The organism is Bartonella sp. TP (assembly GCF_030406085.1).
Classification (GTDB): Bacteria; Pseudomonadota; Alphaproteobacteria; order Rhizobiales; family Rhizobiaceae; genus CALTWN01.
The window spans coordinates 1-115,343 of sequence record NZ_CP129002.1 but is presented as its reverse complement, the minus strand read 5'-3'; the positions used below and the strand labels follow the sequence as shown (position 1 = coordinate 115,343).

Below are 115,343 nucleotides of genomic sequence, written 5' to 3'. Positions count from 1 at the left end.
GTTTTTTTTACTATTTCTTCTATAGACTTTTTTTCAGGCTCTAGTGGTTTAATATGTTTAGGGGTTACTTTAATTAGATGGGCTATATAAAATTTATTTTTATCCGCTATTACCTTGCTGTAACCATCAGAGGATAGGGTAAATATCTCTGTGCTTAAAGGTGTTGTTAAATCTTTTTTCAAGATATTTGCTTTATGTTCCAGGGTTAAATTTTTAGGGTCTGCTTTTTGCAAAGTTTCAAAATTTATAGATTTTGGATCTTTTTTTATAATCGCATCGGCCGCGGCTTTGGTTTTGACGCTAAGCAGATCATAGTCCCGCATTTCTTCAACGGTGTAATTATCTTGGTGTGTTTTATAGTAATCTTCTATCTCTTTATCTGTAGCGCTTTGTTGCTTGGCAATGGCGTCTTTTGATAGATGTATAAATTCTATATCCCGTAATTCTTTAGTATTGAAGCTGGTTTTGTGTAGGTCAAACCATTTTTGCACATCTTCCATTTCTGGGCTGGCTACGGGAAGCAAATTGTTTTTATTAATTACAAGATAATCAACGTCGATTTTTTGCTGCTGGTAGCTATTTGCAGAATCTTTAAAAATTTTTGGCAAGGATTGATTATCGACTACGGATTTTAGCAATTGCTCGTTTTGACCGTCTTTTTTATAGGCATTGATTATATCTTTTTTTAGCAGCCCCATATGGTTTACATAATTGGTAAAGCGATCTTTGCTAAAGCTACCGCCTAGGCTAAAAAATTCATCTTTAGCCAGCAATTTGGCAATAGTATTGTCTGAAAGGTTCAGCTTCATTAAGCGTGCTTCTTCATTCATCAATAAGTTCAAATTCAACTCTTGCATTATATTGGGTAGCAAACCCATTCTTTCCGCTTCGCTGGCATTGAGTCGGTGGGTTTGATTTAAGGCAATGGAAAGGTTCGTTAGTGCCTTATTTACTCTATAAATAAACTCACTTCTAGGTAGAGTGGATTGCCCCGAGCTCATCACAACAGATGAATTGTTATGGTAAAATGGAACAGTCCAAATAAAGGCAAAGCTTAATATTATAAGTGCCAAAAAAATCTTTGCTGGCCAGCTATTTGCAAATAATCTCAGAGCTTCTAACATTCACACACCTATTATATTGTTTTATACGCTATTGTATTCTTATAGTGAATATATTAGTTTATTGCAACTTATTAATGCTATTATATACGGAGAGGTTATGCAAGCACCCTTGGGCGGTGGATTAAACAATACAAAGCCAAGAGCTATGTTAGTTGGTAATTGGAAAATGCATGGACTAAAAAAATCTTTGCAACAATTACAAGGATTAACAGGGCTTTTAGCGGATGAAGTGGTCGCTGTTTTGTGTTTGCCAGCTACGCTTATTAATGAAGCTTGCGATATAATCTGTGCTAAAAATATAGAGCTGCAGCTTGGGGCGCAAGATTGCCATTGGCAACAAAGCGGCGCGTATACTGGCGATATTTCTGCTTTAATGCTTAAAGATAGCGGTGCGTCATATGTGTTGCTTGGGCATGGGGAGCGGCGTAAATATCATTGTGAGACCAATGAGTTGATTGCTGCTAAGGCGCAAATTGCATTGCATGTTGGGCTCTTGCCGATTATCTGTATCGGTGAAACCGAGGATGTTAGGCGAAAGGGTGAGCATTTTTCTTTTTTGAAACAGCAATTAATGCAAAGCCTGCCTAGCGATATGGCAAAGATTGAGTCTATTGCTGTGGCTTATGAGCCGTTATGGGCCATCGGTACAGGCAACATAGCGCAGGCAGAAGAAATTGCCGCTGTACATAGTTTTATCAGAGCAGAGTTATTGGCCCGCTATGGTAATGCGGCGGCCCAAATATCCTTGCTTTATGGGGGGTCTGTCAAGGCAGATAATGTGGGTTCTATAGTAAATGTGCCGCATGTTAATGGCGTTCTTGTTGGTGGTGCCAGCTTGTTGATAAAGGATTTTTTGCAAATATATGACATTATCAAAAAAAATATTTGCTAGCCTGTTTGGCAAATTGGCTAAATTGGTGTAATATATAAAGTTAAGTTACTTTTATTTTAAAGAGAAAAATATGCAAACCGTTCTATTAATTTTACAATTATTTGTTGTTATATCACTTATCGTAGTTATCTTGCTGCAGCCTTCTGAGGGTGGGGCGTTAGGCTTTGGCGGTAATAAGGACTTTATGTCGGTGCGCGGTACTAAAAATGTGCTTACTAAACTTACAACAATATTAGCTACATGTTTTTTTGTACTGACTTTATTGCTAATTGTAGTTTCTAATGTCGCCATTTCTGGCTCTGGTGTGTTACAAAAAATACCTACAACTAACGCGACAGTACCGCTAAAGGATTCTGGCCTGCAAGTTAAACCTATTACCATAACGATTCCAGATAATAAACTTAAGCAGGGTAATGGCAGCAAATAGGTAGGACTCAAAATGGCAAAGTATATTTTTATTACGGGTGGTGTAGTTTCCTCATTGGGAAAAGGTATAGCCGCCGCGTCTCTGGCTGCGTTGTTAAAGGCTCGTGGGTATAAAACTTGCTTGCGAAAACTAGACCCATATCTTAATGTCGATCCTGGCACTATGTCGCCTTATCAACATGGTGAGGTGTTTGTTACGGACGACGGTGCAGAAACCGATTTGGATTTAGGCCATTATGAGCGTTTTACTGGTTCTTCGGCCCGCAGAACAGACAGTATAACTACAGGCAAGATTTATAAAAACATTATAGAGCGTGAGCGACGGGGCGATTATCTTGGCGCTACTGTGCAGGTAATACCTCACGTTACCGATGAAATAAAAAGCTTTGTTGTGCAAGATAATTCCCTATATGATTTTATTATATGTGAAATCGGTGGTACTGTTGGTGATATAGAGGCTATGCCTTTTTTAGAGGCTATTCGCCAACTGCATAATGAGTTAGATCGCTATGATTCCATATTTATTCATCTAACCTTGGTGCCTTATATTCCGGCGGCTGGCGAGCTAAAAACCAAACCTACTCAACATTCGGTAAAAGAGTTGCAGTCTTTGGGTATTGCACCAGATATTTTATTGGTGCGTTGTGACAGAGCCTTGCCAGAGGCAGAGCGCAAAAAGCTGTCTTTATTTTGCAATGTTAGGCCAAGTGCTGTTATTCAGGCGCTAGATGTAGATTCTATTTATGATGTGCCGCTATTTTATCATGAGCAAGGCTTTGACGCCGAGGTTCTTCGTTCTTTTCATTTAGAAACAGCAAAGCAGCCAGACTTAACTATCTGGCAAAATATTTCGCAAAAAATCCATAATCCTAGGCAAGAAGTAAATATCGCAATAGTTGGCAAATATGTCGCGTTAAAAGACGCGTATAAATCTCTAATTGAGGCATTATCGCATGGCGGGCTAGCAAATTATGCCAAGGTTAATATTCAGTGGATGGCAGCAGAGAATTTTGAAAAGGGTAATCCGGCAGAGTTTTTAAAGAATTCTCATGCTGTGTTAATTCCTGGTGCATTTGGGATGCGAGGGGCCGAAGGTAAAATTGAGGCAATAAGATATGCGCGTGAGCATAATCTGCCTTTTTTTGGTATATGTTTTGGCATGCAGTTGGCTTGTATCGAGGTGGCTAGAAATATGCTTGGTCTTAAAAATGCCTCTTCTACAGAATTTGGCTTGTGTGATGAACCGGTTATTGGCCTAATGACCGAATGGCTTAAGGGCGAAGCGCTAGAAAAGAGAACAGCCCTGGGTGATTTGGGGGGTACTATGCGGTTGGGCGCTTATGAAACAAAGTTGCGGCCGGGCAGTCATGCAGCAAGTATTTATGGTTCTGAGATTGTGAGTGAACGGCATAGACATAGGTTTGAGGTTAATATGGACTATCGCGATAGGCTAGAAGCGGTAGGTTTGTTGTTTTCTGGGCTTTCACCAGACGGGCTTCTGCCGGAAATAGTTGAGTTCAAGGATCATCCATGGTTTATTGGTGTTCAATATCACCCAGAGCTAAAATCAAGGCCGTTTGAGCCGCATCCTCTTTTTGTTTCTTTTATAGAAGCTGGTTTAAAATATAAGGCTCGTTTAGGTGAATAATATAAATGCTAGCTAATGTTGTTAATATAGGCGGGGTTACCTGCTCTAATAAGAGCAAATTGATGCTTATAGCCGGGCCGTGCCAAATAGAAAGCAAGCAGCATAGCTTTGATATGGCAGGAATTTTACAAAATATCGCCAAGAAATTAGATATTGGGCTGGTGTATAAATCTAGCTTTGATAAGGCGAATCGTACTTCTTTGAATAGTCAGCGTGGGGTGGGGCTGGAACAGGGGTTAGCGATTTTTGAAGCTTTGAAAGCAGAATTTAATATACCAATTATTACCGATGTTCATTTACCGGAGCAATGCGCAGAAGTAGCTGAGATTGTTGATGTATTGCAGATTCCTGCCTTTTTATGCCGGCAGACTGATCTGCTAGTTGCGGCCGCGCAGACGGGCCGAGTTATAAATGTGAAAAAGGGCCAATTTTTGGCACCATGGGACATGAAGCATGTGGTAGAAAAATTAGTGCAAAGTGGCAATAGCCAGGTGCTGTTGACAGAAAGAGGCACATGCTTTGGTTATAATAGATTAATCACTGATATGCGAGCACTTTCGATAATGGCAGAATTTGGCACCCCAATAATATTTGACGCTACTCATAGCGTGCAAATGCCCGGCGGATTAGATGGCAGCTCAGGTGGTGAGCGTGGCTTTGTGGCCAGCTTGGCTCGCGCCGCGGTTGCTGTGGGGGTAGCGGGTGTTTTTTTAGAAACTCATCAAGATCCTGATTTGGCGCCTTCTGATGGGCCAAATATGATCAAATTGCAGGATTTGCCGTTTTTGTTAGAAGAACTGCTGGAATATGATAAATTAGCTAAAGGAAGACATTTAAAATGACAGCTATTGTAGATATAGTAGGCCGAGAATTATTGGATTCTCGTGGTAATCCCGCATTAGAGGTAGAAGTTGTTTTAGAAGATGGCTCCGCTGGCACTGTTATCGTGCCATCTGGTGCCTCTACTGGCACCCATGAGGCGCTAGAGCTGCGTGACGGCGGGAGTCGTTATAATGGTAAAGGGGTATTAAAGGCCGTATCCAATGTTACGCAAGAGCTGTTTGAGGCTATTTCTGGTATGGATAGTGAAGATCAAATTGCTATAGATACAGCTATGATAAAATTAGACGGTACGCTAAATAAAGAGCGCTTGGGAGCAAATGCCATTTTAGGCGTTTCCATTGCTGTGGCCAAGGCCACGGCGCAGTCTTATGGGCAGTCTTTATATCGCTATATTGGCGGGCTGTATGCGCATATTTTGCCAACCCCGATGATGAATATTATTAATGGTGGTGTCCATGCTGATAATCCGCTGGATTTTCAAGAATTTATGATAATTCCGCGCGGCGCTTTGAGCTTTCGCGAGGCTATGCGCTGGGGCGTTGAGATTTTTCATGTGTTAAAAGCAGAGCTAAAGCATGCTGGGCATAATATTAATGTCGGGGATGAGGGAGGCTTTGCCCCGGGCTTGGCCAATGCTGACCAAAGTTTGGACTTTATTTTGAAAGCAATAGAAAAAGCAGGCCTAAGGCCAGGCGTAGATGTTGCCATTGGGCTTGATTGTGCAGCTACGGAGCTTTATCAGAACAAGCTTTATCATTATGCTGGTGAGTCTCTTGGTCGATCGCAAAAAGATCAGGTTAATTATTTAGCTAATTTGGTTGCGAATTATCCCATAATATCGATAGAAGATGGTATGGCAGAGGATGATTGGGAAGGCTGGGCGCAGCTTACACAGCTTATTGGCAAAAAATGCCAGTTGGTAGGGGATGATTTATTTGTTACTAATCCAGACCGGTTGAGCAAAGGGCTCGAGAATAATATTGCCAACGCCATTTTAATAAAGATGAATCAAATAGGCACGCTTACAGAAACTTTGCAGACGATAGAAATGGCCCATCGAGGCGGCTATAATACTATTATGTCGCATCGCTCTGGCGAAAGTGAGGACCATACGATTGCCGATTTGGCGGTAGCTATGAATTGCGGGCAAATTAAAACTGGTTCGCTGGCACGGTCGGACCGGGTGGCAAAATATAATCAATTGTTGCGAATAGAAGAAGAGCTGGGCAAGGCTGCTGCTTATGCTGGTAATAGATTTTTTGTCAAATTTGGTCAGTAATAAATTTAGTACTCGCTCCACAATTAAATATTTTTAAATAAATAAGCGTTAGCGTTGCTACCTATATTAATTTTTATTATATGGGGGGCTTTGTGGAGCCACAGCAGCTGGGATATTTAGGGACGCGCCCTAAGCGATATAATATCTGGATCAGACTCGTCGGCGTATTGCTGATTTTTTATTTTGCTTATCATAGCTATTGCGGTGCATTTGGCTTGCGTGTGTATGCACAGCAAGAAGGCTGCTGGCAAAAGTTACAGCTGCAATATGAAGCTTTGCTGCACGAGCGGCTTGCTTTAGAAAAAAGGGCCAAGCTTTTGCGCGATGCTACGGTGGACAAAGATGTTTTGGACGAATATGCCCGTAAAAACTTGAACCTAGCCAAGAAAAATGAGTATGTAATTCCCTTAACCCATGGTGATCTAGGGCCATAAATATTATTAACTTTTAGTTAATATCTTCTACTTTACATTTTGGTTTTTTTAAAATAAGATTTTAACTTGTAGCAATATTTTATATTGCGCTACAAGTTAACTCGGCCAAAGGAGTAGCAGATGATAAATGCATTAAATAATGCTGGCTCAAAGAGAAAAAAAGATAGAGTTTTAGAAAATCCTAATCCTTTTACCCTCTACAGTTCAGAGAAAAAATTGGTTACCCCGGTTAGTAATGACGATTTTCTGCTGCATGCGAAAAATTTTACTCTGTCGAAAGAACAAGAGCTAGAGATATACGAAGATATGTTGTTGTTAAGAAGGTTTGAAGAAAGAGCCGGGCAGCTATATGGCATGGGTTTAATTGGCGGGTTTTGCCATCTTTATATTGGACAAGAAGCTGTGGTTGTAGGCAGTATGCGCGCTACTAAAGCTGGCGACGCTACTATAACTTCGTATCGTGATCATGGGCATATTTTAGCTGCTGGTGTTGCGCCACAAATGGTTATGGCAGAGCTTGCTGGGCGTAAAAGTGGCGTTTCAAAAGGCAAGGGCGGCTCTATGCATATGTTTTCGCGGCAGCATCATTTTTACGGTGGCCATGGTATTGTTGCTGCGCAGGTGCCAATAGGTACTGGCATTGCCTTTGCTAATAAATATAAAGGCAATGACAATGTCTGCCTAACCTATTTTGGCGATGGTGCGGCTAATCAAGGCCAGGTATATGAGAGTTATAATATGGCTTCGCTATGGAAATTGCCTGTATTATATATCGTAGAAAATAATATGTATGCTATGGGCACTTCTGTGGCGCGTGCTTCGGCCGAGGTAGATTTTGCCAAAAGGGGCTTAGCTTTTGATGTGCCGGGTGTAAAAATCGACGGTATGGATGTTCATCGCGTTTTCGAGGCAACAAGCGCCGCTTTGGATTATATTAGAAATGGCAATGGTCCGGTTATCCTAGATGTGCAGACTTATCGTTATCGTGGGCATTCTATGTCTGACCCGGCGAAATATAGAACCAAAGAAGAGTTAGAAAATATGCGGGGCCATCACGACCCGATAGAGCGTCTTAAAATTAGCTTAATTGAGCGCTCCATAGCTAGCGAAGTGGAGTTGAAAGAGATTGACAAAAAGGTGCGCGCAGTGGTAACCGAAGCTGCGCAATTTGCTCAGCAAGAGCCAGAGCCAAACGAAAATGAGCTTTATAGTGATATTTTGGCTTAATAATTAAAGGAAGTAATATGGCTATAGAAATTTTAATGCCAGCCTTATCTCCGACTATGGAACAAGGCAAGTTGGTAAAATGGCTAAAAAAAGAGGGTGACCAAATTAAAGCCGGGGACGTTTTGGCCGAGATAGAAACGGACAAAGCTATTATGGAGTTTGAAGCCGTTGATGAAGGCGTTCTTTCGAGATTATTAGTGCCAGAAAGTAGCAATTCTATTAAAGTTAATAGCCCCATAGCTATTTTAACAATAGAGGGAGAGGGGCAAGATAAAGTAGCAGCCTTAACGACACCTTTGCCTACGGCCTCTATTGTCACATCTGCTTCTACACCTGCGGCAGCTTCTGCGGACTCTTCTTTGCTAACAGTGCGTGAGGCGCTTAATCAAGCACTAGCAGAAGAGATGCGTAGAGACGAGACGGTTTTTTTATTAGGCGAAGAAGTAGCTCAATATCAGGGTGCTTACAAAGTTAGCCAAGGTTTACTAGAAGAATTTGGCGAAAAGCGAGTAGTGGATACACCAATAACCGAATATGGTTTTGCTGGGCTTGGCGTTGGTGCTGCTTTTGTTGGGCTGCGGCCAGTGGTAGAGTTTATGACTTTTAATTTTGCCATGCAGGCTATTGATCATATTATAAATTCAGCGGCAAAAACTCGCTATATGTCTGGTGGGCAGATAGAGGTGCCGATAGTTTTTCGTGGTCCGAATGGTGCAGCGGCAAGGGTAGGAGCTCAGCATTCGCAATGTTATGCGGCTTGGTATTCGCATATACCTGGGCTAAAGGTAGTGATGCCTTACAGTGCAGCTGATGCTAAGGGATTACTAAAGGCTGCAATACGCGAGAATAATCCGGTGATTTTTTTGGAAAATGAGCTATTATATGGGCATAAATTTCCTATGCCCGATAGAGAAGATTCAACCATAGAAATCGGTAAAGCTTCTGTCTATAAAACTGGACAACATGTGACTATAGTTTCTTTTGGCATAGGCATGCATTATGTCGTGCAGGCTTTGCCGGAGTTAACAAAATTGGGCATAGATGCCGAAATTATAGATTTACGCACCATTAGGCCAATGGATTTACCTACCGTTATAGATTCCGTTAAGAAGACTGGGCGCTTAATAACGGTAGAAGAGGGTTTTCCGCAGTCAAGTGTTGGCGAGCATATTGCTACTAGAGTTATGCAAGAGGCGTTTGATTATTTGGATGCGCCAATTTTAACCATTGCGGGCAAGGATGTACCTATGCCTTATGCGGCGAATTTAGAAAAATTGGCGTTGCCAAATATCGCAGAGATAATTTCTGCGGCTAAAGCGGTAACTTATACTGGTTAAAAATAGGAAAAATAAATGTCTATTGAAATTTTAATGCCAGCATTATCTCCTACGATGGAGTCTGGTAAGCTAGGTAAATGGCTAAAAAATGAAGGTGATGCAGTAAAAATAGGCGAAACTATTGCTGAAATCGAAACAGACAAGGCAACCATGGAGTTAGAGTCGATTGAAGACGGCATCTTGGCCAAGATTCTGGTGCCTGCTGGTAGCGAAGGGGTTAGGATTAACAGTGTCATTGCTATTCTCGCGCAAGAGGGCGAAAAGTTAGAAGATTACCAAGTAGCGAAAGCCGCCGCGCCTATTCAGGTTAGTGCTGCTGCACCATTAACGAATGAGCCGGCGATTAAAGCTGCTGAGCCAATCGCGTTGGCAAAAACTATGCAGCTATTTAGCTCTCCGCTTGCGCGAAGATTGGCCAAAGAAAATGCGATAGAGTTGAAGCAGCTTCAAGGCACGGGGGCTTATGGCCGCATTGTAAAGAGAGATGTTGAGGCCTTTTTGCGCAATCCACAGCGCGGCGCCGTAAAAAATGCCGAAACAGAAGATAAAATATTAGAATTATATGAGCAAGGCGAATATGAATTGGTGCCTCATGATTCTATGCGACAAATTATTGCTTCGCGTTTGTCGGCTTCCAAACAATCGGTGCCGCATTTTTACATGAGTGTTGATTGCGAGCTAGATAAATTAATAGCTTTGCGCAAAGAGCTTAATAGTGCGGCGCCGATGTCGACGAAAGAAGACATGCCAGCTTATAAATTGTCTATAAATGACTTTATAATCAAGGCTGTAGCCAATTCATTGATGTCTGTGCCAGAAGCTAACGTTTCTTGGCTTTCGCATGCAATGCTCAAGCATAAATCGGCGAATATCGGTGTAGCTGTTGCTATAGAAAATGGTTTGATTACGCCTATTGTGAAATCTGCTGAAAAAAAATCGATTGTTACGATTTCGAATGAGATGAAAGACCTAATAACTAGGGCAAAAGCCAAAAAGCTAAAGCCTTTGGAATATCAGGGCGGTAGCGCGGCGATATCGAATCTTGGTATGTATGGTATAAAGGAGTTTTCGGCTATATTAAACCCGCCGCAATCAGTGATTTTTGCTATCGGCGCTGCGGATATGCGCGCTATTGTTAAAAACGACTCGATTATACCCGCGAAGCTCATGACAGTAACTATTTCTGCTGATCATCGAGCAATTAATGGGGCTGATGCTGCTAAATTGATACAGGCTTTTAAATGGGCAATAGAGCACCCCTATGCGATGTTGGTATAGTGAGCTTGAGGAGAAAAGATAAATGGCTATGTATGATGTTATAGTAATAGGCTCCGGCCCAGGTGGCTATGTTGCGGCTATTCGTGCTGCACAATTAGGCTTTAAAACGGCAATTATTGAGCGAGATTATTTGGGCGGTATTTGTTTAAATTGGGGTTGTATCCCAACCAAAGCTTTGTTGCGATCGGCGCAGATAAAGGGTCTGGCAGATAATTTTTCTGAATTTGGCTTGAAATTGCAGGGAAAAATAGAGCCAGATATCCAGGCGATAGTGTCGCGCTCAAGGGCTGTTTCTGCTAAACTGAATGCTGGTGTTGGCTTTTTGATGAAAAAAAATAAAATAGATGTAATATGGGGCCAAGCTAAGCTAAAAAAAACTGGCTTGGGGGTAGAAATTGAAGTGCAGGCTTCTAATTCAGCGCCAGTTAAAGCGCTGGGTGAAGGTGTTTATAGAGCTAAGCATGTAATTTTAGCCACGGGCGCGCGGCCTAGGATATTGCCAGGTACAGAGACGTTGGGTGAAAAAATATGGACTTACTTTGAGGCCTTAGTGCCACAGACTATTCCTGAATCTTTGGTTATTATCGGCTCGGGTGCTATTGGCATAGAGTTTGCCTCTTTTTATAATGCTATGGGTAGTAAGGTTACAGTTGTTGAGCGGCTGGCGAATATTTTGACTACCGAGGATGAGGAAATCTCTATGCTAGCAAAAAAGCAGCTAGAGATTCAAGGTATAAAAATATTGACTAATGCTAATATAGAAAAAATTACTAATAATGAAAAAAATCTGTCGATAGCAATTGATGTAAATGGTGTGAAGCAAAATTTGACCTGCGAAAAGCTCATAAGCGCTATCGGGGTGGTGCCAAATATTGAGGGGCTAGGGCTTGAAGATATAGGGATAAAAACGGATAATTGTATAGTTACCGATGAGTGGAGCCGCACCAATATAGCTGGTATATATGCCATAGGCGATGTTGCTGGGGCTCCTATGCTGGCGCATAAAGCTGAAGAAGAGGGCGTGATTTGTGTGGAGAAAATTGCGGGCTTGACGTCTGTACATCCATTGGATAGAGCCAAAATTCCATCGTGCATTTATTGCGAGCCGCAGCTTGCTTCTGTTGGATTAACGGAAAAGGCAGCTCGTGAGCGTGGGCATGAGCTTAAAGTAGGGCGTTATAATTTTTCTGCCAATGGTAAGGCTATAGCTTTGGGCGAAGAGCATGGCATGATAAAAACTATCTTTGACGCAAAAACCGGACAATTATTGGGTGCGCATATGATAGGCGCGGAGGTTACCGAGCTTATTGCAGGATTTGTTATTGCTATGAATTTGGAAACCACCGAGCAAGAGCTTATGCATAGTGTTTTTGCCCATCCAACCTTATCGGAAATGATGAAGGAAAGTGTGTTGGACGCTTACTCCAGAGCATTAAATAAGTGAGTTAACTGTAATGGTTACTATTATAGATAGATTAAAAGATAGGGCGCAGCGGCATCCAGAAAAAGCGCATCGGCCAGACAATAAAATTAGTAAAAAACCCGATTGGATTCGGGTAAAGGCGCCTAACTCTAAATTATATGAAGAAACTAGATCTATAGTACGCAATAATAAATTGGTAACTGTGTGTGAAGAGGCTGGCTGTCCAAATATAGGCGAATGTTGGCATCAAGGGCATGCTAGCTTTATGATCTTGGGAGAAATATGTACCAGAGCCTGTGCGTTTTGCAATGTTTCTACTGGTATACCGCACGAGTTAGATTTGCAAGAACCACAGCGCGTGGCAGAAGCCGTGGCTAAGATGAAGCTGAAGCATGTGGTGGTAACTTCGGTAGATAGAGATGATTTGCCAGATGGTGGTGCCGAGCAATTTGCCAATGTTATTGCCGAAATCAGAGCGCGGTCTGCTGGTACCACAATTGAAGTTCTAACCCCCGATTTTCGGCATAAGGATGGCGCAATAGAAAAGGTCGTTGCAGCAAAGCCAGATGTTTTTAATCATAATTTAGAAACAGTGCCCTCTAAATATCTCAAAGTGCGACCAGGAGCTAGATATTTTCACTCATTACGGTTATTGCAGCGGGTAAAAGAGCTTGATCCTGCGATGTTTACTAAATCCGGTATAATGCTTGGCTTTGGTGAGACGCGAAATGAAATTTTGCAATTGATGGATGATTTACGCTCGGCGGATGTAGATTTTTTGACTATGGGTCAATATTTGCAGCCTACGCCCAAACATCATGAGGTTGTAAGATTTGTACCGCCAGAAGAGTTTGCCTCCTATGCTACTATTGCCAAGACCAAAGGCTTTTTGCATGTGGCTTCTAGCCCTTTGACGCGCTCTTCGCATCATGCTGGTGAAAATTTTGAGATTCTTAGAGCTGCTAGAGCCAAAAAATTGTTAGTCTCGACAGAAAAGCCGCTATATGCCAAAATTTGGAACTAAGCGCATAGTCGCACATAAGGCTGCCGAGATGTTTGCTCTGGTGGCCGATGTAGAAAAATATCCGCAATTTCTACCAATGTGTAAGGAGTTAAGGGTTTTAGATAAAATCCAGCAGGAAAATCTTACGATAGTTACTGCTGTTATGAGTGTTGGCTATAAAATTTTTTGCGAAAGTTTTACTACAATAGTGCAGCTGGACCCAGACAATAATATTATTAAGGTTAGCTATGTGGACGGGCCGTTTAAATATTTAGAAAATCGCTGGGCTTTTGTTGATTTAGAGTGCTACAAAAGCGAAATAGAATTTTTTATAGATTATGAGTTCAAAAGCAAGAGCTTGGGGCTATTAATGGGTAGTGTTTTTGACGCGGCTTTTTTGAAATTTGCAGAGGCTTTTGAAAAAAGGGCCGATGCGGTATATAAACCCTAGCCAAAGATAATGCAAGCGGTTGCGATGGCGGCAATGCCCTCACCACGGCCTATAAATCCTAGTTTTTCATTCGTTGTGGCTTTTAGCCCAATGCGACATGGCTCTAGCTTTAGTAATTCGGCTAGATTGTTTTGCATTTTTTTACGAAAAATAGAAATTTGTGGCTCTTGAGCTATAAGTGTAATATCTATGTTTGAAATTTTGCCGCCTTTTGCGTGAATTAGCTCGAGAGCTTTTTTGACAAAAATGCTAGAGGGAGCATTTTTCCACTCTGCCTCATGTGGCGGAAAATAAGTGCCGATATCACCTAAACCATAAGTGCCCAAAATTGCATCGGTAAGTGCATGCAGGGCAACATCAGAGTCGGAATGACCATTTAGTTTTTTATGAAAGGGAATTTTCTCTGCGCATAAAATTATATAATGTTCTGAGATAGTTGTAGTTTCATGTTCAATAAAGGCATGAACATCATAGCCATTGCCTATTCTGATATCTGGCATTATTCCTCCCATTGATAGTTCTGGGCCAAAAATTCGGCTATTTGAAAATCTTGCTTCCAAGTAAGCTTAATATTAGTCGCGTTGCCAGGTAGCAGCTTTACTGGTAGGCCATAATATGTAGCCAAAGCACTGTCATCAGTAAAGTCAGTTGCTGCCTGCGCGCTTGCTTGTTGGTGTGCTTTGAAAATTGCGGAAAAAGGAAAGGCCTGTGGGGTTTGCGCGGCATAAAGATGCTTGCGGTCGATATTTTCTGTGATAAAATTTTGTTGGTTGATTTTTTTTATGCTGTCACTCACGCGAAGCGCTAGGGAAACGCCTTGATTTGGCTGTAGATTCTGCTGTAGTTCTTGTAGTTTTTGGTAAGAGATAAATGGCCTGGCCGCGTCATGGATAAAAACATAATCTGGGGGATTATCGGCTAGGGCAGATAGCGCCTGCCAGGTAGAGGCTTGGCGGCTATCAGCGCCAAATGTTATCTTGATTTGCTTGTGTAGCTTTGGCGGTAGCGAAGAGCGGCATAAAGCTTCGTCTTGTCGGGCTATTACCAAGATTATCTGCGTGAATAGCCGGCTGTTGATAAAGCTATGCAAGCTATATTCCAGTAAAGGGCGACCGTTTATCTTCATATATTGCTTTGGTATTTCGGTAGCAGCGCGATTGCCTTTGCCAGCGGCTAAGATAATGGCACTACAATTGCGGGGCATTAACATTGTGTTTTACTCTGCCAGGCCAAGTCGTTCTTTAAAATTGGGTCTTTGCAATTGTGCAATTGTGGTTTGCTCTAGCACGGTAAAAAAAGCTCTTAGCGCTTTGTTAAAGGCGGCATTTAGGCCGCAGGAATCTAGCAAAGGGCATTCTGCGGCCTCGTTTTCAAAACATTCTGCCATAGCAAAATTATCCTCTGTAACTTTAATTACTTCAGCAACAGAGATTTCTTGCGCTGGTTTTGTTAGGTAAATTCCGCCATTGCGACCGCGTACCGTTTTAACAAAATTGGCCTTGACTAATGACTGCAATATTTTAAATAAAAAATTTTCTGACACATTATATGCTTTTGCTATTTCGGATATTTGGCTAAGCTTTCCTTGATTGGTATCGCAATACATTAATATGCGTATTGCATAATTAGTTTGTTTAGTAAGCCGCATAGTTTTCCTATTATGTGTTATAATTAACTTATTGTAGCATATTTAAAGAAAATATCATAGAATGGAATTTTAAAAAATTCGAAAAAGGCATATTAGATTGCAAAAAAATAGAAATATAGTGCAACTACCGGATGAGGCAGAAAGCCCGGCTTTGGAAATAATCTTGATAGTTTTTTCTTTGGCTGTTACCGCTATTTCCTTTTTTATTTTGCTGGGCGTTACCAAGCTAGCGCCAGATAGATATGTGTCTATTGCCTTGATATGCATTAATTTAGCCTGTGTGTTCTTATTAATCATCGCCATTAGCTCGCGCATAGCGCCTATACTCAAAGCTTGGCGCGATGGTGGGGCGGCTTCTCGCTTGCATGTACGGATTATCTCTTTATTTTCTGTTGTGGCAACTTTGCCCAGTCTTGCGGTGGCTATTGTGGCTGTAGTTACTTTTAATATGGGGCTAGATCGTTGGTTTAATAATAGTACCAAGGCTATAGTTGATTCTTCTATTAATATTGCAAATGTCTATGCCGATGAGACTTTAAATAGCTTAATGTATAATGCTTATAATATGAAAGCTTCGTTGGATGACCGCAAGCTTTTGTCGGATAATCTCTTAGAATATAAAAGGCGAATGACGCTGCAGGCCGCAGCTTATAATATGCGCGCTGCTTTTTTGCTAAGTCGGGACGGCACGATTTATGTCTCTAGCTATTTAGGTGGCGAAAAAAGCCTGCCGATTCCGCCAAAGAATCTAATAGCCCAAGCGCAAGATGGGTACCCTTTTCCTTTTCAGCCAGGAGAGCATGATTATTTTGGTGTAATTATAAAGCTAAATCAGATAGAGGGTACATATTTATACGTAGTGCGTAAAGTGCGGCCTAGTGTATTAGAGGCTTTGCGGCTGACTGAATATACCACTAACCGATATAAAAGCATGCAAGCTGCGCGTCTGCCGTTGCAGCTTGCTTTTGCGGTTTTATATTTCTGCCTGTTTTTAACTATGTTGTTTTCGGCCATTCTTACTGGCGTTACGGTGGCAAATCGCTTAGTTTCGCCTATTCGCTTGCTTATAAATGCGGCAGCTAAGGTGGCGAAAGGCGAGTTGAATATAGTCTTGCCCCCATATTTGAAAGATGACGATATTGGCCAGCTTTCGCAAAGCTTTAATTATATGGTGCAAGAGCTTAGAGCCCAGCGTAACGAGTTAATTTCTGCAAAAGACCAAATAGACTCCAGGCGCCGCTTTTCTGAGGCGGTGTTGGCTGGCGTAACCGCTGGCGTTATTGGTGTGGACTCCGTTGGCCATATTACAATGCTTAACCCTTCGTTAGAGAATATGTTTAATCTGCATGCTTCAGATTTAATAGGTAAAACTATTCTGGAGCTTAGCCCATTTTTAGGCAAAGAGCGTATTGAGCAATTACTGGATCTAACCAAACATAAGCAAAATACTAAATATCAAGAGCAAATTACGATATCTCAGCAAGGTCAATTGCGTGTATATAATGTACAAATTACCCAGGAAAGAGGTGAAACTACTGGCAAAGCGCTGGTAATTACCATAGATGACATTACCGAGCTAGTAGAGGCGCACCGTGCCTTGGCCTGGACCGAGGTGGCAAAACGCATTGCCCATGAGATTAAGAACCCTTTAACCCCTATTCAGCTTTCGGCAGAGCGGATAAGACGCCGTTATTCGCATATGATTGTGCAGGACAAGGAGATTTTTGACAAATGCTTAAATACCATAGTGCGGCAAGTTGGTGATATTGGCCGTATGGTCAATGAATTTTCTGCCTTTGCTCGCATGCCAAAGATAAATACCCAATTGGCTGATATAAGGCAGCCACTAAAGGAAGCTAGCTTTTTGATTGAGGTTTCAAAAAGTGGGATAAGTTTTGAACAAGATTTTAGTGAAGAGCCATTATGGGGTGAGTTCGATACACGCTTACTAGGGCAGGCGTTCGGTAATGTTATCAAAAATGCTAGCGAATCTATAGAATCTCTATCCCTAGTGGAAAGGTCCGCAAAAGGCCATATATTATTAAGAGCCTATAGAAATGGAGCGCAAATTATTGTAGAGATTATAGATAATGGGCGTGGATTGCCGTCAAGCGGGCGTTCAAGTCTGTTGGAGCCATATATAACCACGCGAAAAAAAGGCACGGGCTTGGGTTTGGCAATAGTACGCAAAATTGTAGAAGAGCATAAGGGCTATATGGAGCTACATGACGCACCGCAAGATTTTTACAACGGAATGGGAGCCATGATACGCATGGTGTTTCCTTATGTTAATAAGATAGATGTGTGAATAAGGGCAAAAAAATGTCATATGATATACTTATAATCGATGATGAGGCAGATATAAGGGACTTGCTTTCGGGAATTTTAAGTGATGAGGGCTATGAAACAAAAGTAGCCAGCGATGCAGATGCTGCTATCGCTATGCTTAAAAATGCTGTTCCCAGATTGATTTTTTTGGATATTTGGCTCGAGGGTAGCCGTATAGATGGCATGGCGCTTTTGACTTTTATCAAAAATAATTATCCAGATTTGCCAGTAGTTATGATTTCCGGCCATGGTACTATTGACACTGCGGTTAGCGCTATTAAGCGTGGCGCCTATGATTTTATCGAAAAGCCATTTGCGTTAGATAAATTGTTGCTGGCTGTAGAAAGAGCGTTAGAAACTTTTTCTCTGAGGGCGGAATTAACGCAGCTAAAGAAACGTGCTTTTGTAGCGCCAGAGATGGTTGGTGTGTCGGCTGCTATTAAAAATTTGCGCCAAAATATTGAAAAAGTTGCCGCTACTAATAGCCGAATTATGCTCTTTGGCCCTTCTGGCAGTGGTAAAGAATTAGCTGCTCGGGTTATTCATCATTCTTCGCTGCGCGCGCAGGCGCCTTTTGTAATTTTAAATGCCGCTACCTTAACCGCAGAAAATATGATGCACGACCTTTTTGGCGGTAGCGATGCAGATGGGTCGCCTAACATCGGTGTGCTAGAAGAGGCTAACAACGGTACTTTATATATCGACGAAGTGGCCGATTTGCCTATGGAAGTGCAGGCAAAAATGTTGAGTTGGCTGGTAAATCACCATTTTAAATCTACTAGCAAAGCCGCCTCTATGCAATCGGACGTAAGGCTTATTTCTTCAACTTCGCAGGATATTAAAGCTTTGGTGCAGCAAGGCCGCTTTCGCGAAGATTTATATCACCGCTTAGCGGTTGTACCAGTATCTGTACCTGCCTTATGTGAAAGAAGAGAAGATATACCTTTATTGGTTAAGCATTTTGTGAAGCAAATTGCTGCGCAATCTGGCATAAAACCACGCCAATTATCCGCCGATGCTGTAATTATGCTACAGGGTTATAATTGGGAAGGTAATGTGCGTCAATTAAAAAATCACATCGAGCGTTTGTTGATATTAGCACGCAGTGACAATAATAGCGATGTAATTACTGCTGACATGTTGCCAGAAGAAACAAGCGACCCTATTGCTAAGACTTTGTCGGATAAGTCGCATAATATAATGACAATGCAGATTCGCGAAGCGCGCGAGGTTTTTGAAAAAAATTATATTCTAGCGCAAATGGAGCGTTTCGATGGTAATATTTCAAAAACTGCGGATAATATTGGCATGGAACGCTCGGCTTTGCATCGTAAGCTAAAAGGGCTTGGAGTAAAGTACAAAATTTAATTTTAAGACGTATGTAAAAGGATATTTTAAAATGCATGTTATAATATGTGGGGTCGGGCAGGTGGGCTACGGCATTGCCAAAAAGCTTTCTGCCGAAGAGCATGACGTGACCGTAATAGACACGTCGCCCAGTTTGATTGAAAACGTGTGCAATAATCTAGACGTGCGCGGCATTACGGGCCATGGGGCGCATCCGGCTATTTTGGCAGCAGCTGGTGCTGCCGATGCTGACATGCTGGTGGCGGTTACGTATAGTGACGAGATTAATATGATAGCTTGCCAAGTGGCACATTCTATTTTTAACATACCAACCAAAATAGCACGCATTAGAGCGCAGGCTTATTTGCAGCCGCAATATCAGTCGCTATTTTCGCATGATCATTTGCCAGTGGATATGGTGATTTCGCCAGAGATAGAAATAGGGCAAATGGTGCTAAAGCGTGTTGCGCTGCAAGATGCGAATGAGGTTTTGAGCTTTGCCAATGACAATATAGTTGCCTTAGGTCTGCAATGTTTAGAAAGCTGTCCGGTTTTAAGTACGCCGCTGCGTTTGCTAACAGAACTATTTCCAGATTTAGAAACTACAGTGGTGGCTATTTATCGTGATGAGGAACTGTTTATAGCCAATTCCAATACCGAACTAAAAACTGGTGATATGGTATATCTGGTTACGAAAAGAGAGAAAATTTCGCGGGTTTTTGGTTTGTTTGGCCATACAGAGCAAAAGGCGCGGCGTTTAATTATCGCTGGTGGTGGTCATATTGGCTTATATGTGGCCAAGATGCTAGAGAAATCTCCCGAGCGTCAGAAAATCTATATTATTGAGCCAGATAAAGATAGGGCAGAATATGTAAGCGAACAATTATCTAAGGCCACAGTATTGCAAGGCAGTGCTTTAGACGTAGCCGTGCTGCAGGAAGCAAAGGTAGAAAAAGCAGATTTGATAATAGGTCTGACTGACCAAGATCAGGTTAATGTGCTTAGTGCTGTGCTGGCAAAAAGACTGGGCTGCAAGGCCAATATAGCATTGGTAAACAACACTATGTATCAGGAATTTAATCGTGCTTTGGGGGTGGATGTTTCTATTAATCCTCGCAGTATCACTATTTCACGTATTTTGCAGCAGATGCGGCGTGGGCGCATTTTGGCTGTGCATGAAATGGCTAATGCTAAGGCAGAAATTTTTGAAGGGGAGGTTTTGCCTGCCTCATCTTTGCTGGGTAAATCTTTAAAAGATTTGGATCTTTCAAAAAATCTACGTATTGGTGCTATCTATAGAGATGGCGAGGTAATACAGCCAGAGGGCAATACACAGATAAAATTGGGTGACAGAGTGATTATATTTGCTTTAGCACAATCGGTAAAAGAAGTAGAATATTTATTCCGTGCTAGTTTAGAATATCTAAAGCACTAAGAGAAACTGGTACGCCCAAGGGGAATCGAACCCCTGTTTCCGCCGTGAAAGGGCGATGTCCTAACCGCTAGACGATGGGCGCAAGCAGTAATGTTGCTTATAAATAAGATCGAAGGATTATGCAAGCGAAAAATGCAAAAAATTAATTTTTTATATAATTTATTCACATCAGCGCTATGAAATAGGGTGTTTTGCTTATGTGCAGAAATGCTAAGACTATGGAAATATCTGTGGCAATCTATAGGGCAGCTCAGTATAAGGGGAATTTTGTTGCTTTTAGCGCTAATATAATCAATTTTAGCGCGAAATATTTAAAGAATATGGACTGTAGCTCCATTGCTTGCTCAGTGGCTGAGTGAACTTTTTTTTTCATACAACGTTATCTTCACTCTTGCAAATAAAAGTTTAGAGTATGGCATACAAGCTTAGCTAAATATATTATAGGAAAAATGAGGTAACAAATGACTAGACATATTAATGATTATTGCCTTGGCAAATTAAAAGAATGGGAAGGGTTTCGCGCAAAGGCCTACAAGGACTCAAACGGCATATGGACCATAGGTTATGGGCACACCGCAGTTGCTGGAGCGCCAGCCCCACATGAAGGCATGAGCATAACAGAAGGTGAAGCTGAGACGATTTTGCGCCGAGATCTGCATTTTTTTGAAAAAGAGGTAGAGCGTTTAGTGGATGTGCCGCTAAATGATTTGCAGTTTGGGGCTCTAGTGTGCTTTGCCTATAATGTGGGTGTAGGGCATTTTAAGAAATCAGACTTACTAAAAAAATTAAACAAGCATGAATATCACGAGGTTCCGATAGAACTAATGAAATGGACAAAAGGTAGAACAGCGCCAATTCAAGGGCTAGTTAATAGAAGAAGCAACGAAGTAGCTATGTGGAATCTTTCTGCCTAAGCGTTATTCGCTAAAATTTAAGACGCGACCGTCGCGTAAGCGGGCTCGTAAACTATGCGGGGAGATACCATTCGTTGCAGTATCTCCAAAATTAACCGTGAGTTTAGAGCCGTCGCTAAAAGTGGTTTCTTGTAGCCACCCATCATGGTCAAGCCAGCGAAACCCCGTTAGAGCTTTGTCCCACAAGACCTGATGCAAAATACGAAAAGGTTCTGCTACCTTGATAATCTCTGGCAAACGTGCTTTTAGCGTGCTACGGCTTAAATTAAATAGTGGCGGCGTGTTGTACAGCTGGCTTAGTAAATTGCGAGTTTGTTTTACTTCACTAAATTTTAAATTATCAAGCGTCCAATGATGGGTAGTTATCACAGAATCGTGAAACACAGCCTGGTATAATGGCAAGCGATAGCGTGGGTCAAACGCCACCCTGCGGTAAAGCGGCTTTACCTTAGCCGTAGCAAAAAAAGTTGCTGGTTGCGAACTCGGCCACCAAGCACCTAGATAATAAGGGGATTCTTTGTTATGCCTCATATCTTTGTCGCGCCAACCAAAGCCCCAGCTTTCCATACCATGCGCAAACATAAGATGTTGGGCTGTTACGGCATTGCCGTCTTCTGAGCCAAGGGGTAATTTAATACTATCGCTAAACCATGTCAGGCGTTTGTTTCGAGCCGCTGCCATATTTTCGCTGCTAAGGGGGTGTTTTTCATTATAATCATCCGAAACCATACCAGTGCCATCAACATCAAGAAACAGACTGTTTAGCCCGCCAAAATCAACGAGCGAGCGCATTCTATTTTGAGAAAAGGATAGTACGCAAGCAGGGTTGAGATAATAGCCTTGCCCGCCAAAGCCAGTCTTTTTACTGCCGTCTGCTTGAATTATTGCGCATTTTTCTATTAATTTGCTGGGCATTTGTGACGTAAGCCAACTATCATTGAGACCGCGTGGGATGCCAGTATCGTATGAATCATAGCTTGCTATTAAATAGCCATTGTCCTTAGCTATTTTTACTGCATGGGGATGCAAGAAAACGCTTGTCCAATTATCGGTGCCTAGCCATAAACGAGCCAGACCTGCGTCGTGCAGAGTTTTTATAACAGGCTCAGACAGTCCTGTGCCCCAATTTTTTGCTGGTGATAAAAAATGCCCGAGCAAGCGCTGTGCCAATTGGTTTAGCTTTACGGCCTGTTGGTGTTGTGCGGCTAAAAAATCGGGATGGTCTGGTGATGAATTTACAGGTACAAGAGCTTGTAAAGCATTATCGATAGCTTCTATCAAACTCGCTTTTTGCCAAGTTTCCGGCACATGGTCGTGCAATTTTTGTATAGTTTTTTGTGTTTCGAGATCAAGATGTTGCCAAATAGATTTGCCACCAGAGGTTTGCAAAAAGGCAAGAAATCTCGGCCAATCCTTTATATCTTCAGTTGATAATAGTGTATTGCCCCATAAATACAGGTGTGTGGCACCAATTAATTTAGTCCCTTGAATTACCGTTTTTACCTTATCGCGCAAGCTAGTAAATTGTTTAGTATCTTGCAAATATTTGCGATAGCGAATGGCACCAGATAAAGGAGTAGCGCCTATATGTAATAGCACTTCGAACTTTTGTGGCTGGTTAAATTTATTAAATTCATGCTCTGCTTGCATGTTTAAGTTATTGTCAGTTTTTGTAAAAGAAATATTATTGCTAAAGGGCGATAATAATATCCAGCTATAAACCTTCCCCTTTTTTTCTAAGCTCCATAGCGGCAATTTTAAGTCAAAATTACTGTCCATAGACGAAAGCTCGGTTGTCAAATAAGACATCCATTGCATATTTCCAAGGGGGATTCTACTGCCTTCACCTATTGGCAATTCTAGATTATCAAAATTAGAAGGCAACCGGAACTAGTTAAGTTTTTGCGGATGATCACTAGCTATAGTAATGTGTAAATCATCGCCGTCAACTTTTGTATTTACCTGGATATGTCGCTCTGGCCACTGCCAGCTTGCCTCGCTAGACGAGGTAGTTAGGTTAATCAGTTTTTGCTTTGTATGAGCTTTATTTAAAACAACAGAATCAGCATTAATTTGCAATGTTTCTGGGTTTATCTCAAATTGCGCCCCGCCAGAGCGTAATAAAATAGCATTCGCTGGGGTGAAAGGAAAAATTAGACTAGCAAAAACTAGTCCGGCTTGCAATTTCTTCATATAAATAAAATCAATTCTGTAATGGTGGGCGTGACAGGGATTGAACCTGTGACCCCTACAATGTCACTGTAGTGCTCTCCCGCTGAGCTACACGCCCCCAACGATATCTATGATTAATCTAGTTTTTGTTCACAGTCAATAATAGTTAAGCCGCAATTAATATTTTTTCTACTTGCGCTACTAATTCTCTTAAATGGAAGGGTTTTGAAAGCACTTTGGCGTTATGGGGTGCTGCTTGGTCATTGGCTAAGGATACCGCCGCAAAGCCAGTGATAAACATAATTTTCAGGTCAGGGTCAAGCTGCGTGGCTTTATGCGCCAGCTCCATACCATCCATCTCTGGCATTACAATATCTGTTAGCAACAAAGAAAACGGTTCTTCTTTTAAACGCTGATAAGCGCTAACGCCATTGTCATAATCTACAACTTCGTAGCCAGCCTTTTGCAAGGCGTTTGCTAAAAAGCGTCTCATGTCATTGTCATCTTCGGCTAGCAAGATTCTTTTCATTATTTCACCCAATTCATAATATAAATTAAGCATATCTTAGTCGCAATGTTTTAAGATTTTATTACAGGCTAGTATTTAAACCATTATATGGCTAAAAAGTTTCCTGAGACTTGCCAAGATTTAAATAAGCACGTAACCCTGCCCAAAATTGATTTTGATAAGCAGATGAATCTTCTAATAGATGCGTCTTTGCCCCTTTAATAACTATACTATATATCATGCGATAGCTAGTACACATATCCGCTATAGTGTCTAAATATTTATTACTGGCTAAGCTTGTGGTAAATATTAAAATAGATGTTTTATGGCCTGATAAAAAATTTGGCTTTTGCAATATGGTTCGCCCTCTAAAATTGATTAGCTTATTGATAGCTACTATAGGAGAAATCAAAATAATTGCTTCTAATTTTGCGGGTAACGATTTTTTTAATTTCGCCAACCGGCGAACGCTCTCACCATAAGCTAAAATATAATAAGGCTGCGGAGAATCAGATTGCACTAGATAGGTACAGAAGCTTTTAATGTTTTTATTATGCTCGAGCAGCTGTATTGCATAACCATAAGCGTTTAGCTCTTTTTCAGCAGATTTGTAAATATCAGGCGCTTCACGTTTACTGTGCAGAATTATAAATGTTCCTTTTTTGTCCTCTATTTGCTCCAACTGTGCGTGCCCTTAACATATTAACTTATGACCTATTCATAAATATAGCAGTTAAAGACTATAGCAAGTAAGTTGTTTGCAAAATGGTCGGAACGGCGGGATTCGAACCCACGACCCCTTGACCCCCAGTCAAGTGCGCTACCTGGCTGCGCTACGTTCCGTAAGAATAATTATTTACCAGTAGATTGTAAATAAATTAATAAATCCTTGAAATCTTGTGGGTTGTTTATTTTCACTGCGGCCATTTTTGTTCCTTTTACCATATTGTGTGGGTCATGCAAATAGTTTTGCAAGTTTTCTTCTGTCCATAGCAGCCCAGCAGCGCCAGCAGCCTTCATTGCTGGTGAATAATTATAGTTTGCTATTGTGGCGGCTCTGCGGCCTATAATTTTGTACAAACTGGGCCCAATTTTGTTCTTATCTTTTTCTATAAAATGGCATGCAGCGCAGCGCTTAAAAATTTTAGCTCCGCGCTGTGCGTGGGGCTCAGCAAATACTAGTGGTATAGCAAAACACCCCAACAGAATAACAGCGAAAAAATAATGGATAGGTCTCATAAAAAAGATTTTTATATGCTATAATGATACTTCTTTATATAACACAAGCTATTTCATATGTCTAAGTCTATTTTATCATTAACAGATGCCGCTTTAACGCGTGTAAAGCAAATTTTACAAAATCAAGCTGGTGCACAGGGGTTAGTTTTAGGCCTAAAAAAAGGCGGTTGCGCTGGCATGGAATATAGTGTTGATATAGCTTATGAGAAACCAGATGATGCAGATCGGTTAGAGCAAGGTGGCGTTTGCTTTTTTATAAAGCGCGACGCTTTTTTATATTTATTAGGCACCGAGATAGATTATCAAGAAACAAAGTTAAAATCTGGCTTTGTGTTTAATAATCCAAATCAAACGGCGTCTTGTGGTTGTGGCGAGTCGGTTTCTTTAACAAAAGCTTCAGGTTCTGTTTAATATTCGGCCAATCTGCAAAACAGCATCTAAGAGCTCGCTATAGGTCTTGCTCTTTTTGCATTCAGCTTTGCTTTGCAATTGCAACTCTTTAAACTTATCCGCGGCAATTGCCAGGGCGACTGGCAAGTTCTCTTCTTTTGCCAGTTTAGGGGTTGGATTTTCTAAAGCTTTTATTTCTTGCCATTGTTTGGTTACAAAAGCTAATTTATTTTCTGCCTGACTATAAGCTTGTATATTTCCGGGTTGAAAAATATGCGGATTCCGCCTTTGTAATTTGCTAACTATAGCATCTACTATATCGGCAAAAGTAAAGCTTTGTTTTTCTGTAGCAATAACAGCGCAAAAAGCTATTTGAAAAAGCAGGTCGCCGAGCTCTGCGCACAGCTCATCTTCTTTCCTTTCAACAATAGCTTCGACGCTTTCCATAGCTTCTTCTATTATATAGGTTGTTAAAGATTCGTAGCTTTGCTGCTGGGCCCATGGGCAGCCAGAGACAGGGTCGCGCAATTTATTAATAATATTAATTAAGTCTTCAATTTTCGTTTCGCTCAATTTACTCTCTATCTATAGCTAATCGGACGCTGTTTTTTTGCGATTTGCCCCCACAACGGCTATTGCCGTCATATTAACCACACCACGAGACGTTATAGAAGGCGTTAAAATATGAACAGCCCGTGCCTGGCCCAACAAAATTGGGCCTACATGTAATGCATTTGTCGTTTGCTTTACTACATTAAGCGTAATATTAGCCGCATCCAAATTTGGAAAAACCAATAAATTTGCATCTTGTTGCAAGGTAGAGTGTGGATAGGCGCGCTGGCGCAACGCGGTTGAAAGCGCTGTGTCGCCATGCATTTCCCCATCGGCCTCTAAATCAGGTGCTATTTCTTTTAAAATTTCTGCAGCCTTGCGCATTTTCAATGAGCTTGCATTGTCTTTAGAACCAAAATTAGAATTTGATAAAAGAGCGACTCTTGGCTTTATGCAGAATTCTTGCACTTCTTGTGCGGCCAGTATGGCAAGTTCAGCAATTTCCTGGGCTGTTGGTTCAGGATTTATATAGCTATCGGTTAAAAACAATATATTGTCGCGCATTATTAACAAGCTTAAGGCAGATAAACGCTTGGCTTGGCTATCTATGCCTATAACTTTCTTCACTATTTCAAGGCTACGCTCAAATTGCCCACTTAGGCCACACATCATAGCGTCAGCGTCATTATTCATTAAAGCCAAGGCCGAAAAAATTGTAGAGCTAGTGCGTACTGCTTTTTTAGCCGCTTCTTCAGTTATGCCGCGGCGGCCTGAAAGCTGCACAAATAGCTCAACATAGCGTTTATAATTTTTATTTTCCTCTGGATTATAAACTATGAAGTCACGCTCAAGCTTTAATTTAACACCTATATGCGCCATTTTTTCTAAAATTACATCTTTACGGCCAGTAAGAATTGGCAGTGCTATTTTTTCTTCACTAACAACTTTTGCCGCGCGTAAAACACGCTCATCTTCACCGTCGGAATAGATAACCCTTTTTGCGCTTGCAGTTTTCGCTGCTGCGAATACTGGTTTCATAACCATGCCAGATTTAAAAACAAAACGCTGCAAATTTTCTATATAGGCCGACATATCACTAATGGGCCGCAACGCCACACCCGATTCCATTGCTGCTTGCGCTACAGCCGGGGCTATATGCAATAGTAAACGTGGGTCAAAAGGTGAAGGTATAAGATAATCTACCCCAAAACGCATTTTTTCATTTGACCAAGCCTGCGCATCTGGCATGCTTTCTTTGGCTAATTTAGCTATGGCATATACCGCAGCTATTTTCATTTCTTCATTAATAGTCGTGGCTCCAACATCCAGTGCCCCACGAAAAATATAGGGAAAGCACAAGACATTATTAACCTGATTTGGATAATCAGAACGACCAGTACAAATCATGGCATCTGGCCGCGCATGACGCGCCTTTTCTGGCATTATCTCTGGTGTAGGATTAGCTAGAGCTAGAATTAAAGGTTTTGGCGCCATCTTCGCAACATTTTCTTCGCTCAACACATTTGCAGCAGAAAGGCCCAAGAAAATATCTGCGTTTGGCATAATATCTGATAAGCTTCTAGCCTCTGTATCTTGCGCATAAACTATCTTCCACTTATCCATAAGCTCTGGGCGGTCTTTATACACTACGCCTTGCAGATCGGTAATCCAAATATTTTTCTGTTGCGCACCAAGTCTTAATAACAAGTTTAAACAAGCTATAGCTGCAGCACCACCCCCAGAAGTAACAATTTTGGCATTGGTGAGTGTTTTTCCCGCAAGCTCTAAGCCATTAATAATCGCGGCAGCAACAATAATCGCCGTGCCATGCTGGTCGTCGTGAAAAACGGGTATTTTTAGTTTTGCACGTAAGCGTTCTTCAACCTCGAAACATTCAGGTGCTTTGATATCTTCTAGATTTATTCCCCCAAAGGTGGGCTCTAAATTTGTGATAGTTTCTACCATTGCATCGATGGTTTCGGCGGCAATTTCTATGTCAAATACATCTATGTCAGCAAATTTTTTGAACAATACTGCCTTGCCTTCCATAACTGGTTTCGAGGCTAAGGGGCCAATATTGCCAAGTCCCAAAACAGCACTGCCATTTGAAATAACAGCAACCAGGTTAGCCCGGGAGGTATACAAGGCTGCGGCGTGCGGATCTTCGCTTATAGCCAAACAAGGTGCCGCCACACCTGGGGAGTAAGCTAGGGCTAAATCACGCTGGCTGCCTAAAGCTTTGGTTGACTGGATCTCTAGCTTGCCGGGCTTAGGATGGCTATGGTAATAAAGCGCTGCTTCTCTTAGATTATCGTCAGACATTAATTTTATGCTCTTTGTATTTTAGAGTTTGTACATTGTAATGTAGAAATTATTATAATATATTGGCTGAATATAGCAACCGAATTCTGAATTTCTAATGGCCTTTATTTTCTTAGACAGTGCAGCTAATCCAATAAAGCTAAAAGCCATAGGTCAGTGGAATAAAAATACCGCGACCATTATAGAAGAAGAAATAGCTAAATTTAAAAATACAGGGGCGCTACCCGCGGTCATAGATTTGCATGATGTAACCGCTATGGATACTAGCGGAGCGCTGATGATATATAAGCTGCGCGATTATTTAGAGTGCAGCTTACAGTGCAGTATTGCGATATTGTATGGCGCGGCAGATATATCATGGCGTGGCTTGCTGGAAGAGGTAGGATTGGCGCAGCGCAGATTGGCTGAGCAAGCGCGGCCTCCAGAAAAGCGACCAAACTTGCTGTATTTTATGCTAAATGATATTGGTCAGGTGGCCAATACAGTAACCAATGATGTTTATGCGATATTATATCTTATTGGCTCTTTAGCTTTTTCATGGCCAAAAAAATCGTCAACAAGGCACAACCCGCACAAGTTGGCAAGCCGCCTTGCTCCTTTTATACAACAATTGAATAGTTTGGGGGTAAAAGCAACGCCAATAGTTATGCTATTAGCTTTTATCATAGGGGCTATAATGGCCCAGCAGGGAGCTTTTCAATTGCGATATTTTGGCGCAGAAATTTTTGTGGTTGATCTAACTGGTATATTAATATTTAGGGAACTAGGGGTTTTAATAACGGCAATATTGATCGCTGGTCGCTGTGGCAGCGCTATTACAGCAGAGCTAGGTGTAATGAAAATGCGTGAAGAAATAGATGCGTTACAAATTATGGGGTTTGACGTTTTTAAAACCCTATATTTACCGCGCATAGCGGCGCTTGTTGTTTCTTTGCCATTGCTAACAATATTTGCAAATATCGCGGCGCTGGCTGGAGCTGCTGTGATGATTCATTATTATTCACATATTTCCTATAAAATTTTTCTAACACGTATACAAAATGACATTTATTTTTCTACCTATACTATAGGGGTGCTAAAGAGCCCGTTCTTGGCCTTGCTAATAGCATTAGTAGCAGTTATGGAGGGGCTAAAAATAAAAGACAGTACACAGATTTTGGGACAAAAAATTACAAGCTGTGTGGTTAAATCGATATTTTGTGTTATAGTTATTGACGGTATTTTTGCTATGATTTTAGCATGGCTAAATTATTGATAGATTGATAATATGTCTTTTCGCATCCCAGCAATTAAATTACAAAATCTAACAGTAATATTGAATAACCAACTTATTTTGGACAAGTTAAATTTTGAGATATATCAAGGTGAAATTTTAGGAGTTATTGGCCCTTCAGGCGAGGGTAAATCTGTTTTAATGCGTACAATATTGGGTTTAATACCATGTCAGAACGGTAGTATAGAATTTTTTGGAAAAAACGTCAATTTATTAAATAACAAGCAAAAAAAACAACTATATTCAAGAATCGGTGTGCTATTTCAACAGGGGGCACTATTTTCTTCGCTAAATATACTTAGCAACGTTAAATTACCAATGGCTGAGTATCTAGATCTTAGCGATAATTTATTGAGTGAACTAGCAATGTTAAAGTTAGCCTTAGTTGGGTTGCCGGCCAACGTAGCCGACAAATACCCATCGCAATTATCTGGTGGTATGATAAAGCGGGTGGCACTGGCGCGGGCTTTAGCTCTGGACCCTGACATTATCTTTTTAGATGAGCCAACTTCTGGTTTAGATCCGATAAGCGCTGCACAATTTGATGAGTTGATAAAGAGCTTGTCTAAAACTTTAGGCTTAACTTTTTATATGATAAGCCATGATTTAGGTAGTTTGCATACTATCTGTGATAGGGTTGCAGTTTTGCGAGATAAGAGTATAAAGATAGCTGGTCCATTAAAGGAATTAGAATCATTAAATGACAAATGGCTCTCGGCTTATTTGAAAAGGCAGAAACTTTGACTATATTGTATATTGCGAAATTTAGTGGGTAGCTAAATGGAGACAAAAGCAAATTATGCGCTAGCTGGTTTTTTTATAGTTGCCGCTTTTTTAAGCGTAGTGATTTTTATATTATGCGCTACCAGGCTAAATAATAAAAAATCCTTAGAAGAGCTAGATATTTATATTAATGGTTCGGTAACTGGCTTAACAGAAGGCAGCAAGGTTTTATTTAACGGCATAAATATCGGCGAGGTTAAGCAATTGGTGCTGGCTAGGGATAATTTGAATATGGTAATTGCCCATAGCTTGGTAGACAGCGCCGCACCGATACGCCCATCGACCATAGCGGAATTAAGCTATACTGGTTTTACTGGGGCAGCTGCTATAAATTTGCAGGGCGGTAAACTTTCGGATCCGCTATTATTTTCAATTGCAAAGGGAAAAACGCCGCACTTATATGCTCAAGCTGCCTCGATTAATAAATTATTAACTTCTTCGCAAACTGCCTTAGCACAAGCTAATCTGACCTTGCTTAAGCTGAACAACTTAATTGACCAAGTAAGCATTCCGATGCGCCAAACCATAGATAATACGCGCGCCGTTACGGATACCTTGCGTAACAATCGCGGCAATATACAGACCGTGATAATGCAAAGCAATAAAACGTTAAAGGCGCTAGAGAACGCTGCGCATTCTGTGCAAGCAGGCATAGCGCCGCTATCAGGTGGATTAAGTTCTATTACCGGGACTAACTTAAAAACGGTGCAGCAAAAATTGATAGATAGTGCTAGGTCAGTTGAGCGCTTAGAGCGTTCAGTTAATGAAATAAAACGCAATCCGCAGCGGTTAATATGGGGCGGCGGCGATTCTATACCGCGATTATAGGGGATGAAGAAGTGAAGCAATATAGCGTAAAAAACTCTTTTCTAATTGCTATATGCTTGCTTGGCTTGAGCGGCTGTATGGCAACAAGAACCAAAGATACTTTTGATTTAACAGCCTATAATTTTACGCAACGCCCGCTTATTAAACATAGCAAAAAGCGTATACAGCTGTTAATTACAGCTCCAACAGCCATAAAACCCCTAGATGGTGAAGATTTGCTGATAAAAGATCAAGCAAACGCAATAGCTTATCTTGGCGCTGCGCAATGGGCAGATCGCTTGCCAAACCTAATACAAACCCGTTTAGTTCAAGCCTTTGAAAATAGCAGACTTTTTTCTGCCGTAGCACGTCCAGGGCAGGGATTAAGTATAGATTATGAGTTAATTACTGATTTAAGGGCTTTTAATATCGTCTTATGTAATAAAGATTATAATAACATAGATGTAGAGATTAGTGCCTCGATATTACGCGAAACAGATGGCGTAGTAAAAGCGACCAGGCGGTTTAAAATCACAAAAGCTATTGCCGCCACTAATGCAAAAAACTTGAATGGCTACATATACGCTCCAGCGTTAGATGCAGCATTTAATGATATAGCCAAACAAATGATTGTATGGACACGTAAAAACACTTAGATTATAATAATTGTGCGTTCGCTAATGGGCGATCTTTGTGCTTATGCTGGCGACGCCAATATTTTGGCAACTCAAAAGGGCCGCTCCATATACCCAATTTTTCCCCGCGTGCTTGTTTTTCTTCTAGCTTATAATCATAAAAGCTAACAGCCCAGCCATCACGTACCATTTGTCGGTTCAGCAATATTTCCCCAGCAAAGCACAAGGCAAGCGCTCGGTGGTAGATATCTAACTTTTTATAATGGCAAACTATATTTCTTTTATTGATTAGCTGAGCTAAATGCTTTCTGGCTTCTTGCCCGCAAAAATATTCTTGCCCCGGTGAACCGCATTTTTGCAAAAATTCTGGCGCATCCATGCCCATTAGACGCATTTCTAAGCCAGCCACCTTTATAGAATCACCATCTATTAGGTACGGCTTACCTTGCACGGTGATTTCAGCAGTATCGTGAGCAGGCTGTTTGTAATTTTCATTTTTTGCTAAATAAAGGTATAAAATAATGCCAAGCAATAATGATATTACGATTATATCTTTCGCGGCAGGCAAAGATTATTTTATCTTTGCTTCTTTGAACTCCACATGCTTTTTTGCCACGGGATCATATTTACGCTTAACCATCTTGTCAGTCATAGTACGGCTGTTTTTCTTTGTTACGTAAAAAAAACCAGTATCTGCAGTAGATAAAAGCTTAATTTTAATTGTTGCTGCTTTTGCCATGATGCTACCTTATATTATTCTAGAATATGCCTGCTTATACCGCATTTCGTCAGAAAAAGTCAATATTATTTTTTTGCCTTTTTATTTATTAGTTCAATTGCTTGTTCTAGCGTAAGCGTTTCGCTATTGTAGCTTTTGGGGATAGTTGCATTAATGCTGCCAGCTTTTACATAGGGGCCAAAACGTCCGCTCTGCAGGCTTATTGGGCCATGTGTTGGGTGCTCGCCCAGCAATTTTTTTGCTGCTTTTGTCCCAGCTTTTGGTGAGTTTTTTATTAATTCAACGGCTTCCTCTAAAGGCAAATCAAATACTTGGTCAGCAGAACTCAGCTTAGTATAGCTGCCATCATGCAGTAAATAGGGGCCATAGCGGCCAATGGCAGCCGTAATCATTTTACCGCTTTCGGGATTTATCCCAATTTCACGCGGTAAATTTAGCAATGCACTAGCGATCTCGACCGTAATATTGTTAATATCGCAATCTTTGGGAATGGAGGCGTTTTTGGCGCTGCTACCTTCACCTCTTTGGACATATGGGCCGAAACGGCCGTTTAACAGCTTTATCTCTTCGCCTGTATTTTCGTCATGTCCTATTGTGCGCTCTGTTAATGTTTGTTCCATGGCTATATCCTCTTCTCCTATTTGCCGTATATATTTACATTCAGGATAATTTGTGCAGCCGATAAAGGCGCCAAAACGGCTAAGCTTTAGCGATAGCCGGCCCTCTTTGCAATTTGGGCATAACCGTGGATCTTCACCTTCTTCGTTTGGTGGGAAGAGAAAAGGCGCGAGCTCATCATTTAAATTATCAATAACATCGCTTATGCGTAGCGGATTAGTTTCGTCTATAGCCTCATGAAAATTTTGCCAGAAATTTGCCAGCACTTTTTTCCACTGTAATTCGCCATTAGAAATCTCATCTAGCTCATTTTCTAAATTCGCTGTAAAATCATATTCAACATATTTGGCAAAAAACTGCTTTAAAAATTCTGTAACGAAACGCCCTTTCGCCTGGGGCAATAATTTACGTTTTTGATTAATAACATAGCCGCGATCGCTTAAGGTAGAAAGGATAGAAGCATAAGTCGAAGGGCGGCCGATACCCAAATCCTCTAGCTTTTTAATTAACGAGGCCTCGCTATAACGCGGTGGCGGTTCGGTTTTATGTGCTGTAACTATAATCTCTTTTGCTTCTAGCTCTTGGCCCTGGGTGAGAGCTGGCAAGATAGGCTCGCTAGCGTCATTTTCTACTTCATTATAAACCGACAAAAATCCTTTAAAGCTGATAACCGAGCCTGTGGCACGCAATAAAGCATTACTATTTGTAGCTGTAGCTGAAATATTAATCGTTGTGCGTTCAATCTTCGCCGAGGCCATTTGGCTAGCTATAGCGCGCTTCCAGATTAGTCCATAAAGCTTGAGTTGATCGCCGTCTAAATAATTCGTCAAATCCTCTGGTTTACGAGCAAAATAGGTTGGTCTTATAGCTTCATGTGCTTCTTGCGCATTTTTTGCCTTTGTGCTATAGGTACGAGGTGCAGCGGGTAAATAGTTCGTGCCATAATTTTTACTAATAACGTTGCGGGCATCTAAAATAGCCTCTTGCACTATTTGCGTGCTATCGGTACGCATATAAGTTATAAGACCGCTAGTTTCACCGCCTATGTCTATACCTTCATAGAGTTTTTGCGCTAGTTGCATAGTCTTGGCCGAAAAAAAACCAAGCTGCGTGGATGCTGCTTGCTGTAGGGTCGAAGTAGTAAAAGGCGCGCTAGGCGAACGTTGTATTTGCTTGGCCTCAACGTTACTTATCCGTAATTGTGACTGTAAAAGCTCTGCTCTTATTTCGCTGGCCTGTTGCTCACTATTAATATCTAACTTATCTAGCTTATGGCCTTTATATTCTACTAAACGCGACAAAAAAGGGCTTTTGTTTACGCTATCTTCTAGCATGGCATTAATTGACCAGTAATCTTGGCTTACAAAGCGTTCTATCTCATTTTCTCGATCACAGATAATTCGTAGCGCTACAGACTGCACACGGCCAGCTGAGCGTGCACCGGGTAATTTACGCCATAATACTGGCGACAGGCTATAGCCTACCAAATAATCCAACGACCGACGCGCCAAATAAGCCTCAACCAAATTGCTGTCAATATCACGCGGATGCTGCATAGCTTCTAATACCGATTTTTCGGTAATAGCATTGAAAACTACACGTTTAAATGGTTTGTTTTTAAGTGCTTTTTTGCTGCGTAAAATTTCATAAATATGCCAAGAAATCGCTTCTCCCTCACGGTCAGGGTCGGTGGCTAATATTATAGATTCACATTCCTCTGCAGCCTTTATAATAGTATTTAGGTGCTTTTGTGATTTTGCAGCTGTTTCCCAATTTAGCGCAAAGTCATTTTCTGGCTGGACCGAACCATTGCGACTAGATAAATCACGTACATGCCCAAACGACGCTAGGACCTTGTATTTTTTACCCAAATATTTGTTAATAGTTTTAGCTTTTGTTGGCGATTCTACAATAACTAAATCCATACAATTACTACCTTTTTCTGCGACCGAAATTTTGAATCCTAGGTGAAGCGTACTGTTTCCTTAGCGATATCATACGCTTACGAATCATTTACAACTTTTATTGTTACAAATTAGCTTGCTTATGGCATTTAGGCAATAGAATATGGCTAAATATTAAAAAAATAAGTAAATTTTAGATAGAAGGGCTAGTTATATAGTTTTAGCTTGACTAACAGGCCATAAAGTTTTATTAAGATTTCTTTACGTTGCATCAGCAGCGTTTATCTATTGTATTTTAGATACAATATTAAGCAACAAGAAATGTCCTAATGTACATTGTGCATTTGTGATTTAAATATTAAGGAAACTTCTATGGCCACTTTTTCGCAAAAGCCAGCCGAGATAGTTAAAGACTGGATTGTTATCGACGCTGAAAACATGGTGTTGGGGCGTCTCGCAGCCTTTATAGCTACTCGATTACGCGGTAAACATAAAGCAACCTATACACCGCATGTTGATGATGGTGACAATGTTGTAGTTATTAACGCAGAAAAAGTTGCGTTAACTGGCAAAAAATACCAAGACAAAATTTATTACTGGCACACGGGCTATATTGGTGGCATAAAGCAGCGTACGGCTCGCCAAATTCTAGAAGGACGCTTTCCAGAGCGCGCCTTGGAAAAAGCGGTAGAGCGCATGATACCGCGCGGCCCCCTAGGTAGAAGACAAATGAAAAATTTGCGCATCTATGCCGGGGCAGAACACCCACATAGCGCTCAGCAACCCAAAATATTGGATGTTAGTCAGCTTAATCGCAAAAATAAAAGGTCTGTATAGCTATGAATATGGTTGATTCTACTATAGAAAATAACGCGCCAGCTCACCCTGTGCATGTGCAAAAATTAGATAAGTTTGGCCGAGCCTATGCTACTGGCAAGCGAAAAAACGCTGTGGCCCGTGTTTGGGTTAAGCCAGGTTCAGGCAAAATCATAATCAATGGTAAGGATTTTAGCGCATATTTTGCTCGTCCGGTTTTGCAAATGATTTTGCGCCAACCAATAGAGGCAACAGACAGAGCAAGCCAATTCGACATTATGGCTACGGTTGTAGGCGGCGGGCTATCTGGTCAAGCTGGTGCGGTGCGTCATGGCATATCCAAGGCTTTAACTTACTATGAACCAGGACTACGCCCTGTGTTAAAGTCTGCTGGCTTTTTAACCAGAGATAGCCGCGTAGTTGAACGTAAGAAATACGGCAGGGCAAAAGCGCGCCGTCGCTTCCAGTTCTCTAAACGATAAAATAAATTTGGCTTGAACAAATTTCTATAATGTTCAAGCCAAATATTTTTTTAAAATTTCCTGAAAACTAGTTATACAAATAGGTTTAGCTATATAGTCTTCGCAGCCGGATGCTCTTATTCTTTCTTCATCCCCTGGCATGGCAAAGGCCGTAACTGCTAAAACAGGAATAGTTTGTAATTTTTCGTTAGCTTTGATTTCTTTGATTAGATCTATGCCGGAAATCTCTGGTAGCTGTATATCCATAACAATCAGGTCCGGCATATAATCCAAAGCTGCTTCTATGGCTTCGTTGCCTTTGCGTATTTCAATGGCCTTATAATTCCCAAGTTGTACCAGATCTCGAAATAGCTTCATATTGAGATCATTATCTTCAACTATCATAACTTTTTTAGCCATAGTTTTCATTTAACCTTTGTATTTTTTATATAATATGTTTAAATAACACTTTCGCTATAATAACATAAAGGAAATTATTTATGAAGCATGTTATTAACACGGATAGGGCTGAGCTAACCTCGCTAAAGGCTTTATATTTTATTTCTAAAGATGAAAAGGAAACGGCAAAATTTTTTGAAACAACAGGCCTTAATCCTGTTGATGCGCGCCAGGCTTTAAAAATCCCTGGTTTTTTGGCTAGTATAATAGAGTATCTTATGGCAGATGAGAAATTGTTACTAGCTTTTTGTGCAGATGAAGGCATAAACCCAGAAAATATAGCTAAATATCATGCGCTCTTAGAAGAGGTGCAGCCTAGATAGCTATGCAGCTGGATGAGTTATTTTGCTCTAATTGTTTGACTATTCAAGCAGAGCAAAATTTTTATTGCGAAAAATGCCATAGCACTCGTTTATTGTCTTATACAACACTTGCACAATTAGAAATTGCCCATATAGATTGTGACGCTTTCTATGCCTCTGTAGAAAAACGCGATAATCCGGCATTAACAAACCAGCCAGTAATTATTTCGGACTCTGTAAAAGGCGTAGTAGCGACAGCTTGCTATATAGCCAGAAAATTTGGCATTCGGTCTGCTATGCCTGTTGCCAAAGCGCTACAGCTATGCCCAAATCTTATTATTATTAAACCGAATATGCAAAAATATGCTGCTATTTCTGTTGCGTTATCTTCTTTGTTAAGTGAGCTTACACCTTTGGTTGAGAAAGCTTCGATAGATGAATTTTTTTTAGATTTTCAGGGTACGCAAAAGCTTCATAAGCAACCAGCAGCTATAAAGCTACTAGAATATCAAAAAAAGATAGAAGCCGAATTTTCGTTGTCGGCGTCTATAGGTGTTTCTTATTGCAAATTTTTAAGCAAGCTAGCCTCGGATATGAAAAAACCAAATGGTTTTTTTATTATCAATAAAGAGGAAGCAAAAAATCTGATAGCGCCGATCTCTGTTACTAAAATACATGGTGTTGGCGAAGAATTGGCAAAAAAATTCTTACTAGATAAGCTACACACAATCAGCGATATACAAAAACTAAACCAACCAGACTTTATCAAAAAATATAAATCCACTGGCCAGCGAATTTATGATTTTGCCCAGGGGATAGACGACAGGACGGTTACTCCACAAAAAAACGTAAAATCTGTTTCCAAAGAAACTAGTTTCTATAGCTGTATAAACGACCCTGCGCGAATTTCTTATGAGCTTTACCAATTGAGTGAACAATTATCAGCAAAACTGAAAAAGCATAAATTATGCGGTAGTACGATAGTTTTAAAAATTCGTCCGCAGCGTCAGAAAAATATAAGCAAATGCCATAGCCTTAGCTATAAAACGAACTTAGCCAGCACTATATTTGAGACAGCGCTTTTTTTGCTAAAAAGCATAAAACCAAATTATTCGATAAGATTATTGGGCATTACTATGCGGCATTTGCATGAAAATTGTAGCAGTGAAGAACGAGACTTACTGGACAGTAAAATACGAAAAAATGCCGCTTTAGAAGAAGCTTTAGATTTAATCAAAGATAAATTTGGCTCACAATGCATTCATAAAGCGCAATTAATAAAAAAGGCGGAAGGGTAACACCTTTCGCCTTAAATTGAGTAAAATCTTTGCCAAATATTAGCTAGAAACTGCGCCTGCAGGTGCTGGATTCGTTACTTCAGGTGCTGGAGGCGGCGTTGGGCTAGAAGCCTCTGGCTTTACCGTGGTAGTAGATTCCATCGGTGCAATCGTTACCGTGCTGCTGGCAGCAGGGTTTGTACTATTAACAGGTGCTGGTACTGTATCTATGGTAGTAGTTGTCGTTTTAACGTCCTTAGTTACTACTGGCGCGCCGTCCATAGTGATAGCGTCTTTAGTCACTGCTGGTACGCCGTCTACAGTAGTCGTATCTGTATTTGCGCTAGCCACTGGGTGGTGCATGAATGATCCAAGCAAGCTTACTAGTAACCATAATGCTGCTACAAAACCGAGGAAGCCCAGTAGGGCACGCACTGCGGCACTTGAGCGTTTCTCGTTTTTCGTGACTGCGTCATCTGCATGAATGTCGACCATAGGGTCGTTATTAGAGCGTATTCTTTCCATCTGGTAGTTCCCCTTATCTTCCTTATAATGTAACTTTTATTGCTGTAGTTTTATGTTACAGAAACGCCAAAGCTTGTTTAAGGTTCCATAAGGTACAGCAGATTATTAATTACTCATTATGATTCTTATTAATCGGGGCCTGATAGGTAAATCCCATATCCCAAGGAAAATAAATCCAAGTATCTTGGCTTACCTCAGTTACATAAGTATCAACTAGGGGCTTGCCTTGGGGCTTTGAGTAAATAGTGGCAAAATGCGCTTTTGGCAATATTTCTTTTACGGCCGCAAAAGTTTTACCCGTATCAGTAAGGTCATCTATTACGATAATACTCTCACCGCCTTTTTGGCGCAATTCAGGGCAAACATTTTTTAAAATCGTTAGGTCCGTTTGTTTGTTATATTCATGGTAAGAAGCTATGCACAAAGTGTCGATAGTTCTAATACCAAGTTCTCTGCATATAATAGCCGCGGGTACCAGCCCGCCGCGTGTAACAGCAACAATGGCTTGCCAGTCTGTTCTAATTTCTGCTAAGCGCCATGAAAGAGCTCTAGAGTCACGGTGAAACTGGTCCCAGCTTACACAAAAAGCTTTTTCTGATATTGTCATTGCAAATTTCCTTTAGCCTTTAAAAATTAAGCTATTGTAACGAATAGACAAGGAAATTGCAAATAAGAAGAAACAGCCATACTATTAAGATAGTATGGTGAGCGCGCAGGGATTCGAACCCTGGACCTACTGATTAAAAGTCAGTTGCTCTACCGACTGAGCTACGCGCTCTTAAGAAAACTTAAAAACTGCAACGATACATACGATGCTATTTAAGAAAGGTCAACAGTTTTTTTTAAATATTTTGTTAAAAAATATATTTTTTAGTTTATATTAGGCAAAATGAACTTAACGGAGGTAACTTTGAGCCTATCAATCTGGAGCGTATTTCTGGCAGGTATTTTGTCTTTTCTTTCACCCTGTGTGCTACCTTTGGTACCGCCTTATTTATGTTATATGAGCGGTTTAAGCGTAGAAGATTTGCAGCAGAGCCGCAAACAAAACATGCTTAAAATTTTAACCCAGGCCATGGCTTTTGTGTTAGGCTTTACCACTATATTCGTAATTCTAGGCGCAAGCGCTACAAGCTTGGGAACATTGCTGAATAGTTATAGGCATCTTTTTGTAGTTGCTTCTGGCATAATTATTATTTTAATGGGCATAAATTTTCTGGGTCTTTTACGGATTAACCTCTTTTCTCGTGAGTTTAGATTCTATAGCAATATTACAAAAGCTAGTCTTTGGAGCGCATATTTCATGGGGTTAGCTTTCGCCTTTGGCTGGACACCATGCATTGGGCCGGTTTTGGGTTCTGTATTAAGTTTGGCAAGTCAAAAACAAACGCTTTGGCAGGGGGCAAGCTTACTGTGTATTTATTCGGCTGGGCTTGGATTGCCATTTCTGTTGGCCGCATTATTCTCTAAGGTCTTTATGGCGTTTTTAATTAAATTTACTAAACATTTAGGATATGTAGAAAAACTTATTGGCATATTGTTAATAATTGTGGGTGTGTTATTTATAACAGGAAAAATGCAATCATTATAATAGATCATGGAGTGCGATTATGGCAGCTAAATGCCTGTGTATAATTTTAGCCGCCGGTGAGGGCACCAGAATGCGCTCATCTTTGCCTAAAGTTCTACATAAAATAGCAAATTTGCCTATGGTCTGCCATGTTATTGAGACATTAGCACAAATAGCAGTTGAGAAAATACTTGTTGTGCTTGGTAATAAGGCTGAACTGGTAAAAGAGGCGATTGCTAGCTTTGTAGCTGAACGACATGACGATTTGGCAATAGACTATGTGGTACAAAAAGAAAGGCTAGGTACGGCGCATGCTGTATTGGCCTGTAGCGAAGAATTGGCGAAGCAATATGAGCATGTTTTGATCGTCTTTGGCGATACGCCACTTATCGAAGCGGAATATTTGGAACGTGCTAATGCGATGTTAGACCAGGGCATAGATATAGCTGTTTTTGGCTTTCGTACGGGAAAGCCAGAAGGTTATGGCCGACTTATTGAAATAGAAGGGAAATTAACAGAAATAATAGAAGAAAAAGACGCCAGCGTAGAACAAAAGCAAATAAATTTTTGCAATGGCGGCTTAATGGCCCTAAGCGGTAGGCAAGCATTAGCTCTGCTTGAAGAGGTAAATAATAACAATAATAATCGTGAGTTTTACCTAACAGATATTATAAAAATAGCCAAAAGTAAGAATCTCACCGTAACTTCAATAGAAGTGCCGTTGGATAATGTAATGGGCGTAAACAACGCAGAGCAATTGGCGGCCGCCGATGCTGTTTGGCAACAACGTAAAAGAGCAGCTTTTTTGGCAAAGGGTGTAAGTTTGCAAATGCCAGAGACTATATATTTTAGCTACAATACCCAAATTGAGCCAGGCGCTTGCGTAGAGCCCTATGTTTATTTTGGCCCCGATGTATATGTGGCGGCTAATGCCTCTATCCATGCTTTTAGCTATCTAGAGGGTGCACAAATAAGTAACGGCGCTAAAATTGGGCCTTTTGCTAGGTTGCGCAGCGGTAGCAATATTGGTGAGGATGTAAAAATTGGCAATTTTTGTGAAGTAAAAAATTCACACATTGACGCCGGGGCAAAGCTTAACCACTTATCTTATATAGGCGATGCAATAATTGGTGCAAAAACTAATATAGGAGCAGGTGTGATAACATGTAATTATGACGGACAAAATAAATGGCAAACAATAATTGAGCCAGGCGTTTTTGTTGGGTCTAATTCGTCTTTAGTTGCGCCGATAATTATAAAAAACGGCGCCTATATCGGCTCTGGCAGTGTAATAACAGAAGATGTAGCGCCTAATGCTTTGGCTATAGCAAGAGCGCGGCAAGTAAATAAAGACAATTATGCAATTACACTGCGGCAACGTAGCGAAAAAATAATAAAGCAAGGGGTATGATATGTGCGGAATAATTGGCATTGCAAGTGAAAAGACTGTATCCGCTAGGCTTATCGAAGGCTTGAAGCGTTTGGAATATCGCGGATATGATTCGGCTGGTATAGCTATTGCCGCGAATGGAGATTTGCAACGATTACGTGCCGAGGGAAAAATTATAAATTTAGAGCAAAAGCTACGCGCTCACCCGATTGAAGGAAAGGTAGGCATTGGCCATACTAGATGGGCAACCCATGGCGCCCCAATAGAGCAAAATGCTCACCCACATATGAATGATGTTGTAGCAGTAGTGCATAATGGTATTATAGAAAACTTCAATGAAATAAAAATACAATTACAGCAGCAAGGTTATGTTTTTGAGACAGACACCGATACAGAAATATTGGTGCATCTTATAACTGGGCAATTAAAACAGGGCAAGGGCCCAAAAGAGGCAGTTTTAAATATAATAAAGCAGCTCCATGGCGCGTTTGCCATAGCTATAATTTTTAAAGATTATGATAATTTATTGCTAGCTGCAAGGCAGGGCCCCCCCCTAGCACTTGGCTATGGCGATGGTGAGCATTTCGTAGGCTCAGATGCGATAGCGCTAGCGCCGTTTACCCACCGCATAAGCTATTTAGAAGATGGCGATATTGCTTTGGTTACAGCACAAAAGGTAGAAATTTTTAATGAGCAGGGGGCGCCAGTTTCGCGCCAAATAGTCAATAGCGATGTCGCTTCTTTTATGATTTCTAAAGGGAACCACCGGCATTTCATGAAAAAAGAAATGTACGAGCAAGCAGAGACTGTATCCCATAGCCTGTCTTACTACATAGATTTTTATGCTGCTAAGCTAAAAAAGCAAGCAAAAAGCCCAGATTGGAAAAATGTAGAGCTTATATCTTTTTCTGGTTGCGGCACGGCTTTTTATGCTACTTTAGTTGCTAAATATTGGTTCGAGAAATATGCAAGAATAAGCGTTGATAATGATGTTGCCTCAGAATTTAGGTATCGCGATATCCCTTTTCGCAAAAATACGCTTGCTATCTTTGTTTCGCAATCCGGTGAAACGGCAGACAGCTTGGCTTCGTTGCGTTATTGCAAAGCTCATGGTGTGCAGAGTCTAAGCGTAGTGAACGTGGCTGGCTCTAGCATGGCACGCGAATCGGACTATGTTTTTTCTACTCTATGCGGGCCGGAAATCGGCGTAGCCTCGACAAAAGCATTTACCAGCCAATTGGCCGTGTTGTTAACCATGGCTATCAGTGCTGGCTATGAACGAGGCGTATTAACAGAAGATGATTTTAAAGAAGCGCTGCATGCGCTCGAAAGTTTGCCTGCTTTTATAAATCAGGCTTTAAAGTGCGATACGCTTATTCAAAAATTTTGCAAAGATTTAGCTCAGTCGCAAAATGTACTTTATTTAGGCCGTGGCTCTATGTACCCTATTGCATTGGAAGGCGCGCTAAAACTCAAGGAATTGTCTTATATTCATGCAGAAGGCTATGCGGCAGGCGAATTAAAACATGGGCCAATCGCTCTGATTGACGAATATATGCCAATTATTGTCGTTGCGCCATCTGATCAATGGTTTGAAAAAACCATGTCAAATGTCCAAGAAGTAGTTGCTCGTGGTGGGCCTGTGCTATTGCTCACAGACCAACAGGGCTATGAAAATTCTGCTTTGCCGAATAATGACGCAATAATATTGCCTGCTGTTCCGCAAATGATAGCGCCTATTGTCTATGCTATACCTATACAATTAATAGCATACCATACTGCAGTATTTCTTGGTACCGACGTGGATCAACCAAGAAATCTAGCCAAATCTGTTACAGTTGAATAGCAATAGCTAGGGCTGAATGGTTTTTAGCGCTTTTTCTAGATGATATAAATGCAATAAATTATTTAAGGGATGCGAGGCTTTAGCTCTGATTTCCTCTAGAGAGATTTTGGCTATTTGGTCGCGTGCCATTTGCAGTAATTTTGCATCTGTAGCTAAATTTGCTATTAAAAAACTTGGCAGCCCCGATTGTTTGGTGCCAAAAATCTCGCCTTCTCCGCGCAGAGTCAAATCTTGCTCTGCTATAAAAAATCCGTCATTAGTCTCAACCATAATATCCAACCGTTTAATCGCAATAGCGGATATTGGTGGCCTATATAATAATACGCAGCTTGATTTTTTATCTGAGCGACCAACGCGCCCACGTAGCTGGTGCAATTGCGCAAGTCCAAATCTATCGGCATGTTCTATGATTATTATTGAAGCATCTTTGATATCTATGCCAACCTCAATTACCGTAGTGGCTACCAATAGCTGCGTTTCGCCAGTAGCAAAGCTTGACATAATTGTTTCTTTATCTTGTGGTGGCGTTTTACCATGCAACAGGGCTACTTTACTACCGAAGCGCTGCAATAAATTTTCAAATCTAGCCGTAGCCGATATTAAATCGCTACTGGCTGTTTCTTCTATTAATGGGCAAATCCAATAAATTTTCTCGCCTTTTTGTAGCGCTACCTCGATTCTACTCAATAAATTACTCAATTTATCGCTACTTAATTTCACAGTAGTTATAATTTGTCTATTTGCTGGCTTTTCTACAATCTTTGAAACATCTATATCGCCAAAAGCAGTCAATACTAATGTTCTAGGTATCGGCGTTGCTGTCATTATCAATAGATTTGGTATATGGCTTTTGGCCAAAAGCTGCATACGTTGCTCAACCCCAAAGCGATGCTGCTCATCTATTACGCTAAAGCTCAGATTTTTAAAACTAACATTAGGCTGTAATATAGCATGGGTAGCTATACAAATTGCTGCCTTGCCAGTAGCTAAATCATGCAGTTTTTTCTGTTTTTCTGCTTTTTTCTCTCTGCCTGTTAGCAATATAGTTTGCATGCCCAGTGGCTGTAGTAGGTTATTTATATAATTGAAATGTTGTCGGGCTAAAATTTCTGTAGGTACCATTAGCGCCGCTTGTAGCCCAGCATTTGCTATATGCGCCATAGCTAGTGTCGCCACAATGGTTTTGCCGCACCCTACATCGCCTTGCAAGAGGCGCGTCATTGGCTTTGGCATGCTTAAATCTTGTAAAATATCTAGCAGGCAGGCTTCTTGGTCTTTGGTAAGGCGAAATGGTAATTTTGCTTTTAACCCCACAGGGCTGTCTTTGTTAATGCGCCAATAGGGAGGAAATTTTGTTGTATATTGACTACGCAAAAGCCGCAAGGCTAGCTGATGCGCTAGCAATTCATCATATGCCAGGCGCTGCCGATATTGGTCTAAAAGCTGTGATGTAGCTGGTTTATGAATCTGTATCAAGGCTTCTTTGTAGGCTGGTAATTTAATAGATGGGTCGATCCACTCATCCAAAGCAGGTATTTTCGCAAGGGCTTGCCCCATAGCTTTTTGCAGAGTCTTATTTGAAAGCCCTGCCGTAAGCGGATAAATTGGTTCAATAACTGGCAATCGATCTTTTTCTGCTATATCTAGCACATAATCAGGGTGCGACATTGTTAACTCCCCGCGATAGAGGGTAATTGTGCCCGAGATTATAATCTTACGTCCTGGATAAAATTGTTGTCTTAGCCATTTAACATTTGGCGTAAAATAAATTAGCGTTAAGCTGCCGGTGCCGTCACTACATATTATTCTATGGGGTATAAATTTTTTATTTTCTGGTGCCCAATTAGTTTGCTGTACAACTAATGCCAGGGTGCAAATTTTATTTTCTATAGCGTCTTTTATTGGGATTTCAAAACTACGATCTACATAATTTCGCGGCATAAAATGTAAAAAATCAACTATACGCGCGTCGCTTTTACCATTATATTTAGCAATCAACAAAGTAAGTAATTTAGCGGTTTGTTGCCCAATGCCAGCTAAGTTGTCTAAAGGTGCGAATAAACTATCTAATATAAAATTACGCATAAACTGGTGGAGTAATCCAATGGATATGTTGAAAAAGCAAATAAGCTAAAACGCTAGCTAATATGGTTAAAAATAAATTTCGCGTTGGATAGCCAACTAAAAAAGCTATTATACAGGCAGGCAAGGCGGCAGGCAGGTTGAACATGGTTTTTACTTGATCGCTTATTACCTCATTTGCAATAATGGTAGACATTATTGCTGGGGGAATAAATAATAGAAGCTTGCTTATGAATTCTGGCAATTCTCGCTTGGCCAAAAGTAGCACTGGCAAACACCGTATTAGTCCGGTAGCTATTGAAACACTGATGATATCTAAAACAATATTGTTTTGCATAAAATCGCCTTAACCTTTGCTGTTTTTATAATGAGTTAAAATCTTATAAAAAATCACCCCAATCACAGCACTTATCAACGAAGTTAAGATAACTATAAAATTTTTATTTACATGCTTGTGTAAAATTATGATGCAAATAATAGCTGCTACTATTACCACAAAATCAGTTAGTTTCGTGTAGCTGGCCTGCAACGACAATATTAATAACCCCGCAAACATACCTACTAAGCTAAAGCTTAGCGCATCATTGGCCCAAACAGGAATCGAAGCGCTTAAAAAAGCCCCTGTCATAGTTGCAATAATCCAGTTAAGCCAAGCAGTAAGATTTAAGCCCAACAACCAGTAAAACGGCAAGTTATTGTTATTTTTTTTTGCATATTGCAGAGCTACACCAAAGGTTTCATCGGTAATTAAGAGGCTACCAATAAGTTTTTCTGCCAAGGTGGTGTGTTTAAAAAATTTTGCTAAATATGCATTTGTTAGCAAATAGCGTAAATTAATAAAAGCTGTAGAAAAAGTCAGCTGCCAAATATCGGCATGGGTTACTAGAAGCGAATAAAAAACTAATTGTGCAGAAGCAGCATAGAGAAAAATAGCCAAGCCCGCTATTTGCCACATGCTAAGCCCAGTTACCACACCTAGAGCTCCGCATGGCAATGCCACAGCCCAATAGCCCAGGATTGTTGGCAAGCAAGCCTTGCATCCTGCTTTAAAATTTTCATAATCGGATACAGAAGCTGGCGCTGCCATGGGAAACCCAAATAAATTTAATTTTGCTAATTATAATGGATATATTAAATTATGCAAAAGATAAATATACTTTTAGAAATTTTTATAGTATTTTCCCACGAGGTTGGGTTGATTGCGTGAGGTAAACATTATGGAAAATAATTGGACAGCAAGACAAAAAAGGCTACTGTTTCGCGCGCAGCATCGTGGTATGAAAGAAATGGACATTATACTAGGCAGCTATGCTAAGCAAAATTTAAGCCTGCTAAGCGATAGCCAAATGGACGAGCTAGAGCATATAATGTCTTTTGAAGATAGAGAGCTTTTTAATTGCTTTATCGGCGAGTGTTGTGTATCGCCAGAGTTAAACACGCCTTTATTTCACGATATTTTAAGCTTTAGCAAAAGATTAAGGTAGGGATGTAACTTGCTAGAAATAAAGAAATATTTAACTGATGGTACCAAAAATTTTCGCATAGATTCCGTACAAGATGGCAGCGCAGCTTTTATCTTGGCAGAGCTGGCAATGCAAGATAAATTAAAGCGTCCTATTCTTTACATCACACGCGATAATGTCGAGCTAGATAATCTTGCCTATAATTTAAAATTTACCTTGCCAGCGGCTACCGTTTTACTTTTTCCGGCGTGGGACTGTTTGCCCTATGACCGAGTCTCGCCCAGCTCTGCCATTACCGCACAGCGCTTAGCCAGCTTAGCAATTTTATGCCAAGGAGTTAATGCTACGACGCCATTAATTGTTTTGACAACAGCCAGCGCTGTTATGCAAAATCTTATGCCGCGCGCCAGCTTGGCCAATCAATTGGCTCCACTCGTAGCTGGCCATGAATGTAATATGGAGCAGCTTATAGTAAAATTGCAACAGGGTGGCTATCAACGCGTGGACATTGTGAGTGATAATGGTGAATTTGCAGTACGCGGCGGCTTGCTGGACATTTTTATTGCTGGCTACACCAATCCTGTGCGGCTAGATTTTTTTGGTAATCAGCTAGAATCCATCCGCAATTTTGATAAAACTAGCCAAAAAACTATAAATAATGAAGCTAGCATTTTGCTATATCCGATGAGCGAAATTTGCTTGGAGCCAGAAAATATAGCTAATTTCCGCAGCTCTTATATCAAAAATTTTGGGGTTTCACGCAATAGCGACCCGCTATATGAAGCTGTTTCTGAGCAAAGGCGCTTCAGCGGCATGGAGCATTGGCTGCCTTTATTTTATACAGAAACAGAAAATTTATTTTCCTATATGCCAGGCGCACTGATAGTCTTAGATCATTTAGTGCCAGAAGCAATAATAGAATATTACAAATTAGTTAATGATTATTATGAAGCACGCCATACGCAGCACACAGAGCAAAAAACACAAGATTTACCCTATAATCCTTTATCTCCGCAAGCGCTATATTTAAGTGAGGCAGAAGTTTCAAGCCTAATCGCTGCTGGCCATCAACGAATAGATTTTAGCTCTTTTCGACTCGAGGATGAGTTATCTGCGGTGCCGATATTACATACAAATATCGGGTTGGGCAAAAATTTTATTAAAGAGCGTAAAACGCCAAATGTGAATCTATTTGAAACTGTAGTGGATTATATTGCTGCCGAGCGTAGTAGCGGCAAAAAATTGCTAGTAACCAGCTGGACAAAAGGCTCCCAAGAAAAATTGCTAGAATCCCTATACGATCATGGGTTAGAAAAAATCACTCCTATAGAGCAGATGATTGAGTTTAAAGAGCTACAGGCTGGCCATATCGGCGCCACTTCGCTACGTGTTGAACATGGTTTTGTCTATGAAAATAAAATCATATTAACCGAGCAAGATATTTTAGGCGATAGATTAATTCGCCAGCCTGCTCGCAAGCGTCGCCAGTCAGACTATATTGCCAATGCCAATGCAATTGCCCCGGGTGACATTGTGGTTCATATCAATCATGGTATTGGGCGGTTTATCGGCCTTAAGACTATTTCCGCCCTGGGAGTTTTGCATGATTGTTTAGAGTTACATTATGCGAGTGAAGGTAAGTTATTTATACCAGTAGAAAATATCGAGCTATTGTCGCGTTATGGCGGAGATAGCAGCAATGTTGTGCTGGACAAATTGGGCGGGGTGGCTTGGCAAGCACGTAAAGCAAAGCTAAAAAAGCAGCTTTTAGCCATGGCAGGCGAGTTGATAGAGCTTGCAGCACAGCGGGCCATAAAAACTGCGCCAATTATGCTGCCGCAAGCTGGATTATATGACGAATTTGTCGCTAGATTTCCTTATGCAGAAACCGAAGACCAGCTGCGCACTATTGCACAGGTCTTAGAAGATTTAGGCTCTGGCAAGCCCATGGACAGATTAATTTGTGGGGATGTTGGCTTTGGAAAAACAGAGATTTGCCTGCGCGCTGCTTTTGTTGCAGCAGCAGCTGGATATCAAGTAGCTGTTGTAGTGCCCACCACTTTATTAGCCAGGCAGCATTATAAAACCTTTAAAGCGCGCTTTCAGGGCATGGCTTTAGAAATTGCCCAGGCGTCCCGGCTATGTGGGGCAAAAGAATTAAAGCGGGTTAGGGAAGATTTGGCGAATGGTAAAATAGATATAGTTATAGGCACTCATGCTTTGCTTAGTGATTCAATAAATTTTGCCAAACTTGGATTGTTAGTAATAGATGAAGAGCAGCATTTTGGGGTAAAACATAAGGAAAAGCTAAAGGAGCTAAAAACCGATATACATGTACTTACCTTGTCGGCCACACCAATACCACGCACTATGCAATTTGCCCTAATAGGCATAAGAGATTTGTCCTTGATAAGCTCGCCGCCGCGTGACAGGCTGGCAGTTAGAACTTTTGTCTCGCCTTTTGATAGTTTAGCGGTTCGCGAAACATTATTGCGCGAGCATTATCGGGGCGGGCAAAGCTTTTTTGTTTGCCCACGTATCGCTGATTTAACGCATATAGCGGAGTTTTTAACACAATATGTGCCAGAGGTAAAATTTGTTATTGCCCATGGGCAACTGCCGCCGTCTAAGTTAGATGATATTATGAATGCTTTTTACGATGGTAAATATGATATCTTGCTCTCTACCTCTATCGTCGAATCTGGCCTAGATATACCGCGAGCAAATACTATTATTGTGTATAGATCTGATATGTTTGGCTTAGCTGCTTTATATCAATTACGTGGCAGAGTAGGTCGGGCTAAGCAACGAGCCTATGCCTTATTTACTACTAAACATGGCAAATTGCTAACAGCAGATGTAGAAAAACGCCTTGGTATTTTACAATCTATCGAGGGCTTAGGCGGCGGTTTTCAGCTTGCGAGTCATGATATGGACATGCGCGGCGCTGGTAACTTATTGGGCGCGGAGCAATCTGGTCATATTAAAGAAGTTGGTTTTGAGTTATATCAGCAGATGCTAGAAGATGCCGTGGCGCAATTGCATAATCAAGAAAAAGAGATAGAAGAACAATGGTCACCGCAAATAAACATAGCTGCTTCTATTTTAATAGAAGAAGCCTATGTGCCAGATTTAAAATTGCGGCTTAATCTTTATAAGCGCTTATCGCAATTAGAAGGATTAGATGAAATTAACGCCTTTGCGGCAGAGCTAGTGGATAGATTTGGCCCAATGCCGCTAGAGGTGCAGAATTTGCTAAAGCTTACTCATTTAAAACAACTATGCAAAAACCTGAATGTAGAAAAATTGGATATTGGCGAAAAGGGCATGATTATACATTTCAAGAATAATTTTTTCTACAATGGCGCAGCTTTATTGCGGTTGCTAGCTAGCCTTGGTGCGCAAGCAAAACTACGCCAGGACCAAAGTATTTTCTTTGCCAATAATGTAGAGCAGGCTTACAAGCAGTTACCTTTTGCCACTAAGACAATGCTGCGCCTGGCGGAGCTATAAAAAGCATTTTACCACTATCCGCTTTTGCGCCATGCGGTAGGTTTTAACGGGGCAGGTTAGCAAATTTGTTGGCTTAGATGTCTGGCTTTCTTCGCGCGAAAAAACTATAGGTTCAACAAAAAGCTCTTGATTTTGCCAGCTAGGGCTAACAAAGATCTGTTGCTCTTTATTTGGGCTTATTATTTTTACTTCTTCCCCTAATTTTATATAGCCGTCCTGGCCAGTCGCGCTGTGCGCATTGTTGTTGGGGCTGGTTTTATAAATTATATGCGCTACTACTGATTGGTGCTTTTGTGCTAAAATCTTCTGGATCTTTTTGCTAATTTTTACATTAAGAAAAAAACTATTCTCGCTAGCGCTATAAGCGTTTTGACTATATAAAATAATTGCTAAAAAAATACAATATTTATAATTACTCATGGCTTATCTCGGAATTACGCAAGTTGTTTCGCCTTCAGGGCATTTTAGATAGCTTTGCAAAGTTTTAATGCGCTGCTGAATTAACTTTATTTGGCAATGAGTTTGTAGCGTAGAAGCTATTGTGGCGTCGCTTGGGCTAGCCAACTTACATTCATAATTTTTATAAGTTTGCCAACCTCTTTGCGCTTGCTTAAAGTTAGCTTGGCGCTCTGGATGGTCGGCAAGGCGCTTGACTATTTGCTCGCTTAAAAGACGCAGCTGGGTTTCTTGATTATTATAATCAATCGCTGCACATTCGTCCATCATGCTTTGCGTTTTTGGATTGTCGCACTCCGTGCCTAAATTTTCAGCGGCAAAAACTGGGCTCAATTGTACCATTAGTGCGGTTAAGCCCAATAAAATATTACGTTTTATTTGCATATCGAAATCCTTTAGAAAAAAATACTTTAATCTCACTATAAAATAGGTTATTAAATAATAAAACTTATTAAGCTGAGGAAAGTTACATGCGTTATCAAAAAAAATATTTACCGTTAGTATCTGCGGCCATTGTCTATAGTTGCGCTATAATTTCAAATAGTGCCTATGCAAATAATGTTGACAGCTGGGCCAGAGTTTGCCGCGACCAAGATGGCAGCAAGGTTTGCAATACTATAAGTGATGTGGTGACAGATTATGGGCAACCTTTAACGATTGTAAATTTAGTTGAAACGCAAAAAGATAAAAAAATGTTGATAACCGTTCCAACCGGTCGACATATACCAGAAGGTGTAAGTATTCAAATTGGTAAGGGCGAGGTAAAAAAGCTAGATTATAGTTTTTGTTTAGGTGCCATATGTATAGCAGAAGGCGTATTGAATGATGATATTATTAATTCAATGAAGAGTGGTGACAAGCTCAGGATTATTTCTGTGAATTATCAAGGCTCTTCAAACCCAATTGATGTACCGCTAAAAGGTTTTTCTGCAGCTTATAAATCCAAAGGAATTACCGAGGCGCAGTTTGATGAAATGCGTAGTAAAAGAGCACAAGCTGCTGGCATGCTACAAGCGCAAGAAGATGAAAAATTATTAAAAGCTCAGCAGGCTGCCAAAAAAGGTAGTTAGCTAAAGTAATCTATGCAAAAGGGCCAAGAGCTTTTTGCTTGGCGCTAGGCCCTCGCGCATGAAATTACTTCTTAGCGTTTTGTTATTATGTAATAATTCGAATCCCAAAAAGCGCATTATTTGCCAGAGCAGAATATTTGAGCTCAAGCTGTTGTTTAATAACGCTACAGCCATGGCTCTGGCTTTTATATCGGCTTTACGATTTTTTGTATAATCTATAGCTATTTTTGCTATATCTGGTTCATGCTCGATAAAGTTATATAAAGCCTCAATATCGCGCAAGCTTAAATTCAACCCTTGCGCGCCAATAGGGGGAAAAGAATGAGCTGCCTCGCCAATTAGTAAAACAGAATGCTTTACTAATTCATTGGCGATAAGGCTACTCAGGGGCCAAGCCTGCAACTCTGTTTCGAGTTTTATTGCCCCTAGCATAGCATGCATTTTTTCTTGCAAATATTTTTCTAAATCTTCCTTTTCTAGCTTTTGGATTGCTGCGGCGTTTTCTGCTGCTACGGTCCAGATTAAACTAGATTTTTTGCCGATTAACGGTACCTGGGTAAATGGGCCCTGATCTGTATGTATTTCGGTAGAAATATTATCATGCTCATATTCATGAGTAAAGCTTGTTACAAAAGCAACTTGGTTGTGGGATGTTATAGAGGTTTTGATATTTAAGGCCTGCCGCGTTACCGAGTTTTTCCCATCAGCCGCAATAAACAATTTTGCTCTTATAATTTGGCCATTTTCCAAATATCCTGCAGCCTTATCAAAATCATAAGAGATTACATTAGATTCCAAAACAGTTATTGCAGAATTGCTAGAAATAGCGCGGGCTAGGGTATTATTTAAAATCTCGTTGGGTATATTATAGCCAAAAGCTTTTTCGCCTATTTCTGCTGCGGTAAAAAATATTTCACGGCTACGCAGTGGGCGATTTGTCTCATCAATTATGCGCATGGCTTGCAAAGGCGCTGCAAATGGCTCTAATTCTTGCCAGAGTTGCAATTGCTGCAAAAATCTGATGCCTGGCATCATTATGGCTGTTGTTCTTTTGTCAATTACCCTTGCTGATTTTCCAACAATGCAACTAGGGGTAGATTTTTTGGCCAATGCTAAAGCAGCTAACATTCCCACTGGGCCTTTGCCGATAATGGCAATATTGATGTTGATATCCGACATTTTTTATGAATCTTAGATTATTTTAAGCGCTATAGTGCAATTTTATATTTGTATAATAACGTAAATATGTTAAATGTAAATTAAGCTTTTATTTACAAAACCAAGGAGTCGTAATGAGCAATATAGAACCCTCGAGTCAGGTAAAAAGAATTACTATGCCTCAGCTACTTGCTTTTACTGTGCATTTATTTACAGCCACAGGTTCTATTTTTGCTTTTTTATCTCTAACGGAAGCAAGCTGTAAAAACTGGATGGTTAGTTTTGCTTGGCTAGGGTTGGCTTTATTTGTCGACGGGGTAGATGGCCCTGTAGCCCGGCATTTAAAGGTAAAATATGTTTTGCCAAATTGGTCGGGCGAACTTCTGGATAATATAATTGACTATGTGGCTTATGTTCTTATCCCAGCCTTTATTGTTTATAATAGCGGCCTGCTAAATCATACGCTTTCTTATATCTCTGCGCTGATTATTGTTATTTCTAGCGCTGTTTATTACGCGGATATGGGCATGAAAACTAAAGAAAATTTCTTCAAGGGCTTTCCCGTTGTTTGGAATATGCTGGTATTTTCGTTATTTATCATTGCGCCCAATCAGTGGGTAAGCTTTATATGTATTATAACTTCAGCCTTGGTTTCTTTTTTGCCTATATATTTTCTGCATCCAGTGCGGGTAGAGCGCTTGCGCAGCATTAATTTGCCTATATTTTTACTTTGGTGTGGGCTGGGCGTTTTAGCGCTATTTTATCAATTACATCCCCCTTTATGGTTACGCATAGGGGTTGCTGTTACTGGCATTTATTTATATATCATAGGTGGCATTATGCAATTTTTTCCTCGTCTGGGGCTAAGGTAAAGCTGGGCCATGGCTAGAAAAATATTAGATTTTGGCGGCAATGATGACATTATCTTTACTCTAGAGAATAATGTTGTTTTTATCTTGCTTAATAGGGAAAAGCTGCTTAATGCTATTAATGATAATATAGCTATAGCTTTATTTGAAGCATTAAAGGCATTTGAAGTAGATGATTCTATTGTAGCTGTCGTTATTGAGGGGGCAGGGCGCGCTTTTTGCTCTGGTGGTGATGTAGTAGCGGCTTATCACAAGGGCAAAGCTGGTGCACCAGCGTATGATTTTTTTCGCATAGAATATTTATTCAACATTTATTTAAATAATTACAAAAAACCTTATATTGCACTATTAGACGGCTTAGTAATGGGCGGCGGTGCTGGCATGTCTGCTTATGGAAAATATCGCATAGTTACAGAAAATACCGTTTTTGCTATGCCAGAAGCAAATATTGGCTTTTTTACCGATATTGGCGCTGCGTATTTTTTGCAAAGTACAAATCTTAGTCTACGTCTATATTTATGCCTAACTGGTGCTCGTATAGATTGGGGTGACTGTCTTTATATTGGTTTTGGAACCCACTGCATTGAATCGCAACATTTACCACAAATCAAAACAGCTTTGGTGCAAAATCTTGCTGGGCTGCGTTGGCAAAAAACAGCGAGTAATGCAGAGATTTTTGCTAAAATAGATAAATTACTACAGGCTTATATATTTCCTGTTGCCTCTAAAATCACCAAGCATTTAGATGTGATTGAGCGCTGTTTTAATAAACCGAGCTTAGATCTATGTTTAGCAGAATTGTATCTTTGCTCGCAGCAAGGCAGTGAATTTGCCACTGCCAGCTTAAAAATGCTTGGGCCTTTATCTAGCTTAAGTCTTAAGGTAATTTATAAGCATGTGACCGAAGCTAATGATATTTCGCTAGAAAATTGTATGAAAATGGAATATCGTATAACTAGCAATATGCTAAAAAGCCATGATTTTTATGAAGGCATAAGGGCGGCGCTGATTGATAAGGATAAAGCGCCAAAATGGAAATATAATGATATCTCGCAAATCCCAGCACAAGAGGTTGATGAATATTTTTTACCCCAAAATGATGAATTATGGTAGGAGACATGATGTTAACAAATCTATTGAAGTTTGAGAAGGCCTATCTTTATTTTTTGCGCAGCTTGGCAATTTTGGTAATTTTAAAATCTGCTATTTTTTGGCTGCATCTTTTGCAATTTTCTATGCTGCGTATTTATGAAACTCCTGCTTTTGCAAAAATTGTTGCTGCGCAAATAGTTTTCGCTGCAATCTATCCTATCATAGCGGTAGGCTTATGGATGAGTGCTAGCTGGGGCGTAATTCTATGGTTATTAACGGCATTGTTTGAGGCCTGCGCCTTTGGCTTTCACTTTACTGCCTTTTCTGCAAATCCACATATTACCGCAATGGACTGCGTGCTAATTTTTTTATTTATATTATTCAACTTATTTTTCTTACGCCATGATAAAGCTGCCCAAAATTAACATATTCATAGCTGCGCTAAGTTTATTTCTCTGCCAAAACCTAGTTTTTGCCCAAGGCCATTTAGATCCATCGGTCTTGAGTGAGCTGTTGTCGGCTAATAACCAGATGCCATATGTGCAAGATTTTGACTATAGCGAAAAACACGCGAGTGCTGTTCCTTTATTTAGCAATATTAATATTGAAAATATGCGCAAACTCATAAAGAAATATCAAACTATTGTAGCTTCTGGTGGCTGGCCAACTTTGCCAAGCACTGCTGGGGTGCTGCAAATTGGTAGCACTGGCTTTAATATCCGATTGCTACGTCAACGCTTGATTCTTTCGGGTGATTTATCGGCACAAACTGATTTGGGTGATTATTTTGGCTCTTATTTTAAATTGGCAGTACAAAATTTTCAACAACGCTGCGGTCTTCCCGTAACTGGTATAGTAGATGAGCTAACCAGACAAACGCTTAATATAAGCGCGCAGACTCGCTTGCATCAACTTCAATTAAATTTGCAGCGATTATTACAAAAAAAAGCTCTTATTCAGGCGCAGCCGCGTTATGTTTGCGTTAACATTCCTGGCTTGAAAATAGAGGCGGTAGAAAATGGTAAAATCATACAATATCACAAGGCTGTGGTTGGTAAATTAAGTAGAAAAACGCCAATCTTAGACTCTAATATTTATCAAGTAATTTTAAATCCATATTGGAGCATTCCAAGCTCTATAGCTCGTAGAGATCTATTGCCGATATTAAAGCGCGAGCCTAATTATTTAACTAATAATCACATAATTGTTTATGATGCAAAAGGGCAGCCTTTAGACAACAAACTTATTAACTGGAATATTGTTGATATTGGCCATTTGAGGTTTCGGCAAGAACCAGGACAAGAAAATGCCATGTCTTCTACAAAAATCAATTTTTATAATAATTATGATGTATATATGCATGATACACCAGAGCAGGCAGCCTTTAATAGTTTAATCCGCTTTGACTCCTCTGGCTGTGTAAGAGTACATAATATACGTGATTTAGATGTGTGGTTATTAAAAAACACGGCTGGCTGGCCAAGAGCTAGGCTAGAACAAGTTATAGCTAGTAGAAAAAACTATGTTGTAAATTTAAAAGATAGAGTAGGCGTGCATTTTGTGTATATAACAGCTTGGGCACAGGATGAGAGTACAGCTAATTTTCGTAATGATGTTTATGGATTTGACAATTTAGCGGTAGCTAATTAACGCCTATTTAAAGAGGTACGGATGCATAAAAGTGCAAAACGTATATTTATTACTATATTTTGCTTAATTCTGCTTTCGCTTGCATTATTGGGAATAAATTTTCTTGCCAATGGTTTTTATGAAGCTCGTTTTTACCTGCCAGAGGCTTATTATAAGCAGTTAAATACCGTTCTTACTATTCCAAATGACTATGGCGACGAGCCAAGCTTATGGCGTAGCGCACCTGGCTTTATTGATGAATTTTTGCCGGGACATAGCTTAAGTGAGCTCTTTACTAACTATTCCACTATACGCTCTTCTTCTGGCTGGGTAATTATTACAGTCTATGCAAAAACTAACAGTGCCATCAGCGATTTAAATAAACTTATTAATTTACAATATAAAGATATATCCAGCACAAAAAATTCAGTAAAATTACAAAAAATAGCGGAAGAACTAAAATCGATAGAAAAACAGATTGAAGCTTTAAAAGATAATTTAATAAATAATAGTTCAACCAATCAAATAATAGAGCGCCAAGCAGCAGATAAATACATAGAAGCTTTTATTACCGCCGCTCAATCCCAAGAAATACTGCGTTACGTCCAAGCTAACGGTGCCAGTCTTGAGCTACCCATCATTGCACATGACCCAGAGATAAAGCGCCTAATTTTTCTAAAACATTGCGCCGAGGTAAGGCTGCTGCAGCTCAATGCTGCAGGCCGCGGCGCATGTTCTGAAGCAAAAACCATAGGCCAGCAGAAAATAGCTCTGGAACAAAAAATCATTGCACAGACTAAGGCTATTATCACTCGCTTAAAAAGCCAAGCTCAGCTAGACCAAGCTATGGAGCAGCATTTAAAAAGGTTTTTGGGCGAAAAAACTAAAAGCTCCACTAACAGCGTCACCAATTTTAAGCAATTAGAAAATTTGTTGCAACAGAAATTACAGTTACGCCTAGAGCAACAATCGCTTAATAATGAAGCAGATGTAAATAATATGATAATAGTAAGGGTACATCCGCAAATCCCATATATCTGGTTGTTGCTTTTATTATTTCTTGTGTTGTTAATATTATCAGCCATACCTTTTATTTATAAAAAATTTGACAAAAAAATGCTACAGGGCCGAAAAACTGATAATATAGATTTAAGCGAATTGGCACAGCTTATTGCCGGTAGGCCCCATGGTGCAGTAGCTTTTTTTGCTCAGCAGGCGGAGTCCGCAGCGGCAAAATTCATTATGTATCTACGAAAAGTCATTGGTTTAAAGCTACGCATAGTCTTGCTAGATTTTTCTGGTAGAGTAATACATAAATATACGGATAATAAAAAAGGTATAAAAGATGCGCTGGCAGATGATATTGATCTTTCGCAAATAATTTATCACGACAGCACTATAGATATAGATATCATAATGGCAGATGGCATTGGCGAGTTAGATACAACAGAAAAACGCCAGCGTTTTCGCCATATTATGGTAAATTGCTATCAAAATTATGATCTAATCATTTACTCTGTAAGTGAGGAGGTAGAGGTGCCTATAAATAGTTTCTTGCCTAAAGATGCAACTATTGTGGTAGTCTGCTCGGCTTTTGATGCTTATGATGCCAAGAATTGGGCAAAAGTGCTGCGCAGTGTTGGTTTTCGACTCATTCATTTTTTAAAATTAGCGTAAGAGGGTAGGTGAGTAATGCGTAGAAATTATATAATAAATTATTGGTTATATGCCATCTTGTTCTTGTGTCTGAGCATTGTAATTGTGGGCGGAGCGACTAGGCTTACCGGGTCTGGGCTTTCTATAACGCAATGGCAGCCTATACATGGTGTTATCCCGCCATTGAATGTGATTGAATGGCAGCAGGAATTTACAAAATACCAACAAATCGCGCAATATCAGCAGCTACATCAAAATATGTCTTTGGCGGAGTTTCAGCATTTATATTGGTGGGAATGGGCGCATAGAATCTTAGCGCGTCTTATTGGATTTATTGCGATTTTACCATTAATTTTTTATCTATTCGCTAGCAAGATAAAAAAATTAGCTTACCGAAATTACTTAGCTTATTTTTTAATTGTACCAATTTTAATCGGCATACAGGGAGTAATAGGCTGGTGGATGGTCTATTCAGGCCTAGCGGGCAGCTCGCTTACCAGCGTTAGCCAATATCGCTTGGCAATGCATATGATAGCAGCATGCAGCATTATCGCTTTGCTAAGCTATATGATAGGAAAGCTAATAGATTATAGCGAAAAAGCCGCTACACCAGCTATGCAAATTATGGCGGCTCTATTGATAGGGCTAATCTTATTACAAATTTACTTTGGCGCTCTTGTAGCTGGGCTACATGGTGGGCTGAGTTTTAATAGCTGGCCGTTGATGAATGGTCAGGTTATTCCTAAGTTTATGTTTATATTACAACCATATTGGCGCAATTATTTTGAAAATATTGCTCTGACTCAATTTATTCATCGCAGCTGCGCTTATCTTATTTTTCTGCTGACTTTTGGCAATTTTTTATATGCCAGAATCTACGCTACAAATAGCACCCACCATATAAGATCGCTAATTTTATTAAGCATGGTAAGTTTGCAGATAATATTTGGTATAACGACCTTATTGCTGCATGTACCTATTTTTTGGGCTTTATTACATCAAATTTTTGCTTTACTGCTTTTGGTTTTTTCAGTTTTGCATTATTGCGCTACCAAAGCGCTTAGTAGCCCAACATCAGCTGCAAATTCTGTACCGCAGCACCGCTAGCGCCCTTGCCAAGATTGTCTAATGTAGCCCATAGGCTTAGCGTGCCTTGCTCTGCATTGCCAAAAATATAAATTTTTAATTTATCTGTGCCGACCAACTCTGTTGGGTCTAGCCGTTGTATTTGTTCTACTTCTTCTTCACCAGCTATTGTAACATATTCTTGATTGCTATAATGCTGCGTAAAAATATCGCGCAAATTCGCCATGCTATAATTCTTAGTTAAATTTGCCAAATGCAGTGTGGTATTTACTAGCATACCGCGCACAAAGCGCCCCACGCTAGGCGCAAAAATTGGCATATTATCCAGCAGGCTATAGGTTTTTATTTCTTTATTATGTTTGTGATCTAAATGCAGCCCATAGGCAAAATAGTTTAGATCTATATAATCTTTTGCATGTATATCGGTCATTTGAGTGATTAGAGCTTTTCCGCCACCACTATAGCCAGAAACTGCATGTATACTAACCAATGCCTCTTTACTAAGTGCGCCATGGTCGCGCAGGGGCCGTAGCAGGCTAAGTGCCCCTGTTGGGTAGCAGCCAGGATTGCTTACAAATCGAGCATTTTCTATAGCTTGTTTTTGCGTTTTGGTAAGCTCGGCAAAGCCATAAACCCAATTGCTATCGGTACGATAAGCTGTAGAGCTATCTATGATGCGGCTATTTGCTTTTTCCATTAGAATCGGCGCTATGGCCTTTGCTGCATTATCTGGCAGGCATAATATTACTATATCAGCTTGGCTAGCTAGCTCTGTGCGAGCTTCGATATTATAATAATCCTTATCCGGTAACGACAATAGCTCTATATTGCTTTTTGATAGTCGCTCGTGAATCTCTAGGCCTGTTGTGCCATGTTCGCCATCGATAAAAATTTTATGCATATCTATGCGTTCCTGTAATTATATTTAATAACTTTTAATATTATGGTGTATAATTTTCTAGATAAAAATAAAAGAGGAACATTCAATGAATTTAAAAAATATCTCCACGTTTTTTCACCAAGCTTTAGAGCAAAAAGACGCGGCCATTTATAGCTTAATCAATAAAGAGCGAGATCGGCAAGCCAATGAGATAGAGCTAATCGCGTCTGAGAATCTGGTCTCACAGGCAGTTTTAGAAGCGCAAGGCTCTATATTAACCAATAAATATGCCGAAGGTTACCCGGGAAAACGCTATTATGGCGGCTGCCATGTAGTTGATGAAGTAGAATCTTTAGCAATAGCCAGAGCAAAACAATTATTTAATTGCGGTTTTGCTAATGTGCAGCCAAATTCTGGCAGCCAAATGAATCAAGCCGTGTTTCTGGCTTTACTACAGCCCGGTGATAAATTCATGGGCATGGCTCTAGATGCTGGCGGCCATTTAACGCATGGCTCGCCAGTTAATATGTCTGGCAAATGGTTTAGCCCGATAAGCTATGGAGTAAACAAAGATAGCCATCTTATAGATATGCAAGAAGTTGCGGATATAGCTCGCAAAGCAAAGCCGAAATTAATAATAGCTGGTGCAACGGCATATTCGCGCAAGATAGATTGGGCGGGCTTTCGCAAAATAGCAGATGAAGTTGGGGCTTATCTAATGGTTGACATGTCTCATATCGCAGGCTTAGTAGCCGGGGGAGTATTAGAAAGCCCGTTGCCACATGCGCATGTAGTAACCACCACGACACATAAGTCGCTGCGTGGTCCCCGCGGGGGCTTGATCTTGACCAATTATGAAGATATGGCGAAAAAAATAAATAGTGCCGTTTTTCCCGGTATGCAGGGTGGCCCGCTTATGCATATCATTGCAGCGAAGGCTGTGAGTTTTGCCGAAGCTATGGCGCCTGACTTTAAAGATTATGCGCAAAAAATTGTTGCCAATGCGCAGATTTTGGCAAAAACCTGCATAGACAATGGCATAAATGTTGTAACAGGGGGTACAGATAATCATCTATTATTGTTAGATTTACAGTCTTATAATATTACGGGTAAGCAATTGGAGCAAACATTGGGTAGTGTAGATATTATTTGTAATAAAAATACTGTGCCTTTTGACCCTAGCTCGCCCTTTATAACTTCTGGCATTCGGTTGGGCACGCCAGCAAGTACCACACGCGGCTTTGGCTCGACGGAGTTTGTTGCTATAGGGGAAATGATAGCTTCTATAATCAAAGCTTTAAGTACGGACGAAGAGCTAGACGAAGCTTTACATCGGGTGAAAGAACGGGTAAAGAATCTAACGCAGAACTTTCCAATTTACTAAGGCATAATGCAGCATCTAAGTGATGAAATTTTTATGAAGGCGGCTGTGGAGTTATCCTCCACAGCCCTAGGCTCTACGCTAGAAAATCCAGCCGTTGGCGCTATATTGGTATGGAGGCATGGAAAAGAGACTATAATTATTGGCCGTGGCACCACAGCCATAACTGGCCGGCCCCATGCTGAAACCCAAGCCATAGCAGAAGCCATGCGGCTTTATGGCGCCAAAGCCGTAGCAGAATCCACCCTTTATGTAACATTAGAGCCTTGCGCTCATTATGGCAAAACACCGCCTTGTGCATTATCGCTAATTAAAGCAAAGGTAAAAAGGGTAGTAGTCGCTTTGTGCGACATAGATCCAAGGGTAGACAGGCATGGCATACAAATGCTACGCGAAGCTGGCATAGAGGTAACTACTGGAATCTTGAGTGCTTATGCCTATAATGTAATGAGTCGCTATTTTATAAATCAACAATATAAAAGATGCGAAGTTACCTTGAAATTGGCGTTAGCGCAAAATGCGGCTGTGGGGCAAATCGGCGTAGCTAAGTTTAATATTACCAATGCTTTGGCTAAAAAAATTGCCCATAAATTACGCAGTAAATATGACGCGATTCTAATTGGCTTGCAAACTGCCTTATTAGACGATCCCATATTAAACTGTCGCCTGAACGGGTTAGAAAAATGCTCGCCAATACGCATAGTGCTAGATGTAGATTTAAAATTACCGCTGCATAGTCAATTAGTAGCAACCGCTAGGCAGCAGCCCCTATGGATTGCTTGCTCGGCAACTGCCGATTCTGCAAAAAAACAGGCATTGCAGGATAGGGGGGCCGAACTCTTAGAGTTTATGCTGCCGCAAAAGAAACTTATAGATTTAGAAGAGCTATTAGCTAGACTTTATCATCTAAATATTTTTTCGCTATTGGTTGAAGGGGGAGCTAATGTTGCAACAAATTTCTTGGCGGCAGATCTGGTAGATCGCTTGGCTTTATTCACTAGTCCCGTGATTGTCGAGAAAGATCCAATATTGGCGCCAAATTTGCAGAAAATAATTGCTAGCGATAATTATAGACTTATTGAAAAAATGTCGTTAAACTCTAACAAATATGAACATTGGATAAGGACCAACAAATGTTTACAGGGATAATAACAGCCATCGGTGTAGTAGATGAGGTTATAAGCCTTAATGAAGGAAGGAAAATACGTATTACTTCTTCTTATGATTGTCGAACTATCGCCATAGGTGCTTCAATAGCATGCGACGGCGTGTGTTTAACGGTAGTAAATAAATCAGAAGCTTGGTTTGAAGTGGAAGCGTGGGAAGAAGCGGTGCGGCTAACCACAATTAAGGATTGGCAGAAAAATACACGGATAAATCTAGAGCGCTCGCTAAAAATAGGCGACGAGCTTGGTGGCCATTTAGTTTCTGGGCATATTGATGCAACGGCAAAAATAATAGAGCTTACCCCGGTGGGCGAGGCAAAAAGAATATATTTCAAAAGTTCTGATACTGGTTTAATGCCTTTTATTGCTAAAAAAGGCTCTATAGCAGTAAATGGAGTTTCTTTAACGGTTAATGATGTGCGGGATGATATATTTGAGGTTTTGCTTATTGACCATAGTTTAAAAGTTACTACTTTTGGCGAAAAGATAGTTGGTGATTATGTAAATCTTGAAATAGATCAATTAGCCCGTTATTCTGTACGCTATAGCGAGGCGAAAAGGCAGTTATAATGAAAAAGAAAGTCTTAATCGTTGAGGCCCGCTATTACGAAGATATAGCAGAGGCTTTATTAGCTGGTGCCAAAGCGAAATTAGATGCAGCTGGTTATGAATATGATCTTGTTACCGTGCCCGGCGCCCTAGAGATACCACCCGCTATAGCGATAATGAGTAAAAACTGCTATGCTGGCTATGTAGCGCTGGGCTGCGTTATTCGTGGGGAAACTTATCATTTTGAGATTGTAGCCAATGGCTCAACTTCTGGACTTATGGATTTAGCTCTAGCTAAGAATTTGGCCATAGGCAATGGGATATTGACGGTGGATAATGGCCAGCAGGCTCTGGCGCGCGCAAAAGCAGATGAATCGAATAAAGGCGCATGGGCAGCCTTTGCTTGTTTGGAGTTGATAAAGCTGAAAGAAAATATGCATGAAGGATGAAGTAAAGCCAGTAAATAAACGTGGCTCTGCTCGCCTTGCGGCTGTACAGGCATTGTATCAGCTGGAGGTAACTGGAGCTAATGTTATAGATATAGCGAAAGAATATGAGCTTTATCGCCTAGGGCAAGAAATAGATGGCGATGAATATTTGCCAGCGGATATACAGTGGTTTCGCAGTATAATCATTGGTGTGGTTGAACAACAAACTGTACTAGATCCATTTATAAGCAAAAATCTACCGCCAGATTGGCCGCTTTCGCGTTTAGATTCTGTTTTGCGCTCTATTTTACGCGCTGCTATTTGGGAGCTAAAAACGCATAAAAAAATTGATGTAGCTGTTATTATTAATGAATATGTAGAATTGAGCAAAGCGTTTTTTGCAGCTGCAGAAACAAGGTTAGTAAATGGCGTGTTGCACAATGCCGCTGGGCAGTTGCGTATAGTTTAATATAAAGAATTACTCTATACGCCCTGTAACATGGGCTAGCATCGTGTATATTTTGCCACTGTCGGACTGTAAATAATTATACACTCCGGTGCTGTCGCCAGCGGCACTAAGGCGCTTTAATATCTTTTCAAATTCCGCGATATACGCGTCAACAGAATTTTTAAAGACTGGTTCTGTTCTGTATTTAGAGCGTATATGGCCAAATAATAGCACACCTTTTGCCGTATAGAGTTTTGAAGCATCTATATTGCGTTGGTCCTTTTTATAATTATGCCAAACGGCCGCTAAAGCCTCATCATCTACCGTATCAATAATAGTAGAAGCTAGCTCTTGCAATGTTTTTGAGCTTTCGGGAGTAGGGCTTGGTTTGGCTTGATAATTATATGAAGTACCGGTAGTACCGTCAAGCAGAGCTGAATTATTTACAGCACCAGAAATATCTTGCAGTGCCATGATTTGCTCATTTATAGCATTTTTTAGCGATACTGTATTGGCTCTTTGATAGTTTTGCTGTAGGCGCTGTGTATTTTGCGCCAAGGCGGCCTCGAGCTCATTATTTGAGCTGCCTATTTGTTGCGAGGCTTCTACAAAGCGATTTGCGGCCCGTGCTACCTCTGGGGATAGTTTTCTGGCTGCTATAGATACGTTGCTGTCTTGAACTTTTTCTGCTGCTTCTATTACATTTTTATAATTTATAATAGATTTAGTCATCTCTTCTGTTTTATTTTCTAGGCTTTTGAATAGCTGTTGCAAGGCGTCTTTGTGCGCGCCGACTTTGTCTGAAAAACTACCCTTTGATTCATCCAATAAATTAGAGACCTGTTTTAATAAATTTGCATGCGCCATAAAATTTTCTGTAAGCTGCGCGATATTTGCTTTGGCATCTTTGGATAACTCATTTAAATTATTATTGTTATAATCCATCATTTGGCTAAATTTATCTTCTGCCTGTTGCAGATTTTCTACCAAGCCTTCGGTTTTTTGCACAATGTTGCTACTGGAGCTATCAAGCTTCGCGGTTAGGGCAAAAATATTACGATGTAGCTCAGAGGTAAATTTTTCTACCGATTGTGCGATTTGTGCAGATCGGTCGGCTACAGCATTCACAAACAATTCATTTTCAGAGGAAAGTTGCTGCTGTAGTGCTTGCGTAGAATGCGTAATTTGGTCGCTCAAGCTTTCTGCAATATTATTAAAAGTATGTGTAGCGCTAACGCTAGCGCTATATAGCGACTGCGAGCTGTTATTTATCTGCTCAAGCTGCGAGGAGATGTGTTGCGTACTGCGCTCTGTTAGATATTGCATTGAACCTTCTACATGAGAGATCTGGTCACTAATTTGCGTTTCTAGCTTGCTTACCGTTTCGTTAAGCACGTTGGAACGATCTAGCAAGCTTTGCTCGACATTTGCCATGGCTTGGGTTAAGGCAGAATTTACATATTCACCAGCCGCAACGATATGCTGGCTAGCCTGCGCGGCTTCTGTTTCTACATAGCCTTCAATTTCTTTGATTTTAGCCTTTACATCGTCGCTTATAAGCTCGGTGCCATACACAATGTTGGAATGCAGCGTTACAAAATCTTGCTCAAATTTTGATATGGATTCGGTTAATTCATCGCTGATTTTATGAACATATTGTTGGGCTGTGCTCGCTTCTTGGTTAAATAATTCTGCTGCATGGCTTATTTCATGGTGCAGAATGCGGCTTACTGCAGCGGCCTGTTCTTCTACCTGTTGAAAGCTGTTGCTTAGATTGTTGGCTAGGCTTGCCTGCAGCGCTTCGGTTTTTTCGCTTATCAACTGCGCTTTCGAATTTAGCGCTACTTCTAAATGCTGCTTTTGCTCGTCAAAATTTGTTTGCAATGTATTTGACTGCGCTATGGCAGCTTTTATCATATTTGCATATTCTTCTAGCGATACTAAATGGCTATTAAAGCTGCTTTGAAGATTATCATTATTATATGATATTACATCATCTATACTGGCTGACTGTTTTAGCAGCAACTCGTTAAACTGCTCTTCTGCATGCGCTACAAAGTCACGCAATTTTGCTATTCTTGCTTCTACTGCGCTTGCTTGCTCTTCTAATACCTCATGTACTTCTGATTTATTTAATTGCAGCGAATTTGCTACGGAAGAAGCGATATCAGTATTGTAAGAACTGATGGTATTGTTGAGGTTTGCAAGGCTTTGCGTAATCTCTTGCTTTAGGCCAGTTTCATAGCTAGTTAATTTTTCTATATTTTCTACACCAAAATCATTTAGCTGGTTAATTCTCTCGCCAAATTTTTGCTCGATATTGTCTAGATGTTGTGTTAGCACCGTTAGTTGCGAGCCGATATTGCTGGTAAGGTTATCGCTAGTATGTGCTAATAAGTCAGAAATTAATCCGGCACTAGTTTCTAGCTTGGCTGAAATTGCAACAGATTTATCGTTGAAGATTTGCTCTAGCTGGTTTTCAAAATTAACTACTTGTGTGCTTAAATTATCTTTTACATCTTCCACCGTAGATAAAAACCGGCTTTTACCTTGGTCAAAGCTATTTTCTAACTCTGTGATACGGCTCAACAGATCTTCATTCAGACTGCGTGCCTTGGTATCTAAAATCTCTGCTAGCTTATCGGTGCTTTCTTCTATTGATAAAGTATGATCTAAGAAGGAGGTTAGGATAGATCTATTTTCATCTGTTAATACATTATTCAACGATTCAAGATTTTCCTCAAAGGCGCGAATTGCTACTTTTGTAGCATCATTTAATTTATCTGGCACGTCTATTAGCATGTCGTCTAATCTATTCTGCACAGCGCCAAGCATTTGTTCATTCCGCTCTGCTATAGAGAGGTCTAGCGACATGAATTTTTCATTAATCTCGGCTACTGTCCTGTCGGTATTATGCGCTAATTCTATCATATTTGTGTCAAATTTATTTGCAGATAGAGAACCACGCTCTGCAATGGTTTTGTCAATTTTGTCAAAAAGATTATCGAGTTGGCCTAAATAACTGTCGCCTTTTATATCAAGTTTATTCGTAAGAACATCAGTTAGGGAATCGCTAACTGCATGCAAATTGTCCAATATAGTTTGCGTTTTCTTATTTAGACTTTTGCCAAGATTCTCTGCTATAGTTTCAACATTATCGGTAATATTATCTGTAACGCTAGCGAGCTCATCTGAGATTTCGTTTCTTGTAAGCTGCAAAGTTTTCTTAACCCGGTCTGCATGCTCTAAAATAGCTTGTCGCTCATTGGCTAGCATTGTTATTAATTTATGAATGCGCGTTTCATTCTCTATGTAAGCGCGCTCTAAATTATTTACTTCGCCACTAACCATAGCTTCTATTTCGCAGGCTCGCTCGTAAGTGCGTTGTATACCACCGTCCATATTGGTAAGTTCTGCGCGCAATCTAGCGCTTAGTTTGCTAAAATCTACTGTATTTTCGGTTAAATAGGGTGCATTGCCAAGCTGCGTATTGCTTAGCGATTTTATCATAAGCGATAAGTCGCTAGAATTTTTTGACAATTTCGCAAAGCCCCAAAAAGCGCAGATGGGAAATATTGTACCGCTTACAACGCCAAAGCCAGCCGCACTATTTAAAAACGAAAAGAGGCTAGGTGCAGTTTTAGCTAAGTTAATGGCTAGAGCTGTACCACCTGTGGCCCAAATTAAGCTTATTGCACTGGTTGTCCAATAAAGGCTAGAGGCAGAGCGGCTTTTAAAAATCTGATAAAAAGAAGGTGCAGTGGCATCGTCATTTGCAGCTTTTAGTTGCTCAGGAAAAAAGGCAAATTTTTCAACATTAGTTTCTAAATTTGTTGTAGCTTTAGATTCTTCCATTGTAGAGGATGTCGCGTGCGCAATATTGCTTAATTCTATTGCATTTGCTAAATTATCCAACTCTAGCAAACTGTCTTTTTCTAAAGTCTCATTTTCTTCTAAAGCTTTTTCCTTAAGCTTGCTTTCTAGGGCTGCTTCTAAAGCTCGCTCTATGTTAAGATTCGACTTTTCTATCTCGGTTTGACGAGCCATATTTACTCCATAATTTTGCAATCAGGCTTTTATTAATTTATTAATCTATCACAACTTATTTAATTATGCTATGATTTTGTCACTTGCTTTATGGAAAGTTGTACTATGTTTTGGAGGGTCGGTAATAATTTTTCATTAGACCTAGATAAATCGCCTATTATCATGGGTATTTTGAACATTACGCCAGATTCTTTTTCTGATGCGGGCTCTTATATGTCTCCTAAAGCTAGCATAAGCCATGCCAAAACTATGATACAACAGGGTGCCGATATTATAGATATAGGTGGTGAATCAACACGGCCTGGGGCCGAGCCAATATCGGCGCAAACAGAGCAAACGCGCATATTGCCGATTGTAAAAACTCTGCTTCAAGATTTTACAGCAATTCTTTCGATTGATACTTATAATCACTCGACCGCTGCCGCTGCTTTGGCTTTGGGGGCGCATATTATTAACGATGTATATGGACTGCAAAAAGCCCCGCAAATGGCAGAAATAGTGGCAAATTTTAAGGCTGGTATAGTTATAATGCATACCAATCGTGAGCGTGTGCCACATCGCGACATTATTGAGGATCAGAAATTCTTCTTTGATAAATCGCTAACGATTGCAGCAAAAGCAGGCATACAAAAAGAAGCCATCGTGCTAGATCCAGGGTTTGGTTTTGGCAAAGATTATATTCATAATATGGCTTTGTTTACGCGCATAGGTGAGCTAGCCGCATTTGGCTACCCTCTTTTAGCTGGTATTTCACGTAAAAAATCGCTAGGTCGTTTAAAGCACGGTAACGCGGCTCAATCAGTAGATATGGATGTTGCCACTAGCGTGTTATCGGTTTTGTTAAGAGAGCGTGGTTTTTCTATTTTTCGTGTGCACAATGTTGCAGTCAATTGCCAAGCCCTGGCAGTAGCTGATGCTTGGCTTTAACTAGGGGACTAGGATGTATCGTGTTTATTTATCTTTTGGCGGTAATGTAGGGGATGTAGAGGCTACTATTATTAGAAGCGTGCGTGATTTAACAAGCACAGGGCTATGTCAGCTAGAACGCTTATCCTCATTATACCAAACACCGCCTTGGGGTAATATTAGCCAGGATTATTTTTTTAATGCATGTGCTAAATTCGCAACGGAACTTGAGCCAGAGGTTTTTTTGCGGTTATGTCAGGCGATAGAGCTTAAACATGGCCGCGAAAGGGTTGCCAAATGGGGCCCGCGTACTATTGATATAGATCTTTTGCTCTATGATGCATTTGAAAATTATAATAGCGACAGCCTTATTATGCCGCACCCCTTTATGTTGCAGCGTGGTTTTGTGCTTAAGCCATTGCACGAAATCGCCCCAGAATTAATCATAGCTAGACATTCTATTGCTGAATATTTAAAAACCATTCCAGAGCTGGACACCATAAAGCGATGCAAAAATAGCCTTGCTTGGCAAAACTTAGCATATTTATAGGAATTTTATATTGTATAATATTTATTATAGTTTATATATTGGGTAGTTATGTAATTTCATGAGGGCGAGATGGCAGAATATTCGCAAAATATCCAAGATAATTTTTTAAATAATGTTCGCAAACAAAGAACGCCTCTGACTATATTTTTGGTTAATGGAGTTAAATTATCTGGTTACATAAGCTCGTTTGACAGTTTTTCGGTTGTTTTAAGAAGAGAAAACCATATGCAGCTAGTATATAAGCATGCTATATCTACAATTTTACCGAACGGTCCATTCTCTTATGAGAGCGCTAAGGACAATGATACAAATTCCGACACCAAGTAAAATTGCTACTTGACGAATAAAAAAAGCTCGTATACAACTATTCATATAGTCATATAATTATATATGGAACTGCGTTGAGTAAGCAATTTTTAGATGTTTTAGGAATTGGGTTTGGGCCATTTAATTTTAGTTTAAATTGCTTAATGGCTAAGACACCGCTGAACTCTGTATTTATAGATAAAAACAATGATTTTAATTGGCATCTAAACTCTATAGGCGGTAATTTACAAGTTAGTTGGTTAAAAGATGGACTTTTTTATCAGTTTTCTGCTAGGGAATGCGATAGTATAACTCGTTTGGAATATAATAATTATTTAAAATGGGTTGTGGGGCATTTTAAAAATATAAATTTTGGCGAAAATGCAGAAAATATAGCAGTAACTAATGATGGTTATTATTTAGTAAATACCAATAAAAATAAATATATATCTAAGTCTATAGTAGTAGGTACTGGCCCTGTTCCTAATATACCTAGTTTTGCCAAAGAATATTCTAGCGATGATGTGTTTCATTCTTCAGTATATTTAAAATACAGAGAAAAGCTAAAAGGAAAAGTTTTAATCGTAGGCAATGGGCAAAGTGCTTGCGAGATAGTAATGGACTTATTAAATAATGTTCAGAACATTGATATAGTATGGATATCAGAGAGATCTGCATTTCATTCTTTAGATGACAATGCTATTATAAACTCTCTTTATTCTCCAGCCTATACAAAAGAAATTAAAAAAACGCATAAAAGCTATAAAGAAACGTTATTTAGCAATATATTATACACAAGCGATGGAATATCAGGTGTAACAGCAAATCAGCTATTTGAGATTATTTATAATAAAAAGAAACAGCTACATGTGTCATTAGATACTAGTTTGTATGACCTAAGTAAGAGCGATGCTACCTATAGAGCTAGCTTGCTGTTAAAGAAGTTTAATAAAAATACGTATAGATTCAAATTTATCAACAATGCCTTGGCGTAATAGTATAATAATTAATTCGATATTAGAGAATAATTTTTACAAGAATTTAGATTTAGAACGTTTTGCTTTTTTGAGTTTACAGGATATTTAGGAGTCTCAGATGAATATTTTAATCTTACATCGCCCTATATATGCAACTTCTTTATATCATTTAGCGGTAGATCATAATCTTCACAATATTTTTTATATAGGTTTAGAAGACAGTCTTAAAGATATTCCTGATACCCTAAAATATTCAAAAATTATTCGCAAAAAAGAAGATGGCATCTTAGATTGCGTAGTGGAATTTGCGAAACATAATAATATTACTTTCGATAGAGTGGTGTCGCTTTCAGAATATGAGCTAATGGAAGCTGCACAAATTAGAGAGCAATTAAATATTTATGGACAAAAACCCAAAGATATCATAAAGGTTCGCGACAAAGTTTTAATGAAAGAAATCGTAAAAAAAGCTGGCATTTTAGTGCCAAGCTTTTGTGAATTAAAAGATATAATAAATAATAAAAACGAGGTACCACATAGCTTTTCAGATGAAATGATTGTGGTAAAGCCAAAAGATGGCGCTGCAAGCAGTAATATTATAGCTTTTACTAATATTGATAGTTTTTTTACTTCGTTAAAGTCTAAAACAAGTGGTATTGAAGCTTTAGATGGTGAAAATCAAGAATTGGCCATAGATAATTTTGAGGTCGAAACTTTTGTAGATGGAGATATTTACCATATTGATGGGGTTATGAATAATGGAGAAATTGCTCTGCTGCAAGTTAGCAAATATATAAATACTTGTTTGGATTATGCCAATGGGTATCCTTTGGGCTCTGTGCAAGTACGAAATGAGGCTGTGTACCGAGATTTTGCTGATAAGGTTGTTAAGGCTCTTGGTATAGTAGATAGTAGTTTTCATCTAGAAATTATTCAATCTAATAAAAAAGAGTTGTATTTTTTAGAAATCGCCAACAGGCCAGGTGGCGGGGATATAGGTAAAGTTTTTGAGCTAAAAACCGGAATACATCTTCAAAATGCTAGTGTTTTATCAATGCTTGGCGAAAGAGTAGAAATTCCGAATATAGTTAACAATAATTTTTTTGGTTTTTTCATGTTTCCTTCACATAAGTTAAAATCTCCTGTGGTGAATATCGTTAGCCGTGAAGCTCTGCTACAGGATAGAAGATTAGTATCATATAATGTCAATAATGCCGAAAATTTGGCTACAGACCTCTCTTATAGAAGCAGCGAGTTGCCTTTTTCTGGCTTAGTCACAGGAACGCCAGAAGAAATGGAAGAATATCTAAAATTATTGTTTGAAAATACTAGCTTAAGCGAGGAATAAGTTTGGATAAATTCCCCAATCTTTTTAAAAACATAAACAAAGAAGAGCCATATTGCGTTGCTGATATAGCAAAAATAATAGGTATAAAAAATGACTTAAACCTCAGTTTTATTCAAGTTCCAGTTGGCGTTTCAACAAAATATCATAATCATAAAGATTATGAAGTTTGGACTATTACTTATGGAGAGGGGAAAGTTACCAGTCGCTCTAAAGATGGTAATGTGACGCAAGCTGAAGTTTGCGCTGGAGATCTTTTATTATTTTACCCATTTGATTCCCATCAAATAACCAACACTGGCAAAGAAAGTTTAAAGTATGTTTCTACATGGTGGGAAAATTGGGATATCACTGAAAAGTTATCATGTGATGCAAAAAGTAACCGTAATAAAAATTGCAGATTATTATTTGTTCTAGCTTGTCCTACGCCAAATGGGCCTTTGCATTTAGGGCATTTGTCAGGGCCATATTTTTTAGCAGATGTAGCAGCTAGAAAACTAGAGCTTGAAGGTACAAATGTTGAAAAAGTTACAGGAACATTTGGTTATACAAGCCATATAAAAAATACTGCAAAATTAAAGAATACTGATTATAAAACATTAGTACAAGCAAGTGAAGCACAAATTAAAGCTGATTTTAAAAATTTTAATCTAGAGTCAAATGACTTTATAGCACATAACATTGAGGAAAATTGTAGCTTTAATGAATTTTTACATAAAACTATAAAAGAATATATGGATGAGGGTATATTTTTTGAAAAAGAAGGGCTGCATTTTTTTGATAGTACAATAAACAACTGTATTAGTGAAGGAGATGTACAAGGAATATGTTATTTTTGCGGAAACGAGACTCTGAGCATAGAATGTGAAAATTGTGGATCAGGTTTGGACTGCCACAGTTTGTTAAATCCTACTGCAATTTTTTCTAATAATTTGTTAGAAAAAGTTGAGCGTAAGTCTTTATTTTGGAAGCCTAATATTAAATCATTAGCTATTGTTGCCGAGCACTACAGCCAATTATCACTTGATTTCGGTTTGTATATTCCAAATACTTTAGATAAGATAGTAAATTATTATAAAGAGCATCCTGTTGCGATATCAATATTTCAAAAAGAAGGTGTTGTTTTACCTCAATACACAGATCAAACCCTATCAACTTTTGCTCAAAGGCTATTATTAAGATTATACTGGTTTAAAGAATATAAAGATATAAGCAAAATAATATTCTTCAATGGGCGAGATAATTTTATATGTAGTATATTTTTAGTTAGTGTATTTTTGCATGAGAGATTTGGGTTTTTAGATACGCAGGCGATAACTACTAGTTTCTCTTTATTAGATAATAAAAAATTTTCTACATCTAAAAATCATGCTATTTGGGCTAAAGATTTTTTTGCGCAGAATAAAGCTTCTGATTATTTAAGATTATATTTTGCATACATACATCGCTCTGATAAAAATTCTAATTTTTCACAACAAGAGTTTCAGGAGTTCCAAGAAAAATATAGTAAGTTAATCCAAGAAATAATAGATAGCTGCTTAGCTATTGTCATAAAATACAACCAAGATATTACCTCTAGTGGTAGTTGGACGGAATTTGATCGTATTTTTTTTGACGATGTAAATAACTTTTATATGCAAGGGTTAAAGCTTATGGATATTTATAGCTTAGCACCAAATAAATTTTTTATACATTTAGATGCATTACTGATAACTACCAAGCAATATCTAAAGCAAAAAATCACTGCCTTTGATAGCCTACCCAATATGAATAAAAAAACGGTGGTGTATTTATCTTGTTATGTATTATGGAATTTATTGCGTTTATTATACCCACTAATGCCAACCCTTTCTAGATATTATTTGTACCATGCATACGGCGTTAACGATAGTTTTAACATCATCGCTAAGGAGATGCCAAATATATCTATAAAAGACATAAATAAGCTACTAAACAAAAAGGAAGCGCCATGAACGACCTATTATTTCTTAATTTGCGCCCGATTGAGGCAGAAGGTTTAGCCGCTCTTATGGCCGCAAAAAATTCTGGATATAATGTAATATTAATGTCCAATAATTGTCCAGAATATGCGAGCCCTTATCTAAAATCTTATGTGAAAATTGACAATAAAGATGAAGAAGCTTGTATTAAGCAGGCACAAACAATAGCAGAAAATAATGATGTAAAAGCAGTTTTTTCTTGGAATGATACCGATATTATCTTATCTGCTAAAATTGCTGAAATACTAAAACTAAATCATGTTTTAGTAGATGCTGCAATAGTGGCAAAGAACAAGTTTTTATGTAGAGAGCGGTTAAGTGATAAACTACCTCATTTGCTGCCTAAATTTGCAAAAATAGAAGCATCATCGCCAGTAGATGAGGTGGTTAAGGGATTTACTTATCCTCTAATTTTAAAGCCTGTTTCTGCAAGCGGTTCGCAAGGTATTTTTCTGATCCACAATAGGCAAGAATTGCTTTATGCGCTGGAACAGCTTGAACATAAAAGAAAAAATGAAGCAAAAGGTTTGTTTGATAAATTTGGTGCTTATTATATAGTTGAAGAATTTTTACACGGTCAGGAAGTTAGTATAGAGGGCTTTGTTTCAAATAACGTAGTGTATATAGCAGGTATTACGGATAAAACTACAACTAACCCTTGGTATATTGAGACGCGCCACATTTTTCCATCTAAGCTACCTGCAACAACGCAAGAAAAAATTATAATAGTGGTTGAAAGCATCGTGAGAGAATTAGGCATACACCATGCAGCTATCCATGTAGAAATGAAAGTACAAAAAGATGAATGTAAACTTGTTGAAATTGCTACACGCACTGGAGGCGATTTAATCTGTTCTCATTTGGTATCAGAAGCTTTAAATATATCTTGGCTGGAAATAATTATAAAATCTACAATTAATGGGAAAATAGATGATCAATTTATAGAGGTTAAAAAACAAGGGCCACAAAGGGTGGCAGGGGTTCAATTTTATATCGCTTCGCAAGAGGGCATATTTAATGGTTTATCGGTGAATGCAGAAATACCTAATACAATAGAACTAATGAAGCGTGGAAGCAGTATAGTTTTGCCTCCTAAAAGTTTTAACCAATGTAGGGTGGGGTACTCTTTAACAAAAAATATTAATTACGAAGCGGTTGAAAGCGAGTTAAATAAAGCAATACAGCTTACTAATATTAACTTAAGTTAGTGAGGGTGATTATGCTTACAAGACTCTCTACATTTAAAATTGTCTGGATAGAAGAACTCCTTACAAGTTTGCTCTATTTAGTTCCGTACCCATTGATTGTTGTATATTTTTATCAAAATTCTATATTAACAACAAAAACTGTAGCCTTATTGTTATTTACTACAAGCTTCACGGCAAGAGTAGGCAGAATTCTTCTAACTCCAATGTTAGACAAGATAGCAATAAATAAACTGCTCCTGCTTTTACAATTTATGTGTTTTATTGGTTTTGCTATTTTAGCGACTACTCATAATATTAGTTTATTATTTATCGCATGTCTTTTTATTGGGCTTTGCTATGGCAATTCTATTTTAGTTATAAGAACCATCGTTGCTACTTTAAAGTCAAATAAGGAAAATGACTATACGATTAATTTTGCTCGTCTAAATATTGCAACTAATCTACCTTCTCTTTTAGGGCCTTTTATTTTTAATCAACTTTATAACTTATCTAGCAATATTGCTTTTTGGGTATTCTCCCTCGTTGCTTTGTTATCTAGCGTGTGGAGCTTTATATATACAAAACATATTAAAATAGCAAAGCAAACTCACTGGTTTGTTGCTTTTAAAGAAATTGTCAAAGAGGGTAAAACGCAATTAATAATTATTCTTGTTATTATGGTTTGGCTACTTTACTCGTTTGCAATGACTTTATTTCCATTATTTTTAGTAAAACTTATAGGCAATGCAAAATTTACATGGACTTTTATGACAGTAAATGCAGCAATAAGTGTTTTATTCAGTGTTGCTATCCATAAAGCACTAATCAAACTAAACCTAATTGAATATAGAGCTATTTTAATTGCGTTTTTATTATTCTTTTGCTCAATATTTTGTATGCTTTTTTTGCATATAAATCTTTGGCTGGTATTTATTTTTACCGCCATAATAACCTTAGCAGAAATAATAGCTATTCCTGCTTGCAATACGCTTTTATCTAAATTTGTATCAGAAGACAAAAAAGTGGCAATCTTTGCTGTCTATGCTTTGTGTATAGGAATCGGTGAATCTATAGGCAGTAGTTTAGCTTTTACTACATTTAAGCTGTTGGGGTAAGTTGTTATCTGTTGTTCGTCATGGCCGTCAACTAAAGAGGTTGTGTTGTATTTATACAACAATCAGTTTAAGGGTTATTTTCTTAGTATATCTAGAGACATAAGTAATGAAAGTTTTAGTCTAAAGGCTTTATTAGAAACTTCACAAATAAAAGCTATTATGCCGCTGGGTTTGGAGCCAGGGTTATTGGACGTATTAGTTGAGGCGCAAATAGCTAAATTGGGTCACATAGATAGTATTATAACTTATTGTGGAGGGATTGTAACCAAAAGACCAAAGAATCCACTGGGATATAAGAGATTATTTGGTAAAACCCACTTACCTTTTGCTTTTAAAGATGCTTACAAAATAAGTGGCGGTCAATTGATAAAAATTGCAAGATTTTCAGAAGTTTTACCCTATTATTGGGATGTTAGAGAGTTTTCATGATGGAAGGGATCAACATGTTAATTTAAATATAAAATTAAAAAATGCAAATGTGGAGCAAAGAACATTAAGATGGCCAGGATATGCAAGCGAAAATGTGTTAAAGATAGAATTTGAAGATCATTCAGGTACTATAAATTCTATGGCGTTAGCTACTTGTTTGCCCGTTATTTTTGCGGTCAGTGCCCTAGATAATTTAAACATTAAAAATGGTATTAATCACCCAAACAACTTATTTACTAAAAAATATGTAGATCAAATTTTACATTTTATTACGAAATTCAATGTTAAAATAGAGGAGATGAAACTTGACCATTAACTTCTCCTTTCAAATAACCAAAGTCGCATAATATATATTATGGAATCAATCTATCTTTTGAAAGATAGTAGAAGACTCATTAATTTTCAAGAGTCTTTTCCGATATAACACTCGATATTTACAACGTAAACTAAAATATATATAAAAAAAACAATAAACAGGTAAAAGAAACCAAAAGAAAAATATCAAAAAATAACTCTCTAAAAAAACTTCTAAACTGTGCTTATTAACTAACTCAAAAAACCAATATATAAAATTCAAAATTTACTCCTTACATAACTTACAGCACTATTAACAGAATTTCGAATAAAGCCACCATCAGAATAATCAAGACCTATATGACCAATTTTAGGAATAGTAATGCCACCACTAGCAGTATGCAAAGTCTTAGCAGAATTTATATTAGTATTCCTAGCCTGAGCATTAATATTATTAATCTGAGCACGTTGCAACGCAAGTTGGTTCTTCATAGACTCTTCCTGAATATGCAACGAATAAGCAGAATTAATATTACCAAACATATTATGAGCAGGGGCAGATACAGAGCCAGATGGACTGCTAGCTCCACTATTCGCCGAAAGTATAGGATTCAAACCAGCTGCACGTAAATCCGCAACCTCACGCTGATGCGCTGTATTACTCATACGCTCTTGAAATTGCCGATTCAAATCAGCCTGTTGTGCATTAGTCTGATTCTGCATATGAACGCCAAATGCATTAAATATTGGCGAAACGAAATCAAATATACTCATTACAATCTCCCAAAACCACCTGGTACGGAATATACAGGCATTACCCTGGTACAGTCAATCTGAAAATACAAATCTGATACAATCTGTGGCTCATTTTGAACCGCTAACATACGCTTTAATGGCGGGTCAGACTTAATAAACTCTGCATTCAACTTTGGCGGCTCACTAAATTTTTGCGCCAAATGCCACTTATCCAATGGAGCATCCGCAACAGAGCGTAATTTACCACTCACACGATTTGGATTATAACGATACTCACTCCAACGCTCTTGATAGCCAAATACCGCCTCATCCTTCGTTTTATCGCCTGTAGCGTATAATTCCTTAGCCATAATAGCTTGCTCACCTAAATTAGCATTAACTGGCATATAATAATCTAAACGGGTCCTACGTGAATACATACGCGGCAAACCATATTGATATTTCTGGTCTACACGAACTGAGGCGAGACATAATATAACACCATGCTCATCAAATGAACGGGTAAAGCCTATATTCTTAGCAAATTGCGTAGCATAAGCAGCAAGATTACCTTGTGGACTTGTACTGCTTGTAGAAGATGTTTGCGGAATAGCATTAAAGTCGATAATAGATTTACCACCGCCGAGATATTCTGAGCGTTGTAAACGGAAATCCGGAACTGTCACACCGAAATGCGTTTGAATCATTTCTATATAACGTGTACCACCACGAGCATCTAATTCGAATAAACGTTGCAACTGAACTGCTTGACGTAACTGATTAATGGAAACGGGGGGAACTTTGATAGAAGCATTTCTAAGACTAATCTCATTTACAACGCCATGCTCAGCAGAAGGAGTACCATAACCAGAAACAACTTGAACAGGATAATAAGGATCAATCTCATTAGCATAATAAACAGTAAAATCACCAACTGCTGGAGTTTTCCCAGTTGTATCATAATTAAGACTAATATTATTAGAAACAATATCAGCATTAGAAGCAAAATTGAGAGCAGCAGATGGACCTTTTTGAGGCCAGGGCAGGGCACCTGTGAAATAATCACGTTTCTTATTACGACGCAATAATACATAATCCTTTGATGTTGTATCATCAAGCTTTATCGTCTTATCATCCATATGTTCTGGAACTGGATCTTGTAAATTCTCATCACGATACCAATCATTCCAAATCTTGTTATAAGCTCTTGCAAATAAAGAACTAAATTGCAAATTCGGTACTTTTGGCGGAACACCCATATAATCGAATAACGAACCTACAGCAACACCTTTGGAACCTGCATCAAAAATAGGCGTAAGATAATCAATCTTAGCGCCTGGCTTGTCTTGTTGACCATTCATTTGCTCCCAATGTTCCCATAACAGACGATTTGGCACATAGAAAAAATGGAAATCCATGTAAACATTATCCATTACCGGCACTGTAGGCGTGGCAAGACGTGAAAACGAAGATAATTTCATTTTGAATGTATCACCTGGTAGCACTTCATCGACATAGACGGGAACTAGATAGCCGCTGTCGAAGGCAGTGATGTGGTTATGGGAGCGATTAAAACGCGAACGTGGTTTCTTAACCGACGGTACTTTGGAAAACGAATAATTCAAATCTTTCTTACGCATGGCAGACCTCAATGTTTTTGGGTTGGTGTCACCTAGCATATATATATCTAGCATATATATATCAAGAATTTATTAGCGCTTCATAGCGGCAAAGCAAAATACGACTGGTGGTTTGCGTTCGGTTATGTAGAGGTGCTGTGAAGTTAACTGCATTCAAGTAAGTTGCTAAATTTTTGAAGATCACTAGGAATATTAAAATATAAAACACCAGACAAGCAAAAACTGTACCTAATACAGCTTATGCTAAAGTACTGACCCCATCGCAGGGTCTTTAATACTTTTAACTCATAATTACCACTATAATAATCTGGATCCTTTAAATTTCCGCCATGATTGTTTCATAATTATTCAAATTCACAATCATAATTTTATTTTTCAACGTAGGTTCGCTAAAGTTTGTAATGTATTTTACACATTCTAATGCAGCATAAGATGCTGCAAGAGCATTATACGGGTCAATCAAAGTTGAAATAAATGAATTATCGAATGCCTCTGTGAAATAATCATCAGCGATAGCAATATCCTCTTTAATATGTGAAAGGTCTTTTGTTTTACCTGGTATAACTAACGGTCCAATACAAATAGAATCCAGTGTGGAGCTACCAGAAATGTAGGGGACAGAAGCTTTAAGGCAAGCATTGTTGGCGATCATTTTAATTTTTCTTCGTGGCGTATCTATCGAAACTATACAAAAATCACAATCAGCTATTAAACTTATAATATCTTTTTCATTTTCTATCTTTTTATTAATATATTCATATTTTAACTCAGGGTTCAGTTTAGCAATACGCTCTTTAGCGCAATCAATTTTTAGCTTTCCTATATCTTCACGATTATAAATTATTTGCCTACTAAGGTTTGATAATTGCACCTCATCAAAATCAACCGCACGGACAAAACCCACCCCCATTGCGGCAAATGTATAAAGCGTATAGCTTCCGGTTCCTCCTAGGCCTAGCAAAGCAACTCGGCTATCGGTTAGTTTTTTTTGTGCAGCAAAACTTCTCCAGGCGATACTTCCTCGAATAACCGAATTTGTCTATCATATAGGGGATCATACGCTTTTTCGTCTATTAGTTTTTGTTCAAAATCTTGAACAAGAATAGTCTCATTTATAGCAAAATTAATAATATCATATATTTCATCAGGGGTTAGCTCATCAGACATTTTTTCTACCGCCATATCTACAGTGGTAGGCTCACTGAATAATACAAATAATTTTTTAGACAACAAAAAATCTAAGTCATCTATCATTTCAAATAACTCTTTATTTTTTTCTGGGAGAGTACGTAGATATTCTATCGTTGTCTCATTTTCACCGAATTTTGAAATAATTATTTCTCTATTGAGCTGGCTATTTAGGGGATGTAACTCTAAAAAACGAAATCTTCTGCTAAAAGCAATATCTTTTTTTAAACTTAACGATTCATTTGCTGTTGTTGATATAATACAGCGAAAATTATGACTAAGGTAAGGCTTTAAGATATTCATTGCATCAATACCCCCGGTGTTGGCGCCGCCTGTCATCGATAAAGAATGCGCTTCATCAAAATAAATAACTGTATTATGAAGGGTAGCTAAGTCAATAACTGTAGTTAGCTTTTTTTCAAAATCCCCGCGATAAGCGCAACCCGAAATAAGAGAAGCTATATTTAAACTCTGCAAAATTATATTCTGGTAGTATTGCAGGTAGATATTTTGCCAAAAAATGTATGAAGGCTGTTTTCCCCACTCCGCTATTTCCTATCACTGCCAAATTATTCTTGCGCGAACAATTTAAAGTGGTTAGGGCAAAATCATATTCATCTGCTCTATGCAAAACCTCTTCGGATTTACCATTGCCATATAAATCTATAAGATCTACCACGTGGATTTTAGCAGCATTCATTTTAACAAAAAAATCACTTTCAGATACAGTTAAGGTTTTCATGTTGTTTCTTATGCTAGGACACATGGTATAAGGTCCGTTTCGATAGGGCGGTAATGGCAATAATCATAGTAAATAATGGAAAAATAGACCAAATTAATGCTACATCTTGTACGTTAAATAATGAAACAATAGCAAGAGCAGCAGCTCCAAAGCATCGGGCGCTTGTATCTAAAAGACTAATCATACTACTTTCATCCGGGGAATCGCTATAAATATTGCAGCTTCTTGAAAAGAAATAATTTACAGTAAATGCGCAAACTGAAATGAATAGGCAATATAGTGCTATGATAATGGTATTAAAATTAAATAAATAAGACGGGGCTATTATAGTTATAAGCGAAGTTAATATTATTCCCGAGTAACAGATTATAGGGGCATATGGATATTTATTAAAGTTTTTTCTTCTAGCATAGTAAGTAAAAAACCACTGAGCAGCCATAGAAGCAGCAAAAACGAAGCCTATTTTTGTTTGGCTATAGGATAAGGGGAAAGATTTAAAAAAAACAGGCCAGAACTGATATATTAGTTGCATTAAGCCACCAAAAACGACATAATTGACAACGTTATAATTTGCTGTCCTTAGCAGTTTTAGCAATCCAGAGGAAGTGGTTTCTTCTGTATTTTTTGTTTTTGATTTTTTCTTCTCTGGAGTAAATGTATAAGCGACAAACGAGATACCCATAAATGTTATACTTAACAAAATAGAGTATTGAGAAAAGATCGCGCCAAGAAGACCAGATAAAATAGTCGCAATAAATAGCATTTCTGCGCTTCTTGAAATAAGTGAAAAGCTGTCTTCTTTATTATTTTTCTGCGTAAAGATCCAAGCTTCATAAGCGCCAGTATATAAAGCAATGCCAATCCCGTTAAATATTTCACCCGCTATAACTGTGCTATTGCTAGGGTGTAATATTAAAGAAAAATATATCAGCTCTGCGCAACATGCCAAAAGTATCGCCAGTTTATTGCCATATTTATCGGCGAGCAAGCCTGCAGGATAGTTAAAAATAACGCTTGCCACTAATTGCGCAGACTTAGCAATGGCTACCACCGAAAGATCTATACCTCTATCCATAAGGTATACAACAAGTACGGCGCCTATAAACGCACGTGAAAGACTAAACAAACCATGAGCGGATAGGATTTTTAACATCTAGCTTTCCAATCTCATTAGTGGCTACAGAAATGTAGCCACTTGTTGGATTCTTAGTGAAAGCCGGATTCGACAACAGCTTTAACGTTAATAAGAGTTATTGTATTTACTTTGTGAAATTTTATACGAGAAGCTACTTTTGTAGTCATAACTTGTGTCCTTCATAATATTAGTAAAAAAATGAAAAAAATAGTGGCTACAGAAATGTAGCCACTTGCCGAGCTTCTTAGTGAAAAGCAGACTCGACATCAGAGTTTAGCGTAATGTCGCTGCCCATAGTAATACAAACTAATAAAGACGTCAATATCTTTTCTGCGCAACATGCCAAAAGTATCGCTAGCTTGTGGTTCATGGTGTCAGCTAGCATATATATAAAAAGTTCCATAATATATATTATGCGACTTTGAAAGGAGTTATTGTTTCATGGCTAGATTTCGCCGCCGCTTCAGAGGTTCTCGTCGGCCTCGTTCTAAGTTATCCAGGTTTCATAGTAAACGTTTATTTCGCTCAACACATCGTTTTGTCCGTTCTCTAATTCGTGGAGGTCGCAGACTCTAATGTGTACAGATCCGAAGCTTTTTTTGTTTTCTTCTAAGGACGATAAGTTAGTATTTGCTAAATCTTATAAATTTTATCAGTGTGATGATTTTCTTGGTGGTGATGTTTATCAGGATAGTGCTGTTAAGTCTTTTCTTGAGTTTAAAAAATTAGGTCGTGATGGATTTTATAAGGATTTTATTGTTCCTTGCGGTAAATGTATAGAATGTGTTTTACAGCATTCTTCTAATTGGGCTCTTCGGCTAATGCATGAGGCTTCTTTTCATGAAGCTTCATGTTTTTTAACGCTTACTTATAGTGATGATAATTTGCCTTTTATTTGGACTGGTTACTCTTTTGACGAGGAACCTCGGCCATTTCCTACTTTAGAGAAGCGTCATTTGCAATTGTTTTTTAAGCGCTTACGTAAATGTTTTCCATCTATTAAATTTCGTTATTATGCTTGTGGTGAATATGGAGATACTACACGCCGCCCGCATTATCATGTTATTTTATTTGGTTATAATTTTGCTGATGACCGTAAATTGTATAAGCTTACTTCTCAAAAACATAAATTATATAATTCTGATGTTTTAACTAATTTGTGGGGATTAGGTCATTGTGTTATTGGTGATTTGACAGATAAGACTGCTTCTTATGTTGCTCGTTATGTTAATAAAAAGATTAAGCCTGTGGCTTTTAATTATTTTCCTGAGGGTGTTGTTCGTGAATTCTCTGTTATGTCAAATCGTCCAGGTATTGGTTATTTATTTTTAGAACAATATGGTAAGCAGTTTTTAGAACAAGGTTATATTCTTAATTCAAAGAAGCGTAAATGTTTAATTCCTCGCTATTATCGTAAGAAATTAGCTGATTTATATCCAGAGCTTTATGCCAAATATGAAGAGAAATTCTTGGCTGCTTTAGAACTTCCAGATGTTAAGGATTTATATCGTCGTCATCAATATCGTGAAGCTATTCATAAGAAATTTTCAAGGAGTGTTATTTAATGTTTTTGTATTCTATTTTTAATTATAAGTCTAATTCTTATCATGAGCCCTGTTTTTTTCCTTCTGACGTTACTGCTTTGTCTTGGTTTCGTCATTTTTTTACTAGTACAAAGTTTCCATTTGTACCTGATGATGTTGATAATTATGAACTTCGATGTTTAGGTTATTTTAATCTTGAGAATGGTGAGATTGATATGGATGACAATTATGTTGTTTCAGCTTTTAAAGATATTTTGAATGATGTTTTAAATTTATTAAAGGAGGAAGATAATGACTAAATTTTATACCCGTTGGACTGTTCCTTTAGACCCCCCTAGTGAGGTTGGTGAGATTTCCATGACTGCACAGGAGTTTCGTGATGAGTCTGATATTAATCAGATGTTTGCTAGTTTTTTACGTACTGGTGTTCCTCCTGTTTCTTATGGTGATCCGCAATTTGTGGATGCCTTTCTTGACAATGATTTTGATTATACTGATGCTGTTAATCGTTTAGGTGATGCTTATGACTATTTCTATTCTTTTCCATCTGATTTTAGGGATCGCTATCAAAACGATCCTGCTGTCTTTTTTGATGCATTTAGACAAAATCCCTCAATAATTGACTTTGATTCTTCTGACCCACCTCCAGTCACGTCATCAACAGAAGTTGCTGACAAACCAGAAGAATAACTTTATGTGCTTTTTGCTGTCAAGGGCTTGAACGTAGTGCCCCTTGACTTCAAAAACACATAAAATACCATTGGATTGGGAACGTTTATCGTTCCCTTCCTTCAAAGCTATTTTAATTATAATTATTTGCACTAGTTTGCAAATTAGCTTTTCCGTCCTAGCATATATTTTCTTGATATATATATGCTAGGTGACACCAACCGAAAAACATTGAGGTTTGCTATGCGTAAGAAAGATTTGAATTATTCGTTTTCTAAAGTGCCGTCGATTAAGAAACCACGTTCGCGTTTTAATCGCTCCCATAACCATATTACTGCTTTTGACAGCGGTTATCTAGTTCCCGTCTATGTCGATGAAGTGTTGCCAGGTGATACGTTCAAAATGAAATTATCTTCGTTTTCACGTCTTGCTACTCCTGCCGTGCCAGTGATGGATAATGTTTACATGGATTTTCATTTTTTCTATGTGCCGAATCGTCTTTTATGGGAACATTGGGAGCAAATGAATGGTCAACAAGATAAGCCAGGTGCAAAGATTGATTATCTTACGCCTATTTTTGATGCAGGTTCCAAAGGTGTTGCTGTAGGTTCATTATTCGATTATATGGGTGTTCCGCCAAAAGTACCGCATTTGCAATTTAGTTCATTATTTGCAAGAGCTTACAACAAGATTTGGAATGATTGGTATCGTGATGAGAATTTACAAGACCCAGTTCCCGAACATATGGATGATAAGACGATAGAGCTTGGTGATACAACATCAAAGGATTATGTATTATTGCGTCGTAATAAGAAACGTGATTATTTCACAGGTGCCCTTCCCTGGCCTCAGAAAGGTCCATCTGCTGCGTTGAATTTTGCTTCTAATTCTGATATTTCATCTGAGCAAGTATTTGCTTCTTATTCTTCTAAAGATGTTTCTGTTTCTAAAGATCGTTTAGTTTTTGATTCTCTTGGTTATGGTCCTACGTATAATGGTCAGCATCAAAGTTTTATGCCTCTTTTGTCTCTTGACCATACTACTGGCCGTCCAATTAAATTAGATCTTAAAAATTCTAATATTAGTCTTCCCCCTGTTTCTATTAATCAGCTACGTCAAGCCGTACAATTGCAACGTCTTTTTGAATTAGACGCTCGTGGAGGCACGCGTTATATAGAAATGATTCAAACTCATTTTGGTGTAACCGTTCCTGATTTTCGTTTACAGCGTTCTGAATATCTTGGAGGTGGTAAATCTATCATTGATTTTAATGCTATCCCACAGACATCCGCTACAAGTGGTACAAGTCCGCAAGGTAATCTTGCTGCTTATGCTACGCAATTTGCTAAGAATATAGGATTTACTCGTTCATTTGATGAGCATGGTGTTATATTATGTCTTGCCTCGGTTCGTGTAGACCAAAAATATCAATATGGTTTGCCGCGTATGTATTCACGTAGGACTCGTTTAGATTATTATATGCCTGTTAATGCTAATTTAGGTGAGCAAGCTATTATGGCTAAGGAATTATATGCTACAGGTGATAAGGCAAAGGATGAGTTAGTATTTGGTTATCAAGAGCGTTGGAGTGAGTATCGTTATAATCCCAATCGTGTGAGTGGTAAGTTACGCTCTGTTGCGGATGCGCCATTAGATGTTTGGCATTTAGGCCAGAAATTCACAGAGCCGCCGAAGCTGAATGCAGAGTTTATTAAGTCTGACCCGCCATTAAAGCGTATGCTGGCTGTTCAAAATGAGCCGCAGATCGTATCAGATTTGTATTTTCAGGTTGACTGTACCAGGGTAATGCCTGTATATTCTGTGCCTGGTAGTTTTGGGAGATTTTAAAATGAGTATATTTGATTTTGTTTCGCCGATATTTAATGCGCTTGGCGTTCATATGCAGAACCAGACTAATGCACAACAGGCTAATTTAAATCGGCAATTTCAGGAGCGTATGAGTAACACAGCGCATCAGCGCGAGGTTGCGGATTTACGTGCAGCTGGTTTGAATCCTATACTTTCGGCGAATAGTGGTGCGAGCAGTCCGTCTGGCTCTGTATCTGCCCCCGCTCAGAATATGTTTGGTAATATTAATTCGGCTTATTCTTTGCATTTGCAAGAACAGTCTATGAAGCAGCAGCTTGATTTACAAAAAGCGCAAATTCGTAATATTAATGCACAAGCTCAGAATACTAATGTAAATACTGCTAGGGCTGTAGCATCTTATGACCATGATTATGATTTTTCTTTAGGACCTTTTCGTATTGGGGTTCATGGTAAGTATAGTGGTTATAGACCTTCTTCGCAGCCTAATTCTGCTAAGAGTGTTTATAGACCTTCTTCGCAGCCTAATTCTGCTAAGAGTGTTTATTATCATTCTATGAATTCTCAGCTTAATGATATTATTTCTAATAGGTGATATTTATGGACTATGCTTTTATTAGCGGTTTGAATCTTATGGATGTTGTTTTATTAATTTTTTTAGGTTTTTTATTAAATTTTTTTGTTTATTATATAATGTATAAGCTTTTTGTGTTATTGGTTAGAAAATTCTTGAAAGATGTTAAATCATCTGATAAGTTACATTGATTCCATAATATATATTATGCGACTTTTAAATGCTGATTTGAACTGGCAAATTCAGAGCGTATTCAGCATATTAATATAAACTCTGCTAAAGCCTTACATACGTTTAATGGTAATTTTACGACGCCTCTTGCCAGTTTTGGTGCTTCTTTAATGATGGAGGTATGGTTCGTAATTCTATTAATAGTGATTTAAGTTATTTTAGGTAAATTTTGGATTTTATTATTAGTGAGTTTATAAAGCGTATAGGAGTTATGTAAAATGATGGCGCCCCATTTAACGGATTTTGATGTAGTTGTGCTTTTTTCTGTTGTTATGGCTGTAGTTTTTTTATTCATTGCATTTTTACCGACATATATATTTTTTCGTATTGTATTTGGTTTATTTTTCAGTTTGCGTTGTAAGTATAAGCTGAAATACGATAAAGAACGTGTTAAGTTATTGATTCCATAATACACATATTATGCGATATTTAAAGAAAGGTTTTTGATATATCTGTAAATAATAAGCAGTTGATTGCATTAATTATAGCGGGTTTGATGATTTACCTAGCTAATGGGAAAGGTAAAGTAGCTCAAGCGATACTGAAGGTTATTGGAGGTTTACTTTTTTTAGCTATAATTGGCGTCCTAGTGGTTGTAGCTATTGCGATTGTTTCCGCACTGGGTGTAATAAAAACGCTTATAGTACTCGCTTTTCTTGGTCTAGTTTTTTTACTTATGTTGACTCATAGCTTATATGAACTTACTAGAGAAGTGTACAGATCAGTTAGTAGATTAGAAAAGGAGCTCAGCGAATCGAAGACTGAAATAAATTTTGCTATACGCAATCTAGAAAGACGCAATTATTCTGCATTAAACCATTCTAGCCAAACAGATAAAACTAACTACCTTTTCCATGACTAGTGTTTTCTATTTTAGAATTGTTTGAAATCCTTAAAAACTTAGCGTTTTGTCTAAAGTCAGGTAAATCAGCCGCTCCTACATAGCTAAGCGCCGAGCGCAAACCACCAGTGATATTTTGCATAACGCTTTCCACCGTACCATTAAGCGGTACCAGAAAGCTGTCGCCCTCGTATGTACGCCACTTTGCTTCTTTGCCCTGCACTTTGTAAGAATCTAGAGAAGCTGAACCTCGATATTTTTTAAATTTATTATCAATAATTTCCCCAGGCGCTTCTGCCGTACCAGCAAACATTATGCCCAGCATTACCGCTTTTGCCCCAATGCCAAGCGCTTTTGCAACATCGCCTGGTGTTCTATGTGCCCCGTCGGAGATAAGATTGCTACGTGGATTGCGCAGCTGACAGTCCATTAGAGCTGAAAATTGTGGAACACCGCACCCCGTTTGTACACGCGTTAAACAAGCCGAGCCACCACCGATGCCAACCTTGAAGGCTAGCGGTTCGCTGCTACAAAGATATTTAAACTCTTCAATAGACTCACCAGTCGCGAAATTGCCCACTATGATTTCTATTTTTGAGCCAAACTTTTGCGCCAAAGCATTATATTGTTCCACAACCGCTAGCTGTGCTCCATGAGCAACATCGATGCATAAAAACTTCACTCCAGCGTCTACCAGAGCCTCTGCTCTTTCGAATTCATTTTTGGTAATGCCTATTGAGGCGATAACTGGAGTGCTGCTCTGTACTAGTAAATTCTTGCACAACTCTACATTTTCTTCTATTGAGCAAAAACGATGAACCACCGCGCAGCCGCCAGCTTGCGCCATTGCCAGGGCTAGCTCAATGCTAAAAATGGTGTCCATATTCGCAGAGATTACTGGGGTGGCAAGTGTTAAATTGCCTATCTTAGTCGTGATGTCAACATCTTTGCGGCTGGTGATTTTAGAAAATCTTGGCTCGATAAGTACGTCATCAAAAGTGATATATTCAGATACTGAAAGCATAATAGAAAACCCTGCGCTAGAATTAACAGAAGTTTAGTTCTAGCACAGAATTATTCTAAAATAAATATTAATAGCATTCAGGGTCTGGTTTTTTTGTAATTCTATTGCGTATATCGCGTCTAACTACTTCTATGGCCCACATCCATAAGATATGCCCTATGGTTTCTGACATTATTTCGTCCATAGGCAAGTGCCAAAAGGCGGGAGACCAACCAGCAACTGGTAGAATGATACCGTGAAATACAATTGTTACAACAATAGCAAAAGCGGCGCCTTGCCACAATTTAACAATAGGAAAAATTTCTGCTAAAAAACAATATAGCATGCCAAAAAAAACAGAAAATAGATGGTGCACCCCGCCTATACCCCAATTTACTACATGCTGGGAATAGTTATAGATCATATTTTTGGTGTCGAAGCCTAGGGACTGCAGCATTTCTGCTGGCGGTATTGCCCGGTCTGGTGTACGTGGCGGTAGCGGATTTTCTGTACCCCATTTTACAAAACTGGCTAAATTGCCGCCCAGAAATCCGACAAAGAGCGCTACTAGATAATTACGGTGATATTTTTTTGTTGTACAAAAAATTGAAGACATCGATTATCCTATCTACGTTAATCTGCTTGTTTATGAAATAAATATTCCTTTTTTTCCTAACGTCAAGCAAAAATATGGTTTTATCTATTAAATAATTATGCTATGTATGCAGGTAATTAAGCGCACCCGTAGCTCAGTTGGATAGAGCGCTGCCCTCCGAAGGCAGAGGTCTCAGGTTCGAATCCTGTCGGGTGCACCAGCTAATCTAGGCAAGCTGAGCTAATAGCGCCTGGATTATTTCTGCCAGTACTGACTCTACTTTATGCACTTGATCGGTAAAGGATTCTGTTGCATCTTCGTCTGCTAAATCAGAGATTTTTTTGATAAATAAAAACTCACATGGCCAGCGATGGCAAATGGCGCCTATCGAGGCAGCCTCCATCTCTACCGCCATTACCTCGGGATAATTACTAGATAATTGCGCAACATAGGCAGCGTTGTCGATAAATTGGTCGCCGCTAATTACCATAGCTTCGCTAATTTTGCTAGAAGCCAAATCTTGCCGATGGAGGTTTTGGATAAAACTCTTTAGATTAATTGATTTTTTTGCTGAAGTAAAAACCAGAGGCATTGAGGCCAATTGATTTTTTTTATTACCAAAAGTGCTAAGATCTACATCGTGAAATAGAGCAGATTGCGAAAGAACAATATCCCCTACTTGGCATTTTATACCACCAGCCAGGCCAATATTTATGATGATATCTGGCTTATATTTCTCTAGCAACAGCATGGCGCCAGCCGCGCTAAAGCTTTTGCCTATACCGCAGATTAGTGCAATAATTTCATGATTCTCATGCAGAAATTCAGTAATTTTAAAATCGTGATATAGTTGCCATGGCTGAAAACTCGCTAGCTTTTCTAGTACTTTTGCCTCTTCTTCCATAGCAAATAAAAAACCAATTTTCATAATGCGCGTCCTTTCACTGTTGTCTAGCCCTATCCAACACACGTTTGCATTCTAGCAATTCTTTTAAAGCCTTTTTTAAATGTTCTTTTTGGTCGGTAACAACATTGTTAAAGCTTAAACCCAGCTGGATATTTTCGTCTTTATCTATTGGCGTTTCTTTTGCCTTTTTCTCTTTTAAGGCTTTTTGCGCGCCTTTTATAGTATAGCCTTGATCATACAGCATTGTGCGCACCAGCTTTATAAGTTCAATATCAGAGGGTTTATAGTAGCGTCGGCCGCCATTCATCTTTACTGGTTTGATCTGCTTAAAATTAGTTTCCCAAAAGCGCAGCACATGCTGCGGCAAGTCAAGCATTTTAGAAACCTCCCCTATAGTTCTAAATGCCTCTAGACTTTTTTCCACTAATTTTTACCTATTAGAATTACTTTTTAAATGAGTTTTTGTCATACGATTTTTTAACGAAACAGATGCCTTGAATAATACGGTATTTCTAGCAGGAATGTCAACTATGTTGCCGGTTTTGATAATGCGGCCAGTTCTGGTTGCCTGCGCCTTTACTACAAAGCTACCAAAGCTTGAAGATTTGAAGCATTTTTTGGTTCTTAAACCATTGCAAATCTCTTTTATAATTAGCTCGGTAAGCTCTGTTGCCTCTGCACCACACACACCTATCTGGCTTACTATGGCGCTGGCGATATCGCTGCGGGTTAAGTTTTTTTCGCTCATGTTGTCACTCTAATATTTACCAACGTAATAATATAGCACCCCAAGTAAAGCCGCCACCCATGGCCTCTAGCATAATAAGGTCATTTTTCTTGAACTTGCCCTGTTGTACCGCGTGGTGCAAGGCTAGCGGAATAGAAGCGGCCGAAGTATTGCCATGTAAATCTATGCTTATTATAACTTTTTCTTCTGCTATGCCTAGTTTTTTTGCCGAAGATTCTATTATACGCCGATTCGCTTGGTGGGGTACAAACCAGTCTAAATCGTCGCCTGTGATGTTGGCTTGGGTAAAACAATCTTCTACCACATCGGTAATCATAGAAACAGCATATTTAAAAACTTCCTTGCCTTGCATTCTAAGCTTGCCAGTAGTTTGGGTTGTTGCTGGGCCGCCATCTACATATAGTTTTAATTTATGCGCACCGTCAGAGCGCAGCTTTGCTGCTATAATACCACGTTTTTCTATATTATCTTTTGCTTCAACTGCCTCTAGCACCACCGCCCCAGCGCCGTCGCCAAATAACACGCAAGTAGTGCGGTCGGACCAGTCTAATAGCCGGCTAAAGCTTTCGGACCCAATGACTAGGGCGCGTTTTGCCATGCCTGTTTTTAGATAGGCATTGGCAGTATTAAGCGCATAAACAAAGCCCGAGCACACTGCCTGAATGTCAAAAGCAAAGCCCTGCTTTATACCTAATGCATGCTGAATTTCTGTTGCGGAAGAAGGAAAAGTGTGGTCTGGCGTAGCCGTGGCCAAAATTATCAAATCAATATCATCCGGGTTAACTTCAGCATTGGCCAGTGCCTGGCGGGCGGCCTGGGCGCCTAGCGTTACCGTACTTTCGGTGCTGCTTACTATATAGCGCTGCTTTATGCCCGTGCGTTGTTCTATCCATTCATCCGAAGTATCTACTATATTTTCTAGCTCTTTGTTTGTAACTTTTTTTTCTGGCAAGGCAGCACCCGTACCGATGATTATTGAGTCCATCATTTCAATTATTCCTAATATTATTCGCCAGCTAGACTATATTTATTTTCGTGAAATTCATATAAATCCTGCGCAATTTTTTCTTGCAAATTATTATTTACCATTTCATAAGCCACTCGTATAGCAGAAGCAAAACCCGCGGGCGTAGTATAACCATGGCTTTTTACCACAATACCATTTAGCCCCAATAATACACCACCATTTACCTTGGAGGGGTCCATTTTGGCGCGCAAGACACCAAAAGCACTTTTCGAAAGTATGTAGCCAAGCCGCGTTAACAGCGAAGCCTGCATAGCTTCGTTTAAAATAGAGCGAATTTGCTGCGCCGTACCCTCTGCGGTTTTCAAGGCAATATTACCAACAAAACCTTCGGTAACCACTACATCTACGGCCCCTTTGCCAATATCATTACCCTCGACAAAGCCTTTATATTCAAGTCCGCCTAGTCGATTTTCTTTTAGCATGTTATGTGCTTTTTTAATTTCATCCAGTCCCTTTACCTCTTCCACCCCAACATTCAACAAGCCTACGGTTGGCTGCTGTACCGAATATAAAGCGCGAAACATAGCCGCGCCCATCACAGCTAAATCCACTAAATGGTCTGCCTGCGCGCCAATTGAAGCGCCAATGTCCAACACTATGCTTTCAGAACGCAAAGTTGGCCAAATACCAGCAATAGCTGGCCGTTCTATAGACGCTATCATTTTTAAAATAAAATATGACATTGCCATAAGCGCCCCGGTATTACCAGCAGAAACGCAAGCATGTGCATCGCCCTTGGCCACAGCCTCTATGGCATGCCACATAGAGGACTTTCCCTTGCCGCTGCGTAATGCCTGGCTTGGCTTTTCGTCCATCGCCGTTACCGTTTCACATGGGTAGAAGCTAGAGGCAGCCTGCAATGCGGGGTAGCGCGCCAATACGGGCAAAACAGCGCTTTCCAGGCCAAAAAATAGAAATCTTATACCAGCAAAGCGCTGCCGCGCCAATTCCGCCCCGGCTAGGGTAAGCTCAACACCTTGGTCGCCACCCATAGTATCTATTGAAATATCAACCACACTTAAGCACCTTTTTTATCTTTATACTGCTTTAGAACCGAAAAGGGCGAATAATCATTCGCCTCGCCCTTATCTATATCAGCTGGTGCAGAAAAAACAATAGGCTGTGCATTTGGGCTATGTGGATAATGGTCAATAGCCAGTTCAAAAAGCTCTTCTGTTACCTGGCCTATATCTATAAAATCGCCGCTATATAGCTCAAAAAACTCTGTATCTTCAACTATATATGGCTGCTGCTGGGCGCGAGCGCGGGCTTTGACGAATCTAGCGTCGATTTTTTCGCATAATTCTTGGCTTAGCAATTCGCCAGTAGAAACGCAATTTTGTTTTATCTGCGCGGTAAATTCACCAGTTAATTTTATAATATCAGCATTTTCACGAAAAATGCGATAAACAGCGCAAAAAGCCTCTACTTCCTGCAAAGCATGGTTGCTTGCCAGCGCCTCGCATTCTTTTTTTGAGGCCGTAAAAGTTAAGGCTAGGCCATTTTTAGGTAAATTTTTTATATTTACAGGAAAATTTAAAGCAAACTCCATTGCCTCTGCCCTTATTTATGTGTATAGTCTAACCCATTATAAGGCCTTATATATTTATTGGCAATATTTATTTATCTTCGTGGGAGACATTCTGAGCATGCAAAATAATGCAAAAAAGTTTAAAGCGCTTTTGCTAATAGGCGGTTTACTAACCTCGGGGCTCAGCCTTAGCGCTTGCAACATATCTCATCCGCTCGGCATGGGACAGGTTATAAGCGAAGGCTATGTGCCAGATAAATACGATTTAATGGCGGTAAAAATTGGCTCAAGCCAAAAGCAAGTATTGCTAGCCATGGGCACCCCTACTGTAAAAACTATATATAATAAAAATGACGTATATTATTATATATCGCAAAGACGCTATCGCCAGGCCGATTTTTTGTCGGCAAAAATTGTAGATCGCAAGATTTATGCTGTATATTTCGACACAAATCATCGTGTGGTAAAATTATCTAATTATGGCCTAAAAGATGGGCGAATTTTTAATTTTTCTACCAATAGCACGCCAAGTATACATCAAGCGGATAATGGTTTTTTAAATAAAATTATGGGCAGCACCCGGGTTTTGCCATATGGTTTGGGCGCCACGTCGCATTAATCAGAAGTTAGGCGCGCTCAGCTAGGCTGTGGCGGCTTTGTGCAAAGCTTTGCAACTGTGCAGTACTGGCCACCGCGCCACGTATTATCGAAGCTGCCATGACACCCCCTGCCCCAAAGGTATGTTCCATTTGCAAATTTAGCAATGGTTCTTGGCCAAGCTGCTGCGCTAATTTAACATAGTGCGCCGCTTGTGGGATTTGGCCAATTAGACAATGCTCAATGGCGCGCGGATGTAGCTTGTGCAAAATAGCGGCGCTCAGCATAGCGCTATATCCTTCTAGTACTACTGGTATTTTTTCTACCCGCGCTGCCAAAATTGCTCCCACCATTGCTGCCATCTCGCGGCTACCTAGCCGGCGCAAAATTTCAAACGGGTCGTGTAATTGCACCGCATGCAATGCTAGCGCCTGCTGAATCTTGTTATAAAACAATGGCTCGCTTGATGGCAGGCCCCAATCTTCTGGCGCGCCGCCATATAGCGCCGTGGCTACAGCTGCCTCTATTACCTCTAGCCCCGCACCCATGGCGCTAAGACATAACAAATCTACCCGGCCAGCAATAGTTTCCATGCCAAAAGCCATGGTTGCTGCACAGCCGCGCTCGTCCATTGCCGCGTCCTGCGCAATGTCCATGGTCGGAAAATCCAAAGCTAGATCATAAATACGCAGCCCAACATTATTCAGCTGGCAGATATTGCTTACCGCTGCCCCACCAGTTTGCGCAGAGATTACCAAATTCTTTATAAGCTCGCCATTATTTAAAATGCCATTATTGCCCGCAAAACAAGCCAAAATAACATTTCTAACCTCTTTTGAATCCGCGCCGCGCCAGCCCGCATACCAGCAAGCTAATTTACCAAGCTGCCCCAACGCCCCCGCTTTTAGCACCGGGCCATTTGGTAGGGTGCATTCATTAATGCGCTTTTTTACCAAACTAATTTCAAACTCATCGCTAATTGGTAAATTCGTCAAAAGCGCGCGAAAATCATCAAAAGGGTGCATAATTACTCATCCATATGTTCTAATTCATTAAATACTTGCCGCAGCTGCAGCGCTGTAGCATTCCTGTCGCTATTTAGCCTAGCCAATTGCCGGCGCCAATGGGCGGCTCTTGGTTGGCCATAAAACAACCCCGCCATATGCTTGGTAATATGCGCTAGGCGCCCGCCTTGCGCAAGATGTTGCGCCGCATATGCACAGATATTTTCTGCTAGCTGCCCCATATCTACCTGCTCGCCAGTTAATTGCGCTAGCAATAGCGGGTTTTTATAGGCAGCTCGCCCTAGCATTACTCCGTCTACATGTTGTAAATGCGCTTGCGCTGCCGCAGGCTCAGCTATGCCACCATTTATCCCAATATAATAATTCGCAAAAGCTTGTTTAAACTCATATACGCGTGAATAATCGAGGGGCGGTATTTCACGATTCTCCTTTGGGCTCAGCCCTTTTAGCCAAGCTCGCCTGGCATGTACCCAAAACCCCTGCACGCCAGCGGCACACACCGACTTTGCCAACTCATCCAGCGCTGTCTGCCTGTCTTGCTCGTCTACGCCAATGCGGCATTTTACGGTAATTGGCAGCTTTACCGCATTTGCCATAGCTGCTACGCACTCGCCAACAAGCCTAGGCTCTAGCATTAAACTAGCGCCAAAACAGCCTGCCTGCACTCGGTTAGAAGGGCAGCCGACATTCAAATTTATCTCGTCATAACCATAATCTGCGCCAATTACAGCGGCTGCAGCTAATTTCTGTGGACAACTCCCACCCAGCTGCAAGGCCACGGGGTGCTCTTGTTTTGCAAAGCCAAGTAAGCGCTCTCTATTGCCATGAATCACCGCATCGGCCACCACCATTTCGCTATATAGCAAAGTTTTTTTGCTAATTTGCCGCAAGAAAAATCGGCAATGCCTGTCTGTCCAGTCTAGCATGGGGGCAACGGCAAATTTTATGTCCCAGAGATTCAATGATTTTACCACCCTTGCTATGAAAAAAGATTTTTGCTAAGCTAAATAGAAATCTAACAACATTCAGGTCTTAAATATGAATAAAAAACTTCTTATATTGTTAATTTGTTGTATCTATACATTTTTCATACAGCAAGCAAGTGCTATTAACAAGCAAGAGGTAGAAAATATTATTCATAATTATCTTCTGCAGCATCCAGAAATAATGCTAGAGGTACAAGAAAATTTAGCAAAAAAACAGCAAACCGCCATATTAGAAGAACGTAGCAAAATCTTGCAAAGCTACGGCAGTCGCATCTATAACGCCAGCGAAGATTTGGTGCTAGGCAACCCCCATGCACCGCATAGCATTATCGAGTTTTTCGACTATAATTGTGGCTATTGCAAGCAAAGCAATGCAGCGCTAGAAGCCTTGGTGGCAAGTCACAAGGATTTACGTATAATCGTAAAAGACCTACCAATCTTGGGCGAAGATTCATTGCAAGCCCATATGATAGCGCGCGCTTTTCGCTCTTTATACCCCAAAAAGCAACAAGAATTCTGGCATAATATGATGAATTTAAACGAACGTGCTACGAAAAAAAGCACACTAGAATTAGCAGCAAAACTAGGCGCCGATACAAAATTGCTAGAGCAAAAGCTGGGCGATGAAAAAGAAAATAAGAACCTGCAAGCCTATTTGCTAGAAAATGTGCAACTCGCCATGGCGTTAAAAATTCAGGGCACGCCTTGCTATATTGTTAATAATAAAATATATGACGGCGTGGGGAATTTAGAATTGCTAGCCAACGAGGCCAGCAAAAACTAAAAAAATTTTACTCAGGAGTATATGCAATATGAAAGAACAAGAAGAGCAGCAAAATATCAGCGCAGCGCTGATAGAAGATTTGGCCAAAATCTTAAAAACAAGCGATTTAACCGATATGGAGGTAGAAAAAGGCGACCTGCGCATTCGGCTTTCGCGCAATGGCGGCGCAGCTATAGCCGCGCCAATGTCAATAGCACAAGCGCCAAATCCGGTAGCTTTAAATCTAGCCGAGGCAGAAGTTACCGCAAATGCGCTAAATCTAGAAAATGCTATAACCTCGCCCATGGTTGGCACAGCCTATCTGGCACCAGCACCAGGCGCCGAGCAGTTTATACAAATCGGCCAAATGGTAGAGCCAGGCCAAGCCCTGCTTATTATCGAAGCAATGAAAACGATGAATCAAATTACAGCACCACGTGCCGGAATTGTAAAGGCGATTTTGGTAGAAGATGCGCAACCCGTAGAGTTTGACGAACCGCTAGTGGTTATAGAATAAATATTGAATGGGTAACAAATGCTAAAAAAGATATTAATAGCAAATCGCGGCGAAATTTCGCTACGTATTTTACGGGCCTGCAAAGAGCTGGGCATAAAAACCGTAGCGGTGCACTCAACCGCCGACGCCGACGCTATGCATGTACGCCTAGCCGATGAAAGCGTGTGTATAGGCCCGCCGCCCGCTCGCGATTCTTATTTAAATATTCACCAAATATTAGCCGCCTGCGAAATCACAGGAGCAGACGCAATACATCCCGGCTACGGCTTTCTTTCAGAAAACGCCAAATTTGCGGATATTTTAGAAGCACATCAGCTTACTTTCATCGGCCCCACTGCCGAGCATATTCGCATGATGGGCGATAAGATCGAGGCCAAAAAAACAGCTCTGCGCCTAGGTCTGCCGATTGTTCCTGGCTCTGCTGGCGCGGTAACCACAGAAGAAGAAGCCATACAAATAGCCGCCGAGATTGGCTACCCGGTAATAATAAAAGCTGCGGCTGGTGGTGGTGGGCGCGGTATGAAGGTGGCTCGCTCGCAAAACGAGCTGCTGATAGCGCTGCAAACAGCGCGTACCGAAGCCGACGCTGCCTTTGGCGATGATTCTGTGTATATCGAAAAATATTTAGAAAAACCGCGCCATATAGAGGTGCAAGTGCTGGGCGATGGCAAGGGCCAAGCGATACATCTGGGCGAGCGCGATTGTTCGCTGCAAAGACGCCACCAAAAAATATGGGAAGAAGCAACCTCGCCAATCATCACCCCGCAACAACGCGAAGAAATTGGCACCATAGTGGCCAATGCCTGCAAGCAAATAAACTATCGCGGTGCCGGAACCGTAGAATTTTTATACGAAAATGGCCAATTCTATTTTATAGAAATGAACACGCGCCTACAGGTAGAGCATCCAGTTACCGAAGCGATAACCGGGCTAGATTTAGTGCATGAGCAGATAAATATCGCCGCTGGCAATGGTTTGTCCATAAGCCAAAGCGAGGTAAAGTTTAAAGGCCACGCCATAGAATGCCGCATAAATGCCGAAGATCCAAGAAGCTTTACCCCCTCGCCTGGTTTAATAACGCATTATTACGCGCCAGGCGGGCTAGGCATTCGTGTTGACTCCGGTGCATATGCTGGCTATAAAATTCCGCCATATTATGACAGCTTAATCGGTAAGCTAATAGTGCATGGCCGCACCAGAGCAGAATGTATGATGCGCCTGCGTCGCTCGCTAGACGAATTTGTTATTGGCGGTATAAAAACTACCCTGCCGTTATTTCAAGATTTAGTAGAAAATGAAGATATAATAAAAGGCGATTATGACATACATTGGCTAGAAAAATATCTGAGCAAAGATAGCTAATAAAATAAATCGAGGTACAGATGCGTCCCACAAGAAGTGAGGCCGAAAAGGCAGTAGAAACGCTACTATTATGGAGTGGCGAAAACCCAGCCCGGGAAGGGCTGAAAGATACCCCCAAGCGCGTGGTAAAATCTATGCAAGAATTCTTTGCTGGCTATAGTATGGAAGCTTCAGCCGTGCTAAGCACAGTATTCGAAGAGGTTGCAAATTATACCGACCCAATCTTAGTGCGCAATATCAGCTTCTACTCTCATTGCGAGCATCATATGGTGCCGATAATAGGCAAAGCCCATATAAGTTATTTGCCAAATAAAAAAGTGGTAGGATTGTCGAAAATAGCCCGGCTTGTTGACATTTTTGCCAAAAGACTGCAAACGCAAGAAAGCCTAACTGCGCAAATAGCCGAAGCGCTGATGCAGCATTTACAACCCAAAGGCGTGGCAATTCTAATAGAGGCCGAGCATATGTGCATGGCCATGCGCGGGGTAAAAAAAACTGGTTCAACTACTATTACCACGCATTTTCAGGGCGAATATACAAGCGACCCCAAGCTAAAGCAGTCTTTTTTGGATTTGCTAAAATTATAGGGGCTTGTTTATTTATGCTTAGCATAGTAAAATAGCCCTATGCGGTCGTGGCGGAATAGGTAGACGCGCAGCGTTGAGGTCGCTGTGGGGCAACCCGTGGAAGTTCGAGTCTTCTCGACCGCACCATATAAAGTAAAGCAATGAGAAATAGCATATATAGCCTAGAACTCTTGGCCTTGGCTGGCAATATTAGCCATATAGGCTTGCTGCCCGACGCTGATGCGCGAAGCAGTAAACAGTCCAAAATCTGTGGCTCGGTAATCAGCGTTAGCCTAAAAAAACAAGGTGAGTTAATTAGCGCCTATGGCCAGGAAATCTCGGCCTGTGCCTTGGGCCAAGCCAGTGCCGCCTTGCTGGCAAAATACATTATTGGCAGTAAACCACAAGAAATCGTTACGTTACACCAGCAGCTCAGCCAAATGCTTGCCACAAAAATTCAACCCGATTGGGGACGCTTTGACGAATTTAGCATTTTGCACAGCGCCTGTGACTATAAGCCACGCTTTGGTGCGATATTGCTGCCTTTTCTTGCCTGCCTAGATTGTTTCGAGCAGCTGCAATGATTAGCTTGCGAAAATGCGCCATGGCGTTGATACGCCTATATCAACTTACATTTTCTAGCCTTGTTGGGCGGCAATGTCGCTTTGCCCCTAGCTGCTCGCATTTTGCCTATGAGGCCATAGAAAAATTTGGCCTATGGCGTGGTGGCTTTTTGGCCTTGCTGCGCCTTGCTTCCTGCCAGCCCTGGGGCCGCAGCGGCTTTGACCCCGTGCCCAAAACAATAAAAGAATATCTACGCAAAATTACTTGCTCCAAACAAAAACATATTATATAGTTTAATTTTCTATATGAGGATTTTATGTCACATTCGATAAAACTTACCCTAGTTGATGGCTCCCAGCGTGAATATGAGGCTAATACCACAGGGCTAGATGTGGCAAAATCTATCTCTTCTAGCTTGGCCAAAAAAGCCGCGGCCTATAGCCTAAATGGCAAGCTTTATGATTTATTTTCGCCAATTGAAGGCTCTGGCGAGTTTGAACTGTTAACGCGCGAATCGCCACAGGCGCTAGAGCTAATCCGCCATGATTTAGCCCATATCTTGGGCCAAGCAGTGCAAGAGCTGTTTCCTGGCACGCAAATAGCTATTGGCCCAGTTATAGAGCATGGTTTTTATTATGATTTTGCTACAAAACGACCTATTACTATTCAGGATTTACCGTTTATTGAAAAAAAAATGCGCGAGATTGTGCAGCGCAATCTTCCCTTTCGCAAAGCCGTGTGGAGCCGCCAGGAAGCAGTAAAATATTTCAAGCAACGAGGCGAGGAATATAAGCTAAAACTTATCGAGGCAATAGACGAAACTCAAGAAATTCGCATCTATTCGCAGGGCGACTGGATAGATCTATGCCGTGGGCCACATATGCCCGCCACCTCTTATGCCGGGCAGGCCTTTAGCTTAACAAAACTAGCTGGCGCTTACTGGCGCGGTGACTCAAATAACCCAATGCTAACCCGCATTTACGGTACAGCTTTTGCCACACAGGCCGAGCTAGACCAGCATTTGCATATGTTGGAAGAAGCAGCCAAACGCGACCATCGCCGCTTGGGCCGCGAGATGGATCTATTTCATTTTCAAGAAGAAGGTCCAGGCGTGGTATTCTGGCATGCCAAAGGCTGGAAGATATTTCAAAATCTGGTTTCTTATATGCGCCGCCAGTTAGAGCAACATGGCTATGACGAAGTAAATGCCCCGCAAGTATTAGACAAATCGCTGTGGGAAACCTCTGGCCATTGGTGCTGGTATAAAGAAAATATGTTCAAGGTAATACCCGCGGGCAATGACGCGGAAGATACCAGAACCTACGCCCTAAAACCAATGAATTGCCCCGGCCATGTGCAGATCTACAAACAGGGCATAAAATCCTATCGCGATTTGCCAGTGCGGCTAGCAGAATTTGGCAATGTGCATAGATACGAGCCTTCTGGTGCGCTGCATGGGCTGATGCGTGTGCGTGGCTTTACCCAAGACGACGCCCATATTTTCTGCGCGCAAGAGCAATTAGCTGCTGAATGTTTGCGCATAAATGACTTGATCTTGGCGGTATATAAGGATTTTGGCTTTGAAAATATCATTATCAAGCTTTCAACACGTCCCGTAAACCGTGTGGGCGATGATGCCTTGTGGGACAAAGCAGAGGCGATAATGCAAGAGGTTTTAGAACGTATTAAGCAACAGTCAAATGGTGCAATAAGCACGGGCATTCTGCCTGGCGAAGGGGCGTTTTATGGGCCAAAATTTGAATATACACTGCAAGATGCTATTGGCCGGCATTGGCAATGCGGCACTACGCAGCTAGATTTTAATTTGCCAGAGCGTTTTGGTGCAACCTATACGGATTCTGACTCACAAAAAAAACACCCAATAATGATACATCGTGCGATATGTGGCTCTATGGAAAGATTTCTGGGCATTTTGCTAGAGAATTTTGCAGGCCATTTGCCACTATGGTTCGCGCCACAGCAAATTGTAGTAGCCAATGTTACGAGCGAAGCAATAGAATATGCAGAAACTGTTGTGGCAAAGCTAAAAAAGGCTGGGCTAAGCGCAGTGGCAGACACTAGAAATGAAAAAATCAGCTACAAAATTCGCGAGCATTCCGCGCAGAAAATTCCGGTAATTTTAATCTGCGGCAAAAAAGAAGCAGCCGCGAATAGTGTGAATATGCGCCGCCTAGGTTCACCCGACCAAATAGAGCTATCCTTGGACAGCGCCATAGAGCAATTGCGCAGTGAAGCTACGCCGCCAGATTTGCGTTAAATGTCACTTCAGCTTGTGACATTTTGCGCATGAATGATGTGACACCATGTCACACTAATATATCATATAATATATCAATAGAATATATTAGAGGAAAAAGTATAAATTATTTTTATAATTTAGAAAAAAAACGCGGCTAATCCGTAGCCCAATCATCAGCATTATTCACATGCTTTTCTGGTGGTTTTTGCACGGTTAATACATCCACATTAGTGTTCTGGCCACTTTCTACTGTAAAATCCTTTTGAAAGGTACCGTTATTTCTAGCAATAGCAACATAATGCCCCTTGGCTAAAATCACACTAAGATAGGCATCGGTAGCTTCGTAAACCACATCGCCAGAAGCGTCGGCTATCGACCATTTGGTATTGGCTAGCGCCCCGCCATTTTCTTCGCGCAATAGGCGCAGGGTGATTTTAGCGGCTTTTTGCTTAAAAGCCACATGCGATATTCTACCCGCTGCGATTTTTACATTCGCCCGCTCTGTGGCATTTACCCGGCCGTAATAGCACACTATGTGATACGTGCCCGCTTTTAGGCGCACTAGCATGTTTGGCTTGATATTTGGCAGAATTAGCGCAGCGTCATCGCTTTCTGTGTCATTGGCATAAATCGCAAAATGCAGCTTTTCTTTTTCAATCTGCCCGTCTTTTACCTGCGCGTCTAGCTGTACACCGCCAGCGTCTAGATTTAGCTGCAGCTTGGCAACTCCTGTTGCTGGCACGGTAACTGTGTCAATAACGCTAATACGGCCAAAATTGCACTGCACATAATAAAAACCAGGCGGCAGGGCAAATTGCCCCTGCGGATTTGCCGAGCTTTGCACTTGCTTTAGTTCTTGGTCGTCTTGATTGGTACTGTCTTTTTTAACCTTTGCCGTAGCGCCCTTAATCGGCACGGTAATATAAATGCGCCAGACCAAGCCGGATTTGACAATTTCGCCATTTTTATGCAATACAGCGCTAGTTAGTAAATTTGGCTTAAGCGCGTTGGCTGGCACAAAGGCTGCCTGCGCCAATTGCGGCACAAAAACCAAAAAAATAAGCAGCAATCTTGAAAAATAGCGTAATCTCAAATTGAAAAGCTCACACCGCAGCCGCAAGAAGAAGCGGCGTTGGGATTCTTAATCACAAAGCTTTGCTCCAACAGCGAATCAACAAAATCTAGGCTCGAGCCAAGCAAAAAAGGCGTTGAAACCGGGTCAATAACCACCCTAGCCCCCTCCTGCTCTATCACCTGGTCGTTGGCTGCCTTTTCATGCACTAGCTCATATTTATAAGAAAAACCAGAGCACCCACCGCCCTCTACCGCTATACGCAATGCATATAATTCTGGATCGCTCTGTAAAAGGTCATTTATTCGCTTTGCCGCTTGGGGCATAATGCTTAGCAACATCAGGCTTTTTCCTAAAGTTTGTTAGAATTTTATATGAAATATCTATAATTTGTGCTATCATCATTATAATTCGCAACTTTATAGAAGTAAAGCTCTATGTCCACATATTTAGCATGCTACGCAACTCAAGGTCACGCCTGCGAAAAACGGCTATATGCAGAGCCAGCCGACCCATGGCGCAGCGCTTTTCAGCGGGATAGAGACCGGATTATTCACAGCAAGGCGTTTCGGCGTTTGATTCATAAAACACAAGTGCTGCCAAGTAACGAGGGCGACCATTATCGCACCAGGCTAATCCACTCGATAGAAGTAGCGCAAATCGCACGCTCGCTAGCCTGCCGCCTGCAGCTAGACCAGGATTTGAGCGAGGCTATAGCCCTGGCCCATGATTTAGGCCACCCGCCCTTTGCCCATGCTGGCGAGGATATTTTGAAAATTTTAATGCAAGATTATGGCGGGTTTGACCATAATGCGCAGACATTGCTGATAGTAACTAAGCTAGAAAAACAATATTATGAATATGATGGCTTGAATCTTAGCTGGGCCATGCTCGAGGGCTTGGCAAAACACAATGGCCCGCTAACGGCTACGCTGGCGCAAAGCGAGATCTTCGCTAGCTTCAATGCGCAGTTTGACCTTTCGCTTGATAAATTCGCTGGGCTAGAGGCCCAATGCGCGGCGATAGCAGACGATATTGCCTATGATTCGCATGATATAGACGACGCTTTGCGCTCTAACTTTATTCAATTGCAGGATTTGCAGCATTTGCAATTGCCGGGGCAAATCTTGGCAGAGATAGAGGCAGAATATCCAGGCCTGGCAAGCTCAAACCCGGCTTTGTGTGGCCGCATCTTTACCCGCAAGCAGGTCGCATTGATGCTAAAAGACGTCTTTGAGCAAAGTAGCAAAAACCTGCAGCAATTGGCGCCAAAATCGCCCGAGGATATCTATAATGCAGGGCAGCAGCAAATCAGCTTTTCGCCCAGCATGCAGGTAAGGGAAAAAGAGCTGAAGCGCTTTTTGTACGAAAATTTCTACCAAACGCCAAGCCTATTGAAAAAACGCGACAAGGTCTATGATATCATCAGCGCGCTTTTTGCTAGCTACATGCATGATGCCAGCCTGATGCCTGTTGAATGGCGCCCGCAAAAATCGGGTGAGCGCGAAAAAGCAGCGATGATTAGCAACTATATCGCTGGCATGACAGATATTTATGCCGAAAATATGTATAACCATCTCAGGGGTGCAATATGAATATTTTTCAATATTTCGAAGATAAAATCAAAGCAATCGCAAAGCAATTAGCGCCCGAGCACGCAGCAATCATTGCGCGTATTAATGTCGAAGCGCCAAAAGAAGCAGAGCATGGCGATTTGGCAACCAATGCCGCCATGGTGCTGGCCAAGCCGCTGGGCCAAGATCCGCGTACGCTAGCACAAGAAATTGCCGAGCTGCTGCAGCAGCAAGATGCCGCGATTGAAAAAATCAGCATCGCTGGCCCAGGTTTTATTAATCTAGGCCTTTCTGCAGATTTTTGGCACAAGCAATTGGCACATATTCTAAATCGCAACGAGGATTATGGTAAAGAAAATATAGGCGAAAAACAGCCAGTAAATCTAGAATTTGTCTCTGCCAATCCCACGGGTCCAATGCATGTGGGCCATTGCCGCGGCGCGGTGGTTGGCGATGTGCTGGCAAATTTGCTGGGCCATATTGGCTATAAAGTTACCAAGGAATATTATATAAATGACGCTGGCGGGCAGATAGATGTGCTGGCCGAGTCGCTATTATTGCGCTATAGAGAAGAGCTGGGCGAGCATATAGGTGAAATACCAGCTGGGCTCTATCCTGGTGAATATTTGCGTGACGTAGCGCAAAAATTGGTGCAGCTACATGGCAGCTATTTACTGCGCAATGCTAATAAAATGCAGATTATCAGGGATTTTGCGGTGGCAGAAATGATGCAGACAATTCGCTCTGATTTGGCGGCGCTGAATATTCACCACGACATTTTCTTTTCCGAGCGGCAATTGCACACAGACCAAGCCAAACTTATCCAAGATACAATAAATGATCTAACGCTAAAAGGCTATGTCTATAAAGGGCATCTAGAAGCGCCAAAAGGTGGCGAGGCACAAGAGTGGGAAAGCCGCGAGCAGCTATTATTTCGCTCTACTGCCTTTGGCGACGACCAAGACAGAGCCTTGGTAAAGGCCGACGGCTCCTATGCCTATTTCGCCGCTGATATCGCCTATTTTCGCGATAAATTCCTGCGCGGCTTTAAAGAGATGATCTATATCCTAGGTGCCGACCATAGTGGCTATGTCAAGCGGCTAGAAGCGGTGGCAAATGCGGTGGCGGGCACAGAGGCTAAGCTAGAGGTGCTGTTGTGCCAGTTGGTAAAGCTCTATCGCAACGGCACTCCGGTAAGAATGTCCAAACGCTCGGGCGAATTTGTTACCTTGCGTGATGTGGTAGACGAGGTAGGCCCCGACCCTGTGCGCTTTATGATGCTATATCGCAAAACTGATGCGCCATTGGATTTTGACTTTAGCAAAGTCACCGAGCAAAGCAAGGATAACCCGGTGTTTTATGTACAATATGCGGTTGCGCGCTGCCATTCTATCTATCGCCAGGCAAAAGAGCAGCTGGGTCTAGATGCGTATGAAATAAGCAATAGCGAATTATTGGCTAGCAGGTCCCTTTTGTCGCAGTCCAGCGAAATGCAATTGCTCAAGAAATTATGCAGCTTTCCTCAGTTAATAAAACTTGCTGCAGTTAATAAAGAGCCGCATCGCTTGGCTTTTTACCTATATGACCTCGCCTCGCTGTTTCATGCCCAATGGAACAAGGGCAATGACAACCCCGCCATGCGCTTTATTCAAAAAGACAAATTAGAGCTAACAATGGCGCGGCTTGGCTTAGTACGCGCAAGTTGCATTATACTAAGCTCTGGTTTAAATATTATGGGGGTAAATGCGCCGCAAACTATGAAATAGTAAGTTTATTATTGATTTTTTAAAAAAAACCATAATATAGTTAAGCTAGATAGACTGCCTTTGGATTTCGTGATATGACAGAAAATAATGATACATCCTCTAATTTTTCTAGTATCTCAGACGAGCTAGAGCTAGAGCTAAAAAACAGTATGCAGCACAAAAATCCAGCTGGTGCTAAGCCGCGCCCAAAGCGTGAGCCTTTTGTTTCTATTGCCGAGGTCGCAGCAAAACTACCGCCAAAACCTAGAAATCCGCAGCCAGATTTTATCGACATGCTAGGCGAGCCAGAGCCAACTACAGTAGCAAGCACCCCGCCGCCAAAACAAAATACGCCCAAAACCCCAGCGCCAAATGTAGAAACCTATAGTTTCTATGATGAATATGTCGAAGAAATAGATGATATAGTTGGGCCGCCAAAACCACCGCCACCACCGGTTCAGAAAACTCGCCAATGGGACAGCGCTGCCGCTTTGCAAGAATTGCTAGAGCAACATGACAGAACAAGCGAAAAACTGGCACGAAAAGCCAGAGAAGCGTTGATGAAAGAGCGAATGAAAGAGCTAACAGGGGAAGATTTTAGCCAATTGGGAGACGAAGCGAATATGCACGGACTAGATACAAATTCTTTTCGGCCAGATATGCCAGGTGGCGCTGGCCAGAATTCTCGCTATTTCAATACACCACCGCGTAAATGGTATGATTTTTCGCTGTTGGCTAAAGTAAATATCGCTGTTTTATTGGCAATATTTCTGGGTGGCATTTATTATTTGCATTCCTTTCACCCCTTTGCGCCAGAAATTATCTATGCCAATGATACGCCATATAAAACAAGGGCTAAAATAGAAGATCTAGCGCCAAAACCGCAGCTAGATACCGCCACCCTATTGCAAAAACACCCAACCCCGGCTGTAGTGCCGCCACAAAGCCAACCCGTGCCAATGCCAAAGCCAGAGCCTATTCAGCAAATTGCCAAATCGCAACCAGCAATTCCGCCTGCTTTGCTACAGGTGGAGGCCAAGCCAGAACCGGTAATAGCCCCAACGCCAGCTCCGGTAGTAATACCAACACCGCCGCCAGCCCCTGCACCAGCTCCAACGCCCGCACCTGCTCCGGTGCCTGCGCCTGCTCCGGTGCCTGCGCCTGCTCCGGTAAAAGAAGTGGCCAAAACGCATGTGCCAGCACCAAAGCCGGTAAAGCATGAGCCAAAGCCAGAAATCAAGCACAAGCAAGCAGCAAAACCAGTTGAAAAGGCAAAGGCAAAGCCTGCTGCCCCCACCAACGCTGCTGCGCATAACAAGCATAGCTATATGGCCTATTATGTTCAGCTAGCTTCAACGCCTAGTGCTAGCGCTGCCGAGCATTTGCTAAGCAAGCAAACAGCGCATTTGCAGCCAATTTTGAAAAATTATGCATTGAATATAGAAAAAACCATCATACCTTCAAAAGGTGTCTATTATCGTTTGCGCATAAATGTTAAAGATGCCGAAGAAGCGAAAAAATTGTGCACTAGCATAAGGCAGCATGGCGGACAATGTATATTTGGCATACGCTAAAGTGATGAAGGCGACGCTGCGGCAAAATATAAGCGCGAATTTTCTGCGCTCGCAATCAGGGCCTGCGCCCTTTTGGCGGGTGGAAAAAGCGCCGATAGACTATCCGCAAGCCGTGGAGTTTATGGAGGCTCGCGTAGCAGCCATTGCCGCTGGCAAAGCGCCAGAAATGCTGTGGCTACTTGAGCATCCACCCCTGTATACAGCTGGCACAAGTGCCAAGCCAAAAGATTTACTATGCCCAGACCAATTGCCCATTTTTAACACTGGTCGCGGCGGGCAATATACCTATCATGGCCCCGGCCAGCGCGTGGTTTATGTAATGCTTAATTTGCAACAGCGCCATTGTGACATTCGCGCCTTTGTGGCAACATTAGAAGAGTGGATTATTCGCAGCTTGGCAGATTTTGGCATACAGGGCGAACGACGCGAAGACCGCGTTGGCGTGTGGGTTAGCAGCCAGTGGGGCGAAGAAAAAATTGCCGCTATTGGCATAAAAATACGCCGCTGGGTTAGCTTTCACGGTATAGCTATAAATCTAAATCCAAACCTTAGCCATTATGCTGGCATAGTGCCCTGCGGCCAAGCCGCCTTTGGCACCACTAGCTTTCAAAAACTAGGTGTAGCCGCAGATATGCAGCAGCTAGATGCTGCATTAGCACGTAATTTTCAGGCTCTATTTGGCGAAATACACCAATAAAAACCTGGTGTTTTTTGGCTTTTCATGCTATATATTCTAGGCAAAAGCAAAATGAGATATGAATGAATAAAGCCAACCAAAGCCTATTTGATGAAAATTTGAGCAGCGCTAGTCCAAAAAAACGCAGTAATTTTAACGCCAAAGCAGCCTATGACGCCTCCAGCATTCGCGTGCTAGAGGGGCTAGAGCCAGTGCGTTTGCGGCCCGGCATGTATATTGGCGGTACAGATAACAAGGCTTTGCATCATTTATTTTCTGAAGTTATTGACAATGCAATGGACGAAGCGGTGGCTGGCCATGCTAGCATTATTGAGGTTGCTTTAGACGCAAATGGCTATGTACAAGTTAGCGATAATGGCCGCGGCATCCCGGTGGAAAAACACCCGCAAATGCCCAAAAAATCTACGCTAGAAGTAATCATGACGCAGCTGCATTCTGGCGGTAAATTCGACGGCAAAGCTTATGAAACTTCTGGTGGGCTGCATGGCGTGGGGATTTCTGTGGTTAATGCCCTGTCCGATAAGCTGGAAATAGAAACCATACGCGCGGGTGTGCTGTACAAGCAGCTATATAGTCGCGGTGCGCCAACATCTACATTGCAAAATATTGGGCCCGCAAAGTCGCGGCGTGGTACTTTGGTGCGCTTTCATCCGGATCCAGAGATTTTTGGTGCCAAGGCTGCCTTTGACCCCGAGCGGTTGTACAAAATAGCCCGCTCCAAAGCCTATCTTTTTGGGGGGGTTAAAATAAAATGGTCTTGCGCGCCAGAAAAACTTGGTAGCAAAACAAAAATACCAACAGAAGAGGTTTTTCATTTTCCCGGTGGGCTAAGCGATTATATTCTACGCAGCATCGAAGATGCGCAGCTGATAACCACAAATATCTTTGCTGGCAAGACAAATAATCGCGGTGGCCATGGCGGGGTAGAATGGGCCATAGCCTGGACCAGTAGCGAAGGCTCAATGCACGCCTATTGCAATACCATACCCACCCAAGATGGCGGTACGCATGTTACGGGGCTGCGCTTGGCGCTAACTAGGGGGCTAAAAAACTATGGCGAATTGGCCAATAACAAACGCGCGAGTTTAATAACTCCTGATGATGTTATGCTGGCGGTAACGGCGATGCTTTCGGTTTTTATTCGCGACCCAGAATTTGTAGGCCAGACCAAAGACCGGCTTTCTAGTGTAGAGGCGCAGCGCGTGGTAGAAGCCACTATGCGCGACCAATTTGACCATTGGCTGGCCAATAATAATGCCGACGCTACTAAATTGCTCGACTGGGTAGTTGAGCGCGCAGATGAAAGAATAAGAAGACGGCAAGAAAAAGAAAATAGCCGCAAAAATGCTACCAAAAGGCTGCGATTGCCACCAAAATTGGCCGACTGCATACAAAATAACCCGCATAATGCGGAAATCTTTATCGTAGAAGGTGACTCTGCTGGTGGCTCGGCGAAGCAGGCAAGAAACCGCGCCAACCAAGCTGTTTTGCCTCTGCGCGGTAAAATACTGAATGTTGCCAATGCTGGTAATGATAAAATTTTGGCAAATCAGCTTATTGGGGATTTAGTGCAATCTTTAGGTTGCGGCGTGCGCGAAAAATATAAAGAAGATGATCTGCGCTATGAGCGCATTATTATTATGACCGATGCCGATGTTGACGGGGCGCATATTGCCTCTTTGTTAATAACCTTTTTCTATCAAGAAATGCCAAAGCTAATTGACAATGGCCATTTATACATCGCCCTGCCCCCATTATATCGCCTAAGCCAAGGCGGCAAAATTGCCTATGCCAAAGACGACAAGCATAAAGACCAGTTGCTGAAGAGCTATTTTACTGGCAAGGGCAAGGTAGAGATTGGCCGGTTTAAAGGCCTGGGCGAAATGCGTGCGCAGCAGTTAAAGGAAACGACAATGGCGCCAGACAAACGTAGCCTGCTGCAAGTAAAGATACAAGACCATTTTGCTGATGAAACGCAGCAGGCAATAGATGATTTGATGGGCAGCAAGCCAGATGCTAGATTTAAATTCATACAAGAAAATGCTATTTTTGCCGAAAATCTAGATATTTAGGCCTTAAAAAGCTGGCGCTGCATCAATTATATTTAGCTGCGGTGAGCTAAAATTGCGGTAACTATTCAAGCGCAAATTGCCTGCAATATGTATATTATTGCCCAGATTATTCAGTAAAAACTGCCCCAATGGCCCATCTATAACATTAAAAGCGATGGCTTTTAATTTAGCCTCGCTATTGTCTTGCAGGGTCAGGGTTAAATGCGCCGAGCCCATGGGCTTTATATACACAATCTTATGTGCACGCAGGGCAAATATTGGCTGCATATTTCCGGCGCCATATGGCCCGGCCTTTTCTATTTCTCTGCATAATTCTTCTGTGGCGCCGCGCGCGCTTATTAGCGAGGTGATTTTTAAAATCGGCTGGGTATGAAATTGGCCGATTTTTTCGCTAATTTGCTGGCACAGCCAGGTTGAAAAAGCTTCTAGCTTGTCTTGCTCGATGGTTAGTCCAGCGGCCATAGCATGCCCGCCACCCCGTAGCAACAAGCCAGCTTCAACAGCTTGGGCGATTAACGCGCCGATATCTACGCCGCGGATAGATCTGGCCGAGCCCACGGCGGTGCCATCTGGCTTTTTGGACAAGATAATTACCGGCCGTAGATATTTATCTTTCAACCGGCCCGCCAACAGGCCAACTAGCCCCGCATGCCAGTCGCCCATTTCGATTAAAGCTGGCGCTAGTTCGCGGCCTTCATATTTATTATGCAGGGCAAAAATCAGGCTTGTTTGGGCCTCTGTCTCGAGCTGCTGTCTTTGCTTATTAGTCTCGCGCAGGCTCAAGGCCCATTCTTCGGCCTGTTGCGCTGAGTTGCAGCATAGCAGCTGGGCGCCCAGGCTAGCATCGGCAATGCGCCCTGCCGCATTGATAGATGGGCCTAGAATATAGCTGAAATGATACGCATTTAGCGGCTCGACAAGCATGGCCGCTTTTGCCAAAGCTTTAATGCCCACATTAGAAAGCGTACGCGCAATCTTTAGCCCTCCCACAACAAAAGCTCTATTTACGCCAATCAAGGGCACAAGATCGCAAATAGTTGCTAGCGCCACAAGGTCAAGATAGCCCAACAAATCTGGTATTTTATAGCGCGCGCGCAAACGCGTAGCCAACCCAACAAGCGTTATAAACACCACGCCAGCCGCACAAAGCTGCGCGCAGCCAGAATTATCGTCGGGGCGGCTTGGATTAACTATGGCGATGGCATGCTCATTTAATTTTGCGACTTTATGATGGTCTAGCACTACTAATTTAAGTCCGCTTATGCCCTGCATTGCCGCGCCGTCATTGGTGCCGCAATCTACTGCTATTACTAGACCGCAGCCTAATTGCTGTAAATGTTGCATGGCTTGGTTATTTAGGCCATAGCCTTCTTCTAAACGCTGCGGAATATAGATTAAGCATTCCGCGCCCAGATGGGTTAAAAATAGCTTCATCAACGCTGCTGAACAAGCGCCGTCGACATCATAATCGCCATAAATTGCAATTTTTACCTTGCCCTCAATCGCTTCAATAATGCAATCAAGCGCGAGCTCCATATCTTTAAAGCTTTTTGGGTTTGGCAATAAATCGCGCAATTTAGGGTCTAGATAGCTATAAAATTGCGGCTCTGTAACGCCCTGCGCGGCCAAAAGCCGAGCCACGGTGCTAGAGGCGCCAAATTGCTGCTGCAGCCGCCCGGCTAGCTCATTGCCCTCTAAATCTAACGCATCTAGCCAAGCATGGCCAGTTACAGAGCTTGCAATGTCTAGAAAATATTTGCTCATTACAGTAAAGCCAGTGGGTATAGCCTGTATTTTTGGCATAGATAGCCCGATTCTGCTATTGCATCTAAGGCTTTTTCTACATTTTGCCGCGTTGTTTCATGGGTTATGATCACGATATTTTTATATTCTGTATCGCCAGGAAAGAGCGATTCTAAATTCTGCGCAATTGATTCAAAAGACACGTTATTTTTTGCCATTTTTTGTGAGACATCAGCAAAAATCCCCGTTTGGTCCGCCACACAAAGCCGAATGTAAAAGCCGGGCACTAATTGGTGCTGCAAATCGGCCTTTTTATAGGGCTCTAGCTGCTTTATGGGCACGCCAAATAGTGGTGCGGCTGGAATGTCATTGACTTGTTTTATTGCTAAATCCAAAATATCGGCCAATACTGCCGCGGCAGTAGCCGAGCCACCTGCGCCTGGCCCGGCCAAAAATAACTCGCCCAGTAAATCGCTAAAAATCGTTACGCCATTTACCACGCCAGAAAGCTGTGCTAGCAAAGAGGTTTTGGGCAACAAAGTCGGCTCAACAATTTGCAATACGCCATCTTCTAGATCTAGGCAGCTGGCCAGCAATTTTAGCCGATAGCCAAAATGCTCAACAGCGCGAATATCTTGCTCTAGAATATCATCGATACCACGAATAACAACATTTTCAATCGCATTTTGCTTTTTAAAAGCCAAAGCGGTTAAAAGCGCTAATTTCTGAGCGGCGTCAAAGCCTTGCACGTCGGCTTTGGGGCAAGCTTCGGCATAGCCAAGTTTTTGAGCGGCTTGCAAAGCCTCGGCAAAGCCAACGCCCTGCTCTTGCATGCGGCTTAGAATATAATTGCATGTACCGTTTACTATGGCATGGATTTTGTTGATTTTATGACCTATTAGCGATTCCCTGAGCGTTTTTATCACTGGCACGCCGCCTGCCACCGCAGCTTCAAACGATATTTCGCGCCCTAGTGATTCAGCTAAAATGGCCAAGTCCATGCCGCTATGCGCTAGCAGAGCTTTATTTGCCGTAACGACATGCGCTCCATTATTCAACGCCGCTCGTATCGAGGCATTCGCCACGCCTTCTGCTCCGCCAATAAGCTCGACAAAAATATCAACATCCCGCGCCACCGCAAGCTTTATAGGATTTTCATACCAGGTAAAGGCCCCAGGGTCAAAGCCACGATCGCGCTGCTTGTCGCGCGCGCTGAGCCCTACAATCTTTAACCGAATGTTCAGCTGCCGCTCTATTTGCTCTGCACGTTGTGCAATAAGCTGTACTAAACTAGCGCCAACGGTACCTAGGCCAGCTATGCCCAAACGAATTTCTTTTTTTATATTATAATTAATGGCCGGCCTATCGCTCACTTTACTTCCAACAATTGTGCATTTCACTAGGGAAGTTTAGCAAAACTAAAAATCAGCGTCAAGTCAGGCAAGATTGGTTGATGCTCTAGAAAAAGCCTCTATTATTTCAAAGAGGCGAGGTAAGTACGAACCTTTTCACAATAACGTTGCGAAATCGGGTTCATCTTCTTTGCACCATAACCAGCATTATACTTTAATATAGTCGTACA

At 40.6% G+C, this 115,343-nt stretch carries 114 protein-coding genes, 6 tRNA genes and 3 pseudogenes (1 of these 123 running past the window's edge); 73 read left to right on the top strand and 50 right to left on the bottom strand.

The genetic code is table 11. The features are described 5' to 3' along the window. On the bottom strand, positions 1-1,124 hold the 5' portion of the coding sequence (locus tag QVL57_RS00610) for a peptidyl-prolyl cis-trans isomerase (protein WP_290076626.1). Its footprint begins 772 nt before the window's first position; only the first 1,124 of its 1,896 coding nucleotides appear in the window; its start codon is at positions 1,122-1,124; its stop codon lies off the left edge, out of view. 97 nt (positions 1,125-1,221) lie between these two features. Here QVL57_RS00610 and tpiA point away from each other — a divergent pair, with 97 nt between their 5' ends. From tpiA to QVL57_RS00550, 12 genes are all read left to right on the top strand, one after another. Then, positions 1,222-2,016 carry a triose-phosphate isomerase gene (tpiA, locus tag QVL57_RS00605; protein ID WP_290076625.1) on the top strand — a complete coding sequence of 265 codons (795 nt, stop codon included), beginning with the start codon at positions 1,222-1,224 and terminating at the stop codon, positions 2,014-2,016. 70 nt (positions 2,017-2,086) lie between these two features. Beyond that, on the top strand, positions 2,087-2,443 hold the full coding sequence (secG, locus tag QVL57_RS00600; RefSeq protein ID WP_290076623.1) for a preprotein translocase subunit SecG: 357 nt from the start codon (positions 2,087-2,089) through the stop codon (positions 2,441-2,443). Between the two features lie 12 nt (positions 2,444-2,455). Next, a complete protein-coding gene (locus QVL57_RS00595; protein WP_290076621.1) occupies positions 2,456-4,090 on the top strand; it encodes a CTP synthase in 1,635 nt (544 codons plus the stop codon). Positions 4,091-4,095: 5 nt separating this feature from the next. Continuing rightward, entirely contained in the window at positions 4,096-4,932 is an 837-nt protein-coding gene (kdsA, locus tag QVL57_RS00590) for a 3-deoxy-8-phosphooctulonate synthase (protein ID WP_290076620.1), read from the top strand. Then, complete coding sequence (eno, locus tag QVL57_RS00585; RefSeq protein WP_290076619.1) at positions 4,929-6,212, top strand: phosphopyruvate hydratase; 1,284 nt, start codon at positions 4,929-4,931, stop codon at positions 6,210-6,212. Before kdsA ends, eno begins: the two co-directional genes overlap by 4 nt. Positions 6,213-6,304: 92 nt before the next feature. Continuing rightward, positions 6,305-6,646, top strand: a complete 342-nt coding sequence (locus tag QVL57_RS00580; protein WP_290076617.1) for a septum formation initiator family protein — start codon at positions 6,305-6,307, stop codon at positions 6,644-6,646. 216 nt (positions 6,647-6,862) lie between these two features. Continuing rightward, positions 6,863-7,873 carry a pyruvate dehydrogenase (acetyl-transferring) E1 component subunit alpha gene (gene pdhA / locus QVL57_RS00575; RefSeq protein ID WP_290077414.1) on the top strand — a complete coding sequence of 337 codons (1,011 nt, stop codon included), beginning with the start codon at positions 6,863-6,865 and terminating at the stop codon, positions 7,871-7,873. Between the two features lie 17 nt (positions 7,874-7,890). After that, positions 7,891-9,210, top strand: a complete 1,320-nt coding sequence (locus QVL57_RS00570; RefSeq protein ID WP_290076616.1) for a pyruvate dehydrogenase complex E1 component subunit beta — start codon at positions 7,891-7,893, stop codon at positions 9,208-9,210. Positions 9,211-9,225: 15 nt separating this feature from the next. Next, positions 9,226-10,488, top strand: coding sequence for a pyruvate dehydrogenase complex dihydrolipoamide acetyltransferase (locus QVL57_RS00565; RefSeq protein WP_290076614.1), 1,263 nt, complete (start codon positions 9,226-9,228; stop codon positions 10,486-10,488). 22 nt (positions 10,489-10,510) lie between these two features. Continuing rightward, on the top strand, positions 10,511-11,932 hold the full coding sequence (lpdA, locus tag QVL57_RS00560) for a dihydrolipoyl dehydrogenase (RefSeq protein WP_290076612.1): 1,422 nt from the start codon (positions 10,511-10,513) through the stop codon (positions 11,930-11,932). Between the two features lie 10 nt (positions 11,933-11,942). Beyond that, positions 11,943-12,935 (top strand): lipoyl synthase, encoded by a 993-nt coding sequence (gene lipA / locus QVL57_RS00555; protein ID WP_290076610.1) that lies wholly within the window; start codon positions 11,943-11,945, stop codon positions 12,933-12,935. Next, positions 12,916-13,365, top strand: coding sequence for an SRPBCC family protein (locus tag QVL57_RS00550; protein WP_290076608.1), 450 nt, complete (start codon positions 12,916-12,918; stop codon positions 13,363-13,365). Before lipA ends, QVL57_RS00550 begins: the two co-directional genes overlap by 20 nt. Here QVL57_RS00550 and ispF read toward each other — a convergent pair. From ispF to rirA, 3 genes are read right to left on the bottom strand one after another with little or no spacing between them, the layout of a single operon-like run. Continuing rightward, positions 13,362-13,865 carry a 2-C-methyl-D-erythritol 2,4-cyclodiphosphate synthase gene (gene ispF, locus QVL57_RS05705; protein WP_354669852.1) on the bottom strand — a complete coding sequence of 168 codons (504 nt, stop codon included), beginning with the start codon at positions 13,863-13,865 and terminating at the stop codon, positions 13,362-13,364. The genes QVL57_RS00550 and ispF overlap by 4 nt on opposite strands. Next, positions 13,865-14,575 carry a 2-C-methyl-D-erythritol 4-phosphate cytidylyltransferase gene (gene ispD, locus QVL57_RS05700; protein WP_354669851.1) on the bottom strand — a complete coding sequence of 237 codons (711 nt, stop codon included), beginning with the start codon at positions 14,573-14,575 and terminating at the stop codon, positions 13,865-13,867. Before ispD ends, ispF begins: the two co-directional genes overlap by 1 nt. Before the next feature lie 6 nt (positions 14,576-14,581). Then, positions 14,582-15,013 carry an iron-responsive transcriptional regulator RirA gene (gene rirA, locus QVL57_RS00540; protein ID WP_290076606.1) on the bottom strand — a complete coding sequence of 144 codons (432 nt, stop codon included), beginning with the start codon at positions 15,011-15,013 and terminating at the stop codon, positions 14,582-14,584. A gap of 97 nt (positions 15,014-15,110) precedes the next feature. On the opposite strand from rirA, the gene QVL57_RS00535 reads away from it, so the two are divergent. The 3 genes from QVL57_RS00535 to trkA are packed head-to-tail and all read left to right on the top strand — an operon-like array spanning position 15,111 to position 20,123. Then, complete coding sequence (locus QVL57_RS00535; RefSeq protein WP_290076604.1) at positions 15,111-17,321, top strand: PAS domain-containing sensor histidine kinase; 2,211 nt, start codon at positions 15,111-15,113, stop codon at positions 17,319-17,321. 14 nt (positions 17,322-17,335) lie between these two features. Next, entirely contained in the window at positions 17,336-18,709 is a 1,374-nt protein-coding gene (locus QVL57_RS00530) for a sigma-54 dependent transcriptional regulator (protein WP_290076602.1), read from the top strand. Between the two features lie 31 nt (positions 18,710-18,740). Beyond that, complete coding sequence (trkA, locus tag QVL57_RS00525) at positions 18,741-20,123, top strand: Trk system potassium transporter TrkA (RefSeq protein ID WP_290076599.1); 1,383 nt, start codon at positions 18,741-18,743, stop codon at positions 20,121-20,123. Positions 20,124-20,130: 7 nt separating this feature from the next. Here the strand turns inward: trkA and QVL57_RS00520 are convergent. Next, positions 20,131-20,205, bottom strand: a tRNA-Glu gene (locus QVL57_RS00520). Positions 20,206-20,584: 379 nt separating this feature from the next. Between QVL57_RS00520 and QVL57_RS00515 the strand changes: the two genes are divergently transcribed. Continuing rightward, positions 20,585-21,037, top strand: a complete 453-nt coding sequence (locus tag QVL57_RS00515; RefSeq protein ID WP_290076598.1) for a lysozyme — start codon at positions 20,585-20,587, stop codon at positions 21,035-21,037. 3 nt (positions 21,038-21,040) lie between these two features. On the opposite strand, the gene QVL57_RS00510 is transcribed toward QVL57_RS00515, so the two are convergent. From QVL57_RS00510 to QVL57_RS00480, 7 genes are all read right to left on the bottom strand, one after another. Beyond that, the gene (locus QVL57_RS00510; RefSeq protein ID WP_290076597.1) at positions 21,041-22,846 is read right to left on the bottom strand and encodes a glycoside hydrolase; all 1,806 of its coding nucleotides are present in this window, start codon (positions 22,844-22,846) and stop codon (positions 21,041-21,043) included. Positions 22,847-22,927: 81 nt separating this feature from the next. Next, positions 22,928-23,230 carry a hypothetical protein gene (locus QVL57_RS00505; protein ID WP_290076595.1) on the bottom strand — a complete coding sequence of 101 codons (303 nt, stop codon included), beginning with the start codon at positions 23,228-23,230 and terminating at the stop codon, positions 22,928-22,930. A gap of 22 nt (positions 23,231-23,252) precedes the next feature. After that, positions 23,253-23,327: transfer RNA gene (locus tag QVL57_RS00500), tRNA-Val, on the bottom strand. A 48-nt stretch (positions 23,328-23,375) separates the two neighbouring features. Beyond that, positions 23,376-23,738, bottom strand: a complete 363-nt coding sequence (cpdR, locus tag QVL57_RS00495; RefSeq protein ID WP_290076594.1) for a cell cycle two-component system response regulator CpdR — start codon at positions 23,736-23,738, stop codon at positions 23,376-23,378. Positions 23,739-23,829: 91 nt separating this feature from the next. Then, on the bottom strand, positions 23,830-24,399 hold the full coding sequence (locus tag QVL57_RS00490; protein ID WP_290076592.1) for a hypothetical protein: 570 nt from the start codon (positions 24,397-24,399) through the stop codon (positions 23,830-23,832). Between the two features lie 84 nt (positions 24,400-24,483). Further along, positions 24,484-24,560 (bottom strand) — tRNA-Pro (locus QVL57_RS00485). Positions 24,561-24,569: 9 nt separating this feature from the next. Continuing rightward, entirely contained in the window at positions 24,570-24,956 is a 387-nt protein-coding gene (locus QVL57_RS00480; protein ID WP_290076590.1) for a cytochrome c family protein, read from the bottom strand. Positions 24,957-25,013: 57 nt separating this feature from the next. On the opposite strand from QVL57_RS00480, the gene QVL57_RS00475 reads away from it, so the two are divergent. Continuing rightward, positions 25,014-25,367, top strand: a complete 354-nt coding sequence (locus tag QVL57_RS00475) for an iron-sulfur cluster assembly accessory protein (RefSeq protein WP_290076588.1) — start codon at positions 25,014-25,016, stop codon at positions 25,365-25,367. Here QVL57_RS00475 and QVL57_RS00470 read toward each other — a convergent pair. Together QVL57_RS00470 and QVL57_RS00465 are read right to left on the bottom strand one after the other, a co-directional pair. Further along, complete coding sequence (locus tag QVL57_RS00470; RefSeq protein WP_290076586.1) at positions 25,353-25,919, bottom strand: MazG nucleotide pyrophosphohydrolase domain-containing protein; 567 nt, start codon at positions 25,917-25,919, stop codon at positions 25,353-25,355. The genes QVL57_RS00475 and QVL57_RS00470 overlap by 15 nt on opposite strands. 18 nt (positions 25,920-25,937) lie before the next feature. After that, on the bottom strand, positions 25,938-28,220 hold the full coding sequence (locus QVL57_RS00465) for an NADP-dependent malic enzyme (RefSeq protein ID WP_290076584.1): 2,283 nt from the start codon (positions 28,218-28,220) through the stop codon (positions 25,938-25,940). Positions 28,221-28,317: 97 nt separating this feature from the next. Here QVL57_RS00465 and QVL57_RS00460 point away from each other — a divergent pair, with 97 nt between their 5' ends. Genes QVL57_RS00460 through QVL57_RS00445 form a run of 4 tightly spaced genes read left to right on the top strand, consistent with a single transcriptional unit; the run spans position 28,318 to position 31,739 of the window. After that, a complete protein-coding gene (locus QVL57_RS00460; protein WP_290076581.1) occupies positions 28,318-29,475 on the top strand; it encodes an ABC transporter permease in 1,158 nt (385 codons plus the stop codon). A gap of 12 nt (positions 29,476-29,487) precedes the next feature. Further along, on the top strand, positions 29,488-30,237 hold the full coding sequence (locus tag QVL57_RS00455) for an ATP-binding cassette domain-containing protein (protein WP_290076580.1): 750 nt from the start codon (positions 29,488-29,490) through the stop codon (positions 30,235-30,237). 36 nt (positions 30,238-30,273) lie between these two features. Beyond that, positions 30,274-31,104: an MlaD family protein gene (locus QVL57_RS00450; RefSeq protein WP_290076577.1), complete on the top strand. Its 831-nt coding sequence runs from the start codon at positions 30,274-30,276 to the stop codon at positions 31,102-31,104. Next, positions 31,071-31,739: an ABC-type transport auxiliary lipoprotein family protein gene (locus tag QVL57_RS00445; RefSeq protein WP_290076575.1), complete on the top strand. Its 669-nt coding sequence runs from the start codon at positions 31,071-31,073 to the stop codon at positions 31,737-31,739. The genes QVL57_RS00450 and QVL57_RS00445 overlap by 34 nt, the downstream gene beginning before the upstream one ends. 1 nt (position 31,740) lies before the next feature. Here the strand turns inward: QVL57_RS00445 and QVL57_RS00440 are convergent, their stop codons facing one another. From QVL57_RS00440 to topA, 3 genes are all read right to left on the bottom strand, one after another. Continuing rightward, a complete protein-coding gene (locus QVL57_RS00440; protein ID WP_290076574.1) occupies positions 31,741-32,286 on the bottom strand; it encodes a thermonuclease family protein in 546 nt (181 codons plus the stop codon). Positions 32,287-32,289: 3 nt separating this feature from the next. Beyond that, positions 32,290-32,457 (bottom strand): 50S ribosomal protein L33, encoded by a 168-nt coding sequence (gene rpmG / locus QVL57_RS00435; protein WP_290076573.1) that lies wholly within the window; start codon positions 32,455-32,457, stop codon positions 32,290-32,292. Between the two features lie 65 nt (positions 32,458-32,522). Next, complete coding sequence (gene topA, locus QVL57_RS00430; RefSeq protein WP_290076571.1) at positions 32,523-35,000, bottom strand: type I DNA topoisomerase; 2,478 nt, start codon at positions 34,998-35,000, stop codon at positions 32,523-32,525. Between the two features lie 351 nt (positions 35,001-35,351). On the opposite strand from topA, the gene rplM reads away from it, so the two are divergent. Then, a complete protein-coding gene (gene rplM, locus QVL57_RS00425; RefSeq protein ID WP_290076569.1) occupies positions 35,352-35,816 on the top strand; it encodes a 50S ribosomal protein L13 in 465 nt (154 codons plus the stop codon). Positions 35,817-35,818: 2 nt separating this feature from the next. Beyond that, positions 35,819-36,277, top strand: a complete 459-nt coding sequence (gene rpsI / locus QVL57_RS00420; RefSeq protein WP_290076568.1) for a 30S ribosomal protein S9 — start codon at positions 35,819-35,821, stop codon at positions 36,275-36,277. Positions 36,278-36,310: 33 nt separating this feature from the next. Here the strand turns inward: rpsI and QVL57_RS00415 are convergent, their stop codons facing one another. Further along, positions 36,311-36,676, bottom strand: coding sequence for a response regulator (locus QVL57_RS00415; RefSeq protein ID WP_290076566.1), 366 nt, complete (start codon positions 36,674-36,676; stop codon positions 36,311-36,313). 80 nt (positions 36,677-36,756) lie between these two features. Between QVL57_RS00415 and QVL57_RS00410 the strand changes: the two genes are divergently transcribed. Both QVL57_RS00410 and QVL57_RS00405 read left to right on the top strand, forming a co-directional pair. Continuing rightward, positions 36,757-37,038 (top strand): DUF3572 family protein, encoded by a 282-nt coding sequence (locus QVL57_RS00410; protein ID WP_290076565.1) that lies wholly within the window; start codon positions 36,757-36,759, stop codon positions 37,036-37,038. Between the two features lie 2 nt (positions 37,039-37,040). Further along, the gene (locus tag QVL57_RS00405) at positions 37,041-38,315 is read left to right on the top strand and encodes a DNA polymerase IV (protein ID WP_290076563.1); all 1,275 of its coding nucleotides are present in this window, start codon (positions 37,041-37,043) and stop codon (positions 38,313-38,315) included. A 39-nt stretch (positions 38,316-38,354) separates the two neighbouring features. Here the strand turns inward: QVL57_RS00405 and QVL57_RS00400 are convergent, their stop codons facing one another. The 3 genes from QVL57_RS00400 to QVL57_RS00390 form a co-directional block, all read right to left on the bottom strand. Then, the gene (locus tag QVL57_RS00400) at positions 38,355-38,819 is read right to left on the bottom strand and encodes a hypothetical protein (protein WP_290076561.1); all 465 of its coding nucleotides are present in this window, start codon (positions 38,817-38,819) and stop codon (positions 38,355-38,357) included. Between the two features lie 109 nt (positions 38,820-38,928). Continuing rightward, a complete protein-coding gene (gpt, locus tag QVL57_RS00395; RefSeq protein ID WP_290076559.1) occupies positions 38,929-39,426 on the bottom strand; it encodes a xanthine phosphoribosyltransferase in 498 nt (165 codons plus the stop codon). Between the two features lie 95 nt (positions 39,427-39,521). Further along, positions 39,522-39,597 (bottom strand) — tRNA-Lys (locus QVL57_RS00390). Positions 39,598-39,708: 111 nt separating this feature from the next. Between QVL57_RS00390 and QVL57_RS00385 the strand changes: the two genes are divergently transcribed. Genes QVL57_RS00385 through glmS form a run of 3 tightly spaced genes read left to right on the top strand, consistent with a single transcriptional unit; the run spans position 39,709 to position 43,625 of the window. Continuing rightward, a complete protein-coding gene (locus tag QVL57_RS00385; RefSeq protein ID WP_290076557.1) occupies positions 39,709-40,410 on the top strand; it encodes a cytochrome c biogenesis CcdA family protein in 702 nt (233 codons plus the stop codon). Positions 40,411-40,429: 19 nt separating this feature from the next. Then, entirely contained in the window at positions 40,430-41,800 is a 1,371-nt protein-coding gene (glmU, locus tag QVL57_RS00380) for a bifunctional UDP-N-acetylglucosamine diphosphorylase/glucosamine-1-phosphate N-acetyltransferase GlmU (protein ID WP_290076555.1), read from the top strand. A gap of 1 nt (position 41,801) precedes the next feature. Then, positions 41,802-43,625 (top strand): glutamine--fructose-6-phosphate transaminase (isomerizing), encoded by a 1,824-nt coding sequence (glmS, locus tag QVL57_RS00375; RefSeq protein ID WP_290076553.1) that lies wholly within the window; start codon positions 41,802-41,804, stop codon positions 43,623-43,625. A 6-nt stretch (positions 43,626-43,631) separates the two neighbouring features. On the opposite strand, the gene recG is transcribed toward glmS, so the two are convergent. The 3 genes from recG to QVL57_RS00360 are packed head-to-tail and all read right to left on the bottom strand — an operon-like array spanning position 43,632 to position 46,794. Further along, positions 43,632-45,710, bottom strand: a complete 2,079-nt coding sequence (gene recG / locus QVL57_RS00370; RefSeq protein ID WP_290076552.1) for an ATP-dependent DNA helicase RecG — start codon at positions 45,708-45,710, stop codon at positions 43,632-43,634. After that, complete coding sequence (locus QVL57_RS00365) at positions 45,703-46,044, bottom strand: AzlD domain-containing protein (protein WP_290076549.1); 342 nt, start codon at positions 46,042-46,044, stop codon at positions 45,703-45,705. Before QVL57_RS00365 ends, recG begins: the two co-directional genes overlap by 8 nt. A gap of 9 nt (positions 46,045-46,053) precedes the next feature. Next, positions 46,054-46,794, bottom strand: coding sequence for an AzlC family ABC transporter permease (locus QVL57_RS00360; protein WP_290076546.1), 741 nt, complete (start codon positions 46,792-46,794; stop codon positions 46,054-46,056). Positions 46,795-46,924: 130 nt separating this feature from the next. Between QVL57_RS00360 and QVL57_RS00355 the strand changes: the two genes are divergently transcribed. Both QVL57_RS00355 and mfd read left to right on the top strand, forming a co-directional pair. Further along, positions 46,925-47,191, top strand: a complete 267-nt coding sequence (locus QVL57_RS00355; RefSeq protein ID WP_290076543.1) for a succinate dehydrogenase assembly factor 2 — start codon at positions 46,925-46,927, stop codon at positions 47,189-47,191. Between the two features lie 9 nt (positions 47,192-47,200). After that, the gene (gene mfd / locus QVL57_RS00350) at positions 47,201-50,683 is read left to right on the top strand and encodes a transcription-repair coupling factor (RefSeq protein ID WP_290076541.1); all 3,483 of its coding nucleotides are present in this window, start codon (positions 47,201-47,203) and stop codon (positions 50,681-50,683) included. Here the strand turns inward: mfd and QVL57_RS00345 are convergent. After that, entirely contained in the window at positions 50,678-51,103 is a 426-nt protein-coding gene (locus QVL57_RS00345; RefSeq protein ID WP_290076539.1) for a hypothetical protein, read from the bottom strand. The genes mfd and QVL57_RS00345 overlap by 6 nt on opposite strands. A gap of 3 nt (positions 51,104-51,106) precedes the next feature. Then, positions 51,107-51,523, bottom strand: a complete 417-nt coding sequence (locus QVL57_RS00340) for a lysozyme inhibitor LprI family protein (protein WP_290076537.1) — start codon at positions 51,521-51,523, stop codon at positions 51,107-51,109. Between the two features lie 86 nt (positions 51,524-51,609). On the opposite strand from QVL57_RS00340, the gene QVL57_RS00335 reads away from it, so the two are divergent. Continuing rightward, entirely contained in the window at positions 51,610-52,209 is a 600-nt protein-coding gene (locus QVL57_RS00335) for an invasion associated locus B family protein (RefSeq protein ID WP_290076534.1), read from the top strand. Here the strand turns inward: QVL57_RS00335 and QVL57_RS00330 are convergent, their stop codons facing one another. Beyond that, entirely contained in the window at positions 52,210-53,388 is a 1,179-nt protein-coding gene (locus QVL57_RS00330) for an FAD-dependent monooxygenase (protein ID WP_290076532.1), read from the bottom strand. It lies immediately after the preceding gene. 113 nt (positions 53,389-53,501) lie between these two features. On the opposite strand from QVL57_RS00330, the gene pcsA reads away from it, so the two are divergent. The 6 genes from pcsA (at position 53,502) to QVL57_RS00300 (ending at position 59,720) form a co-directional block, all read left to right on the top strand. Beyond that, a complete protein-coding gene (pcsA, locus tag QVL57_RS00325) occupies positions 53,502-54,239 on the top strand; it encodes a phosphatidylcholine synthase (RefSeq protein ID WP_290076530.1) in 738 nt (245 codons plus the stop codon). 9 nt (positions 54,240-54,248) lie between these two features. After that, complete coding sequence (locus QVL57_RS00320) at positions 54,249-55,349, top strand: 3-hydroxyisobutyryl-CoA hydrolase (RefSeq protein WP_290076527.1); 1,101 nt, start codon at positions 54,249-54,251, stop codon at positions 55,347-55,349. A gap of 5 nt (positions 55,350-55,354) precedes the next feature. Next, positions 55,355-55,753, top strand: a complete 399-nt coding sequence (locus QVL57_RS00315) for a DUF6163 family protein (protein WP_290076526.1) — start codon at positions 55,355-55,357, stop codon at positions 55,751-55,753. Positions 55,754-55,859: 106 nt separating this feature from the next. Continuing rightward, positions 55,860-56,978 carry a L,D-transpeptidase family protein gene (locus tag QVL57_RS00310; protein WP_290076523.1) on the top strand — a complete coding sequence of 373 codons (1,119 nt, stop codon included), beginning with the start codon at positions 55,860-55,862 and terminating at the stop codon, positions 56,976-56,978. A 21-nt stretch (positions 56,979-56,999) separates the two neighbouring features. Continuing rightward, positions 57,000-58,634, top strand: a complete 1,635-nt coding sequence (locus QVL57_RS00305; RefSeq protein ID WP_290076521.1) for a hypothetical protein — start codon at positions 57,000-57,002, stop codon at positions 58,632-58,634. Between the two features lie 15 nt (positions 58,635-58,649). Further along, positions 58,650-59,720: a COX15/CtaA family protein gene (locus QVL57_RS00300; RefSeq protein WP_290076519.1), complete on the top strand. Its 1,071-nt coding sequence runs from the start codon at positions 58,650-58,652 to the stop codon at positions 59,718-59,720. Here the strand turns inward: QVL57_RS00300 and argC are convergent. After that, positions 59,674-60,600 carry an N-acetyl-gamma-glutamyl-phosphate reductase gene (argC, locus tag QVL57_RS00295; protein ID WP_290076517.1) on the bottom strand — a complete coding sequence of 309 codons (927 nt, stop codon included), beginning with the start codon at positions 60,598-60,600 and terminating at the stop codon, positions 59,674-59,676. The genes QVL57_RS00300 and argC overlap by 47 nt on opposite strands. Before the next feature lie 85 nt (positions 60,601-60,685). Here argC and glyA point away from each other — a divergent pair, with 85 nt between their 5' ends. The 5 genes from glyA to nusB are packed head-to-tail and all read left to right on the top strand — an operon-like array spanning position 60,686 to position 64,572. Then, positions 60,686-61,963 carry a serine hydroxymethyltransferase gene (glyA, locus tag QVL57_RS00290; RefSeq protein WP_290076515.1) on the top strand — a complete coding sequence of 426 codons (1,278 nt, stop codon included), beginning with the start codon at positions 60,686-60,688 and terminating at the stop codon, positions 61,961-61,963. Positions 61,964-61,969: 6 nt separating this feature from the next. Next, positions 61,970-63,109 carry a bifunctional diaminohydroxyphosphoribosylaminopyrimidine deaminase/5-amino-6-(5-phosphoribosylamino)uracil reductase RibD gene (gene ribD, locus QVL57_RS00285; RefSeq protein WP_290076513.1) on the top strand — a complete coding sequence of 380 codons (1,140 nt, stop codon included), beginning with the start codon at positions 61,970-61,972 and terminating at the stop codon, positions 63,107-63,109. Continuing rightward, entirely contained in the window at positions 63,094-63,696 is a 603-nt protein-coding gene (locus QVL57_RS00280) for a riboflavin synthase (RefSeq protein ID WP_290076511.1), read from the top strand. The genes ribD and QVL57_RS00280 overlap by 16 nt, the downstream gene beginning before the upstream one ends. Further along, positions 63,696-64,124, top strand: coding sequence for a 6,7-dimethyl-8-ribityllumazine synthase (gene ribH / locus QVL57_RS00275; protein WP_290076509.1), 429 nt, complete (start codon positions 63,696-63,698; stop codon positions 64,122-64,124). The genes QVL57_RS00280 and ribH overlap by 1 nt, the downstream gene beginning before the upstream one ends. Continuing rightward, the gene (gene nusB, locus QVL57_RS00270) at positions 64,114-64,572 is read left to right on the top strand and encodes a transcription antitermination factor NusB (RefSeq protein ID WP_290076507.1); all 459 of its coding nucleotides are present in this window, start codon (positions 64,114-64,116) and stop codon (positions 64,570-64,572) included. The genes ribH and nusB overlap by 11 nt, the downstream gene beginning before the upstream one ends. A 9-nt stretch (positions 64,573-64,581) precedes the next feature. Here nusB and QVL57_RS00265 read toward each other — a convergent pair whose 3' ends face one another. Beyond that, a complete protein-coding gene (locus QVL57_RS00265) occupies positions 64,582-68,598 on the bottom strand; it encodes a hypothetical protein (RefSeq protein WP_290076504.1) in 4,017 nt (1,338 codons plus the stop codon). Positions 68,599-68,703: 105 nt separating this feature from the next. On the opposite strand from QVL57_RS00265, the gene folP reads away from it, so the two are divergent. From folP to QVL57_RS00215, 10 genes are all read left to right on the top strand, one after another. Next, the gene (gene folP / locus QVL57_RS00260; protein WP_290076503.1) at positions 68,704-69,525 is read left to right on the top strand and encodes a dihydropteroate synthase; all 822 of its coding nucleotides are present in this window, start codon (positions 68,704-68,706) and stop codon (positions 69,523-69,525) included. A gap of 13 nt (positions 69,526-69,538) precedes the next feature. Continuing rightward, positions 69,539-70,054 (top strand): 2-amino-4-hydroxy-6-hydroxymethyldihydropteridine diphosphokinase, encoded by a 516-nt coding sequence (gene folK / locus QVL57_RS00255; RefSeq protein ID WP_290076501.1) that lies wholly within the window; start codon positions 69,539-69,541, stop codon positions 70,052-70,054. Between the two features lie 69 nt (positions 70,055-70,123). Continuing rightward, positions 70,124-70,381, top strand: coding sequence for an RNA chaperone Hfq (gene hfq, locus QVL57_RS00250; protein WP_290076500.1), 258 nt, complete (start codon positions 70,124-70,126; stop codon positions 70,379-70,381). A 74-nt stretch (positions 70,382-70,455) separates the two neighbouring features. Next, positions 70,456-71,355: a SidA/IucD/PvdA family monooxygenase gene (locus QVL57_RS00245; protein WP_290076498.1), complete on the top strand. Its 900-nt coding sequence runs from the start codon at positions 70,456-70,458 to the stop codon at positions 71,353-71,355. Between the two features lie 100 nt (positions 71,356-71,455). Then, positions 71,456-72,685 carry an ATP-grasp domain-containing protein gene (locus QVL57_RS00240; RefSeq protein WP_290076497.1) on the top strand — a complete coding sequence of 410 codons (1,230 nt, stop codon included), beginning with the start codon at positions 71,456-71,458 and terminating at the stop codon, positions 72,683-72,685. A gap of 2 nt (positions 72,686-72,687) precedes the next feature. Then, the gene (locus tag QVL57_RS00235; protein ID WP_290076494.1) at positions 72,688-74,655 is read left to right on the top strand and encodes a class I tRNA ligase family protein; all 1,968 of its coding nucleotides are present in this window, start codon (positions 72,688-72,690) and stop codon (positions 74,653-74,655) included. A 56-nt stretch (positions 74,656-74,711) separates the two neighbouring features. Further along, complete coding sequence (locus QVL57_RS00230) at positions 74,712-75,890, top strand: ATP-grasp domain-containing protein (protein ID WP_290076492.1); 1,179 nt, start codon at positions 74,712-74,714, stop codon at positions 75,888-75,890. 11 nt (positions 75,891-75,901) lie between these two features. After that, entirely contained in the window at positions 75,902-76,984 is a 1,083-nt protein-coding gene (locus QVL57_RS00225; RefSeq protein WP_290076491.1) for an MFS transporter, read from the top strand. A 42-nt stretch (positions 76,985-77,026) separates the two neighbouring features. Next, positions 77,027-77,413 (top strand): hypothetical protein, encoded by a 387-nt coding sequence (locus tag QVL57_RS00220; RefSeq protein WP_290076490.1) that lies wholly within the window; start codon positions 77,027-77,029, stop codon positions 77,411-77,413. Continuing rightward, entirely contained in the window at positions 77,394-77,729 is a 336-nt protein-coding gene (locus QVL57_RS00215) for a hypothetical protein (RefSeq protein ID WP_290076488.1), read from the top strand. Before QVL57_RS00220 ends, QVL57_RS00215 begins: the two co-directional genes overlap by 20 nt. Before the next feature lie 257 nt (positions 77,730-77,986). Here QVL57_RS00215 and QVL57_RS00210 read toward each other — a convergent pair whose 3' ends face one another. The 6 genes from QVL57_RS00210 to QVL57_RS00185 form a co-directional block, all read right to left on the bottom strand. Next, a complete protein-coding gene (locus tag QVL57_RS00210) occupies positions 77,987-78,481 on the bottom strand; it encodes a hypothetical protein (protein WP_290076486.1) in 495 nt (164 codons plus the stop codon). After that, positions 78,481-80,082: a major capsid protein gene (locus tag QVL57_RS00205; RefSeq protein WP_290076485.1), complete on the bottom strand. Its 1,602-nt coding sequence runs from the start codon at positions 80,080-80,082 to the stop codon at positions 78,481-78,483. The genes QVL57_RS00210 and QVL57_RS00205 overlap by 1 nt, the downstream gene beginning before the upstream one ends. A 316-nt stretch (positions 80,083-80,398) precedes the next feature. Continuing rightward, positions 80,399-81,043, bottom strand: coding sequence for a ThiF family adenylyltransferase (locus tag QVL57_RS00200; RefSeq protein WP_290076484.1), 645 nt, complete (start codon positions 81,041-81,043; stop codon positions 80,399-80,401). Positions 81,044-81,060: 17 nt separating this feature from the next. Continuing rightward, positions 81,061-81,747, bottom strand: a complete 687-nt coding sequence (locus tag QVL57_RS00195) for an AAA family ATPase (RefSeq protein WP_290076483.1) — start codon at positions 81,745-81,747, stop codon at positions 81,061-81,063. Further along, the gene (locus tag QVL57_RS00190; protein ID WP_290076482.1) at positions 81,689-82,012 is read right to left on the bottom strand and encodes a hypothetical protein; all 324 of its coding nucleotides are present in this window, start codon (positions 82,010-82,012) and stop codon (positions 81,689-81,691) included. Before QVL57_RS00190 ends, QVL57_RS00195 begins: the two co-directional genes overlap by 59 nt. A 13-nt stretch (positions 82,013-82,025) precedes the next feature. Further along, positions 82,026-83,165: an MFS transporter gene (locus QVL57_RS00185; RefSeq protein WP_290076480.1), complete on the bottom strand. Its 1,140-nt coding sequence runs from the start codon at positions 83,163-83,165 to the stop codon at positions 82,026-82,028. 557 nt (positions 83,166-83,722) lie between these two features. Between QVL57_RS00185 and QVL57_RS00180 the strand changes: the two genes are divergently transcribed. The 6 genes from QVL57_RS00180 to QVL57_RS00155 all read left to right on the top strand — a co-directional run bounded on the left by QVL57_RS00180 (position 83,723) and on the right by QVL57_RS00155 (position 88,854). Further along, positions 83,723-84,712 carry a hypothetical protein gene (locus QVL57_RS00180; protein ID WP_290076478.1) on the top strand — a complete coding sequence of 330 codons (990 nt, stop codon included), beginning with the start codon at positions 83,723-83,725 and terminating at the stop codon, positions 84,710-84,712. Then, entirely contained in the window at positions 84,712-84,990 is a 279-nt protein-coding gene (locus QVL57_RS00175; protein WP_290076477.1) for a phage ORF5 protein, read from the top strand. The genes QVL57_RS00180 and QVL57_RS00175 overlap by 1 nt, the downstream gene beginning before the upstream one ends. Next, a complete protein-coding gene (locus QVL57_RS00170; RefSeq protein ID WP_290076476.1) occupies positions 84,983-85,381 on the top strand; it encodes a hypothetical protein in 399 nt (132 codons plus the stop codon). Before QVL57_RS00175 ends, QVL57_RS00170 begins: the two co-directional genes overlap by 8 nt. Before the next feature lie 222 nt (positions 85,382-85,603). Beyond that, positions 85,604-87,208 (top strand): major capsid protein, encoded by a 1,605-nt coding sequence (locus QVL57_RS00165; RefSeq protein ID WP_290076475.1) that lies wholly within the window; start codon positions 85,604-85,606, stop codon positions 87,206-87,208. A gap of 1 nt (position 87,209) precedes the next feature. Then, positions 87,210-87,782 carry a hypothetical protein gene (locus QVL57_RS00160; protein ID WP_290076474.1) on the top strand — a complete coding sequence of 191 codons (573 nt, stop codon included), beginning with the start codon at positions 87,210-87,212 and terminating at the stop codon, positions 87,780-87,782. 799 nt (positions 87,783-88,581) lie between these two features. Beyond that, positions 88,582-88,854, top strand: a complete 273-nt coding sequence (locus QVL57_RS00155) for a hypothetical protein (protein WP_290076473.1) — start codon at positions 88,582-88,584, stop codon at positions 88,852-88,854. On the opposite strand, the gene QVL57_RS00150 is transcribed toward QVL57_RS00155, so the two are convergent. Continuing rightward, complete coding sequence (locus tag QVL57_RS00150) at positions 88,832-89,857, bottom strand: guanosine monophosphate reductase (protein ID WP_290076472.1); 1,026 nt, start codon at positions 89,855-89,857, stop codon at positions 88,832-88,834. The genes QVL57_RS00155 and QVL57_RS00150 overlap by 23 nt on opposite strands. Before the next feature lie 67 nt (positions 89,858-89,924). Further along, complete coding sequence (locus QVL57_RS00145) at positions 89,925-90,452, bottom strand: DUF1440 domain-containing protein (RefSeq protein ID WP_290076471.1); 528 nt, start codon at positions 90,450-90,452, stop codon at positions 89,925-89,927. Between the two features lie 122 nt (positions 90,453-90,574). On the opposite strand from QVL57_RS00145, the gene QVL57_RS00140 reads away from it, so the two are divergent. Continuing rightward, positions 90,575-90,651, top strand: a tRNA-Arg gene (locus tag QVL57_RS00140). A 6-nt stretch (positions 90,652-90,657) separates the two neighbouring features. On the opposite strand, the gene mtnN is transcribed toward QVL57_RS00140, so the two are convergent. From mtnN to QVL57_RS00110, 6 genes and pseudogenes are all read right to left on the bottom strand, one after another. Then, positions 90,658-91,359 carry a 5'-methylthioadenosine/S-adenosylhomocysteine nucleosidase gene (gene mtnN, locus QVL57_RS00135; RefSeq protein WP_290076470.1) on the bottom strand — a complete coding sequence of 234 codons (702 nt, stop codon included), beginning with the start codon at positions 91,357-91,359 and terminating at the stop codon, positions 90,658-90,660. Between the two features lie 169 nt (positions 91,360-91,528). Continuing rightward, positions 91,529-91,762 (bottom strand): annotated as a pseudogene (locus QVL57_RS00130) (MerR family transcriptional regulator); the annotation flags it as partial. A gap of 6 nt (positions 91,763-91,768) precedes the next feature. Then, complete coding sequence (locus QVL57_RS00125) at positions 91,769-92,086, bottom strand: HU family DNA-binding protein (RefSeq protein ID WP_290076469.1); 318 nt, start codon at positions 92,084-92,086, stop codon at positions 91,769-91,771. A 16-nt stretch (positions 92,087-92,102) separates the two neighbouring features. Beyond that, on the bottom strand, positions 92,103-93,074 hold the full coding sequence (locus QVL57_RS00120; RefSeq protein WP_290076468.1) for a beta-ketoacyl-ACP synthase III: 972 nt from the start codon (positions 93,072-93,074) through the stop codon (positions 92,103-92,105). Between the two features lie 17 nt (positions 93,075-93,091). Continuing rightward, on the bottom strand, positions 93,092-94,129 hold the full coding sequence (gene plsX / locus QVL57_RS00115; RefSeq protein WP_290076466.1) for a phosphate acyltransferase PlsX: 1,038 nt from the start codon (positions 94,127-94,129) through the stop codon (positions 93,092-93,094). Positions 94,130-94,131: 2 nt separating this feature from the next. Next, positions 94,132-94,665 carry a hypothetical protein gene (locus QVL57_RS00110; protein ID WP_290076465.1) on the bottom strand — a complete coding sequence of 178 codons (534 nt, stop codon included), beginning with the start codon at positions 94,663-94,665 and terminating at the stop codon, positions 94,132-94,134. A gap of 97 nt (positions 94,666-94,762) precedes the next feature. Here QVL57_RS00110 and bamE point away from each other — a divergent pair, with 97 nt between their 5' ends. Continuing rightward, positions 94,763-95,263, top strand: coding sequence for an outer membrane protein assembly factor BamE (bamE, locus tag QVL57_RS00105; RefSeq protein ID WP_290076464.1), 501 nt, complete (start codon positions 94,763-94,765; stop codon positions 95,261-95,263). 7 nt (positions 95,264-95,270) lie between these two features. On the opposite strand, the gene QVL57_RS00100 is transcribed toward bamE, so the two are convergent. Both QVL57_RS00100 and dusA read right to left on the bottom strand, forming a co-directional pair. Beyond that, entirely contained in the window at positions 95,271-96,266 is a 996-nt protein-coding gene (locus QVL57_RS00100) for a nicotinate-nucleotide--dimethylbenzimidazole phosphoribosyltransferase (RefSeq protein ID WP_290076463.1), read from the bottom strand. Positions 96,267-96,268: 2 nt separating this feature from the next. Then, positions 96,269-97,240: a tRNA dihydrouridine(20/20a) synthase DusA gene (dusA, locus tag QVL57_RS00095; protein WP_290076462.1), complete on the bottom strand. Its 972-nt coding sequence runs from the start codon at positions 97,238-97,240 to the stop codon at positions 96,269-96,271. Positions 97,241-97,304: 64 nt separating this feature from the next. On the opposite strand from dusA, the gene QVL57_RS00090 reads away from it, so the two are divergent. From QVL57_RS00090 to thrS, 8 genes are all read left to right on the top strand, one after another. Further along, complete coding sequence (locus QVL57_RS00090) at positions 97,305-98,036, top strand: thioredoxin domain-containing protein (protein WP_290076461.1); 732 nt, start codon at positions 97,305-97,307, stop codon at positions 98,034-98,036. Positions 98,037-98,064: 28 nt separating this feature from the next. Then, complete coding sequence (gene accB / locus QVL57_RS00085; protein ID WP_290076460.1) at positions 98,065-98,532, top strand: acetyl-CoA carboxylase biotin carboxyl carrier protein; 468 nt, start codon at positions 98,065-98,067, stop codon at positions 98,530-98,532. Between the two features lie 18 nt (positions 98,533-98,550). Next, positions 98,551-99,894 carry an acetyl-CoA carboxylase biotin carboxylase subunit gene (gene accC, locus QVL57_RS00080; RefSeq protein ID WP_290076459.1) on the top strand — a complete coding sequence of 448 codons (1,344 nt, stop codon included), beginning with the start codon at positions 98,551-98,553 and terminating at the stop codon, positions 99,892-99,894. Between the two features lie 20 nt (positions 99,895-99,914). Beyond that, the gene (gene folE / locus QVL57_RS00075; RefSeq protein WP_290076457.1) at positions 99,915-100,481 is read left to right on the top strand and encodes a GTP cyclohydrolase I FolE; all 567 of its coding nucleotides are present in this window, start codon (positions 99,915-99,917) and stop codon (positions 100,479-100,481) included. A 41-nt stretch (positions 100,482-100,522) separates the two neighbouring features. Then, a tRNA-Leu gene (locus tag QVL57_RS00070) sits at positions 100,523-100,607 on the top strand. 14 nt (positions 100,608-100,621) lie between these two features. Then, complete coding sequence (locus QVL57_RS00065; RefSeq protein ID WP_290076455.1) at positions 100,622-101,044, top strand: iron-sulfur cluster assembly scaffold protein; 423 nt, start codon at positions 100,622-100,624, stop codon at positions 101,042-101,044. Next, positions 101,041-101,316 carry a membrane protein insertion efficiency factor YidD gene (gene yidD, locus QVL57_RS00060; protein ID WP_290076454.1) on the top strand — a complete coding sequence of 92 codons (276 nt, stop codon included), beginning with the start codon at positions 101,041-101,043 and terminating at the stop codon, positions 101,314-101,316. Before QVL57_RS00065 ends, yidD begins: the two co-directional genes overlap by 4 nt. A 24-nt stretch (positions 101,317-101,340) precedes the next feature. Then, a complete protein-coding gene (gene thrS, locus QVL57_RS00055) occupies positions 101,341-103,302 on the top strand; it encodes a threonine--tRNA ligase (protein ID WP_290076452.1) in 1,962 nt (653 codons plus the stop codon). A gap of 136 nt (positions 103,303-103,438) precedes the next feature. Here the strand turns inward: thrS and QVL57_RS00050 are convergent, their stop codons facing one another. Further along, positions 103,439-104,377: a carboxypeptidase regulatory-like domain-containing protein gene (locus QVL57_RS00050; protein ID WP_290076450.1), complete on the bottom strand. Its 939-nt coding sequence runs from the start codon at positions 104,375-104,377 to the stop codon at positions 103,439-103,441. After that, positions 104,374-104,700: an iron-sulfur cluster assembly accessory protein gene (locus QVL57_RS00045; RefSeq protein ID WP_290077413.1), complete on the bottom strand. Its 327-nt coding sequence runs from the start codon at positions 104,698-104,700 to the stop codon at positions 104,374-104,376. Before QVL57_RS00045 ends, QVL57_RS00050 begins: the two co-directional genes overlap by 4 nt. A gap of 93 nt (positions 104,701-104,793) precedes the next feature. Here QVL57_RS00045 and QVL57_RS00040 point away from each other — a divergent pair, with 93 nt between their 5' ends. From QVL57_RS00040 to parE, 5 genes and pseudogenes are all read left to right on the top strand, one after another. Then, complete coding sequence (locus QVL57_RS00040) at positions 104,794-105,951, top strand: deoxyguanosinetriphosphate triphosphohydrolase (RefSeq protein WP_290076448.1); 1,158 nt, start codon at positions 104,794-104,796, stop codon at positions 105,949-105,951. After that, positions 105,948-107,696: an arginine--tRNA ligase gene (argS, locus tag QVL57_RS00035; protein WP_290076446.1), complete on the top strand. Its 1,749-nt coding sequence runs from the start codon at positions 105,948-105,950 to the stop codon at positions 107,694-107,696. The genes QVL57_RS00040 and argS overlap by 4 nt, the downstream gene beginning before the upstream one ends. A 74-nt stretch (positions 107,697-107,770) precedes the next feature. Then, entirely contained in the window at positions 107,771-109,249 is a 1,479-nt protein-coding gene (locus tag QVL57_RS00030; RefSeq protein WP_290076445.1) for an SPOR domain-containing protein, read from the top strand. Beyond that, entirely contained in the window at positions 109,218-109,946 is a 729-nt protein-coding gene (gene lipB / locus QVL57_RS00025) for a lipoyl(octanoyl) transferase LipB (protein WP_290076443.1), read from the top strand. Before QVL57_RS00030 ends, lipB begins: the two co-directional genes overlap by 32 nt. 149 nt (positions 109,947-110,095) lie before the next feature. Further along, positions 110,096-112,018 (top strand): annotated as a pseudogene (parE, locus tag QVL57_RS00020) (DNA topoisomerase IV subunit B); the annotation flags it as partial. A 3-nt stretch (positions 112,019-112,021) separates the two neighbouring features. On the opposite strand, the gene recJ reads toward parE, so the two are convergent. The 3 genes and pseudogenes from recJ to QVL57_RS00005 all read right to left on the bottom strand — a co-directional run. Continuing rightward, positions 112,022-113,821, bottom strand: a complete 1,800-nt coding sequence (gene recJ, locus QVL57_RS00015; RefSeq protein WP_290076441.1) for a single-stranded-DNA-specific exonuclease RecJ — start codon at positions 113,819-113,821, stop codon at positions 112,022-112,024. Next, positions 113,782-115,104, bottom strand: coding sequence for a homoserine dehydrogenase (locus tag QVL57_RS00010; RefSeq protein WP_290077411.1), 1,323 nt, complete (start codon positions 115,102-115,104; stop codon positions 113,782-113,784). Before QVL57_RS00010 ends, recJ begins: the two co-directional genes overlap by 40 nt. 131 nt (positions 115,105-115,235) lie before the next feature. Then, positions 115,236-115,343 (bottom strand): annotated as a pseudogene (locus tag QVL57_RS00005) (lytic transglycosylase domain-containing protein); the annotation flags it as partial.

Coding starts and splice junctions, on each gene's coding strand:
- tpiA (WP_290076625.1), top strand. CDS start 1,222: ATGCAAGCACCCTTGGGCGGTGGATTAAACAATACAAAGCCAAGAGCT.
- secG (WP_290076623.1), top strand. CDS start 2,087: ATGCAAACCGTTCTATTAATTTTACAATTATTTGTTGTTATATCACTT.
- QVL57_RS00595 (WP_290076621.1), top strand. CDS start 2,456: ATGGCAAAGTATATTTTTATTACGGGTGGTGTAGTTTCCTCATTGGGA.
- kdsA (WP_290076620.1), top strand. CDS start 4,096: ATGCTAGCTAATGTTGTTAATATAGGCGGGGTTACCTGCTCTAATAAG.
- eno (WP_290076619.1), top strand. CDS start 4,929: ATGACAGCTATTGTAGATATAGTAGGCCGAGAATTATTGGATTCTCGT.
- QVL57_RS00570 (WP_290076616.1), top strand. CDS start 7,891: ATGGCTATAGAAATTTTAATGCCAGCCTTATCTCCGACTATGGAACAA.
- QVL57_RS00565 (WP_290076614.1), top strand. CDS start 9,226: ATGTCTATTGAAATTTTAATGCCAGCATTATCTCCTACGATGGAGTCT.
- lpdA (WP_290076612.1), top strand. CDS start 10,511: ATGGCTATGTATGATGTTATAGTAATAGGCTCCGGCCCAGGTGGCTAT.
- lipA (WP_290076610.1), top strand. CDS start 11,943: ATGGTTACTATTATAGATAGATTAAAAGATAGGGCGCAGCGGCATCCA.
- QVL57_RS00550 (WP_290076608.1), top strand. CDS start 12,916: ATGCCAAAATTTGGAACTAAGCGCATAGTCGCACATAAGGCTGCCGAG.
- ispF (WP_354669852.1), bottom strand. CDS start 13,865: ATGCCAGATATCAGAATAGGCAATGGCTATGATGTTCATGCCTTTATT.
- ispD (WP_354669851.1), bottom strand. CDS start 14,575: ATGTTAATGCCCCGCAATTGTAGTGCCATTATCTTAGCCGCTGGCAAA.
- rirA (WP_290076606.1), bottom strand. CDS start 15,013: ATGCGGCTTACTAAACAAACTAATTATGCAATACGCATATTAATGTAT.
- QVL57_RS00530 (WP_290076602.1), top strand. CDS start 17,336: ATGTCATATGATATACTTATAATCGATGATGAGGCAGATATAAGGGAC.
- trkA (WP_290076599.1), top strand. CDS start 18,741: ATGCATGTTATAATATGTGGGGTCGGGCAGGTGGGCTACGGCATTGCC.
- QVL57_RS00515 (WP_290076598.1), top strand. CDS start 20,585: ATGACTAGACATATTAATGATTATTGCCTTGGCAAATTAAAAGAATGG.
- QVL57_RS00510 (WP_290076597.1), bottom strand. CDS start 22,846: ATGTCTTATTTGACAACCGAGCTTTCGTCTATGGACAGTAATTTTGAC.
- QVL57_RS00505 (WP_290076595.1), bottom strand. CDS start 23,230: ATGAAGAAATTGCAAGCCGGACTAGTTTTTGCTAGTCTAATTTTTCCT.
- cpdR (WP_290076594.1), bottom strand. CDS start 23,738: ATGAAAAGAATCTTGCTAGCCGAAGATGACAATGACATGAGACGCTTT.
- QVL57_RS00480 (WP_290076590.1), bottom strand. CDS start 24,956: ATGAGACCTATCCATTATTTTTTCGCTGTTATTCTGTTGGGGTGTTTT.
- QVL57_RS00475 (WP_290076588.1), top strand. CDS start 25,014: ATGTCTAAGTCTATTTTATCATTAACAGATGCCGCTTTAACGCGTGTA.
- QVL57_RS00465 (WP_290076584.1), bottom strand. CDS start 28,220: ATGTCTGACGATAATCTAAGAGAAGCAGCGCTTTATTACCATAGCCAT.
- QVL57_RS00460 (WP_290076581.1), top strand. CDS start 28,318: ATGGCCTTTATTTTCTTAGACAGTGCAGCTAATCCAATAAAGCTAAAA.
- QVL57_RS00455 (WP_290076580.1), top strand. CDS start 29,488: ATGTCTTTTCGCATCCCAGCAATTAAATTACAAAATCTAACAGTAATA.
- QVL57_RS00450 (WP_290076577.1), top strand. CDS start 30,274: ATGGAGACAAAAGCAAATTATGCGCTAGCTGGTTTTTTTATAGTTGCC.
- QVL57_RS00445 (WP_290076575.1), top strand. CDS start 31,071: ATGGGGCGGCGGCGATTCTATACCGCGATTATAGGGGATGAAGAAGTG.
- rpmG (WP_290076573.1), bottom strand. CDS start 32,457: ATGGCAAAAGCAGCAACAATTAAAATTAAGCTTTTATCTACTGCAGAT.
- topA (WP_290076571.1), bottom strand. CDS start 35,000: ATGGATTTAGTTATTGTAGAATCGCCAACAAAAGCTAAAACTATTAAC.
- rplM (WP_290076569.1), top strand. CDS start 35,352: ATGGCCACTTTTTCGCAAAAGCCAGCCGAGATAGTTAAAGACTGGATT.
- rpsI (WP_290076568.1), top strand. CDS start 35,819: ATGAATATGGTTGATTCTACTATAGAAAATAACGCGCCAGCTCACCCT.
- QVL57_RS00415 (WP_290076566.1), bottom strand. CDS start 36,676: ATGGCTAAAAAAGTTATGATAGTTGAAGATAATGATCTCAATATGAAG.
- QVL57_RS00410 (WP_290076565.1), top strand. CDS start 36,757: ATGAAGCATGTTATTAACACGGATAGGGCTGAGCTAACCTCGCTAAAG.
- QVL57_RS00405 (WP_290076563.1), top strand. CDS start 37,041: ATGCAGCTGGATGAGTTATTTTGCTCTAATTGTTTGACTATTCAAGCA.
- QVL57_RS00400 (WP_290076561.1), bottom strand. CDS start 38,819: ATGGAAAGAATACGCTCTAATAACGACCCTATGGTCGACATTCATGCA.
- gpt (WP_290076559.1), bottom strand. CDS start 39,426: ATGACAATATCAGAAAAAGCTTTTTGTGTAAGCTGGGACCAGTTTCAC.
- QVL57_RS00385 (WP_290076557.1), top strand. CDS start 39,709: ATGAACTTAACGGAGGTAACTTTGAGCCTATCAATCTGGAGCGTATTT.
- glmU (WP_290076555.1), top strand. CDS start 40,430: ATGGCAGCTAAATGCCTGTGTATAATTTTAGCCGCCGGTGAGGGCACC.
- glmS (WP_290076553.1), top strand. CDS start 41,802: ATGTGCGGAATAATTGGCATTGCAAGTGAAAAGACTGTATCCGCTAGG.
- recG (WP_290076552.1), bottom strand. CDS start 45,710: ATGCGTAATTTTATATTAGATAGTTTATTCGCACCTTTAGACAACTTA.
- QVL57_RS00365 (WP_290076549.1), bottom strand. CDS start 46,044: ATGCAAAACAATATTGTTTTAGATATCATCAGTGTTTCAATAGCTACC.
- QVL57_RS00360 (WP_290076546.1), bottom strand. CDS start 46,794: ATGGCAGCGCCAGCTTCTGTATCCGATTATGAAAATTTTAAAGCAGGA.
- QVL57_RS00355 (WP_290076543.1), top strand. CDS start 46,925: ATGGAAAATAATTGGACAGCAAGACAAAAAAGGCTACTGTTTCGCGCG.
- QVL57_RS00345 (WP_290076539.1), bottom strand. CDS start 51,103: ATGAGTAATTATAAATATTGTATTTTTTTAGCAATTATTTTATATAGT.
- QVL57_RS00340 (WP_290076537.1), bottom strand. CDS start 51,523: ATGCAAATAAAACGTAATATTTTATTGGGCTTAACCGCACTAATGGTA.
- QVL57_RS00335 (WP_290076534.1), top strand. CDS start 51,610: ATGCGTTATCAAAAAAAATATTTACCGTTAGTATCTGCGGCCATTGTC.
- QVL57_RS00330 (WP_290076532.1), bottom strand. CDS start 53,388: ATGTCGGATATCAACATCAATATTGCCATTATCGGCAAAGGCCCAGTG.
- pcsA (WP_290076530.1), top strand. CDS start 53,502: ATGAGCAATATAGAACCCTCGAGTCAGGTAAAAAGAATTACTATGCCT.
- QVL57_RS00320 (WP_290076527.1), top strand. CDS start 54,249: ATGGCTAGAAAAATATTAGATTTTGGCGGCAATGATGACATTATCTTT.
- QVL57_RS00315 (WP_290076526.1), top strand. CDS start 55,355: ATGATGTTAACAAATCTATTGAAGTTTGAGAAGGCCTATCTTTATTTT.
- QVL57_RS00310 (WP_290076523.1), top strand. CDS start 55,860: ATGCCATATGTGCAAGATTTTGACTATAGCGAAAAACACGCGAGTGCT.
- QVL57_RS00305 (WP_290076521.1), top strand. CDS start 57,000: ATGCATAAAAGTGCAAAACGTATATTTATTACTATATTTTGCTTAATT.
- QVL57_RS00300 (WP_290076519.1), top strand. CDS start 58,650: ATGCGTAGAAATTATATAATAAATTATTGGTTATATGCCATCTTGTTC.
- argC (WP_290076517.1), bottom strand. CDS start 60,600: ATGCATAAAATTTTTATCGATGGCGAACATGGCACAACAGGCCTAGAG.
- glyA (WP_290076515.1), top strand. CDS start 60,686: ATGAATTTAAAAAATATCTCCACGTTTTTTCACCAAGCTTTAGAGCAA.
- ribD (WP_290076513.1), top strand. CDS start 61,970: ATGCAGCATCTAAGTGATGAAATTTTTATGAAGGCGGCTGTGGAGTTA.
- QVL57_RS00280 (WP_290076511.1), top strand. CDS start 63,094: ATGTTTACAGGGATAATAACAGCCATCGGTGTAGTAGATGAGGTTATA.
- ribH (WP_290076509.1), top strand. CDS start 63,696: ATGAAAAAGAAAGTCTTAATCGTTGAGGCCCGCTATTACGAAGATATA.
- nusB (WP_290076507.1), top strand. CDS start 64,114: ATGAAGGATGAAGTAAAGCCAGTAAATAAACGTGGCTCTGCTCGCCTT.
- QVL57_RS00265 (WP_290076504.1), bottom strand. CDS start 68,598: ATGGCTCGTCAAACCGAGATAGAAAAGTCGAATCTTAACATAGAGCGA.
- folP (WP_290076503.1), top strand. CDS start 68,704: ATGTTTTGGAGGGTCGGTAATAATTTTTCATTAGACCTAGATAAATCG.
- folK (WP_290076501.1), top strand. CDS start 69,539: ATGTATCGTGTTTATTTATCTTTTGGCGGTAATGTAGGGGATGTAGAG.
- hfq (WP_290076500.1), top strand. CDS start 70,124: ATGGCAGAATATTCGCAAAATATCCAAGATAATTTTTTAAATAATGTT.
- QVL57_RS00240 (WP_290076497.1), top strand. CDS start 71,456: ATGAATATTTTAATCTTACATCGCCCTATATATGCAACTTCTTTATAT.
- QVL57_RS00230 (WP_290076492.1), top strand. CDS start 74,712: ATGGCCGCAAAAAATTCTGGATATAATGTAATATTAATGTCCAATAAT.
- QVL57_RS00225 (WP_290076491.1), top strand. CDS start 75,902: ATGCTTACAAGACTCTCTACATTTAAAATTGTCTGGATAGAAGAACTC.
- QVL57_RS00215 (WP_290076488.1), top strand. CDS start 77,394: ATGTTAGAGAGTTTTCATGATGGAAGGGATCAACATGTTAATTTAAAT.
- QVL57_RS00210 (WP_290076486.1), bottom strand. CDS start 78,481: ATGAGTATATTTGATTTCGTTTCGCCAATATTTAATGCATTTGGCGTT.
- QVL57_RS00205 (WP_290076485.1), bottom strand. CDS start 80,082: ATGCGTAAGAAAGATTTGAATTATTCGTTTTCCAAAGTACCGTCGGTT.
- QVL57_RS00190 (WP_290076482.1), bottom strand. CDS start 82,012: ATGAAAACCTTAACTGTATCTGAAAGTGATTTTTTTGTTAAAATGAAT.
- QVL57_RS00185 (WP_290076480.1), bottom strand. CDS start 83,165: ATGTTAAAAATCCTATCCGCTCATGGTTTGTTTAGTCTTTCACGTGCG.
- QVL57_RS00180 (WP_290076478.1), top strand. CDS start 83,723: ATGTGTACAGATCCGAAGCTTTTTTTGTTTTCTTCTAAGGACGATAAG.
- QVL57_RS00175 (WP_290076477.1), top strand. CDS start 84,712: ATGTTTTTGTATTCTATTTTTAATTATAAGTCTAATTCTTATCATGAG.
- QVL57_RS00170 (WP_290076476.1), top strand. CDS start 84,983: ATGACTAAATTTTATACCCGTTGGACTGTTCCTTTAGACCCCCCTAGT.
- QVL57_RS00165 (WP_290076475.1), top strand. CDS start 85,604: ATGCGTAAGAAAGATTTGAATTATTCGTTTTCTAAAGTGCCGTCGATT.
- QVL57_RS00160 (WP_290076474.1), top strand. CDS start 87,210: ATGAGTATATTTGATTTTGTTTCGCCGATATTTAATGCGCTTGGCGTT.
- QVL57_RS00150 (WP_290076472.1), bottom strand. CDS start 89,857: ATGCTTTCAGTATCTGAATATATCACTTTTGATGACGTACTTATCGAG.
- QVL57_RS00145 (WP_290076471.1), bottom strand. CDS start 90,452: ATGTCTTCAATTTTTTGTACAACAAAAAAATATCACCGTAATTATCTA.
- mtnN (WP_290076470.1), bottom strand. CDS start 91,359: ATGAAAATTGGTTTTTTATTTGCTATGGAAGAAGAGGCAAAAGTACTA.
- QVL57_RS00125 (WP_290076469.1), bottom strand. CDS start 92,086: ATGAGCGAAAAAAACTTAACCCGCAGCGATATCGCCAGCGCCATAGTA.
- QVL57_RS00120 (WP_290076468.1), bottom strand. CDS start 93,074: ATGATGGACTCAATAATCATCGGTACGGGTGCTGCCTTGCCAGAAAAA.
- QVL57_RS00110 (WP_290076465.1), bottom strand. CDS start 94,665: ATGGAGTTTGCTTTAAATTTTCCTGTAAATATAAAAAATTTACCTAAA.
- bamE (WP_290076464.1), top strand. CDS start 94,763: ATGCAAAATAATGCAAAAAAGTTTAAAGCGCTTTTGCTAATAGGCGGT.
- QVL57_RS00100 (WP_290076463.1), bottom strand. CDS start 96,266: ATGCACCCTTTTGATGATTTTCGCGCGCTTTTGACGAATTTACCAATT.
- QVL57_RS00090 (WP_290076461.1), top strand. CDS start 97,305: ATGAATAAAAAACTTCTTATATTGTTAATTTGTTGTATCTATACATTT.
- accB (WP_290076460.1), top strand. CDS start 98,065: ATGAAAGAACAAGAAGAGCAGCAAAATATCAGCGCAGCGCTGATAGAA.
- accC (WP_290076459.1), top strand. CDS start 98,551: ATGCTAAAAAAGATATTAATAGCAAATCGCGGCGAAATTTCGCTACGT.
- folE (WP_290076457.1), top strand. CDS start 99,915: ATGCGTCCCACAAGAAGTGAGGCCGAAAAGGCAGTAGAAACGCTACTA.
- QVL57_RS00065 (WP_290076455.1), top strand. CDS start 100,622: ATGAGAAATAGCATATATAGCCTAGAACTCTTGGCCTTGGCTGGCAAT.
- yidD (WP_290076454.1), top strand. CDS start 101,041: ATGATTAGCTTGCGAAAATGCGCCATGGCGTTGATACGCCTATATCAA.
- thrS (WP_290076452.1), top strand. CDS start 101,341: ATGTCACATTCGATAAAACTTACCCTAGTTGATGGCTCCCAGCGTGAA.
- QVL57_RS00040 (WP_290076448.1), top strand. CDS start 104,794: ATGTCCACATATTTAGCATGCTACGCAACTCAAGGTCACGCCTGCGAA.
- argS (WP_290076446.1), top strand. CDS start 105,948: ATGAATATTTTTCAATATTTCGAAGATAAAATCAAAGCAATCGCAAAG.
- QVL57_RS00030 (WP_290076445.1), top strand. CDS start 107,771: ATGACAGAAAATAATGATACATCCTCTAATTTTTCTAGTATCTCAGAC.
- lipB (WP_290076443.1), top strand. CDS start 109,218: ATGGCGGACAATGTATATTTGGCATACGCTAAAGTGATGAAGGCGACG.
- recJ (WP_290076441.1), bottom strand. CDS start 113,821: ATGCCAAAAATACAGGCTATACCCACTGGCTTTACTGTAATGAGCAAA.